The organism is Arthrobacter sp. 01T425 (assembly GCF_056398725.1).
The window spans coordinates 1-101,004 of record NZ_JBFTPY010000018.1 but is presented as its reverse complement, the minus strand read 5'-3'; the positions used below and the strand labels follow the sequence as shown (position 1 = coordinate 101,004).

General features: G+C 68.3%; 92 protein-coding genes, 1 tRNA gene and 2 pseudogenes. 30 read left to right on the top strand and 65 right to left on the bottom strand.

From position 1 onward, the window contains the following. Positions 1 to 425 (bottom strand): annotated as a pseudogene (locus tag AC1DNG_RS17995) (aminopeptidase); the annotation flags it as partial. A gap of 43 nt (positions 426 to 468) precedes the next feature. After that, positions 469 to 1,896: an MFS transporter gene (locus AC1DNG_RS17990; protein ID WP_476887909.1), complete on the bottom strand. Its 1,428-nt coding sequence runs from the start codon at positions 1,894 to 1,896 to the stop codon at positions 469 to 471. Positions 1,897 to 2,173: 277 nt separating this feature from the next. Between AC1DNG_RS17990 and AC1DNG_RS17985 the strand changes: the two genes are divergently transcribed. Both AC1DNG_RS17985 and AC1DNG_RS17980 read left to right on the top strand, forming a co-directional pair. Then, on the top strand, positions 2,174 to 3,298 hold the full coding sequence (locus tag AC1DNG_RS17985; RefSeq protein ID WP_476887908.1) for an LLM class flavin-dependent oxidoreductase: 1,125 nt from the start codon (positions 2,174 to 2,176) through the stop codon (positions 3,296 to 3,298). Further along, a complete protein-coding gene (locus AC1DNG_RS17980) occupies positions 3,298 to 3,759 on the top strand; it encodes a MarR family winged helix-turn-helix transcriptional regulator (protein ID WP_223916163.1) in 462 nt (153 codons plus the stop codon). The genes AC1DNG_RS17985 and AC1DNG_RS17980 overlap by 1 nt, the downstream gene beginning before the upstream one ends. Before the next feature lie 26 nt (positions 3,760 to 3,785). On the opposite strand, the gene AC1DNG_RS17975 is transcribed toward AC1DNG_RS17980, so the two are convergent. The 3 genes from AC1DNG_RS17975 to AC1DNG_RS17965 form a co-directional block, all read right to left on the bottom strand. Beyond that, on the bottom strand, positions 3,786 to 4,589 hold the full coding sequence (locus tag AC1DNG_RS17975) for a transglutaminase-like domain-containing protein (protein WP_476887907.1): 804 nt from the start codon (positions 4,587 to 4,589) through the stop codon (positions 3,786 to 3,788). Between the two features lie 85 nt (positions 4,590 to 4,674). After that, complete coding sequence (locus tag AC1DNG_RS17970; protein ID WP_476887906.1) at positions 4,675 to 5,454, bottom strand: hypothetical protein; 780 nt, start codon at positions 5,452 to 5,454, stop codon at positions 4,675 to 4,677. 99 nt (positions 5,455 to 5,553) lie between these two features. Then, the gene (locus AC1DNG_RS17965) at positions 5,554 to 7,026 is read right to left on the bottom strand and encodes a M20/M25/M40 family metallo-hydrolase (RefSeq protein WP_476887905.1); all 1,473 of its coding nucleotides are present in this window, start codon (positions 7,024 to 7,026) and stop codon (positions 5,554 to 5,556) included. 126 nt (positions 7,027 to 7,152) lie between these two features. On the opposite strand from AC1DNG_RS17965, the gene AC1DNG_RS17960 reads away from it, so the two are divergent. Beyond that, entirely contained in the window at positions 7,153 to 7,827 is a 675-nt protein-coding gene (locus AC1DNG_RS17960; protein ID WP_028277528.1) for a DUF1684 domain-containing protein, read from the top strand. Between the two features lie 4 nt (positions 7,828 to 7,831). After that, a complete protein-coding gene (locus AC1DNG_RS17955) occupies positions 7,832 to 8,317 on the top strand; it encodes a GtrA family protein (protein WP_476857822.1) in 486 nt (161 codons plus the stop codon). A gap of 80 nt (positions 8,318 to 8,397) precedes the next feature. Here AC1DNG_RS17955 and AC1DNG_RS17950 read toward each other — a convergent pair whose 3' ends face one another. From AC1DNG_RS17950 to AC1DNG_RS17930, 5 genes are read right to left on the bottom strand one after another with little or no spacing between them, the layout of a single operon-like run. Continuing rightward, positions 8,398 to 9,552, bottom strand: a complete 1,155-nt coding sequence (locus tag AC1DNG_RS17950; protein ID WP_476887904.1) for a cysteine desulfurase family protein — start codon at positions 9,550 to 9,552, stop codon at positions 8,398 to 8,400. Positions 9,553 to 9,560: 8 nt separating this feature from the next. Continuing rightward, a complete protein-coding gene (nadC, locus tag AC1DNG_RS17945) occupies positions 9,561 to 10,487 on the bottom strand; it encodes a carboxylating nicotinate-nucleotide diphosphorylase (RefSeq protein ID WP_223916164.1) in 927 nt (308 codons plus the stop codon). Between the two features lie 35 nt (positions 10,488 to 10,522). Beyond that, positions 10,523 to 12,373, bottom strand: coding sequence for an L-aspartate oxidase (locus tag AC1DNG_RS17940; protein ID WP_476887903.1), 1,851 nt, complete (start codon positions 12,371 to 12,373; stop codon positions 10,523 to 10,525). Further along, positions 12,370 to 13,677: a quinolinate synthase NadA gene (gene nadA, locus AC1DNG_RS17935; protein ID WP_476873164.1), complete on the bottom strand. Its 1,308-nt coding sequence runs from the start codon at positions 13,675 to 13,677 to the stop codon at positions 12,370 to 12,372. The genes AC1DNG_RS17940 and nadA overlap by 4 nt, the downstream gene beginning before the upstream one ends. Then, complete coding sequence (locus AC1DNG_RS17930) at positions 13,674 to 14,390, bottom strand: NUDIX hydrolase (RefSeq protein WP_230012031.1); 717 nt, start codon at positions 14,388 to 14,390, stop codon at positions 13,674 to 13,676. The genes nadA and AC1DNG_RS17930 overlap by 4 nt, the downstream gene beginning before the upstream one ends. Before the next feature lie 217 nt (positions 14,391 to 14,607). On the opposite strand from AC1DNG_RS17930, the gene AC1DNG_RS17925 reads away from it, so the two are divergent. Next, entirely contained in the window at positions 14,608 to 15,282 is a 675-nt protein-coding gene (locus AC1DNG_RS17925) for a maleylpyruvate isomerase N-terminal domain-containing protein (protein ID WP_476887902.1), read from the top strand. Here the strand turns inward: AC1DNG_RS17925 and AC1DNG_RS17920 are convergent. Then, a complete protein-coding gene (locus AC1DNG_RS17920) occupies positions 15,279 to 15,755 on the bottom strand; it encodes an Lrp/AsnC family transcriptional regulator (protein ID WP_028277521.1) in 477 nt (158 codons plus the stop codon). The two genes, AC1DNG_RS17925 and AC1DNG_RS17920, sit on opposite strands and share 4 nt — an antisense overlap. 183 nt (positions 15,756 to 15,938) lie before the next feature. Between AC1DNG_RS17920 and AC1DNG_RS17915 the strand changes: the two genes are divergently transcribed. The 5 genes from AC1DNG_RS17915 to AC1DNG_RS17895 all read left to right on the top strand — a co-directional run bounded on the left by AC1DNG_RS17915 (position 15,939) and on the right by AC1DNG_RS17895 (position 20,754). Beyond that, on the top strand, positions 15,939 to 17,369 hold the full coding sequence (locus tag AC1DNG_RS17915) for an amino acid permease (RefSeq protein ID WP_476848877.1): 1,431 nt from the start codon (positions 15,939 to 15,941) through the stop codon (positions 17,367 to 17,369). A gap of 106 nt (positions 17,370 to 17,475) precedes the next feature. Next, positions 17,476 to 18,513, top strand: coding sequence for a thiamine pyrophosphate-dependent enzyme (locus tag AC1DNG_RS17910; RefSeq protein WP_476857496.1), 1,038 nt, complete (start codon positions 17,476 to 17,478; stop codon positions 18,511 to 18,513). Beyond that, complete coding sequence (locus tag AC1DNG_RS17905; protein ID WP_476887901.1) at positions 18,506 to 19,600, top strand: alpha-ketoacid dehydrogenase subunit beta; 1,095 nt, start codon at positions 18,506 to 18,508, stop codon at positions 19,598 to 19,600. Before AC1DNG_RS17910 ends, AC1DNG_RS17905 begins: the two co-directional genes overlap by 8 nt. Continuing rightward, positions 19,593 to 19,922 carry a biotin/lipoyl-containing protein gene (locus AC1DNG_RS17900; RefSeq protein ID WP_018775751.1) on the top strand — a complete coding sequence of 110 codons (330 nt, stop codon included), beginning with the start codon at positions 19,593 to 19,595 and terminating at the stop codon, positions 19,920 to 19,922. Before AC1DNG_RS17905 ends, AC1DNG_RS17900 begins: the two co-directional genes overlap by 8 nt. Before the next feature lie 4 nt (positions 19,923 to 19,926). Continuing rightward, positions 19,927 to 20,754 (top strand): alpha/beta fold hydrolase, encoded by an 828-nt coding sequence (locus tag AC1DNG_RS17895; RefSeq protein ID WP_476887900.1) that lies wholly within the window; start codon positions 19,927 to 19,929, stop codon positions 20,752 to 20,754. Between the two features lie 138 nt (positions 20,755 to 20,892). On the opposite strand, the gene AC1DNG_RS17890 is transcribed toward AC1DNG_RS17895, so the two are convergent. The 3 genes from AC1DNG_RS17890 to AC1DNG_RS17880 form a co-directional block, all read right to left on the bottom strand. After that, positions 20,893 to 22,248 (bottom strand): MFS transporter, encoded by a 1,356-nt coding sequence (locus AC1DNG_RS17890; protein WP_476858811.1) that lies wholly within the window; start codon positions 22,246 to 22,248, stop codon positions 20,893 to 20,895. A gap of 159 nt (positions 22,249 to 22,407) precedes the next feature. Continuing rightward, entirely contained in the window at positions 22,408 to 23,862 is a 1,455-nt protein-coding gene (gene hpaB / locus AC1DNG_RS17885; RefSeq protein ID WP_223915967.1) for a 4-hydroxyphenylacetate 3-monooxygenase, oxygenase component, read from the bottom strand. A gap of 51 nt (positions 23,863 to 23,913) precedes the next feature. After that, positions 23,914 to 24,450 (bottom strand): flavin reductase family protein, encoded by a 537-nt coding sequence (locus tag AC1DNG_RS17880; protein WP_476857500.1) that lies wholly within the window; start codon positions 24,448 to 24,450, stop codon positions 23,914 to 23,916. Positions 24,451 to 24,649: 199 nt separating this feature from the next. Between AC1DNG_RS17880 and AC1DNG_RS17875 the strand changes: the two genes are divergently transcribed. Then, complete coding sequence (locus AC1DNG_RS17875; RefSeq protein ID WP_230008911.1) at positions 24,650 to 25,366, top strand: IclR family transcriptional regulator; 717 nt, start codon at positions 24,650 to 24,652, stop codon at positions 25,364 to 25,366. A 40-nt stretch (positions 25,367 to 25,406) separates the two neighbouring features. Here AC1DNG_RS17875 and AC1DNG_RS17870 read toward each other — a convergent pair whose 3' ends face one another. The 6 genes from AC1DNG_RS17870 to AC1DNG_RS17845 all read right to left on the bottom strand — a co-directional run bounded on the left by AC1DNG_RS17870 (position 25,407) and on the right by AC1DNG_RS17845 (position 33,258). Next, a complete protein-coding gene (locus AC1DNG_RS17870; RefSeq protein WP_476873246.1) occupies positions 25,407 to 26,831 on the bottom strand; it encodes an MFS transporter in 1,425 nt (474 codons plus the stop codon). A gap of 188 nt (positions 26,832 to 27,019) precedes the next feature. Beyond that, positions 27,020 to 30,118 carry an AAA family ATPase gene (locus tag AC1DNG_RS17865; RefSeq protein WP_476887899.1) on the bottom strand — a complete coding sequence of 1,033 codons (3,099 nt, stop codon included), beginning with the start codon at positions 30,116 to 30,118 and terminating at the stop codon, positions 27,020 to 27,022. Next, on the bottom strand, positions 30,115 to 31,296 hold the full coding sequence (locus AC1DNG_RS17860) for an exonuclease SbcCD subunit D (RefSeq protein ID WP_476857503.1): 1,182 nt from the start codon (positions 31,294 to 31,296) through the stop codon (positions 30,115 to 30,117). The genes AC1DNG_RS17865 and AC1DNG_RS17860 overlap by 4 nt, the downstream gene beginning before the upstream one ends. An 82-nt stretch (positions 31,297 to 31,378) precedes the next feature. Further along, positions 31,379 to 32,371, bottom strand: a complete 993-nt coding sequence (locus tag AC1DNG_RS17855; RefSeq protein ID WP_476887898.1) for an MIP/aquaporin family protein — start codon at positions 32,369 to 32,371, stop codon at positions 31,379 to 31,381. Positions 32,372 to 32,563: 192 nt separating this feature from the next. Then, the gene (locus tag AC1DNG_RS17850) at positions 32,564 to 32,905 is read right to left on the bottom strand and encodes a DUF202 domain-containing protein (protein WP_230012221.1); all 342 of its coding nucleotides are present in this window, start codon (positions 32,903 to 32,905) and stop codon (positions 32,564 to 32,566) included. Beyond that, positions 32,902 to 33,258, bottom strand: coding sequence for a YidH family protein (locus AC1DNG_RS17845; protein ID WP_476887897.1), 357 nt, complete (start codon positions 33,256 to 33,258; stop codon positions 32,902 to 32,904). The genes AC1DNG_RS17850 and AC1DNG_RS17845 overlap by 4 nt, the downstream gene beginning before the upstream one ends. Positions 33,259 to 33,442: 184 nt before the next feature. Between AC1DNG_RS17845 and AC1DNG_RS17840 the strand changes: the two genes are divergently transcribed. Then, the gene (locus AC1DNG_RS17840) at positions 33,443 to 34,615 is read left to right on the top strand and encodes an ADP-ribosylglycohydrolase family protein (RefSeq protein WP_476887896.1); all 1,173 of its coding nucleotides are present in this window, start codon (positions 33,443 to 33,445) and stop codon (positions 34,613 to 34,615) included. 324 nt (positions 34,616 to 34,939) lie between these two features. Here AC1DNG_RS17840 and AC1DNG_RS17835 read toward each other — a convergent pair whose 3' ends face one another. Then, complete coding sequence (locus AC1DNG_RS17835) at positions 34,940 to 35,482, bottom strand: DUF4395 domain-containing protein (protein ID WP_476887912.1); 543 nt, start codon at positions 35,480 to 35,482, stop codon at positions 34,940 to 34,942. A 171-nt stretch (positions 35,483 to 35,653) separates the two neighbouring features. Continuing rightward, a complete protein-coding gene (locus tag AC1DNG_RS17830) occupies positions 35,654 to 36,670 on the bottom strand; it encodes a 3'-5' exonuclease (protein ID WP_476887895.1) in 1,017 nt (338 codons plus the stop codon). A 113-nt stretch (positions 36,671 to 36,783) separates the two neighbouring features. Here AC1DNG_RS17830 and AC1DNG_RS17825 point away from each other — a divergent pair, with 113 nt between their 5' ends. After that, positions 36,784 to 37,551 (top strand): VTT domain-containing protein, encoded by a 768-nt coding sequence (locus tag AC1DNG_RS17825; RefSeq protein ID WP_476887911.1) that lies wholly within the window; start codon positions 36,784 to 36,786, stop codon positions 37,549 to 37,551. A 127-nt stretch (positions 37,552 to 37,678) separates the two neighbouring features. Here AC1DNG_RS17825 and rdgB read toward each other — a convergent pair whose 3' ends face one another. The 4 genes from rdgB to murI are packed head-to-tail and all read right to left on the bottom strand — an operon-like array spanning position 37,679 to position 40,975. Then, positions 37,679 to 38,356 (bottom strand): RdgB/HAM1 family non-canonical purine NTP pyrophosphatase, encoded by a 678-nt coding sequence (gene rdgB / locus AC1DNG_RS17820; protein WP_476887894.1) that lies wholly within the window; start codon positions 38,354 to 38,356, stop codon positions 37,679 to 37,681. After that, positions 38,353 to 39,111, bottom strand: coding sequence for a ribonuclease PH (rph, locus tag AC1DNG_RS17815; protein ID WP_028276043.1), 759 nt, complete (start codon positions 39,109 to 39,111; stop codon positions 38,353 to 38,355). Before rph ends, rdgB begins: the two co-directional genes overlap by 4 nt. A 53-nt stretch (positions 39,112 to 39,164) precedes the next feature. Beyond that, entirely contained in the window at positions 39,165 to 39,962 is a 798-nt protein-coding gene (locus AC1DNG_RS17810; RefSeq protein ID WP_223915988.1) for an MBL fold metallo-hydrolase, read from the bottom strand. Next, on the bottom strand, positions 39,959 to 40,975 hold the full coding sequence (gene murI / locus AC1DNG_RS17805; RefSeq protein WP_476887893.1) for a glutamate racemase: 1,017 nt from the start codon (positions 40,973 to 40,975) through the stop codon (positions 39,959 to 39,961). The genes AC1DNG_RS17810 and murI overlap by 4 nt, the downstream gene beginning before the upstream one ends. A gap of 200 nt (positions 40,976 to 41,175) precedes the next feature. On the opposite strand from murI, the gene AC1DNG_RS17800 reads away from it, so the two are divergent. Beyond that, on the top strand, positions 41,176 to 41,970 hold the full coding sequence (locus AC1DNG_RS17800) for an EAL domain-containing protein (protein WP_476887892.1): 795 nt from the start codon (positions 41,176 to 41,178) through the stop codon (positions 41,968 to 41,970). A 5-nt stretch (positions 41,971 to 41,975) separates the two neighbouring features. On the opposite strand, the gene AC1DNG_RS17795 is transcribed toward AC1DNG_RS17800, so the two are convergent. Together AC1DNG_RS17795 and clpS are read right to left on the bottom strand one after the other, a co-directional pair. Beyond that, the gene (locus AC1DNG_RS17795) at positions 41,976 to 42,536 is read right to left on the bottom strand and encodes a DUF2017 domain-containing protein (protein ID WP_223915995.1); all 561 of its coding nucleotides are present in this window, start codon (positions 42,534 to 42,536) and stop codon (positions 41,976 to 41,978) included. Continuing rightward, complete coding sequence (gene clpS / locus AC1DNG_RS17790) at positions 42,529 to 42,894, bottom strand: ATP-dependent Clp protease adapter ClpS (protein ID WP_018775730.1); 366 nt, start codon at positions 42,892 to 42,894, stop codon at positions 42,529 to 42,531. The genes AC1DNG_RS17795 and clpS overlap by 8 nt, the downstream gene beginning before the upstream one ends. A gap of 37 nt (positions 42,895 to 42,931) precedes the next feature. Here clpS and AC1DNG_RS17785 point away from each other — a divergent pair, with 37 nt between their 5' ends. The 3 genes from AC1DNG_RS17785 (at position 42,932) to AC1DNG_RS17775 (ending at position 45,400) form a co-directional block, all read left to right on the top strand. Next, positions 42,932 to 44,260 carry a nicotinate phosphoribosyltransferase gene (locus AC1DNG_RS17785; protein ID WP_476858822.1) on the top strand — a complete coding sequence of 443 codons (1,329 nt, stop codon included), beginning with the start codon at positions 42,932 to 42,934 and terminating at the stop codon, positions 44,258 to 44,260. Then, complete coding sequence (locus AC1DNG_RS17780) at positions 44,261 to 44,977, top strand: isochorismatase family protein (RefSeq protein ID WP_476887891.1); 717 nt, start codon at positions 44,261 to 44,263, stop codon at positions 44,975 to 44,977. It abuts the gene before it with no gap. Positions 44,978 to 45,052: 75 nt separating this feature from the next. Continuing rightward, positions 45,053 to 45,400 (top strand): hypothetical protein, encoded by a 348-nt coding sequence (locus tag AC1DNG_RS17775; RefSeq protein WP_223915998.1) that lies wholly within the window; start codon positions 45,053 to 45,055, stop codon positions 45,398 to 45,400. 127 nt (positions 45,401 to 45,527) lie between these two features. Here AC1DNG_RS17775 and AC1DNG_RS17770 read toward each other — a convergent pair whose 3' ends face one another. From AC1DNG_RS17770 to AC1DNG_RS17735, 8 genes are all read right to left on the bottom strand, one after another. Beyond that, positions 45,528 to 47,315, bottom strand: coding sequence for a DEAD/DEAH box helicase (locus AC1DNG_RS17770; RefSeq protein WP_079554437.1), 1,788 nt, complete (start codon positions 47,313 to 47,315; stop codon positions 45,528 to 45,530). Between the two features lie 213 nt (positions 47,316 to 47,528). After that, positions 47,529 to 47,846, bottom strand: a complete 318-nt coding sequence (locus AC1DNG_RS17765; protein ID WP_370122952.1) for a DUF3039 domain-containing protein — start codon at positions 47,844 to 47,846, stop codon at positions 47,529 to 47,531. A 60-nt stretch (positions 47,847 to 47,906) separates the two neighbouring features. Further along, the gene (gene nagB / locus AC1DNG_RS17760) at positions 47,907 to 48,689 is read right to left on the bottom strand and encodes a glucosamine-6-phosphate deaminase (RefSeq protein ID WP_230008509.1); all 783 of its coding nucleotides are present in this window, start codon (positions 48,687 to 48,689) and stop codon (positions 47,907 to 47,909) included. Positions 48,690 to 48,748: 59 nt separating this feature from the next. Beyond that, a complete protein-coding gene (locus AC1DNG_RS17755) occupies positions 48,749 to 50,320 on the bottom strand; it encodes a transporter (RefSeq protein WP_476887890.1) in 1,572 nt (523 codons plus the stop codon). After that, positions 50,302 to 51,132 (bottom strand): ABC transporter ATP-binding protein, encoded by an 831-nt coding sequence (locus AC1DNG_RS17750; RefSeq protein WP_476887889.1) that lies wholly within the window; start codon positions 51,130 to 51,132, stop codon positions 50,302 to 50,304. Before AC1DNG_RS17750 ends, AC1DNG_RS17755 begins: the two co-directional genes overlap by 19 nt. 137 nt (positions 51,133 to 51,269) lie before the next feature. After that, the gene (locus AC1DNG_RS17745; RefSeq protein WP_230008676.1) at positions 51,270 to 52,370 is read right to left on the bottom strand and encodes an NADH:flavin oxidoreductase/NADH oxidase; all 1,101 of its coding nucleotides are present in this window, start codon (positions 52,368 to 52,370) and stop codon (positions 51,270 to 51,272) included. Continuing rightward, positions 52,370 to 53,407, bottom strand: coding sequence for a co-chaperone YbbN (locus tag AC1DNG_RS17740; protein ID WP_476848855.1), 1,038 nt, complete (start codon positions 53,405 to 53,407; stop codon positions 52,370 to 52,372). Before AC1DNG_RS17740 ends, AC1DNG_RS17745 begins: the two co-directional genes overlap by 1 nt. A gap of 56 nt (positions 53,408 to 53,463) precedes the next feature. Next, complete coding sequence (locus tag AC1DNG_RS17735; protein ID WP_476887888.1) at positions 53,464 to 55,353, bottom strand: hypothetical protein; 1,890 nt, start codon at positions 55,351 to 55,353, stop codon at positions 53,464 to 53,466. 193 nt (positions 55,354 to 55,546) lie between these two features. Here AC1DNG_RS17735 and AC1DNG_RS17730 point away from each other — a divergent pair, with 193 nt between their 5' ends. Further along, the gene (locus AC1DNG_RS17730) at positions 55,547 to 56,863 is read left to right on the top strand and encodes an AI-2E family transporter (RefSeq protein ID WP_374706739.1); all 1,317 of its coding nucleotides are present in this window, start codon (positions 55,547 to 55,549) and stop codon (positions 56,861 to 56,863) included. A 108-nt stretch (positions 56,864 to 56,971) separates the two neighbouring features. On the opposite strand, the gene AC1DNG_RS17725 is transcribed toward AC1DNG_RS17730, so the two are convergent. Together AC1DNG_RS17725 and AC1DNG_RS17720 are read right to left on the bottom strand one after the other, a co-directional pair. Then, positions 56,972 to 57,781 (bottom strand): alpha/beta hydrolase, encoded by an 810-nt coding sequence (locus AC1DNG_RS17725; RefSeq protein ID WP_476887887.1) that lies wholly within the window; start codon positions 57,779 to 57,781, stop codon positions 56,972 to 56,974. A gap of 10 nt (positions 57,782 to 57,791) precedes the next feature. After that, on the bottom strand, positions 57,792 to 58,163 hold the full coding sequence (locus tag AC1DNG_RS17720) for an ATP/GTP-binding protein (protein WP_476887886.1): 372 nt from the start codon (positions 58,161 to 58,163) through the stop codon (positions 57,792 to 57,794). An 81-nt stretch (positions 58,164 to 58,244) separates the two neighbouring features. On the opposite strand from AC1DNG_RS17720, the gene nucS reads away from it, so the two are divergent. Then, the gene (gene nucS, locus AC1DNG_RS17715; RefSeq protein WP_026266819.1) at positions 58,245 to 58,940 is read left to right on the top strand and encodes an endonuclease NucS; all 696 of its coding nucleotides are present in this window, start codon (positions 58,245 to 58,247) and stop codon (positions 58,938 to 58,940) included. A 289-nt stretch (positions 58,941 to 59,229) separates the two neighbouring features. Next, positions 59,230 to 59,433 carry a cold-shock protein gene (locus AC1DNG_RS17710; protein WP_011692441.1) on the top strand — a complete coding sequence of 68 codons (204 nt, stop codon included), beginning with the start codon at positions 59,230 to 59,232 and terminating at the stop codon, positions 59,431 to 59,433. A gap of 180 nt (positions 59,434 to 59,613) precedes the next feature. Here AC1DNG_RS17710 and AC1DNG_RS17705 read toward each other — a convergent pair whose 3' ends face one another. From AC1DNG_RS17705 to AC1DNG_RS17640, 14 genes and pseudogenes are all read right to left on the bottom strand, one after another. Next, the gene (locus AC1DNG_RS17705) at positions 59,614 to 62,232 is read right to left on the bottom strand and encodes a bifunctional lysylphosphatidylglycerol flippase/synthetase MprF (protein WP_476887885.1); all 2,619 of its coding nucleotides are present in this window, start codon (positions 62,230 to 62,232) and stop codon (positions 59,614 to 59,616) included. Next, complete coding sequence (locus tag AC1DNG_RS17700) at positions 62,229 to 63,653, bottom strand: alpha/beta hydrolase (RefSeq protein WP_476887884.1); 1,425 nt, start codon at positions 63,651 to 63,653, stop codon at positions 62,229 to 62,231. The genes AC1DNG_RS17705 and AC1DNG_RS17700 overlap by 4 nt, the downstream gene beginning before the upstream one ends. 5 nt (positions 63,654 to 63,658) lie before the next feature. Next, the gene (locus AC1DNG_RS17695) at positions 63,659 to 64,090 is read right to left on the bottom strand and encodes a DUF2550 domain-containing protein (RefSeq protein WP_223916017.1); all 432 of its coding nucleotides are present in this window, start codon (positions 64,088 to 64,090) and stop codon (positions 63,659 to 63,661) included. Between the two features lie 10 nt (positions 64,091 to 64,100). Next, the gene (locus AC1DNG_RS17690; RefSeq protein WP_018775711.1) at positions 64,101 to 64,385 is read right to left on the bottom strand and encodes a F0F1 ATP synthase subunit epsilon; all 285 of its coding nucleotides are present in this window, start codon (positions 64,383 to 64,385) and stop codon (positions 64,101 to 64,103) included. A 1-nt stretch (position 64,386) separates the two neighbouring features. Then, positions 64,387 to 65,841, bottom strand: a complete 1,455-nt coding sequence (gene atpD / locus AC1DNG_RS17685; protein WP_018775710.1) for a F0F1 ATP synthase subunit beta — start codon at positions 65,839 to 65,841, stop codon at positions 64,387 to 64,389. 81 nt (positions 65,842 to 65,922) lie between these two features. After that, entirely contained in the window at positions 65,923 to 66,816 is an 894-nt protein-coding gene (locus AC1DNG_RS17680) for a F0F1 ATP synthase subunit gamma (protein WP_028276063.1), read from the bottom strand. A gap of 76 nt (positions 66,817 to 66,892) precedes the next feature. Further along, positions 66,893 to 68,530, bottom strand: coding sequence for a F0F1 ATP synthase subunit alpha (gene atpA, locus AC1DNG_RS17675; RefSeq protein ID WP_026266817.1), 1,638 nt, complete (start codon positions 68,528 to 68,530; stop codon positions 66,893 to 66,895). An 83-nt stretch (positions 68,531 to 68,613) separates the two neighbouring features. Next, the gene (locus AC1DNG_RS17670) at positions 68,614 to 69,441 is read right to left on the bottom strand and encodes a F0F1 ATP synthase subunit delta (protein WP_223916019.1); all 828 of its coding nucleotides are present in this window, start codon (positions 69,439 to 69,441) and stop codon (positions 68,614 to 68,616) included. Then, entirely contained in the window at positions 69,441 to 69,992 is a 552-nt protein-coding gene (locus AC1DNG_RS17665) for a F0F1 ATP synthase subunit B (protein WP_223916021.1), read from the bottom strand. Before AC1DNG_RS17665 ends, AC1DNG_RS17670 begins: the two co-directional genes overlap by 1 nt. Before the next feature lie 48 nt (positions 69,993 to 70,040). Further along, a complete protein-coding gene (gene atpE / locus AC1DNG_RS17660) occupies positions 70,041 to 70,259 on the bottom strand; it encodes an ATP synthase F0 subunit C (RefSeq protein WP_003804776.1) in 219 nt (72 codons plus the stop codon). A gap of 125 nt (positions 70,260 to 70,384) precedes the next feature. Beyond that, the gene (gene atpB / locus AC1DNG_RS17655; protein ID WP_223916023.1) at positions 70,385 to 71,185 is read right to left on the bottom strand and encodes a F0F1 ATP synthase subunit A; all 801 of its coding nucleotides are present in this window, start codon (positions 71,183 to 71,185) and stop codon (positions 70,385 to 70,387) included. Positions 71,186 to 71,266: 81 nt separating this feature from the next. Continuing rightward, positions 71,267 to 71,639 (bottom strand): annotated as a pseudogene (locus AC1DNG_RS17650) (hypothetical protein). Continuing rightward, positions 71,632 to 72,117 (bottom strand): hypothetical protein, encoded by a 486-nt coding sequence (locus AC1DNG_RS17645; RefSeq protein WP_476887883.1) that lies wholly within the window; start codon positions 72,115 to 72,117, stop codon positions 71,632 to 71,634. Before AC1DNG_RS17645 ends, AC1DNG_RS17650 begins: the two are co-directional and overlap by 8 nt. 129 nt (positions 72,118 to 72,246) lie before the next feature. Continuing rightward, entirely contained in the window at positions 72,247 to 73,371 is a 1,125-nt protein-coding gene (locus AC1DNG_RS17640; RefSeq protein WP_476887910.1) for an MraY family glycosyltransferase, read from the bottom strand. Positions 73,372 to 73,676: 305 nt separating this feature from the next. On the opposite strand from AC1DNG_RS17640, the gene AC1DNG_RS17635 reads away from it, so the two are divergent. Continuing rightward, the gene (locus AC1DNG_RS17635) at positions 73,677 to 74,573 is read left to right on the top strand and encodes a glycosyltransferase (RefSeq protein WP_476887882.1); all 897 of its coding nucleotides are present in this window, start codon (positions 73,677 to 73,679) and stop codon (positions 74,571 to 74,573) included. A gap of 33 nt (positions 74,574 to 74,606) precedes the next feature. On the opposite strand, the gene AC1DNG_RS17630 is transcribed toward AC1DNG_RS17635, so the two are convergent. The 10 genes from AC1DNG_RS17630 to argS all read right to left on the bottom strand — a co-directional run bounded on the left by AC1DNG_RS17630 (position 74,607) and on the right by argS (position 87,453). Beyond that, a complete protein-coding gene (locus AC1DNG_RS17630) occupies positions 74,607 to 75,374 on the bottom strand; it encodes a WecB/TagA/CpsF family glycosyltransferase (protein ID WP_476887881.1) in 768 nt (255 codons plus the stop codon). Further along, on the bottom strand, positions 75,371 to 76,135 hold the full coding sequence (locus AC1DNG_RS17625) for an L-threonylcarbamoyladenylate synthase (protein ID WP_476873182.1): 765 nt from the start codon (positions 76,133 to 76,135) through the stop codon (positions 75,371 to 75,373). The genes AC1DNG_RS17630 and AC1DNG_RS17625 overlap by 4 nt, the downstream gene beginning before the upstream one ends. Then, entirely contained in the window at positions 76,132 to 77,061 is a 930-nt protein-coding gene (gene prmC / locus AC1DNG_RS17620) for a peptide chain release factor N(5)-glutamine methyltransferase (protein ID WP_476887880.1), read from the bottom strand. The genes AC1DNG_RS17625 and prmC overlap by 4 nt, the downstream gene beginning before the upstream one ends. 16 nt (positions 77,062 to 77,077) lie before the next feature. Further along, positions 77,078 to 78,151 carry a peptide chain release factor 1 gene (gene prfA / locus AC1DNG_RS17615; protein WP_079554478.1) on the bottom strand — a complete coding sequence of 358 codons (1,074 nt, stop codon included), beginning with the start codon at positions 78,149 to 78,151 and terminating at the stop codon, positions 77,078 to 77,080. A gap of 258 nt (positions 78,152 to 78,409) precedes the next feature. Further along, positions 78,410 to 80,572, bottom strand: a complete 2,163-nt coding sequence (gene rho, locus AC1DNG_RS17610; RefSeq protein ID WP_476887879.1) for a transcription termination factor Rho — start codon at positions 80,570 to 80,572, stop codon at positions 78,410 to 78,412. Positions 80,573 to 80,891: 319 nt separating this feature from the next. Next, a complete protein-coding gene (thrB, locus tag AC1DNG_RS17605; protein WP_476857521.1) occupies positions 80,892 to 81,878 on the bottom strand; it encodes a homoserine kinase in 987 nt (328 codons plus the stop codon). Positions 81,879 to 81,880: 2 nt separating this feature from the next. Next, positions 81,881 to 82,987, bottom strand: a complete 1,107-nt coding sequence (gene thrC, locus AC1DNG_RS17600) for a threonine synthase (protein WP_476887878.1) — start codon at positions 82,985 to 82,987, stop codon at positions 81,881 to 81,883. Next, entirely contained in the window at positions 82,988 to 84,304 is a 1,317-nt protein-coding gene (locus tag AC1DNG_RS17595) for a homoserine dehydrogenase (protein WP_028276076.1), read from the bottom strand. Beyond that, entirely contained in the window at positions 84,305 to 85,783 is a 1,479-nt protein-coding gene (gene lysA, locus AC1DNG_RS17590) for a diaminopimelate decarboxylase (protein ID WP_476887877.1), read from the bottom strand. 5 nt (positions 85,784 to 85,788) lie between these two features. Then, positions 85,789 to 87,453 carry an arginine--tRNA ligase gene (gene argS, locus AC1DNG_RS17585; RefSeq protein WP_476887876.1) on the bottom strand — a complete coding sequence of 555 codons (1,665 nt, stop codon included), beginning with the start codon at positions 87,451 to 87,453 and terminating at the stop codon, positions 85,789 to 85,791. Positions 87,454 to 87,649: 196 nt separating this feature from the next. On the opposite strand from argS, the gene AC1DNG_RS17580 reads away from it, so the two are divergent. From AC1DNG_RS17580 to AC1DNG_RS17555, 6 genes are all read left to right on the top strand, one after another. Further along, complete coding sequence (locus AC1DNG_RS17580) at positions 87,650 to 88,087, top strand: FMN-binding protein (RefSeq protein WP_476848838.1); 438 nt, start codon at positions 87,650 to 87,652, stop codon at positions 88,085 to 88,087. A 22-nt stretch (positions 88,088 to 88,109) separates the two neighbouring features. Further along, on the top strand, positions 88,110 to 88,982 hold the full coding sequence (locus AC1DNG_RS17575) for an FAD:protein FMN transferase (RefSeq protein WP_476848837.1): 873 nt from the start codon (positions 88,110 to 88,112) through the stop codon (positions 88,980 to 88,982). Further along, complete coding sequence (locus AC1DNG_RS17570) at positions 88,979 to 90,580, top strand: FAD-dependent oxidoreductase (RefSeq protein ID WP_476887875.1); 1,602 nt, start codon at positions 88,979 to 88,981, stop codon at positions 90,578 to 90,580. Before AC1DNG_RS17575 ends, AC1DNG_RS17570 begins: the two co-directional genes overlap by 4 nt. A gap of 182 nt (positions 90,581 to 90,762) precedes the next feature. Then, positions 90,763 to 90,835: transfer RNA gene (locus AC1DNG_RS17565), tRNA-Arg, on the top strand. A 190-nt stretch (positions 90,836 to 91,025) separates the two neighbouring features. Beyond that, complete coding sequence (locus AC1DNG_RS17560; RefSeq protein ID WP_476858842.1) at positions 91,026 to 92,099, top strand: M4 family metallopeptidase; 1,074 nt, start codon at positions 91,026 to 91,028, stop codon at positions 92,097 to 92,099. Positions 92,100 to 92,143: 44 nt separating this feature from the next. Continuing rightward, positions 92,144 to 92,440 carry a protealysin inhibitor emfourin gene (locus AC1DNG_RS17555; protein WP_230007827.1) on the top strand — a complete coding sequence of 99 codons (297 nt, stop codon included), beginning with the start codon at positions 92,144 to 92,146 and terminating at the stop codon, positions 92,438 to 92,440. A gap of 24 nt (positions 92,441 to 92,464) precedes the next feature. Here the strand turns inward: AC1DNG_RS17555 and AC1DNG_RS17550 are convergent, their stop codons facing one another. Continuing rightward, on the bottom strand, positions 92,465 to 93,430 hold the full coding sequence (locus tag AC1DNG_RS17550; protein WP_079554497.1) for a GlxA family transcriptional regulator: 966 nt from the start codon (positions 93,428 to 93,430) through the stop codon (positions 92,465 to 92,467). 92 nt (positions 93,431 to 93,522) lie between these two features. On the opposite strand from AC1DNG_RS17550, the gene AC1DNG_RS17545 reads away from it, so the two are divergent. Then, entirely contained in the window at positions 93,523 to 93,690 is a 168-nt protein-coding gene (locus tag AC1DNG_RS17545; RefSeq protein WP_230007826.1) for a hypothetical protein, read from the top strand. Positions 93,691 to 93,869: 179 nt separating this feature from the next. Next, positions 93,870 to 97,895 (top strand): ATP-dependent RNA helicase HrpA, encoded by a 4,026-nt coding sequence (gene hrpA, locus AC1DNG_RS17540; protein WP_476887874.1) that lies wholly within the window; start codon positions 93,870 to 93,872, stop codon positions 97,893 to 97,895. Between the two features lie 58 nt (positions 97,896 to 97,953). On the opposite strand, the gene AC1DNG_RS17535 is transcribed toward hrpA, so the two are convergent. Next, on the bottom strand, positions 97,954 to 98,382 hold the full coding sequence (locus AC1DNG_RS17535; protein ID WP_476887873.1) for an HIT family protein: 429 nt from the start codon (positions 98,380 to 98,382) through the stop codon (positions 97,954 to 97,956). Then, positions 98,379 to 99,563 carry an NAD(P)-dependent alcohol dehydrogenase gene (locus AC1DNG_RS17530; RefSeq protein ID WP_476887872.1) on the bottom strand — a complete coding sequence of 395 codons (1,185 nt, stop codon included), beginning with the start codon at positions 99,561 to 99,563 and terminating at the stop codon, positions 98,379 to 98,381. The genes AC1DNG_RS17535 and AC1DNG_RS17530 overlap by 4 nt, the downstream gene beginning before the upstream one ends. 293 nt (positions 99,564 to 99,856) lie before the next feature. Between AC1DNG_RS17530 and AC1DNG_RS17525 the strand changes: the two genes are divergently transcribed. Beyond that, positions 99,857 to 101,004: HNH endonuclease (locus tag AC1DNG_RS17525; RefSeq protein WP_476887871.1), on the top strand; the 1,148-nt coding region annotated here is incomplete at its 3' end.

The window sequence follows — 101,004 nt, the reverse complement described above, 5'->3', positions numbered from 1 at the left end:
TCCTGCACGGAGTCCAGGTGCGCACCCACCACCACGGTGTGCCCGGCATCGCCACCCGTGTCGGCGAGGATGTTGAAGGACTCCACCGTCTTGCCGCGCCGGCCGTCCTCTTTGAACGTGAAGCTCTGCCGCACCGGTTCATACCCGGCCGCGCGCAGCTGCTCCTCGACGTAGCGGGCCGACTCCTCATACCCCGAGGTCCCCGAGGCCCGGTTCCCGCCGTTGGCATCGGCCACCCGCTGCAGCGCCTGCAGGTGCCCCACCACGTCCCGGGACTCGAACGCCGCCAGCACCGCGCGCGCATCCACCGTGCTCGCCGGGGCCAGCACGGTGGGTGCCGAACATCCCGAAACCAAAAGGCTGATTGCCACCAGGACAGCCGCGGCCGCCGCGCGCCCCCGCTCGTACCTCCGCGTACCCGTCACGCTAAGAACATACTTCCTCAGTCGCCGGGGAGGAAGGCCACCCCTAGTGCGAGCCGGCCCTAAGCGGTGCGGCGGCCACGGCCGCCGGGTCGGAGAAGGCCAGACGGGGCACCACCACCAGCGCGGCAGCGGCGGCAAGCCCGGTGACTCCGCAGATGGTCCATACCGTGAGGTAGCCAGCGAGCGGCGCCGCGGTCTGACCGGCGTCCCCCGCGCCGGCCCCGGCCTCGGCCAGGACGTGGCTGACCAGGGCGATGCCGAACACCGCGGACGCGAAGGCTCCGCCGATGGTCTTGGTGGTGTTGGTCAAACCCGTGGCCATCGCGGTCCGGTTGAGGGGCGCGGCCGCGGCGGCCGCCGAAGGCAGCGCCGCCACGAGGGCCCCGGAGCCGACACCGGCGATCGCCATGTTGGCCAGCGCTTGGGCGAGACTGCCGTGGAACGGCAGGAACAGCAGGTAGCCCAGGCCCACGAGCGTGGCGGCGCCCACGAGGGTCCAGCGCGGGGTGAGCCGGCGGGTCACCACTGGGTACAGCAGCGCGCCCACCAGCAGCGCCAGCACGTAGACCCCGATGATGATGGAGACCTGCCCGGCGCGCAGCCCGAGGCCGTAGCCGTGCAGCGCGGGATCCGTCCGGGCGAAAGTGGACAGCGGGGCCTGCGCGCCGAGCACCGAGACGCCAAAGAGCCCGGCGGTCAGCTGGACGGGCCACATGGACTTACCCCGCAGCATTCGGAGGTCGACGAGCGGATCGGCCGCGCGCAGCTCGAACCGCGCGAACGGAACGAACACCAGAACTCCGGCTCCCACCAGCGCCCACGGCCACCACGCACCGGCGCCATTGAGGCGCATGAAGGTCAGCCCGGACGTGATAAGCAGCAGCCCGAGGGCGAGGAGCGTGAAGCCGCGGGTGTCCACGCGTCCGCCGCTGCGCTCCCGCGACTCCGGCACGCCAAACCTGACGGCGAACCAGCATGCGGAGACGGCCACCGCGGGGACCAGGAGCACCAGCTGCAGCTGGCCCGCGAACACTTCCACGAGCGCACCGGCGGCGAGCGCCCCGGCGATGACACCGGCTTCCAGCGCCCCGACGAGGAAGCCGGCCGCGCGCCGCGTGCGGGCGGCGCCGTCGGGCAGCTGATGGACGCGGCTGAAGATCAGGGCAATTTCCAGGGGCAGCCAGACCACGTAGAAACCCTGGAACGACCACGCGGCCAGGAAGGTCCAGAAGTCCGGGGCGAGCGCGACGCCCCAGGAGGCCGTGGCGGTGACCAGCGTGGAAACCAGCAGGATCCTCTTGTGCCCGTACATGTCCCCCAGCTTGGCCAGCACCGGCACGGCGAGGGCGCTGACCATGAGTTGCGCGGCCTCGAACCAGTTGACGTCGGCGTCGTGGATCCCCAGGTGCCGGGCGATATCGGTGAGGATGGGCGTGTAATAGCCCTGCAGGACTCCACTGGTGAGCTCCACCAGACACAGAAAAGCTACAACACGGCGCATGGCGGCCTTCCGGGAGGGCGGGCACCTCGCGGCCAGCCGATTGATTGCATCCTAGGCCCGCGCCGTCGCCGAAGGCGGGAACGCGGCCGGCAACGCGGCCGGGAAGACGGGGCGGCAAACCCGGCCGGAACGGCGCGGGAATATTCGTCCACGCCGGGCGTTATACCGGTCGATAGATGCAAACGCATCTAAATCGGCTATAGTAGAAACAGATCCCGGATCCACCCCGGCCACGGAAAGGCACACCATGCAGATCGGCGTATTCAGCGTCAGCGACATCACTACCGACCCCACCACGGGCCGCACCCCGACTGAGCACGAGCGCATCAAGGCGTCCGTGGCGATCGCCAAGAAGGTCGAAGAGATCGGCATGGATGTCTACGCCATCGGCGAGCACCATAACCGGCCGTTCTTCTCGTCCTCCCCCACCACCACGCTGGCGTACATCGCGGCCCAGACCGAGCGCATCATCCTGTCCACGGCCACGACCCTGATCACCACGAACGACCCCGTGAAGATCGCAGAGGACTTCGCGATGCTCCAGCACCTCGCGGACGGACGCGTGGACCTGGTCCTGGGCCGCGGCAACACCGCCCCCGTCTACCCCTGGTTCGGCAAGAACATCCAGGACGGGATCGAACTCGCGATCGAGAACTACTCCCTGCTGCGCCGCCTCTGGGACGAGGACACCGTCAACTGGTCCGGCAAGCACCGCACCCCGTTGCAGAACTTCACTTCCACCCCCCGCCCGCTCGACGGCGTCGCCCCCTTCGTGTGGCACGGCTCGATCCGCACGCCGCAGATCGCCGAAGTGGCGGCGTACTACGGTGACGGCTTCTTCGCCAACAACATCTTCTGGCCCAAGGAGCACTACCAGCAGCTGATCGGCCTCTACCGCGAACGCTATGAGCACTACGGCCACGGCAAGGCGGACCAGGCGATTGTGGGCCTCGGCGGCCAGTTCTTCATGCGGAAGAACTCCCAGGACGCCGTCAAGGAGTTCCGCCCCTACTTCGACAACGCCCCGGTCTACGGCCACGGCCCCTCGCTGGAGGACTTCACGTCCCAGACCCCGTTGACCGTCGGCAGCCCGCAGGAAGTGATCGAAAAGACCCTGACGTTCAGGGAGTACTTCGGCGACTACCAGCGCCAGCTCTTCCTGATCGACCACGCCGGCCTGCCGCTGAAGACCGTCCTGGAACAGCTGGACCTGTTCGGCGAGGAAGTGCTGCCGGTGCTGCGCAAGGAATATGCCGCGCTCAAGCCGGCACACGTTCCCGAACCGCCGACGCACGCCGGCCGGGTGGCGGCCGCACTGGCAGCGGGCGCCGCCGACGCCGCCGCGGCAGAGACCACCGTTCAGGGCTCATGATGCCCGCCAAGACTACCGAATCGCCGGTACGCCTGGCCGCGGAAACCTGGGAGTCCCTGTTCCGGGCCCAGGTGGCGGTGATGCGCAAGCTGCAGGCGGCGCCGGCATTCAAAGCCCTGGCGCTCAATGAGTACGACGTCCTGTTTACGCTCTCCCGCTGCCCCTCCGGGTGGCTGCGCCTGAACGAACTCAACGACAACGTGCTGCTGAGCCAGTCCAGCCTGAGCCGGCTGGTGGAGCGGCTCGGGAAGCGCGGGCTCGTTGAACGGACTCCAGCCCCGGAGGACGGACGCGGGATCCTCATCCGGCTCACCGATGCCGGACGGGACCTGCAGAAGCAGATCGGCCGGGAACACGTGCGCGACATCGCCGCGCTCGTGGGCCCGGCCCTCTCCGCGGCCGAACAGCAGGAGCTGCTGCGGCTGACCGAGAAGCTCCGCGCCGCTGTCTCCGTGCGCTAAGACCGTGCCGTGAGGCCGTGCGCTGCCTAGTGGATCGCGACGAGCTGCGCCGGGTCTTCCTGCGGCAGGTCATCGACGACGGCGGTGACGCTGAGTTCCTTCAGGGACAGGCTGCCGCCCACGGTGGACAGGAAGGCGGTGTCCGAGGAATCGCGTCCTGCCGTGATCCGCAGCATGCTCTCCCGTGGCGCCAGCCCCGTGGGGTCGATGACGTGCCAGGCGCCGTTGATGTGCGCCTCGGCCACGGCGTGGAAGTCCATCGGGGTCAGTCCCGGGGCGTAGACGGCGGCCAGCCGGGCCGGGACGTTCTTGGAACGCAGCAGGGCAATGGCGAGGTGGGCAAAGTCCCGGCAGACGCCGCGGCGGTGCAGCAGTGTTTCGACCGCGCCGTCGGTCCCCCGCGAGGATCCGCTGACGTAGCGCAGCTCGTTGAAAACCCAGTCCCGGACGGCGTGGAGTAGCTCCTCGCCCTGGAGCCCGCCGAATTCGGCATAGGCGGTGGGCAACAGCCGGTCTGATTCCGCGTAGCGGCTGGGCCTGACATAGCGGATCAGTTCCATGAGCCCGGGTTCCTCGGGCAGCGCGAAGCCGGTGACGGTGGCCGAATACTCAACCAGGACTTCGGTGGGTTCGGCGAATTCCATGTAGTGGAAGCGGCCGCCGTGATGGTCCGAGAGCTCGGTCAGCGGCACGTCCCCGCCTCCCGCGGTCACCCTGAGCGATTCTTCAATCGAGTCGTAGCCGGCGTTCCGGGCCACCGCCACGGCGAGAGCCACCTTGGTTTCGGCAACGGTCTTGAAGGCCATGCGGGCGGCTACGGCGCGTTCCATGTATCTCTGTCTCCGGGATGTGGGATTGAGGTGGGTGCAGGGGAAGCCGCCGTCAACGGCCCGGGGATGTGCGGGGCGGGCGGGACTAGTTTTTGATCTTCAGAGACATTAGCATCCGCTGGAGGTTCGCGAATTCGGACCCCTCATTGACGTACTTGGCCGCCTGGTCGAGAGTGTCGAAGGCCTTGGCGGGGGCAACCTTCTGGTCCGGCGCCAACGCTTTGAGCACTGTCAGGTCCCCGAACGAATAGTCCCCCTTGCCGGCCGGGCCACGGACCACGTTCTGCAACGCGCAGCTCCTGCCGCCGGCGCCGCCCGCCACGTTGGTGATGCCGTAGGAGCCGAAGTACTTGTAGCCCTGGATCACCCGGAACACCACGTGCGGGTCAATGGTTCCCCCGCCGCCGGCGTGCGGCAGGTCAACCGGCACGCTGCTGACCACGACGTAGTTGCGTGCAGCGTCGTCCGGGCAGGCCGCGGCCGGATGCGGGGGCAGGCCGGTCTGCAAGGTGGCCAGGTAAGCGCCGCCGGCGTCCTTGACGGTGATCTTCAGCGCCCCGGGCAGCGCACCGGCGTCGGGAGCTACGGACTGGACAATCCAGTCCTGCGGCACCTCAAAACTGACGGACTTTGCCGGGTCGGTAAAGACCTTCCAGGCCGCTGCGCTCGAGCCCGCGCTGGGGGAAACGCTGGCCGAGGCGGCGGCACCAGTGGTGGCAGACGGCGTCGCACTCTCACTCGCACCGGGACCCGCACTGTCCGCCGCGCTGCTGCCCGCGGTCCAGACCGGCGTCCCCTTGCCGTCGCTGCTGCAGCCCGAAAGGGCTGCCGCCGCGACCGCGAGCACCGCGCCGGTGCGCAGCACAGCGCACCGGATTCCTGCAGTGCCTGCTGAAGAAGCGGTGCCTGCTGAAGAAGGGGCCGTCCCTGTCATGGTGCCAGCGTAGCCGGGACGCCGCATGACTCAGAGCTCCCGCATCAGTGTTTCGTAGAACCGGACCCCCTGCTCCAGCGTCTCCAGCCCGATCTTTTCGTCAACGGCGTGGATAGAGCCGCGGGCCCGGACGTCCATGAAGAAGGGCGCGAAGCGGTACACGGCACCGCAGATCCCGGTGAAACGGCGCGAGTCGGTGCCGCCCATCATGATGTAGGGGGTGATGATCGCCTCGGGGAAGACCTGCCCGATGCAGTCCGCCAGCAGGTCCCACTGGGCCCCCGAGGACGGCGACACCGGAGACGGGTCGTTGCCCTCCACGACGCGCAGTTCGACTTTCGGGTCGCGGATGATTTTCCGCAGCAGTGCCATGGTGCCCTCGACCGTCTCCCCCACCGCCACCCTGATGTTGGCGTTGGCCTTCGCCGTGGCGGCGAGGACGTTGGCCCCGGAGCTGCCTTCGAGCGTGGTGATGGCGACGGTGGTTCGGGTCATGGCGTTGGTCTCGCTGCCGAGCCGGCCGAAGAGCCAGGTGATCGGCGCCCGGAGCAGTGCCACGTTCGCGAACACGGCCCGCAGCGGTGGCGGGGTGTGCGGGCCGAAGCGGCGCAGCATCTCGGCGGTCACCTCCGGCAGCGACTGCGGGAACGGGCTGCGCTCGATCCGGGTGATGGCGCGGGCCAGCCGCGCCGTCGCCCCCATCCGCGGCGGCGTGGAGGCGTGTCCGCCCGGGTCCCGGGTCAGCAGCTCCACGTCCAGGATTCCCTTTTCGGCCACGCCGACGACGGCGGCCGGCCGGCTCACCCCCGGGAAGGCGCCGCCCGCGACGGCACCGCCCTCGTCCAGCACGAGCCAGGGCACCACGCCGCGGCCGGCCAGCAGGTCCGCGGCGGCCGCCGCGCTGTTGCCGGCCGTCTCCTCGTTGTTGCCGAACGAGAAGTAGAGGTCGTGCGCGGGCGCATACCCCGCCAGCAGCAGGCTCTCGGCCGCTTCCAGGATGGCCACGAGCTGGCCCTTGTCATCGAGCGTCCCGCGGCCCCAGAGGAACGTGCCGTCGTTGTGGCCGGAGAACGGCGGGTGTGTCCACTCCCCCGGGTCGTCTGCCGGGACGACGTCGTAGTGCGCCATCAGCACCGACGCACGGTGCACGGCCGCTGGGTCCTCCGCTGGTGCGGCGCCGGGCCAGCGGTACAGGAGGGCGTGGCCGTTGACCCGCTCCAGTTCCAGGGCAGCATGGACCGCCGGATACAACCGGGGCAGCGCCGCAATGAAGGCCTCGAACTCGGCTGTTTCCACCCCGGCCCCGGCATGGGAGGACCCGGACCGGGAGGACCCGGCATGGGAGGACCCCGCGGCCCGGATGGACACGGTCCGGTACGTCACGAGCTCCGCCAGCGACGCCGCCGCGCGCCCGGCGCCCGGCGGGTGCCCGGGGCCGCCCGGTGTTCCGCCGGGGCTCTTGAGGGTATTGCCGGCGGCCGCGTTCTGCAGGGGGTTGCGCATGCGCGAAAGTCTACGGCCGGAGGGTCCGCCGGAACGGGCCATTCGGCGCGCGGGTCCGGCCCCGGGATCCGGGGCACAATTTCGGCGCACAAATTTCGGCCCCGCGAAAGCGGATACGCTGGGGGCATGGCCGAACAGAGCATTGACGGAACGCACTTTGGGGATCTGGGCGACGTGGCAGGCATGTCGGCCCTCGATATCGCGGACTGGCGGCTGCGGACCTTTGCCCTCTACGCCACCACGCGAAAGATTGCCGCGGACAGCCCGGCCGAGGCGCATTCCTACTGGCGCCAGGAGCGGGACCGCATGTTCGGCACCCATCCGGCCTCCGCGCTGACGGCCGAGGCCAAGGCCACTTTCGGCGGCCTGAAGACGGCGGACTACGATCCGATCTACCGTTTCCACGTCCCGCTGACCCCCGAGGGCGCCGGGCGGGAGATGAACGTAGAGACCGGGACCGACGGCCTGGTCCGGTTTGTGCGGCTGGGCACCTTCGACCTGCCCGAGATGGGACAGCTCGCGGTCTGGAAGCTCAGGGGCTACGGCGGGGGCATCTTCGTGCCGTTCCGTGACGCCACCGCAGGCCAGCCCGGCGGCAGTTACGGCGCTGGACGCTACCTCCTGGACACCATCAAGGGAGCTTTCCACGGCGTGCGCGGCTCCGGGCCCCAGGCCGAATTCATCCTGGACTTCAATTTCGCCTACAACCCCTCGTGCGCCTACAACGAGGCCTGGGCATGTCCGCTGGCGGGCCCGGCAAACCGGCTGGCCGTGGACATCCCCGTGGGCGAGCTGTACTGAGCGGATGGAGTCCCAGCTCGAACAGCTTGACCCTGCCCCCGCCGTCGTCCTCGGGCCGAAGACCCGCCGGTACCGTGGAGTCCTCCGTTACCCCGTGGTCCGGCAGCTCATCCGGTTCACCGGCGTCGGCATTGTCTGCACCCTGACCTCCCTGGCCCTGTACGCCCTCTCCCGGCCCTGGCTTGGGGCCCAACCGGCCAACGCGGCGGCCCTGATCCTGACGTCGTTCATGAATACCGCCCTCAACCGGCGCCTGACGTTCAAGATCACCGAACGCCGCCGGATGAAGCGCGACCACCTCAACGGCCTGATCGTGATCGTCGTCGCGCTGCTGATCACCGGCGGCAGCCTCGCCGTCCTGCACTGGGTCAACCCGGACGCCACCGTGGCCGAGGAGCTGTGGACCACCACCCTCTCCGGTTTCGCCGCCACCGCCGTGCGGTTCACGATGCTGCGGCACTGGATCTTCCGCCGCGCCCGCCACCGCTGACGTCGCCCGGGGCCCTCACCCCGGGTTGAGCTATCAGTTCAAGCCGCTATGGAGGCCCGATAAAGACATTTAGTGACAGCTCAACCGGTGGAGGGGGTCCCGAGGGAGCGGACGCCGGCGACGGCGGTGCGGACCGCGGCCGCCGCCTCCTGCAACTGCGCTGCCGTCACGGTCGAGTCAAAGCTGAACCGCACCGCCGTCTGGGCGATCTCGGGCTCGATGCCCAGGGCCAGCAGCACCGGCGAGGGCGCATCCGAGCCGGCGGCGCACGCGGAACCGCTGGAGCAGATGATGCCCTGGCGTTCGAGCTCCAGCAGCACGGACTCGCCGCTGGTGCCCGGGAAGCAGAAGGATGCCACCGAGGGCAGCCGCTCGGTGGGGTGGCCGGTGAGCAGTGCGCCGGGAACACCGGCCAGCACGGCGTCAATGAACCCGTCGCGGAGGGCAGCGACGTGCCCGGCCGGTTCCCGCGGCAGCGCCAGTGCCGTCGCCAGCGCCACGGCCCCGGCGACGTTCTCCGTGCCCGACCGGCGGCCCCGTTCCTGCCCGCCGCCGTGGACCAGCGGTTCAAGCCGGACCCGGCCGCGCACAAACAGCGCGCCGCTGCCTTTGGGCGCGCCCAGCTTGTGGCCGGAAATGCTCAGCGCGTCCACGCCCAGTGCGCCGGTGTCCAGCGGCAGCCAGCCGGCGGCCTGGACGGCGTCGGTGTGGAACGGGACCCCGTGGGCATGGGCCAGCGCCGCGAGCCGGGCGATGGGCTGGACCGTGCCGACCTCGTTGTTGGCGTACATGATGCTGACCAGGGCCGTGCCGGGCTGCAGCACGGCGGCGAGGGCCTCTTCGCTCACCTGCCCGAAGCGGTCCACGGGGATCACGTCGACGGCGAACCCGTGGACCCGTTCAAGGTACCTGGCGGATTCTTCCACCGCGGAATGCTCGACGGCGCTGATCGCCACCCGGTCCAGGCGCGGATCGGCGGCGCGCCGGGCCAGGGCAATGCCCTTGACGGCGAGGTTGTCCGCTTCCGTGCCGCCGGAGGTGAAGACGACTTCCCCGGGGCGGCAGCCGAGGGCCCTGGCGGTTGCGGCGCGGGCCCCTGCGAGCGCCGCGGCAGCCGCCTCACCCAGGGAGTGATGGCTTGACGGGTTGCCGAATTCGCCCGTGAGGTACGGCCACATGGCCTCCAGCACCTCGCGGCGGACCGGGGTGGTGGCCGCGGCGTCGAGGAAGATCATGGCGCGCCTCAGCCGGCCGCCGGGCCGGCGCCTGAGTCGACGGCCGGCTCGACGTCAAGCTCAATGTCCAGGCCGAGGTCCAGTGCCGTGACACTGTGCGTCAGGGCGCCGATCGAGATGACGTCCACCCCGGTGGCCGCGATGTCCGCCACGGTGGCGAGGTTGACGTTGCCGCTGGCCTCGACGCGGGCCCGGCCGCCCACCAGCCCGACGCCGGCCGCGAGCTCGGCCAGGGAGAAGTTGTCCAGCATGATGGTGTCCACCCCGGCGGCCAGGACGGGCTCGATCTGCTCCATGGTGTCCACCTCCACTTCGAAGTGTGTTGTGTGGCCGAGCTGGGCCTTGGCGCCGCGGAGCACTGCGGTCAGCTTCGCCGGATCGCCGCCGGTGAGGACGGCCAGGTGGTTGTCCTTGGCCAGGACGGCGTCGGAGAGGCTGAAGCGGTGGTTGGCGCCGCCGCCGCAGCGGACGGCGTAGCGTTCGAGCACCCGCAGCCCCGGCGTGGTCTTTCGGGTATCGGTGATCCGGGCCCGGGTGCCGGCCACGAGCGCCACGAACTCGGCCGTTTTGGTGGCGATGGCGCTCATCCGCTGGACCAGGTTCAGTGCGACGCGTTCGGCCAGCAGCACGGCGCGGGCGTTCCCGGTCACGCGGGCCAGGGCGGTTCCGGCGGCGAAGGCCTCGCCGTCGTGGACCAGCAGTTCGACGACGGCGCCCGGGTCGGTCAGCCGCATCGCCGCGGCGAAGACCTCCCCGCCGCTCAGCACCCCGGGAACGCGGGCGTTGAGCACCGCGGTGGCCCGCGCCTGCGCCGGGATGAGCGTCTGGGAAGTGACGTCCCCGTACGGGGCGTCCTCCTGCAACGCCGCGCGGAGGACGGCCAGGACGGCAGCCTCGGGCAGGCTCCCGGCGAGCGCCGCGGTGCGGGAGGGCAGGGTTTCCGGGGCAGCGGTTGCGTGGGCAGTGGTGGTCACGAGGAAATCCTTTGCATGGAATGGGTGAGGGCTGAGGCGTCGTCCGTGTCCGCCCGGTAGTGGGCTCCGACGGACTGCGTGCGGTTCAGGGCAGCCGCCACAAGCAGGCGGGCCGCGAGGAGCAGGTTCCGGTCCTCATGGGCATCCTGGCAGAGCCAGTCACTGTGGCCGGCATCGGGAGCGGTCTCAGAATGGACAACGGCGTCCCAGGCCGCAAGCACGGTCTCCGCCTCCCGCAGTTGCTCCCCGCTGCGCATTACCCCGGCGTCCGCCGTCATCAACCGCCGAAGAGCGTCGCGCGAGAAAACCCCGTACGCGGATACCGACTTCACAAAATCTTCGGACACGCTCGCTAAAGTGTCCTCCCCTGACGTGAAGTCGTGCGACGGCGCTGCGGAAGCGTGCGTCAAGGGGAGGCCGCCCGCGGCCGTGGGCCCACACGATCCGGGTTCCCTGGCCGAGCTTGCGAGGCTAGGGGGATCGTGGGGATCGTGGGGAGCACGCGGAGCAGTGGTGTCGTGCGACGGGTCGGCGCGCAGGAAGTCCTCGACCGCCCGGCGGCCGAACACCAGGCCCTCCAGCAGCGAGTTGCTCGCCAGCCGGTTGGCCCCTTGGGCGCCCGTGCGGGCCACCTCGCCGGCGGCATACAGGCCCGGTACCGACGTGCGGCCCCACAGGTCGGTGCACACGCCACCCATCCAGTAGTGGGCAGCCGGGGACACGGGTACGGTCTCCGTGGTCCAGTCGTACCCTGCGGCGAGGGTGGCCGCCGTGATGGTCGGGAACCGCCGGGCCAGGAAGCCCGCGCCCCGCTCTGCCTCGATGCCGCGGGCGTCCAGGTAGACCGGGCTGTCCGGCGCGGCCCCGGTGGCGGCCAGGTGCAGGGCGATGCTGCGGGAGACGACGTCGCGGGGGGCCAGTTCGGCGTCGGGGTGGTAGTCGGGCATGAAGCGGTATCCCGCGGCATCCAGCAGCACCGCGCCCTCGCCGCGGACCGCTTCGGAGATGAGCAGGGCCGGCGGCCCGCCCGGAATCTCCCCGGCGGCAAGGGTGGTGGGGTGGAACTGGAAGAACTCGAGGTCCCGCACCGCGGCGCCGGCACGCCAGGCCAGGGCCAGGCCGTCGGCGGTGGCGACGGCGGGGTTGCTGGTGCGGGCAAAGAGCCGGCCCGCACCGCCGGTGGTGAGCAGGACGGCGTCGGCGGCCAGCGCCTGGGGCCGTCCGCCAGCCAGGTAGGCCACGCCGGTGACCCGGGCCGGCGTCGGGGGTGCGCTGCCGGGCTGTGACGGAGCTTCCGGGCGGACACCAGGTTCGGTCAGGAGCCCGGTGACGAACGCGCTGGTCTCCACCCGGAGCCGGCCGTGGCCGGCGCGGTCCAGGACGGCGCGTTCGAGGACGGCGGCGACGAGCCCGCGGGCGATGCAGGCGCCCGTCGCGTCCCCGCCGGCGTGCAGGATGCGCGGGGCCGAGTGTGCCGCTTCCAGGCCCAGGGCCGGTCCGCCGTCGGGAGCTGCGTCGAAGTGCACGCCGTAGCGGCCCAGGCCGGCGATGTCCCGGACAGCCTCCGTGCACAGGATCCGGACTGCCTCGGGGTCGTTGAGCCCGGCACCGGCGGCGAGCGTGTCCGCGATGTGCGCTGCCACGGAGTCCCCGGGGGCAGCATCCTCCGGGGCCAGCACGGCCGAGATGCCGCCCTGGGCGTAGAAGGTGTTGCTTTGCTCCAGCGTCCCCTTGCTCAGGAGGACCACTTCGATGTCACGGCCGCCGGTGGCGGCGTCGTCGGTGGCGAGCAGCGCGGCGTAGAGCCCAGCAATCCCGCTGCCGACGATCACGAGCCGCCTGGTCACGGCCGCGCCGCCAGCATGCGTTCCAGGGCCACCCTGGCCGGGGCGGCCACGTCCTCGTCCACGGTGATGCGGTTCAGCACCTCGCCCCGGACGAGCGCTTCCAGGACCCAGGCGAGATAGCCGGGGTGGATGCGGTACATCGTGGAGCAGGGGCAGATCACCGGGTCGAGGCAGAAGATGGTGTGCTGCGGGTATTCCGCGGCGAGCCGGTTCACCATGTTGATCTCGGTGCCGATCGCAAACGTGGTGGGCTCCGTGGCCGCAGCGATGGCCTTCTTGATGAAGTCGGTGGACCCGGCGGAATCGGCGGCATCCACCACCTCCATGGGGCATTCCGGGTGCACGATCACCTGCACGCCGGGGAACTCGGCGCGGGCCTTTTCGATCTGGCCCACGTTGAAGCGCTTGTGGACCGAACAGAAGCCGTGCCAGAGGATTACCCGGGAATCGAGCAGGGCCTGTTCGTCGTTGCCGCCGAGGTCCTTGCGCGGGTTCCACATCGGCATCTGCTCCAGCGGCACCCCCATGGCCTTCGCGGTGTTGCGGCCCAGGTGCTGGTCGGGGAAGAACAGCACGCGCTGGCCGCGTTCGAACGCCCATTCCAGCACGGTCGCGGCGTTCGAGGAGGTGCAGACGATCCCGCCGCGCTCGCCGCAGAAGCCCTTGAGGGCGGCGGAGGAGTTCATGTAGGTGACCGGGATGACAGGGACCCGGCCCTCGGCGTCGGGCTCGGTGCCGAAGACCTCCTCAAGCTGTTCCCAGCACTCGGTGACCGAGTCGATGTCCGCCATGTCGGCCATCGAGCAGCCGGCGGCCAGGTTGGGCAGGATCACGGCCTGGTGGGGGCGGGACAGGATGTCCGCCGTCTCGGCCATGAAGTGCACGCCGCAGAAGACGATGGCCTCAGCGTCGGGCCGGGTCAGGGCGGCGTTGGCGAGCTGGAACGAATCGCCCACGAAGTCGGCGTATTCGATCACTTCGTCGCGCTGGTAGAAGTGCCCCAGCACGACGGCGCGGTCCCCCAGTGCCGCTTTGGCGGCGCGGATCCGGGCGTCGAGCTCGGCGTCGGAAGCGAGCTTGTATTCTTCCGGGAGCTGGCCCTGCCGGGGAGTGGAGGCCGGTGCGACGTCGGTGGAGGAGGCCCCCGGCCCGTAGGCGGGCACGCCGGCGAGGGCCTCGGCGAGGTCGTAGTCCCAGGGCCCGCGGGCCAGCGCGGGGCTGCAGGTGGAGGCGGCCGTGCCCTGTGCCAGAGTAGTGGCCTGCTCGCGCGTGATCAGCTGGATTGCCGTGTTGACGCTGCTCATGGTGTGCTCCTGTTGTCTGGGTCGAGGCCTGGGCGGCCGGTGAAGCGGTAGAGGCGGGGCGGGCGGTGCTTGCCGCCCTGCAGATAATGGTCGGTTTCTTCGATTTCCGGCGTGGCCTTGACCTGCCGGCGGAAGTTGGCGGGATCGAGTTCGCGGTCCAGGACGGCCTCGTAGACCTCCCGGACCTGGGCGAGGGTGAAGTACTCGCCCAGCAGGTGGTAGGCGATGGATCCGTAGGCCATCTTGTTGCGCAGCCGCCACAGCGCGTAGTCGACGATCGAGTTGTGGTCGAAGGCCAGCCCGTCCAGCCTGTCGGCGCGGAACCAGCGCACGTTCTCCGATTCGTCGGCCAGCGCGGCCTCCGTGGGCTGGACGAGTGCCCAGTACACGATCGAGACGACGCGCTGGGTGGGCGAGCGGTGCAGCCCGCCAAAGGCGTAGAGCTGTTCGAGGTAGTTCGGGGCCAGCCCGGTGGTCTCGCGCAGGTTCCGCGAGGCGGCGTCCTGGAGTGACTCGGAGTGCGTGAGCGGGCCGCCCGGCAGCGCCCAGAGGCCCTTGAAAGGTTCGCGGATCCGGCGCACCAGCGGGATCCACAGCGTGGGCCGCCCGGAGCGTTCGCTGGGACGCAGCGCAAAGATCACCGTGGAGATGGCCAGCGACGGCGGCGCGGTCTGGCGCTCCGAGACGTTGGCTGCTGTGGTGTAAACGGTGATCTACCCGCCCTCTGAGGTCCCGGGCGGGTCCCGAAATGGACTGCCCGGCTGGATCCGGCCCGACCGCCGGATTAGTTATAGTCACATTGACTAGAACTAATGATACGGCCGCGCCGCCCGGGCGCAAAATGTTTCGGGTCACATGGGCCGGACCGGGATGCCGCGGCGCACGGACCGGGCTTGTCCGCGGGTGCCGGCAACGGTATTAATCGAGGCTATGGACGGAGAAGTCATGGACCCGGAGGGTACGGGCGCAGAGGCAGCGGGCGCAGAGGCAGCGGGCGCAGAGGCGGTCAGGGCCCGATACGCGGGAGCGGCCCAGGCATTCATGGAGCTCGCCGGGCAGGTACCGCACCAGGCGTGGTCGCGGCCGGCACTGGGTGAATGGGATGTCCGGGCGCTGACCGGCCACACGAGCCGGGCCCTGACAACCGTGGAAACCTACCTCGCCACCCCGGCCGCCGGGGCGCGGGTGCCCGGTCCGGTGGAATACTTCCTGGGCGTCCGGGGCGCCACCTCGCCCGCCGCGATTGCGCAGCGGGGCAGGGAAACCGGGGAGGCGCTGGGCGAGGACCCTGCCGCTGCCGTGCGGGAGCTTGTCCAACGCGTCACGGCCCTCGTCAGGAACACGCCCGACGATGCCCTGGTGGCCACCCCGGCCGGAGTAATGACGCTCATCGACTACCTGCCGACCCGGACCTTCGAGCTGGCCGTGCACACCCTGGATCTGGCGCGCGCCCTGGGCCTGCCGCCGCCCGCCGCCTTGGCCCCGGCGGTCGCGGCCTCCCTGGAGCTCGCCGGAGCCATCGGCTCCCGGTTGCCGTCCGCCGGTGATTTGCTGCTCTTGCTCACCGGCCGGACCAGCCTGCCCGAAAACCTGAGTGTCCTCTAGCCCGTGCCGGCGGCCGCGGCTTCCAGCAGCGGCAGGGTGCGGCCCTGGAAGTGCGTATTGAGCACGATCACGGAGGACGAGCGCAGGACCGATCTGGTGGCGATCATGGCATCGAGGACGCGCTGGAGGTCCGAATTGGAGCGGGCGGCTATCCGGGCCATGAGGTCCGAGCTCCCGGAGACGGTATGGATCTCAATCAGCTCGGGGATCCGCGCCAGGGCCTCCACGACGGCGTCGTGCCCGAGGTCCTGGTTGATCGTGAGGGAGCAGAAAGCCACCACGGGGTAGCCAAAGTGCGCCGGATCGGGCTGGGGCACCCATGAGCCAATCACGCCGGCGTCCTGCATCCGGTCCAGGCGCGACTGCACCGTGGCGCGGGCAACCTTCAGCACCCGGGAGGCCTCCAGGACCGAGGCCCGGGGGGAATCCGTGAAAAATCGGACAATCTTTGCATCAAGCGGATCAACGTCCACTGATTCTTCCTTCCCAAGCGGGACCGGGCCGGACAAACAGCCACCGATGCCCCGATTCAGTTAGCAAACTGCCACCATGCTCTCACGGCGGAGGCGCCCCGGCGGCCGGGGGCCGGGCCCAAATCCGGTAAATTCAATAGGTCCCATAAGGACGCAAAGATCCAAACCACACGAAGGTTCGCCATGACGATGAAGTCCACCGCGACGCTACCCACCGCGGTTCCCGCCCCGAGCCTGGGGCACAGCATGAAACCACGCCAGCTGACCATGATGGGACTGGGCAGCGCGATCGGCGCCGGCCTGTTCCTCGGCTCGGGGGCAGGAATCCAGGCGGCGGGACCGGCCGTGCTGATCTCCTACCTCGTCGCCGGAACCCTGATCATCCTGGTGATGTGGGCGCTCGGAGAGATGGCCGCGGCCAATCCCAACAGCGGCGCCTTCTCCGTGTACACGCAAAAGGCCATGGGCAAGACCGCGGGCGCCACCGTCGGCTGGCTCTGGTGGCTGCAGCTCGTGGTGGTCATCGCCGCCGAGGCCCTCGGCGCGGCCGGGCTCCTGTTCACGGTGTGGCCGGTGATCCCCGTCTGGGCACTGTCCCTGATCTTCATGGCCCTGTTCACCGCCATCAACCTGGCGGGCGTGAAGAACTTCGGCGAGTTCGAATTCTGGTTCGCCATCCTCAAGGTGGCTGCCATCGTGATATTCCTGGCCATCGGCGGGGCCCTGCTGCTGGGCTTGCTGCCGGACGTCCCGTCTCCTGGCCTCGGCAACTTCACATCCGGCTTCGCCCCGGCTGGCCTGGGCGGCATCGCAACGGCACTCTTCGTCGTCATCTTCGCCTTCGGCGGCACCGAGATTGTCAGCGTGGCCGCGGCCGAGACGGAAAACCCGGAGCGCAGCGTCGCCCAGGCGATCCGCACCGTCGTCTGGCGGATCCTCGTGTTCTACATCGGCTCGGTATTCGTCATCGCGGCCGTCCTTCCCTCAACCTCCGCGGCCCTGAAGTCCCCCTTCGCCGGCGTCCTCGACGTCGCCCGGATCCCCGGCGCCGGCGCCGCGATCACCCTGGTCGCCGTTATCGCGCTGCTGTCCGCCCTGAACGCCAACCTCTACGGCGCGTCCCGCATGGTGTACTCGCTCTCTGAGCGCGGCGAAGCCCCCAAGTTCCTCTCCAGGCTCAACACGGCCCGGGTCCCGGTCGTGGCAGTGAGCGTCTCCGTGGCCTTCGGCTTCCTGGCCGCCGTCCTGGAACTGCTCTTCCCCGACCAGATCCTGCCGGCGCTGTTCCAGCTGGTCGGTTCCACCTGCCTCGTTGTGTGGGGCTCGGCCCTGGTGTCCCAGCTGATCCTGCGCCGCCGGGCAGACCGCGACGGCACGGCGCTGCCGCTGCGGATGAAGGGCTTCCCCGGGCTGACGATCTTCGGGCTCGTGCTCCTGGCACTGATCTTCGCCGTCGGCTTCAGCAGCCCTGAGAGCAGCAAGCAGCTGGTCAGCACCCTGGTACTGGTGGCCGGCATCGCCGTGGCGTGCTGGACCGGCGCCCGGATCACCCGGAACCGCAACGCCGCCGCCGCCGGCGCAAAAGCCGACCAGGCGGAACAGCCCAGCCGCTAGACAAATTGCCAAGCTCACCGGCGCGCGGGGCGGCATAAGTGTGCAGTCTGGGCACCCCAGCCTAGGCTGATTGCCCACCCCGCCGCCGGTGACTAGGGTCACAGGCATGGATACAATTCTCCCCGTGGCTTCCGGCAGCGCTGCCGGGCCGCTCACAGCCGATGAACTCCGCGAGCTCTATTCGCTCATGGTGGCCGTCCGGCACCTCGACACCTCGGCCATCGCCTGGCAGCGGCAGGGCATCATCCCCGGCTACGCCCCCGAACTCGGCCAGGAAGCGGCCCAGGTGGGCAGCGGCTACGCCGTGGACACCACCCGGGACTTCGTCTTCCCCACCTACCGCGAAATGGGCGTTGCCCGGACCATGGGGGTGGACATGGTGGCCTACATGTCCACCCACAAGGCCACGTGGCACGGCGGCCTGTACAACCCGCTGGAATCCCGGCTGGCCCCGATCCAGGCGGTAGTTGCCGGATCCGTCCTGCACGCCGTCGGCTGGGCCCACGGCCAGACGCTGGACAAAAAGGACGGCGTCGCAATGACGTACTTCGGCGACGGCGCCTCCTCCCAGGGCGACGTGCACGAGGCGATGAACTTCGCCGCCGTGATGAAGGCGCCCGTCGTGTTCTTCGTCCAGAACAACGGCTGGGCCATCTCGGTCCCCACCGAACGGCAGGTGGCCGGCGGCTCCGTCGCCGCCCGCGCCGCCGGTTACGGCATGCCCGCGCTGAAGATCGACGGCGACGACGTCGTCGCGGTCCTCGAGGCGACCCGCCGCGCCTTCGCCCACGCCCGCGCCGGCAACGGCCCCGTGCTCATCGAGGCCATGACGTACCGCCGCGGCCCGCACTCCACGTCCGATGACCCGGGCCGCTACCGCTCCCTCGACGAGGAACGCGACAGCGCCGGCACCGACCCGCTCGAACGGCTGCGGCAGCGGCTGCTGGCCGATGGCATCGCCGACGAGGCGTTCTTCGCCGAAGCGCTGGCCGCGGCCAAGGCCGAAGAGGAGCAGATCCGTACCGGCATCCAGGCCCTGGGCTCCCGGCCCGGCACCGAAATGTTTGACCTGGTCTTCCAGGAAACCACCCCTGCCCTGCAGGCCCAGGCCGCCAACTGGCGCGAGGAGTCCGAACATGTCTAACTCGATTCTCGAAAACGTAGACGCCGCAGGCGACAACACTGCCGACAACACCGGCGACGACACTGTCACCAACCCGGCAGGAAGCGAGCCCGCCACCACGGTGATGTCGATGCAGCAAGCACTCAACCGCGCCCTCGACGAGGTCCTCGCGGACAACCCCAAAGCCGTCATCTTCGGCGAGGACTGCGGCCGGCTCGGCGGCGTCTTCCGCATCACCGACGGCCTGCAGGCCAGGCACGGCGCGCAGCGCGTCTTTGACACCCCGCTGGCGGAATCCGGCATCCTGGGCATGTCCGTGGGCCTGGCGATGGCCGGGTTCCACCCCATTCCCGAGGTCCAGTTCGACGGCTTCGCCTACCCTGCCATCAACCAGATCGTCTGCCAGATCGCCCGGATGAACTACCGCAGCCGGGGCACCATGCCGATGCCCATCACCCTGCGGGTGCCCAGCTTCGGCGGCATCCGCGCCCCCGAACACCACGGCGAAAGCCTGGAGGCGCTCTTCGCCCACGTACCGGGCCTGAAGGTGGTCTCGCCGTCGAACCCGCATGAGGCCTACCACCTGCTCAAGTACGCCGCCACGCGGCCGGACCCGGTGATCTTCATGGAGCCCAAGTCGAGGTACTGGCAGAAGGGTGAGGTGGACCTTGCGCACTGCGATGCGGACGACGGCTCCCCCACCGGCGCCAAGGTGATGCGCGAAGGCCGCCACCTCACGCTGGTCGCCTGGGGCGCCATGGTGGCCCGCTGCCTGCAGGTGGCGGAGCTCGCGGCCGAGGACGGGATCGATATCGAGGTCCTGGACCTGCGCTGGCTCAAGCCGATCGACGCCGAGGCCCTCGCCGCCTCCGTGCGCAAGACGCGCCGCGCCGTCGTCGTCCACGAGGCGCCGCTGACCTCCGGCCTCGGCGCCGAAGTGGCGCAGCTGATCACGCAAAGCTGCTTCGACACCCTCAGGGCGCCGGTGGAGCGCATCACCGGCTTCGACGTCCCGTACCCCTCGGGCGACCTGGAAGATGAATACATCCCGAACATTGACCGGATCCTCTTCGGCATCCAGCGAGTATTGGAGTACAAACGTGGCTGAAATTTCCTTCCCGCTCCCGGATCTCGGCGAGGGCCTGATCGAGGCCACCGTGCTGGAATGGCTGGTTTCCCCGGGCGAGCAGGTGGAGCGCAACCAGCCGCTCGTGGAGGTCGAAACCACCAAGTCGGCCGTTGAATTGCCCAGCCCGCAGGCAGGTAAGGTAGTGCGTATCTACGGCGGGCCCGGCGACAAGATCAATGTCGGCGAGCCCCTGATTGTGTTTGAGGTGCCGGACAACACCGCCGGCATCGTGGGCACGGTCCCGAAGGAAGAGGCACCTAAGCGCCGGGTCCGCCTGAGCGCCGTACTTGATGAGGACTGAGAGCATGAGCGGCAGACACACCGGCGAGCAGCATTCGCACACCGTTGAGGGCACCGACCCCCAGCTGTACGTGCAGGTGCATGAGCCCCAGAACGACGCCGGGTTCCGTCCCGTCCTGCTGCTGCACGGCTTCTCCTCCTCCTCCAAGCTCAACTGGGAAGACAGCGGCTGGCTCACCGCGCTCCTGGAAGCCGGCCGGCGCGTCATCACCGTGGACCTGCCCGGCCACGGCCGCAGCGGCGCCCCGGAGGACATGGACTCCTACTCCCCCAGCCGGATCCGTGCGGACCTGCTGCAGATAGTCTTCGACGCCGGCGCGCGGCCGCTGCGCGACGGGGACCCGTCCAGCGGGCTCGACGTGATCGGCTATTCGCTGGGGTCCCGGCTCGCCTGGGAGTTCGGAGCCACACAGCACGAGCTGGTGCACCGGCTGGTCCTGGGCGGCCCGAATGTCGCCGACCCCATGGCGGACTTCGACCTGATCGCCGCGCAGCGGTACCTGGCCGACGGCACGCCGATCGCGGACGAGTCGACCGCCGGGCTGCTGAAGATGGCCATGCTGCTGCCCAGCAACAACATCTTCGCGCTGCTGTCCCTGGTCGAGGCAATCAAGACCGAGCCGTATGACCCCGCCGAAGCGGTCCCCCACATGCCGATGCTCCTCGTGGCGGGGGAAAACGACGACCGGGCCGCCACCATGCCGGAGCTCGCCGCCCTGGGCGCCAAGGCCGGCGGCATGGTCGAACAGCTCGTGCTGCCGGGCCGCAACCACACCAACGCCATCACCAGCCGCGCCTTCAAGCAAGGCGCCATCAGCTTCCTGGGCGTCTAAACCCGCCTCACAAAAGCGACGCGGGGTCACTTACGGCCCATCCGAATGATCTGGATGGGCGCGAAGTGACCCCGCGTTGCTCTTTAACCCAGAGGGGCACGGACCTTGCGGTCCGCGCCCCTCGTGCTTGCCTGGTTGCTAGTGCTTTGCGGCTTCGGCCGGCGCGTGGTGCGCGACGCCGAGCGGGCGGCCCTTCGTTTCCCCGGCCAACAGGACGCCGACGGCGGAGATGACGCAGAGGATCATGATGTAGATGCCGATGGAGCCGGTCCAGTGGGTGCCCTGCAGGAGGACTTCCGCGATGGTGGCCGCGAACGCGCCGCCGAGGATGGCGCCGAAGGCGTAGCCGATCGAGATGCCCGAGTAGCGCACCTCCGGCGGGAACATCTCGGCGTACATGGCGGACATGGGGCCGTAGGACAGGCCCAGGCCGACCGTGAGGACGAACAGCGCGACGCCGTAGAGCACAATGTTCTTGGTGTCGATGAGGGCGAACATCGGGATCATCCAGGCAAAGACAATGCCGTAGCCGATCAGGAACGTCTTGACGCGGCCGATCTTGTCCGAGAGCCAGCCGCCGACCAGCGTGAAGATCAGCCAGCCGAAGGAAGCCAGCGTCGTGGCGAGCAGGATCTGCGGGGTGGGCATCTTCAGCGTCTTGGTGGCGTAGGAGATGAAGAAGGCAATCAGCAGGTAGCCGGCAGCGTTGTTGCCGATGAAGATCATCGTCGAATAGAGGACAGCCTTCTTGTGCTTGCGGAGCAGCTCGCCCAGGGGCGCCTTGCTTTCTTCCTTGCGGTCCTGCATCTCCTTGAAGACGGGGCTCTCAGCGACTGCCCGGCGGATCAGGTAGCCGACCACGATCAGCACGATGGAGAGCAGGAACGGCACACGCCAGCCCCAGGATGCGAAGTCTTCCTTGGACATGGACGTGTTGAGGAAGTACAGCAGGCCGGTCGCGAGGATCATGCCGACCGGAACGCCGATCTGCGGGTAGGCGCCGAACAGGCCGCGCCTGCTCTTGGGAGCGTGCTCCACGGCCATCAGGGCGGCGCCGCCCCATTCACCGCCGGCGGAGAAGCCCTGGATGACGCGGAGCAGGATCAGGAGGATCGGGGCCCAGACGCCGATCTGCGCATAGGTGGGCAGCATGCCGATCAGGGCCGTGGCGGCGCCCATCATGATCAGGGTGAAGACCAGCATGGCCTTGCGGCCGAGGCGGTCGCCGAGGTGGCCGGCGACGATCGCGCCGAGCGGGCGGAAGAGGAAGCTGATGCCGATCAGGGCGAAGGACAGGATCTGCGCCAGGCCAGGGTTGGAGGCGTTCAGCGGGGCCAGGAACAGCGGCGACAGCAGCGTTGCTGTCAGCTGGGCAAAAATAAAGAAGTCGTACCACTCGATGGTGGTGCCGACCAGTGTCCCGGCGAGGACCTTGCGTTCCTCGTGTTTGCTGCTGGGACCCGCCTCGGAATCTACGGATGAAGTTACGGTCATTGGAACTCCGTTGCTGGGGGCAGAGGTACTGCCCGGGTGGGTGCGAAGTGGATAACTGATGCCTCATGAATTACTGATCGAACGGTCAGTTAGTATCCTGAATACTACTACGAAAGATGTGATAAGGCACACATGTTCCCGGAAAGTGTCTTCCGCGGGTCAGTCGGTGCGGTTGAGCAGCTCGCGGACCCTGGCCCGGACCGGCTCGCGGTCGTAGGTGTTGACCAGGGCGCCGGCCATGCGGACGGGGTCTCCGAAGAAGAAGTACTCGTAGAGCGACTGGCGCCCGGAGAACCCGGAGATCGAGGCGTCGAAGGCCAGTTTGAACAGCCGGACCCGCTCGGGGCCGGTCAGGGTCTTGCCCTGCAGGTACAGCTCGATGTCCTCCCGGGCCTCGCTGTTGACGTCCGCCTCCCCCGGCAGGGCCATGAGGCCCGACGCCGAGAACTTCCGGATGATCTGCGGGAAGCGCTGGGCGATCTTCGGGTACCAGTTGCGGGCGGCGTTCAGGGTGGACCACTTCGGCAGCATGACGCCGGCGTCGTTGAGTCCGGCGTCGGCCTCGGACGCGCGGACCAGGGCCTTGCCGATTTCGACGTCGATAATCAGCTCTGCGATATCCTCCTGGATGTGCTGGAATCCGTCGATGCCGATCGATTCGGCCAGTTCCGATGCCAGGCCCAGGTAGAACTCGCTCTTGGCGATCGTGCGGGTGACCACCTGGTGGGTCATGAGCGCGCCGGCCCCGGTCTCGGTGTAGAAACTGTTGCACAGCTGCGGGTGGCCCAGCATGAAGATGCGCTCGTTGGGCACGAAGACGTGGTCAAAAACCGCGACGGCGTCCATTTCCTCATAGCGGGAGGCCAGCGGCTCGTCGTGGGTGCTGCCGCCGTTGTACAGCGAGGTGCGGCAGAGGTAGCGCAGGCCCGGGGCGTCGTTGGGGATGGCGAACGCGTAAGAGTAGGGGGCGTCCTCCGGGGTGCCCCGCAGGACCGTGGACGGAAACACGAGCAGTTCGTCGGCGATCGGGGCGATGGTGGCGAGCATGCGCGCGCCCTGGATGACGATCCCGTCCCCGCGCTCCTCCACGATCCGGGCCGAGAGCTGGCCGCCGAGCTGCTCCGACCCGGACACGGACCGGTTGACCTGCGGCGGGATGAGTGTGTGGGTGGCGAGCACGTCGTTTTCCCGGGCCCACTCGTAGTAGTTGCGGATGTTCTCGCCGAACTTCGGATCCGCCTGCGCGAACCACTTCCCCGCCGTGCCCAGCGCGGTCAGCGCGGAGTTCATATAGTCCCCGGAGCGGCCAAGGAAGCCGTTGGAGGACTCGGCCCAGGTGGAGATGGCGCGGCGCCGCCGCTGGAGGTCCTCGACGGTCTTCGGCACCAGGAAGGAGGCGCTGACCAGGTCCCCGGTGCTGGGTGAGGCGTAAGTGAGCGCCTCCTGGTACTGCGGATCATGCTGCATGTCGAAGAGCCTGGCGTAGGAGCGGGCCACATTGCGGAAGGCCGGGTGCTCGGCGATCTTCTCGCTCACCACCTCGCCGTCGATCACCACGTGCGGCGTCATGGCATTGAGCTTGTCCAGGTACTGCCGTCCGGTACGGATACCCATTGGTCGTCCTCCAGTCGTCGTTGCGCTGAATTGCCGGGAAGGAATGTGGCGCTAGAGCAGATCCTCCATACCCAGCTGGCTTTCCGGGATGGTGGTAAAGGTGCTGTTGGCGAAGGCCAAGGCATCGCCGTTGCGGTAGTTGAAGTCCACTACCTCGCCGATATAAAGGGTGTGGTCGCCGCCGTCGTACGCCGCCCAGGGCTTGCATTCGAAATATGCGAGGACATTGGACAGCCGCGGCGCGGTCTTCCCCTCCACCCACAGCGGCTCGGGGCCGGGCCTGCCGGCGAAGTGCATGGCCAGGTACCGCTGCTCGGCGCCAAGGATATTCACGGTGAAGGGCCGGCCGGCGAGCTCGTCGTGGGCCCTGGCCGTGCGGGCGATGCTCACCAGCACCAGCGGAGGGTCCATCGAGACCGAGGTGAAGGAGTTCACGGTGATGCCGTGGCGTTTCGTGGCCCCGTCGAAGGTCACGATCGCGACGCCGGTGGCAAACCTGCCGAGGCTGCCCCGGAAGTGGTTGGCCCGCGGTACCGACAGGGGGCCCTGGGCGCCCCCGGCGTGGCCGCGCGGCGTGGCAATCATCATTGATCCCTTGCGTTCGTTGCGTTTCCCGACCGTGGTGTGGGTGTGCTTTGGATCAGCCGTGTTCTATAGTCGAGTTCTGTATTGTGTTCTATAATCGAACAAACAGTTCCCATATAGAACGCTAGCTGACCATGAGCCGGAACACAAGGGTAGCCCGGCGAGCCCGGCGTCCAGTAACCCCGCACCTAGGATGGACCCCATGACCCCGAATGCCGGCACCGCCCAGGCTTCCCCGTCCCAGACGCTGTCCCGCGGTATCAGGGCGCTGGAGATCCTCGCCGAGGCCCAGCAGCCGTTGACCATTGCCGAACTCGCCGACGCCATGGGCGTCCACCGCTCCGTGGCCTACCGGATCCTGCGCACGCTCGAGGACCACTCGCTGCTGGTGCGTGACGATGGCGGCCGCGTCCAGCCCGGCCCGGGCCTCGCGGTCCTGGCCCGCGGGGTCTCCCGGAACCTGCAGTCGGCGGCGTTGCCGGAACTGACCCAGCTGGCCAACACCCTGACCATGAGCGCCTTCGTGGCGGTCTGGGACCGGGAGGAGTGCGTGACGCTGGTGACCGTGGATCCGCGGCACAGCGGCGCCGCGGTGGTGCAGCACCCGGGTTCGCGGCACCCCATCAGCGCAGGGGCGCCGGGCATTGCGATCCAGTCAGCCTACCCGGAGCAGGAGTGGCGGGCCCTGGTCCCGGGCATCCCGTACCGGTCCGAGGCGGCCGAGGCCCGGCGCCGCGGCTATGCCGCCAGCCATGACGAGGTGATCCCCGGGGTGTCCTCGATTGCGGTGCCGCTGCGTGTGCCTGGCGGGCGTCCGGCCGCCCTCGCCGTCGTCTATATCCGCGCCGCGCAGGATCCGGACGAGGTCGCAGCGGCCCTGACCGAGGCGGCGCGTCGCATCGAGGCGCAGCTGGGCTAAGCCCGCGGAAAGCGCCGCCGCAGCGCTGTCCCGTCGGGGTCTATGCGGCCGCGGCCGTCTTCTTCCCGCGCTGCCGCAGTACGACGGCGGCTGCCGTTCCGAGCAGGAACAGCGCCGTGGCGGCGCACACCGGAACCAGGAAGGCCGTCGAATACCCGAAGTTCTGCGCCAGCTGTCCGGCGATGGAGGATCCGAGCGCGGTGCCGGCCACAATGCCGCTGGCCAGGGCTGTCATGACCGTGCCGAGCTTTCCGGCCGGGGCCACGAGGCCGCCGATCGCGAAGACAGTGACCATGAGCGGACCAACGGGCAGGCCCAGGACCAGCAGTACAAGGACCATGGGCAGCGCCGTCGAGGGCAGCAACAGCAGCGATGCGAAGCCGGCCATCAGGGCCGCGCAGGCAATCCAGCGGGCGTTCACCGTGAAGCGCCGGGGCCAGTACGCGACCGAGAGGGCGGCCGCGGCAGAGCTCAGTCCCATGACTGCGTAGAGCAGGCCCGCGAGTTCGGAGGTGGCGAAGCTGGCGGAGAAAGAGCTCAGGGCTGTCTGGGTGGAGCCGAAGAACGTGCCCATGCACACCATCGCCAGCACCGGGAGGGCGACGGCGGCGAAGGTTTTGACCCGCCGGGCTGCCGTGCGGGTTTCCCCGTGGTTGTCCCCCGCCGTCGTGGGCGCCGGGCCGGCCGCGTGGCCTGCGGCAGGACCGGCGGGCCGGCGTTTCGTTGTGCGGACGACCGCAAGGTGCGTGGGGTGGACGGCGAAGGCGGGTACGAGGACCACGGTCAGTGCTGCAGCGAGGGCCAGCGGCAGCCACGGCGCGAGCAGGCTCGCGAGGATTCCGACGAGTGCGGGGCCGAGCACGAAGGTGAGCTCGTCCGCGGTGCTTTCATAGGAAAGGGCGGTGTCCAGGTCCGCGGAGTTTCCGGCCGCACCGGTTCCGGAGCCGGACGTCCGGGAGGTCAGTGCCATCCAGCGGACGCGGGCCAGCGGACCGACCTGCGGGCAGCTCACCCCGGCCACGAAGGCCGCGGCCAGCACGGGCACCGCGGCGGCAAGGTCGTGGACCCCGGGGATGAGGTAGGCCGTGAGGATCAGGGCAACGATGGCCACGGTGTTGGCGACGGCGGATACGAGCAGGACGCCGCGCTGGCCGAGCCGGTCGGCGAGGACGCCGAGGACGGGGGCACCGAGTGCGGAACCGATGCCGACGGCGCCAGCCGCGGCGCCGCCCACGGCGTACGAGCCTGTGACGGCGGTGACGAGTGTCAGGGCGCCGACCGTCAGCATGGCAAGCGGCAGTCGGGCGAAGAGCCCGAGGGGGATGAAGCTGCGGCCGGCGAGCAACGGCAGCTGCGCGTAGCGGCCGCCCTTTCCGGGCGACGGGGCAGGCAGAGCGTCGGTCGAAATTGAAGCGGCCGGCAGCGCGTAGGTCGGCGGCAGTGGGGCGTCAAGAGTAGACACCAAAGAAGACGGTGAAGGGTTCATGGTTTCCGGGTTCGCTAAATACGGCGCATCGTCCCTCCTCCCGATGCGCGCGACCCGGTAACAGACCAATGATACCCGATCCCCGGACGCCGGCCCTGGGACCAGACCCCGGGACGGGACCCAGAGTGGGCCCCGGGACCGGTCCCAGGGCCCACTCTGGGTCCGGCTCAGGCCCGGGTGTCGTCGCTGATGTGCAGGGTGGAGCCGCTGCGGCCCTTGTCCACCTGGAGCTGGGTGCCGATGCGCTGCTTCATTTCGGCGACGTGGCTCACGAGCCCCACCACCCGGCCGCCGTCGCGGAGGCTTTCCAGGGCGTCCATGACTTGTTCCAGCGCCTGTTCGTCGAGGCTGCCGAAGCCCTCGTCCACGAAGAGGGTCTCGATGTCCACGCCACCGGACTCATGCTGCACGACGTCCGCCAGCCCAAGGGCCAGCGCCAGTGAGGCCATGAAGGACTCGCCGCCGGAGAGGGTGGCGGTGTCCCGGCGCTGGCCGGTCCACTCGTCCACGACCTCCAGGCCAAGGCCGGACTTCGCGCCGCGTGCTGCCTTGGCGTCGGTGTGCTGCAGCGTGTAGCGGCCATCGCTCATACCGATCAGGCGTTCGGAGGCAGCGACGGCCACCTGCTCGAGCCGGGCGGCGAGGACGTAGCTGTTCAGGCTCATGCGATAGGTGTTGTCTCCGCCGCCCTTGGCCGCGTCGGCGACGGCGGTGAGCATCGCGGCCCGGTCCCGCGGTTCCCTGCCGGCGGCAGCGAGGTCCGCGTAGTCACCAGCGATGCGCCCGAGTATCCGGAGCGAGTTTTCCGCCAGCCCGGCCGCAAGCACGGCTTCCCGGGCTTTGCGTTCCGCCGCCGCCGATTCCGTCCTGAGCTCCTCGAGGGCGGCGTCGCTGACGATGTCCCCGGCGGCCCGCTCGGCTGCCGCCAGGGCCAGGTCCTCTCCGGCGAACAGTTCCTGGATCCTGGCGGCCTCGTCCTGTCCGGCCCGGATGGCCGTTTCGAGGCTTGTGGCCACCGGCGTTGGCAGCAGCGCTTCCCGCGCCGCGGTTTCGGTGCTGAAACCGGCTCCGGGAAGGGCCACTTCAAGGTGCCGGCGTGCCTCCGCGGTGCGGGCGGCAGCCTGTTCGTGGGCTGAGTGTGCGGCGTCGGCGTGCTCCAGGACCGCCGTGGTTGCCGTCAGGGCGGCGATCCGCTGTTCGAGGGTCGCGTGGCCGGCGCGCAGCTTGTCCAGGGTGGCTTCGAGGGCCTGTGCCTGTTCGTCGATTTCGGCGATCGTCGATTGCGTCTGCACGATGCCGGAGGCGGCGTCGGCCTGCGCCCGCTCTGCGTCGGCGATCACCGCTTCGAGTTCTGCCATCCGGGCCCGGCTCGCAGCAAGGTCCGTGGCAGCGCGGACGGCGTCATCAGCCCGTTCCCGGGCCAAGGCTGCCTCCTCACGGGCTTCCCCGGCAGGTGTGTTGCCGCCCTGGGCGGCCAGGACGGCGACGTTCTGTTGGGCCTCGGCGAGCTCACGACCTAGGGCGGCGACGGCTTTTTCTGCCGTGTCGCTGGCCAGTTGCGCGGTTTTCTCGGCCTCGGCGACGGCCAAGGCGGAGGCTGCCGCTGGGGCAGGTGCCGGGTGCTCAGGGCTGCCGCAGACAGGACATGGGACCCCGGCCAGGAGCTGGGTGGCGAGCTCGGCGGCGGCGTTGGTGAGCCGTTGCTCACGGAGGTCCAGCCAGTGCTGCCTCCGGTCCTGGTGCGTACTGAGGGCCGCGGCGTGCTGTCCGGAGATTGCCGCGCACTCGGCCTCGGCGGCGAGGAAGCGGCCAACGATGGTCACGAGTTCGTCCGCTGCCGTGGCCTCCTTGGTGCGCAACTGGACTTCCGCGGCCAGCTCCTCGAGGGGGCGGATGCCGGCGGACAGGGCCGCCGACTCAGTGCGCAGGGTGTCCAGTGCGGCGGTACCGGCAAGCCGTCCTTTTTCCAGCTCCTGCAGTTGCAGGCGCAGCCGGCTGCCGCGCTGGGTCAGCCCGAGGAACCGGGCTTCGTCGGGCAGGCGTTCGGTGAGCACTGCGTGCAGGGACCGCAGCCGGGCGAGGGTTCCGCGGACGGCCGCGCTGTCCAACATGACGGATTTACCCGCCCGGACGGGGTCGGCATCGTCGTCGTCGGCGGTGGGGGCGCCGGCGTCGAGGACGTCCTGCCCGGCGAGCTCCGGGTCTGTGGCGGCCGCGGACCGCAGCTGCCGCGCGGCCTCCAGCAGGGCCGTTCCTGCCAGGTCCTCAGCTGCCGCGGCGCTTTCGACCGCCTGCAACTGGCCGCCGAGCATTTCGGCCTGGCGGTGCAGGCCCAGTGTGACGGCCTTGCCCGCCAGGACGGGGGCGGCGGCGTCGGCGTCGATCCGCCGCTGTTCCGCGGCGGCGAGTTTGGCGTGGCGGTTGGCCCGCGCGTTCGCCGCCTCCAACAGGGACGCCTGATCGGCGGCCTGCTTCTCGGCTCCCGCGGCAGCGCTGCGCCGGCCCTCCGCGGCGGCTGCCGCGGCGGCGTCGAGCCAGGCCAACAGGGCATCGGGCTCGTCCCGGCCTGGGGCGCCGTCGGGGTCGAGTTCGAGCGCCGCTGTTTCGGCCTCCGCCTGTGCCAGCAGCAGGTCCAGCTTCGCGTTGAGGTTGGCGACCTCGGCCTTGGCGGTCTGCGCCTGCCGGGACAGTTCCTGTTCCACGGCTTCAAAGCGCTGGGTGCCGAACAGGCTCTGCAGCAGCTCCAGACGGTCGGACGCCTTGGAGCGCAGGAACGCCGCGAAGTCCCCCTGCGGCAACATGACCACGCGCGTGAACTGGTCCCGGTTCATGCCCAGGACGTCGGTGATCTCGGCGCCGGCCTCATCATTCCGGCCCGATTTCTCCACCCACGCGCCGTCGATGCGTTCGCGCAGCAGCGTGTTGGCCTGCTGGACCGTGAAGCCGTTCCGGCCCCGGGCACTCGGCTTGTCCCACGCGGGCGAGCGGGAGACTTCGAAGTGCCGGCCCTTGGCCGAGAATTCGCAGGTGACGCGCGGTTCGGCGGCGGCCTCCGCGTGGTCGCTGCGCAGCCGCTTTCCGTCCTGTCGGGCCCCGGGAACCGATCCGTAGAGGGCGAAACAGATAGCGTCCAGGACGCTGGTCTTGCCCGCGCCGGTGGCGCCGTTCAGCAGGAAGAGCCCGTGTGCGCTCAGGCGGTCGAAGTCGATCCGCTCCGTGCCGGCAAACGGGCCGAACGCGGAAATCTCCAGGCGGTGGATCTTCACAGGGACACTCCTTCCAGGCGTACGGCGTCGAGCGCCTCGGCGAGGACTGCGGCTTCGGCGTCGGAAGCCGGCCTGCCCCGGACGTGCTCGAGGAATCCGCAGCAGACGGAGAGGTCGTCCCCGGCTTCGGCCAGCCGGCTGCTGTAGCTGGCTTTGGGCGCCGCGCCGGGACCATCGGGATCGAAGCCGAGCACCAGGGTGTCGGGGAACCGTGCCCGCAGGCGGTCCATCGCCTGGGCCGGGCGGGCCTCGTCCGTCAGCGTGATCTGGCAGTAGGCGGTCTCGGCCCACGCGAAGTCCTCCGATTCCAGTAGGTCATCCAGCTTCCCGCGGAGCACTGCGAGGGTCCGGGGCGCGTCCCAGAGCACTTCGCGCACGCCGCCGATCCCCTCGGCGTCGACCTCCACGAGCCAGCTGCCCTTCCTGTGCTTCGCCTCCGAGAACGAATACGCGAGCGGCGAGCCGGAGTAGCGCACTGCCGGGGAGAGCTCCTGCCTGCCGTGCAGGTGGCCCAGTGCGGTGTAGCCAAAGCCGTCGAAGAGATCCAGCGGGACCGCGCCGACGCCGCCGATGCTCAGATCCCGTTCGCTGTCGGAGCTGATGCCGCCGCTGGCGAAGGTGTGCGCCAGGACCACCGAATGGACGGTCCGGGTCTGACTCCGCTGCCGCACGTCGGCACGGATCCGTTCGGTGGCGGCGCGGGTGACCTCGAAGTGGCTCGCGGTCTCTACGCCCAGCTGCTCGGCGACGAGCCGGGGCTCCAGCCAGGGGATCCCGTAGATGGCGAGCACCGGCGCTGCCTCATTCCCGGCATCGTCCCCGAGCGGAAAGAGCACGGGAACGTCCAGTTCATTCAGCCGTGTGCGCAAATGCACTCCCCCGCGCTCGAGCAGCCGCGACGCGAACCCCAGCCTGATGGCGGAATCGTGGTTGCCGCTGGTCAACACAACTTCGGCGCCGGCCCCGGTGAGGCGCACCAGGGCGTCATCCAGCAGGCCGACGACGTCGACGCCCGGCAATGCGCGGTCATAGACGTCCCCGGCGATGAGGACGACGTCGACGCTCTCTTCCCGGACAAACGCCACGAGCTGGTCGATGAAGGCGCGCTGGGCATCCAGCATGCCGATGCCGTGGAAGGACCGGCCCAAGTGCCAGTCGGAGGTGTGCAATAACCGCATATTCCTACGGTATCGGCTGCCACCGACACTCTTGCGCCACCACCCCGGAGGTGTGACGGAGGTTAAAAGTGGTCAGCAGTGGCTACTTCCCGCCCTTGCGGTCGAAGAAGCTGCGGGCCTCGTCGTTGCCGGCGGGGACGGCCGAAGCAGAAGCGGTGGTGGCCGTGACCTCGGCCAGCCCGGCGTCATCGAAATCGGCGCCATCCACATCGGCTTCCGTGAGCTTTCCGTCGGGCTGGGCGGTGAGCTTTCCGTCGGGCTGGTCGGCGGGCTGGTCGGTGACCGCGTCACTGGCCTGTCCACTGGTCCGGGCCGACTGCACGAAGCCGCGGAAAACCAGCCCGGCGATGGCCGCACCGACCACCGGTGCCACCCAGAAGAGCCACAGCTGCCCGAGCGCGTCCGGGCCGCTGAAGATGGCCGCCGCCGTTGCCCGGGCCGGGTTGAACGGCACATTGCCGAGGGCCTGGCCCAACTGCAGGAGCATCGCCGTCGTCAGGCCGACCGCGAAGGGCGCAGCCGCCCTGGCCGGATTCCGGCGGGCGGTCGTGGCAAGGAAGATGGCCACGAGCAGTGCCGTGCCGAGGACCTCCACGAGCAGGACGCCTGCCATGGGCACCTGGATGATCGAGTGCTCGCCGAATCCGGCGGCCACGGTGGCGAATGCGCCCTGGGAGTCGTTGATGGTCGGCACGGTGCGCAGGACGCCGTACAGGGCGACGGCCCCGAGCACGGCGCCCACCAGCTGCGCGCCGATGTAGGCGGCGGCGTTGGCAAGCCGGATCCGGCCGGCGATGGCGTTGCCCACGGTGACGGCAGGGTTGAAGTGGCCGCCGGAGACGTAACCGACGGCGAGCATCGCCGCCGTCAGGGTCAGGCCGGCGGCCAGGGCGGCGGGCAGCGGGCTCGACTGCGGAATGGTGAAGAGCGGCACGCCCAGGCCCGCAACCACGACGATCAGGGTCCCCAGGGCCTCGGCGGACAGCCGGGCCACGAGCCCGGGCCGGGGCGGGACGTCGCTGGCGGCCGGTGGCTGGACGTCAACGGAGTCGGGGGCTGGCACAAGCAGGGTCATGGTCAGGATTCCTTTGCTGGCGGCGCGCCCAGGAGCTGCAGTTGCGGCGTCGCTGGACCGCCGCCGGTTCGTGGTCCGGGGCGGCCTCGGCCGCCTGGGAGAATGGGTCCGCCAGCAGTCTGCCAGCGCAATCTGGATGTTGGCTGGATTCCGGCTGGGTGCCCGTTCCGGGCCGCGACTCAGTGCCTCAGTTCAGTGCCCGAGGGCCACCGCGGCTACGGCGCTGGCGGCGAGGACCACGACGGCGGCGGCGGCCCAGCGTAGCAGCGTCGCCGGCGGCGCAGCGTTGGACCGCCGGAGCTCGCGCCCGCGGACCAGCACGCACACGCCCAGGACCAGCGTCGCGGCCATGGCGGCCAGCGCGCAGATGCCAAGGAAATCAACGGGACCTACAACGCCGCCCCGGGATCCTGCGAGCGCCCAGCTGCGCCAGACCAGCAGGTCCGCCACGATGAGGGCCAGCAACGTCCGGCGCCAGGCCAGGGAGGTCCGCTCGGGCTGCAGCCCGGGGTCCCTGGCCGCAGCTGGCCTCACCGCGCCACCAGGATCAGGACCGCGAACACCAGGGCCGCAGCCGCGACGCCGATGGTCATCACCAGCATCACTCCGGAGAACGGCAGCTCCCTGTTGTTCCGCATGGCAGCCTCCATGAGCCCCCACCGGTGGTAGGACAGGGCGGCCAGGCCAGCGCCCAGGAACGCGAGGATGACGCACAACACGATCCGCACGGGTCCCGGCGCGATCTCCGGGGCCAGCTGGTCGATCGCAAGGGCTCCGGCAACCAGGGCCAGGGACGTGCGGATCCAGGCCAGGAACGTCCGCTCGTTGGCCAGGGAGAACCTGTAGTCGGGGGTGGTCCCGGTCTTCCGCCACGCTGGTTCGCGCATTCGTTTCCTCCGCTGCCCGGCGGTACGGCGCCGGCGGTTGCCTCGTCTGACCGCTGGACGGGTCCTACCAGCACCCTACCGGCCTTCCGCATCCGCCGCCGCCCGGCCCCCAGGCGGCGGCGCTAAGTCCCCGGCGGCCGGCGGCATTGCGGGGTGCGGTGCAGCGCCGGGTAAATTTGAGGGCATGAGCACCGAGCCCGGGACCAGCCCCGCACCCGCCCCAACACCCGGCCAGCCGCACTCCCCTGCCCACGGCTCGCGCATCCACGGCTGCCTGCTGGGCGGCGCGCTCGGAGATTCGCTGGGCTACGCCGTCGAGTTCGACAGCATTTCCGCCATCCGGGCCCGGTTCGGCCCCGCGGGCCTGCAGGATTTTTCCGCGCTCGACGCCGGCAGCCCGTTTTCGGACGACACGCAAATGACGCTGTACACCGCCGACGGCCTCCTCGAGGCGCTGGAATGGGCCAACGACGGCGTGGCGGCGGACATCAACGCGTGCCTGTGGCTCGCGTACCTGCGCTGGCTGGGCACCCAGGGCGTCGCCGTGCCGGCGTCGGCCCCGTTCCAGCCGCCGCGCTGGATCGATGCCCAGGAAGTCCTGAAGAGCCGGCGCTCACCCGGCAACGCGTGCCTGAGCGGACTCGCCACGGGCGAGATGGGTACCGTGAAGTGGCCGGTCAATCCGGATTCGAAGGGCTGCGGCACCGTGATGCGGTCGGCGCCCTTCGGCCTGATCCCCCACCTCGAAGCGGAAACGGTCTATAAGCTCAGCGCCGATGCCGCGTCCCTGACGCACGGCCACCCCGCGGCACGGCAGAGCGCCGGAGTTTTCAGCCTTCTCATCCATGCCCTGTCCTCCGGCCACGGGCTGCGCGAAGCGGCGGAATCGGCCCTCGGGCAGCTGCTCGGCGGCATCCTGCGCAAGGGCGAAAATCCGGATCCGGAGGTGGTGGCACGGCTGGAGGCGGCCCTGCGGTTGGCCGGAGACCTGCCCGGCGGAGACGTGCTCAGCCCCGAGGGCCTGGTCGGCGAACTCGGCGAGGGGTGGGTGGCCGAGGAAGCCCTTGCCGTCGCGCTGTACGCCGTGCTGGCCACAGCCCCGGGAACCGGGACAGGAACGGGGACGGCGGACGCCGGCGCTGCCGAGGCCGATCCCGCCCAGGCCCACTTCCGTGCCGCGATCGCGCTGGCGGTGAACCACAGCGGGGACAGCGATTCAACGGCGTCGATCGCCGGGAACATCCTGGGCGCGTTCTACGGCGAGCGGTGCCTGCCGGCAGACTGGCTGGCGGCCCTTCAGGCGCCGGAGGTCATCCGGGGCATGGCGTCGAAGCTGGCCGCCGTCACTGGCTCATAGCTTCGGCCGGCAACACTCGGCCGGGCCCGTGCACGCCAGGTGTCGAGTCTCCGGCATTTGCGCAGCGCAGCCGGCTGCGCCCGGAAGCAGCGGCCCGGCTTGCCCGCGGGACATGCCCCGTACCGCCCCGCTGCGAAGGACATGTCCATCCCCGGCCGCGGCATCCTCAGGACATGCCCATCTCCGGCGGCGGGGACTGGACATATTGCCACTATGTCCACCCGTCCGAGCCTCCGGAGGCCATGTCCGTCCCTGACGGCCGCCTCGGCGGAACCCGGCCGCTTCGGCGGAGCCCCGGTGCTCCGGACCTAAGCGCCCCGAATCCTAGGCGCCGCGGAGCGAGATGTTGTTGCAGGCTTCGCAGACGTCCTCGGGGATGAGCCCGCGGCGCTGCAGGAAGCCGAAAATGGTGCAGCCGAGGCAGAACCCGGCGAACGCCTCAAGGGACGCGGCGGCGATCAGCACGGCGAGCAGCACCCACGCCGCCGGCGCGAGGCCGGCGGCCAGCAGCACCGCCGACGCCGTCGACACGGCAGCGCCGATGCCCTGGGCGAACCGCTTGGGCGGTCCGGGAACGAGACGGGTCCGCCCGAGCCAGGGCGTCAGGACCTTGACCGAGAGCTGGGCCAGGGGCGAGATCCGGGGACCGAACAGCACGCGCAGCCAGAAACCGGCCGCGATGACGGCGAGCCCCCAGCCGAAACCGGTCAGCAGGGTCACGGCGGACAGCGCCACCACCAGGGCTGCGGTGATGCGGGCGGCGTACTCATTCACCGGGTTCGGAAACGCGAACACCCGATGCCAGTCAATTCCGTGCGTCGCCGGTGCTGACTTCGCGGGCGCCGACGACGCCGAGTCCGCCGGCATTAACGCCGGCGGCGCTGACTTGGCCGGCGCTGTGGGGGCCTGTGCATCCGTGCGTTTGCTCATCCGCCAAGGCTACGAGCGGGCGCGCCGTGGGAGGAATGATTGTTGCGCCGTGTGACTGCCGGATCAGCCAGGACCGGATCAGCCAGGACCGGGTCAGGCAGGACCGGGTCAGGCAGGTGCGGCAGACAGATGTCCGCCGACCATCTGGAGGAATTCGCCCTCGGACAGGACCTCGATCCGTTGCCCGCGTTCGTGCAGTTCCAGGACGCGGCGCGCCTTGCCGGTCAACCGGCCGGAGCGCAGGTCCGCGGCCACAAACCCGTCGCCCACCACCAGAACGGTAGTGCGGGCTGTCACCCGGCTTTCGGGCCTGGCGCCAAGCTCCGCGGAACGGACCTTGGCAACGGGGCGGGGAATTGCCAGTTCGCCGGTGAACACCACGGTCTGGCCGAACAGCGGGTGGTCGGGGCTGGCGGCGGCGTTGGGTGTCGGGTTGGGGCCTTCCTCCGGCCACCCGGCCACGAAGCGCCGGCCCGGGGGCGAGCCGGCGGTTCCCCCCGCGAGCGCCTCCATGGCGGCCAGGGTGGCCTTGGACAGCGGGTCGCGCCGGGGGTCGAACGCCGGCTGGTGGGACACCGTCAGGCCGAGGGACAGGTACAGTTCCGCGATGCTTGCTGCCCCGTTGCGGGCCGCGATGTCGATCAGGATGCCGGCACAGGCGCGGGCGTCCTCGGCGGCATCGTGGTGGTTGAGCAGCGGGACCCCGGCCTCCTCGGCGGCGTAGGGCAGCGAATTGGACACCAGGGAGTAGCAGCGCCGGGACAATATCACCGTGCAGACGTAGTCGTAGGCCGGTCCGGACAGCCCGGACACCTCCAGGCCGGAGCGGATCACACCGAGATCGAACCCTGCATTGTGGGCCGCGAGCACGTCGCCGCCGATGAACGCGCCGATCTCCGGGAACAGCTCCCCGAACCGCGGCAGTCCCGCCACCTGATCCGGCCGGATGCCGTGGATCCGGACGTTGTGGGGATCAAATGTGTCATGGTTTTCCGGTGGCCGCATGAGCCAGGAGGCTTCCTCTACGACGACACCGCCACGAACCTTGCTCAGGCCAACAGCGCACGGTGAACCGCGGAAACCGTTCGCGGTCTCAAAGTCGATCGCCGTAAAGTCCAAAGTCACGGCCCAACTTTACCGCCCGCGGACGGACCCTCCCGCACCGGACCGGCCCCCGGGGCTGGGCCCCGGGCCTGCAGCCTGCCGTCAAGTACCCTTAACAGGTGAACGTACTAGCAATGAGCGACCTCGCCGTGTCCGCCCTTGGCGGCGCCGGCCCCGTCCAGCCGCAGATGGCCTCCTTCCTGCCGGACTGGCTCAACCCCCAGGTTTTCCTGGCGAATCCGGCCTTCGCGCCGTGGGTGGTCCTGCTGGTCTGCGGCATCATCTTTGCCGAAACCGGGCTGCTGATCGGATTCTTCCTGCCTGGGGACTCCATGCTGTTTACTGCCGGGCTGCTCGTGGCCACCGGCACCATCCAGGTCAACATCTGGGTCCTGACCGCGCTCATCATCGTCGCCGCGATCATCGGCAACCAGGTGGGCTACCTGATCGGGTCCAAGGCGGGACCTGCCCTGTTCAACAGGCCCAACTCCAAGCTGTTCAAGCGTGAAAACGTGGATAGTGCGCATGCGTTCTTCGAAAAGCACGGCGGCAAGGCCCTGATCCTGGCCCGGTTCGTTCCGATCATCCGCACCTTCGTCCCGGTGATCGTGGGCGTCGCGCAGATGAGCAAACGCAAATTCTTCACCTACAACGTGATCGGCGCGGTGCTGTGGGGCGGCGGCGTCACGCTCCTGGGTTACCTGCTCGGGGACAAAGTGCCGTGGGTCAAGGACAACCTGGACATCATCTTCATCGCCATCGTGCTGGTCTCCGTGATCCCGATCGCCATCGAGGTTGTCCGCGGCACGATCGCCAAGCGCCAGGCCGAGAAGTACGGCACCGACGTCGTAGACGAATTCATCGAAGAGCACGAGCCGGAAGAAGAACGCCGGACCCCGTAGCGCAGCGCCGCAGTAAATGCAGCGCAGCGCCCCAGTAAATGCAGTGCCGCAGTGAACGCAGCAGTTAACAAGGAAGGCGCCCCACCGAGTGGGGTGCCTTCCTTCGTCCTGAGCCTGGCCGGGCCGGCTACTTCCCGGCCAGGGCCTCGACGATGGCCGGCAGGAGCGCCCGGAACGCATGGCCCCGGTGGCTGATGGCGTTCTTCTCCTCGGAACTGAGCTCGGCGCAGCTGCGGTCCAGCCCGTTCGGCTGCAGGACGGGGTCATAGCCGAAGCCACCCTCCCCGCGCGGCTCCCGCAGGAGTGTCCCTTCCAGCTGCCCGTATTCCACGACTTCCCGGCCGCCGTCGGGCGAGGACCCGGGCACCGCCAGCGCTGCCGCGCAGACGAACGCGGCCCCGCGGTACTCGTCCGGCACGTCGGCCAGCTGGGCGAGCAGCAACTGCAGGTTCGCGGCGTCGTCGCCGTGCCGGCCGGACCAGCGGGCCGAGAAAATCCCGGGCGCGCCGCCGAGGACGTCCACAGAAAGCCCGGAGTCGTCGGCGATCGCCACGAGCCCCGTGGCCTCGGCCACCGCCCGGGCCTTGAGCAGCGAGTTTTCGGCGAAGGTTACGCCGGTCTCGGCGACGTCGGGGGCACCGACGGCGCCGGCGTCCACCACCTGCGTGTCGACGTCGAGCCCGGGAACCTGGCCGCGGAGCAGCTCACGCAGTTCCCGGAGCTTGCCTTTGTTGTGGGTGGCGAGGACGAGCCGCGGGCCCGGGCCGTCGGCTTCCGGCCGGTCCGCGACGGGCGTCTCCGTCACGGGGCCTCCGCCAGGGTGTCGCGCTGGATCGCGGCGAGCTGCTCCGTGCCCAGCAGCGCCAGGTCCAGCAGCTTGTTCAGCTCGTCGCGGTCGAACGGTGCGCCCTCGGCGGTGCCCTGGACTTCGACGAACTTGCCGGAGCCTGTCACCACGACGTTCATGTCGGTCTCGGCGCGCACGTCTTCGACGTAGGGCAGGTCGAGCATCGGGACGCCGTCGATGATGCCGACGGACACCGCGGCGATCGTGTCGATCAGGGGCTGGGCGTTGCGGGCGATCATCTTCTTCTCGCGGGCGAACCGGATGGCGTCGGCCAGTGCCACGTAGGCTCCGGTGATCGCCGCGGTGCGGGTGCCTCCGTCGGCCTGCAGGACATCGCAGTCCAGCACGATCGTGATCTCGCCGAGGGCCTTGGTGTCGATGATGGAGCGCAGCGAGCGGCCGATCAGCCGGGAGATCTCGTGGGTGCGGCCGCCGATTTTGCCTTTGACGGACTCACGGTCGGACCGGGTGTTCGTGGCCCGGGGCAGCATGGCGTACTCGGCCGTGACCCAGCCGCGGCCCTCGCCCTTGAGCCAGCGCGGCACGCCTTCGGTCAGCGAAGCCGTGCACAGGACCCGGGTGTTGCCGAACTCGATCAGGGCCGAACCCTCGGCCTGCTTGGACCAGCCGCGCGTGATGCTGATCGGGCGCAGCTGGTCGGGGGTACGGCCGTCGGCGCGGATGACGGGGACACTGGGAGCTTGGGAAGTCATGCCTTTAGCTTATCGACTCACCCGCCCCGGCCCGCGCGGGCGGCCAGCGCGCGCTAGACGGTGTAGTGCACACCCGCGACGGCGACGGCCACGTCCTTGCCGAAGATCTCCTTGGCCTCGGCCATGACGGTGGTCGGCGACGTCCAGACGGGAATGTGCGTCAGCAGCAGCCGGCGCGCGCCGGCGGCGACGGCGGCCTCCCCCGCCCGCTTGCCCGTCAGGTGCACGTCCTTGATCCCGTCGTCGCGGCCTTCTTCGAACGCCGCCTCGCACAGGAAGAGGTCGGCGTCGCGAGCGGCGTCCTCCAGGCCCGCGCAGGAATCCGTGTCCCCGGAGTAGCTCAGGACGCGGGTCACGGGCGTGCCGTCCTTGGCGGGCTCGGTGACCTCCACGCGGAGGGCGTAGGCCTCCTCAACGGGGTGGTTCACCGCGTAGGGCGTCACCGTGAACGGGCCGACGCTGACTGGCTTGCGCTCGGACCAGTTGCTGAAATCGAATTCCTCGTGCATGCCCGGATCCAGGTCCAGCCCGTAGGCCGTGGCCATCCGGTCGGCCGTCGCGGCAGGCCCCCACACCGGAATCCTGCCCCGTCCCCAGCCGCCCGGCTTCCAGCGCACGGCAACATGGAGCCCGCACAGGTCCATGCAATGGTCCGGGTGCAGGTGGGTGAGGAAGATCGCGTCAATGTCCTCCAGGTCCGTGTAGCGCTGGATGGCGCCGAGCGCCCCGCTGCCGAGGTCCAGGACGATCTTCCAGTTCCGCTCGCCGTCGTTGGCGGTCAGCAGATAGCACGACGCCGGCGAGCCCGGCCCCGGGAAGGAGCCGGTACAGCCCACGATGGTCAGCTTCACAGCCTTGGTCCTCCGCCCGCGGATCCGCCCACAAAGTTGGAGATCCGCGGCCCGCCCGTGCCGGCCCGGGCGGCGGCGATCATTTCCGGGGTGATCCGGGCGAGGCTGCCGGTGGGGTACTGCGCCGCGACGTGGTCCACGTGGCGGACACTGAGGACCTCGGGGCCCAGGAAGCGCCGGGCGAGGTGCTCAAACTGGGCGGCGTCGCCGGTGGCGATGAAATTGTGCTCCGGCGCCGCGGTGTCCGTGCGCTCCAGGCCCCGGGAGGCCAAAGCCCGGTAGACGTCCTTGGCCGTCTCCTCGGCGCTGGAAACCAGCGTGACGTCCTCGCCCATAACGAAGGAGATCACGCCGGTGAGCAGCGGGTAGTGGGTGCAGCCGAGCACCACGGTGTCCACCCCGGCGGCAATGAGCGGTGCCAGGTAGTCGCGGGCGACGGCGAGCAGTTCCGGTCCGGTGGTAATCCCGGCCTCCACGTACGGCACGAACGCCGGGCAGGCCACGGACGTGATCTCCAGGTCCGGGGCCGCGGCGAAGGTGTCCTCGTAGGCGCGCGAGCCCACCGTGGCCGAGGTCCCGATCACCCCCACCCGGCCCGTCCGGGTCGCCGCGACGGCACGCCGCACGGCCGGCTGGATCACTTCGATCACGGGGATCCCGTACCGGGCCGTGTACCGTTCGCGGGCGTCACGCAGCACGGCGGCGGACGCGGAGTTGCAGGCGATGGTCAGCAGCTTCACGCCGGAATCCACGAGCTCGTCCATGACGCCGAGGGCGTTGGCCCGGACTTCGGCGATGGGAAGGGGTCCGTAGGGGCCATGCGCAGTGTCACCGACATACAGGATGGATTCGTTGGGCAGCTGGTCGATGATCGAGCGGGCCACCGTGAGGCCGCCGACGCCGGAGTCGAAGACGCCGATGGGGCGCGATGCCAACCCGGCATTTCCGGCGCTGCCCGCTGCGGTCTCCGCCGCAGCTGGCGCTGCCGGATCCGTATTTGATGCTGAAGTCATGATTATTCGAGGATAGGGCTTCACTACAGGCGCGGCCATCACATTGTGTCCTGCAACTCGTGTCTGATGGGTCACACGGGTTTCCGGCGGATGGGCAACGCGGGGAAGACCCCTGCTCATCGGTGGCAGCCTGCCGCTGTCCCCGCCCTGTATGCTATGGGCGCCGTCGAGATATCGGGGGCGACCGTCGTGCCCCCACGATGGACGAAACAGCGAAAGGACCGCATATGACATGCGACGGCTGCACGACGTCGTCACAGCTCGACTTTGATTTCAGCATGGCCTTCCAACCGATCTATGACGCCGTTGCTGGTCGCGTATGGGGCTACGAGGCACTGGTCAGAGGCTTGTCGGGCGAGGGGGCTTTTCACGTCCTGTCCAGAGTCGCACCTGAGCAGAAGTACCGTTTCGACCAGGACTGCCGCGTCAAGGCAATCGAGCTGGCATCGCGGCTGTTTCCTGCCGGTGAGGGCTTGATTCTCTCCATCAACTTCATGCCGAACGCGGTCTACGAACCGGCTGCGTGCCTTCGTGCGACGCTGCTTGCAGCCAGGCGTTGCAGCTTTCCGACGTCGTCGATCATGTTCGAGTTCACGGAGAATGAGGAGGTTTCCGACACTGCCCACCTCACGAACATCATCACCGAATACCGCAAGCATGGTTTCACCACCGCCATCGACGACTTTGGTGCCGGTCATGCAGGGCTGGGGCTCCTGGTCGATTTCCAGCCAGACCTGATCAAGATCGACATGAAGCTCATCCGGGGAATCGACACCAGCCCGGCCCGCCAGGCTGTCGTTGCTGGCATCGTCGGCATCGCCAGGGAGCTCGACATCACGGTGCTCGCAGAGGGCATCGAGACGGAGGCGGAGTTCCGGATTCTGAAGGAAGCCGGCATCCGCTTGTTCCAGGGATATTGGTTCGCAAAGCCGGCATTCGAGGAGCTTCCGCAGATACAGTCCGTGCCTGTTTCTGACGCCACCGCTGTCGCTTAGCGGCCCTACCTATCGAGCGAGTGCACCATGGCCTGGACCAGCGACTCCTGCAGCCACGTGGTGAAGTTGTACACCAGGGCCAGGTAGCTTTCGACGTCCTCGGCCTGGGCCCAGTCCTGCATGAGGTGGATGTTGTCGGCGTCGGCATCGTCACGGATGTCGAGGCGTTCGGCCAGCACCAGCCGGACATCGTTGAGCGCGGTGGCCCAGTGCCGGGCGTCGTCCGGGGTCAGGACGAGGTTGTCCCGGTCCAGGCTAAGTGCGGCCGCCTTCAGCGCGCCGATCTTGCTTTCGCGCAGCGACCGCTCGGTGTAACGACGGAACTCCAGGGAGGCGTCGTCGTCGTTCTTCATCACGTTCGGCAACAGCCGCCGCATGGCGCGGTCCGAGGGTTCGCGCGCTTCGGTGTCCAAACCCACCAGGGCCGCCAGCGGGTCCTCGTTGGCGCGCTGCTCCGGCTCCAGCATGGATATGACGTCATCGAAAAGGCTGCGCAGCAGCTCCCGCTCGGCCGGCTCCAGATGGCCCTTGATGCCCTTGAGCCCGTACTTGAATGCCTTAGCCACGTTTTCCCTTGCCTTTGCCGGAACCGCCGGCGTTGCCGCCGGTGGCCTTTTCAACCGTCGCCCAGAGTCCGTAGCCATGCATCGCGACGGCGTGCTGCTCCACCTGTTCCTTGCTGCCGTGCGCCACGATCGAGCGGCCCTTCTTGTGGACCTCCATCATCAGCTTGTTCGCCTTGGCCTCCGAGTAGCCGAAATAGCTGCGGAACACATAGCTCACATAGCTCATCAGGTTCACGGGATCGTTCCAGATCACAAGGTTCCAGGGGACGTCCGGGGCGGTCAGGACGTCGCCGGACGTCACTGTTCCGGTCTGGGTACTCTCCCGTGTGTCGGGGCCGAGCGCAACGCTGAGGGTCATCTGTCCATTCTATGGGGATGCACACTAGAGTGAATTTGTGAGTACCTCCGCTGGCTGGGACCGTCCCCGCACGTCCCTGTACACAGACCACTACGAGCTGACCATGCTGCAGGGCGCCCTGCAGTCCGGCGCGGCGCACCGCAAATCGGTCTTCGAGGCCTTCGCCCGGCGGCTCCCGGACGGGCGCCGCTACGGCATCGTGGCAGGCACCGGCCGCCTGCTGGAGGGGATCGCGAACTTCCGCTTCGGCGAGCCGGAACTGGACTACCTTCGCCGGACCAAGGTGGTCAACGACCAGACACTGGATTACCTGGCCGGCTACAGCTTTTCCGGCGACATCTGGGGCTATCCGGAGGGTGAGGCGTACTTTCCGAACTCCCCCGTGCTGATCGTTGAGTCCACGTTCGCCGAGGCCTGCATCCTGGAGACCTACCTGCTCTCCGTGCTCAACCACGACTGCGCAATCGCCTCTGCCGCCTCCCGGATGATCTCCGCGGCCGGGACCCGCCCGTGCATCGAAATGGGATCGCGCCGGACGCACGAGGAATCGGCGGCCGCCGCTGCCCGGGCCGCGGTCATTGCCGGGTTCGACAGCACCTCGAACCTGGAGGCCGGATTGCGCTACGGGCTGAAGACGGTGGGCACGGCCGCCCATTCCTTCACGCTCCTCCATGACACCGAGCGGGAGGCCTTCGAGGCCCAGATTGCCGCCTTTGGGCCGGACACCTCCCTGCTGGTGGACACGTACGACGTCGAAACGGCCGTCCGCACCGCCGTCGATCTCGCCGGGGACAAGCTGGGCGCTGTCCGGCTGGACTCGGGCGACCTCGTGGCCCAGGCCCAGTGGGTGCGCCGGCTGCTCGACGAGCTCGGCAACGACCACACCAAGATCGTGGTGACCTCAGACCTCGACGAATTCGCCATCGCGGCGCTGGCGTCCGCGCCGGTGGACTCCTACGGCGTGGGCACCTCGCTCGTGACCGGGTCCGGGGCCCCGACGGCGAGCATGGTCTACAAGCTCGTCAGCCGCACCGACGACGCCGGCGATTTCATCTCCGTCGCCAAGGCCGCCAAGAACAAGGCCAGCAAGGGCGGCCGGAAGTACGCGCTGCGCAAGCTCAACGAGCGCGGGACCGCCACGGCCGAAATCGTCGGCGTCGGCCATCACCCGGAGGACGACGGCAACGACCGTCCGCTGCTGCAGCAGTTCGTCAAGAACGGCGAGCTCCTCCCCGGGTGGACGGGCCCGGAGGGGGTCCAGCGCGCGCGCCGGCGCCACGCGGAAACCATGCGGGAGCTTCCCGCGGTGGTCAACCGGCTCCAGCGCGGCGAGGCGGCCATCCCCACCATCTACGAGGAGGACTGAATGTCCCGCGCCCTGATCATCGTTGATGTCCAAAACGATTTCTGTGAGGGAGGTGCCCTGGCCGTCCCCGGCGGGGCAAGCCTGGCCGGGGAAATCAGCGAGTACGTTGACGCCCACCACGGCCAGTTTGACCACGTCGTGGCCACCCAGGACTGGCACATCGATCCGGGTGAGCACTTCTCGGAGAAACCCGATCTCGTGGACAGCTGGCCGCGGCACTGCGTGGCGGGCACCCGCGGGGCCGAACTGCATCCCGATCTTGATCCCGAACACATCCAGGCGTACTTCCGCAAGGGCCAGTTCGCCGCGGCGTACTCCGGCTTCGAAGGGCTGCTGGCCCCCGAGGACGAAATCCCCACCGGCGACCGCCAGCCCGGCGCCATGCCCGTTACCGGCGCCGGAGGCTCCGGCGACTCCGAAAACGCCGCAGACTCCGAAGACTCCGAAGACTCCGACAACACAGTGAGTTCCTTCGCCGGCAGTGATTTCGCCGCCGGCGAGGACGCGATCGGACTGGACGACTGGCTGCAGAGCCACGACGTCGAGGACATCGTGGTGGTGGGCATCGCCACGGACTACTGCGTCAAAGCGACCGCCCTGGATGCCGTCCAGGCCGGCTACTCCGTCACGGTGCTGCGCGGCCTGACGGTCGGCATTGCCGAAGACCTGGACGATGCCGTGGCCGAGATGGAGCTCGGCGGCGTCGATGTCCTCTGAGCCAGTAGACTCGAAATCCTTGCCCCATCGCCAGTCTTGCCATATTGACAGACCCGTAGAACCCCGGAGTACACCATGAAGAAGACCCTGACCGTCCTGATTGCCGCCGGAGCGCTGCTCGGCGCGGCCGGCTGCTCTGCCACGCCGCAGCTGACCAACGAGGAAACCTGCGCCCGGGTCAAGACCGTGGTCTCCGCCCAGTCGGCCACATCGGACAAGACCGGCATGACCCGGGTCGCCAACCAGCTGCGGCCCATCAAGGCGGCGGCATCCGAGGACCTGCGGGCCCCGCTGCAGACCATCATCGAATACTTCGACGAGTCGGCCAAGCCCTCCCCGGACACCGCCAAGCTCGAGGACATGAAGGCCGACTACACCGCGGCAGGTCAGACCTACGGCCAGGTCTGCGGCGCCGGCCAGTAGCCGAAGCAAAGTTCACAGCAGAGTAAACAGCAGAGGGACCAGTTCACAGTGAACTGGTCCCTCTGCTGTTGCCCGGCGCCTATTGGCCTGAGCCCATAACCCCGTGCCCATAACCGCCTGCGCGGGGCTACTTCCGGCCGATGAACCAGTCCTGGAGTTTGCGCAGGCGGGTCTGCAGCTGTTCCTCGTTGGCCTGGGCGACGGCCGGGCCGCCGCAGACGGTCCGGAGCTTGGTGTGGATGACGCCGTGCGGGGTCCCGGTGCGGGCCGACCAGGCCGCCACGTTTTTGGCCAGCTCGGTGCGCAGGTCCATGAGCATCCGGTGGTCCGGCACGGCCGGGGCCGCAGCCGCGGCTGCCTCAGTCTGCGGGGAGCGCCTGTTCTTCCGGTTCAGCTGCTCGTGCTGGCGCTGGCGCAACAGCGTGCCGACCTGTTCAGCGTCCAGCAGGCCCGGGATCCCGAGGAAGTCGAGCTCGTCCTCCGAGCCCACCTCGCCGCCGGTGCCGAATTCGCCGCCGTCGAAGAGCACCCGGTCAAAGGACGCCTGGGAGTCGAGGGCCTCGAACTTGCCCTTCATCAGGGAATCGGAAGCCTTCTCCTCGCGGTTCGCCTCGTCCATGAGCGAATCCTCGGGATTGAAGAGGCCGTCGCTGTCTTCCTTCTCCGGGCGGTCCAGGGCGTGGTCGCGCTCGGCCTCCATCGAGTTGGCCAGGGCCATCAGCTGCGGCACCGAGGGCAGGAAGACCGACGCCGTCTCGCCGCGCTTGCGGGCACGCACGAAGCGCCCCACGGCCTGGGCGAAGAACAGCGGGGTGGAGGTCGAGGTGGCGTAGACGCCGACGGACAGCCGCGGAACGTCCACGCCTTCGGAGACCATCCGGACGGCCACCATCCAGCGCTTCTCGCTGGCGGTGAATTCCTCGATCTTGCTGGAGGCCTTGGCGTCGTCGGAGAGGATGACGGTGGGCGATTCGCCGGTGATCTTCTTCAGCTGGCCGGCATACGCGCGGGCGTCCTCGTGATCGGTGGCAATGACCAGGCCGCCGGCATCCGGGACGCTGCGCCGGACCTCGCTGAGGCGTTTGTCCGCGCCGGCCAGGACGGCGGGGATCCATTCGCCGGCCGGGTTCAGCGCGGTGCGCCAGGCCTGGGATGTGATGTCCTTCGTGACGGCCGACTCCCCGAGCGAGGCGGCCATCTCGTCCCCCGCGCTGGTGCGCCAGCGCATTTGGCCGGAGTACGCCATGAACATCACCGGGCGGACCACGTGGTCGCGCAGGGCCTTGCCGTAGCCGTAGGTGTAGTCGGCCTTGGAGCGCCGGATCCCGTCCCGGTCCTCGGCGTACTCCACGAACGGGATGGGCGAGGTGTCCGAGCGGAACGGGGTGCCCGTCAGGGAGAGCCGCCGGGCCGCCGGGTCGAACGCCTCACGGAGGCCGTCACCCCAGGACAGGGCCTCGCCGCCATGGTGGATTTCGTCCAGGATCACCAGCGTGCGGGCGGCTTCGGTCTTGGCCCGGTGCAGCATGGGCTTGCTGGCCACCTGGGCATAGGTCACGGCGACGCCGATGAACCCGCGGCCGTGCTGGCCGTCGGCATTCTTGAAGTTCGGGTCGATCGCGATGCCCACCCGGGCAGCGGCGTCGGCCCACTGGCGCTTGAGGTGGTCGGTGGGCGCCACGATGGTCACGCGGTTGACCACCCCGGAATCGATGAGCATGGACGCCACGCGCAGGGCGAAGGTGGTCTTACCCGCGCCGGGGGTTGCGACGGCGAGGAAATCCTTGGGGTGGGTGCTGAAGTAGCTGTCCAGCGCCTCCTGCTGCCAGGCGCGCAGCTTGGGGGCGGTGCCCCAGGCGGCCCGCTCGGGATAGGCGGGGGGAAGCGTGGGTCCGCCGAAAAGTGTCTCCGTCATTAAGGCGCCCTCCATCCGCGCATGGCTGCAGCCGACGGAGAAACCCAATTAAGCACAAAAACACCAATCTTTTTGGATGGACCGTAAGGCAGTACCCGGACAGCATGGACCGGCAATCAGGAAAGCAGAAAATCAGGGGCGCGACGACGCGCCGCCATAGGGAAGCGCCGTCCGAAGGCGGCTAACGGAACCTGTTGGTTCCGTTGATTGCCCTTACTTGTCGCCGGAGCCCTTGCCGCCGTCGTTTCCGGGGCGCAGGCCCTCGTAGACTTCCTTGCATTCGGGGCAGACGGGGAACTTCTGCGGATCCCGGCCCGGAGTCCAGACCTTGCCGCAGAGCGCGATCACCGGTTCACCGGTCAGCGCGGATTCCATGATCTTTTCCTTGCGCACGTAGTGCGAGAAGCGCTCCCGGTCACCGGGCTCAACTTCCTGGCGCAGTTCCTCGCGCTCGATCGTGGCCGTTGACGTCCCGGCTCCGGAGAGCTCGCGCATCGGATCGTTTTCGAGAGGATCGGTCATGCTAGTCATGACACCCATCTTAGCCGTTGGAAGGGCGCTGCCGGACCTGCGGGGTGCCGGCGGCGGGGCCTAGAGGCCCTGCCAGGCGGGTTTGTGGTCGTAGCTGTGGCGGTAGTAATCCGCCAGCCGCAGCGACGACGCCGCCGCCTCGTCCAGGAGGATGGTGGCGTGCGGGTGCAACTGCAGCACGGAGGCCGCACAGATGGCGGCGACGGGGCCCTCCGCGAGGTCCCGGACGGCCTGGGCTTTTTGCGCACCGGTGGCGATCAGGATCACGTGGCGGGCATCCAGGATGGTGCCCAGGCCTTGGGTCAGGACGTGGTGCGGCACGTCGGCCAGGCTGCCGAAAAACCGTGCGTTGTCCCGGCGTGTCTGCTCGATCAGGGTCTTGATCCGCGTCCGGGACGCCAGCGACGAGCCCGGTTCGTTGAACCCGATGTGGCCGTCCGTTCCGACGCCGAGGAGCTGAAGGTCCACTCCCCCGGCGTCGCGGATGGCGTCTTCATAGGCCCGGCAGGCCGCGGGGATGTCCGCCGCCGCGCCGTCGGGCACGTGGACGTTGGCCGGACTGATGTTCACCCGTGCGGTGAATTCGCGGGCGATCACCTCGCGGTAGGACTCCGGGTGGCCGGCCGGCAGCCCCACGTACTCGTCCAGGGCGAAGGCGCGGACCCGGCTGAAATCCAGTCCGGCGCGCTCGTGCCGCGCCGCCAGTTCGACATACACCGGCAGGGGCGTGGAACCGGTCGCCAGGCCCAGGACGGCGTCGGGCTTGCGGCGGAGAAGGGCTTCCACCGCATCCGCGGCAAGCGACGCGATCCGTTTGCTGCCGGGAAGGATGACAACTTCCATGATCCTGCCTTTGCTGGCCTGCCTGGTGTCCGAGTCTGCGCACTCCCAGCATGCACCCGTCAGCGGTTGACGGCCAGTTGTGCCAGCAGCTCCGGCGCCCGCCGGTCCAGCCACGCGCCGCCGGTCCGGACACCGACGGCGAAGAGCGTGAGACCGAGCACGGGTCCGAGGGCCAGCGTGATCCAGCCCGGCATGGAGCTGCCGGTGATGAACTGCGCGGCCACGAGCGCCGCCTCGGGCGCCACGAGGACCAGCAGCACGGCCATGCCGCCGAACTGCACGGCGAGGGTCTGGGCCACGTTGCCCGGCGGCTTCTTGAACGGGCTGTCCCCCGGGAGCGGGACGCTCACGGTGTAGCGCGCCGAGATCACCGAGGCCAGGCCCAGGCCGGTGAAGAGGACGCCGAGGCTGAGGCCCAGGACCGCGGGCAGCTTGTCCCAGTCGCCGGTGAAGAAGAACGGCCCGACACTGAAAAGGACCGCCACCGGCAGCGCGAAGCTCAGGCACGCCAGCGCACGGCCGAGCCGGTCGTCGGCGCCGCGCACCCCCGTTGCCACGTGCAGGGCGAAGGCGGTGCTGTCATAGGAGACATCCGTGGAGATCGACCACGCCAGGAGGAAGGCCGTCAGCGGCCCGACGAACTGGAACGGGCCGTAAAACCCGCTCTGGCTGCCCTGGAAGAGGAACAGCACCGGCAGGAGCGGAACGACCACGAGCGCGCCGGCGTAGCGGGGATCGCGCAGCCAGTAGTACAGGGACCTCGCGGCGACGGCGGCGGCCGGTGTCGCCGGGAGCAGCCCGAACAGGCCCGTGCCGCCGGTCCGCCGCTTGGATGTCCCGGCATAGGGCGGGGTCACCAGGGCGCGCTGCAGCAGGAGCTTCCACGCCAGGGCCAGGCCCGCCAGGGTGGCCGCGGCGATGAGGAATTTCACGGCCGCGGCCGCGTAGCTGCCGGCAGCCAACTCGCCGCCGAGCGAGAAGGCCGCCCCGGCCGGCGTCCAGGACAGGGCCCGGGCCAGACCGGTCAGGAAATCGCCGGAACCGGCGATTCCCCTCGCGATGCCCGCCACAATGGGCCCCGTGAGCACGAGCGGGATGAGGAAGGCGACGGAGCTGATGTCCTTGAAGCGCCGGGAGCTTGCCAGTCCGGCCGTGGCCGTGGTCACGACCTTGGAGAGAACGATGCAGCTCAGCACGCCCAGCACGGCACCGACGAGGGCGCCGGCTGCGGCCGGCAGGCTGCGGGACCAGGTGCCCACCGTGGCGAGCGCAACGAGTGAGGTTGCGAGACCCGGTATGCCGATCAGGCCGCCGAGCGCCAGCCCGGCCAGCAGCTTCGGCATGGGCACGGCAAAGGTGGTGAACCGGGCAGGGTCCAGCGTCAGGTCCGCGGCGGAGACAGCGACGGGAATGATGGCCCAGCCCAGCAGCGCCGTGGCGCCGCCCAGGACCACCACGGTCTGGGCGAGTTCAATCTCCACCCCGCGCAGGACGAACAGCCCGGCAACGCAAACAGCCACGATTCCCAGGGCATACAGGGCGCCGATCCCGATGCCCACCAGCTGCCACGGGCTGCGCCGGACGCTGTTGCGCAGCAGGGTCAGCTTGAGCCTCAGAAGGTGCGCAACCATTCCAGCCCTTCCGCGTGGTTCCGGCCGCCCACGAGCTGCACGAAGCGGTCCTCGAGGCTGGCGCCGGCGCGGACTTCCTCCACAGTCCCGGCGGCCAGGACCCGGCCGCCCGCGACGACGGCGACGTGGTCGCACATGCGCTGGACCAGGTCCATGACGTGGCTGGAGACGATGACCGTTCCGCCCGAGGAAACGTAGCGGTCCAGGATGTCGCGGATGTTCGCCGCGGAGATCGGGTCCACCGATTCGAACGGCTCGTCGAGGACCAGCAGCCGCGGGGCGTGGATCAGCGCCGAGGCCAGCGCGATCTTCTTGGTCATGCCGGCGGAGTAGTCCACCACCAGTGTGCCGGCGTCATTGGCCAGGTCCAGGGCAGCGAGCAGTTCCGCCACCCGCGACGCCACCATCTCCCGGTCCATCCCGCGCAGCAGGCCGGCATAGGTGACCAGCTGCTCGCCGCTGAGGCGGTCGAACAGCCGGACGCCGTCGGGCAGGATCCCCATCAGCTTCTTGGCCTCCAGCGGATGCTGCCAGACGTCGATGCCATGGACCAGCGCGGTGCCGAAGTCCGGGCGCAGCAGGCCGGTCGCCATCGACAAGGTGGTGGTCTTACCGGCGCCGTTGGGCCCGACCACCCCGTAGAAGGACCCGGCCGGAACGTCCAGGCTGATGCCATCGACGGCGATTTTGTCGCCGAAGCGCTTGGCGAGGCCAAGCAGGGACAAGGCAGGCACCTGCAGGACAGCCGCCGGCGGCGAAGACGGACCGGGCGGGGCTGGCTGTCCCTGCTGGCCAGGGGGTTGGAATGTCATGACGCCAGACTAACCGCCGGACGGCGCGAAAAGGATAGTCCGCAAGGCGTACGTTTTCACTCGCGGGAACCGCGCAGCTGTTTCTGGAATGAATGCCGGTTCTGGAATGAATGCCGGTTCTGGAATGGATGCCGGTTCTAGAACGAATGCCGGGGCATGGCGCGCTCGTACTGCGGCGGCCACGCCAGGTCATGGCCGAGCTCAAACGCGGCCCGCAGCCACCAGTGCGGATCCCGCAGGGCGGCACGGGCGATGAACACGCCGTCCGCCTGGCCGGTGGCCACCGCGTGCTCGGCCTGCCCGGCGGACGTCAGGAGTCCCACCGTGCCGGTCCTGACCCCGGTTTCGCGCCGGATCCGTGCGGAGAACCCGGTCTGGTAGCCCGGGCCTACGGGAATCTGCTGGTGGGCCACGGCCCCGCCGCTGGAAACATCCACCAGGTCCACCCCGCGCTCGGCGGCGGCAGCGGCCATCCGGACCGAGGCGTCGGCCTCGATCCCGCCCGGCGCCCAGTCCGAGGCCGAGATCCGCAGCAGCAGGGGCATGGAGTCCGGGATGACCGCGCGGACGGCGTCCACCACGGCAAGCGTCAATCGGTTCCGGCCCGCCTCGTCCCCGCCCCAGCGGTCCGTGCGGTCGTTGACCAGCGGGCTTTGGAACTGGTGCAGCAGGTAGCCGTGCGCGCCATGGATTTCGATCGTGTCGAACCCGGCATCGACGGCCCGCACGGCGGACGCGGCGAAATCGGCGATCACGCCGTCGATCTGCGCTTCCGTCATGGCCGACGGCGGCGCGTAGCCGTCGAATGCGCCGGTGCCAGGACCCACGGTGTCCCAGCCGCCCTCGGACGCCGGCACGCTGCCCACCTTGCCGGAGAACGGCCAGTAGGAGGACGCTTTCCGGCCGGCGTGCGCCAGCTGGGTGCCGATCTTGGTCTCCGCGGTGCCGTGGCGGTGCACGAAGGCGGTGATGCGTTCCCAGGCCGCGGCCTGGTCGTCGTTGTAGAGTCCGGCGTCGCGGGGGCTGATCCTGCCCGCGGCGTTGACGGCGTTGGCCTCGGTGAGGACCAGGGCCGCTCCCCCGGTGGCAAAGGAGCCCAGATGCATCAGGTGCCAGTCTGTGGGCACGCCCTCGCCCGTTTCGGGGTCGCAGCTGTACTGGCACATCGGGGACACCCAGCCACGGTGCTGCAGCCGCAGTGACCTTAGATCCAGCGGCGCAAAGAGTGCCGATCCCACTAGAACAGCACCCGGGCCAGCCCCTGGCGGGCCTTGGCGACGCGCTCGTCGCCGGTGCCGACGACGTCGAAGAGTTCAAGCAGCCGGACCCGGGCGGTCTCCCGTTCCGGGCCGAAGTTGCGGCCAATGAACGTCACGATCCGGCCAAGGCCGTCCTCGATGTGGCCGCCGGCGATATCCAGGTCCGCAACCCCGAGCTGGGCCTCGAGGTTGTCCGGTTCGTCGGCCGCGAGCCGGCGCAGGGCATCTGCCTCGGGCCCGGAGAGGGCCTGCAGGCGATCCATCAGTTCCACCTGCGCCAGGCCGGCCTTGGCCTCCGCGTCGGCGGGCATCTCGTTCAGGGCCTGCCGGTAGGCTGCGGCCGCGGCCGCGTAGTCGCCGGCCTCGATCGCATCGAACGCCGCCTGGTGCAGCGGCGGCAGCGGCGGCGCCTCCGGTTCCGCGCCAACCGGGCCGCCGGCGCCGATCCGTCCGGTCACGCCGTTGGTGGCGGCGACCTTGAGAAGTTCATCGAACAGGCTGCGTACCTGCTGTTCGTCCGCGCCTCCCTGGAAGAGCGGCACGGGCTGGCCTTTGACCACCGCGACGGCGGTCGGCACGGCCTGCACCTGGAAAGCCTGGGCAAGTTCCGGGAACACATCGATGTCCGCGGCCCCGAGGACCAGCCGGCCGTCGTAGCTCTCGACGATGCCTTCGAGGACGTCCACCAGCTGGCCGGAGCCTGGCGAATAGGAGGCCCAGAGGGCGATCACCACAGGCACCTGGGCCGAGAGGTCCACGAGCTCCTGGAAGTTGCCCTCGGTCACATCCACGCGCAACGGCCGGCCTGCGTGGTCGGCCGGGCCGGATGCCGGGGCCGCCGGGGCACCGGCAGAACCGGCGGAGCCCGCCGGGCCCGGGGCTGCGGCGCCGGGACGGGCAGGTCCCGGAGAACTCGGTGCCGGCCGCTGTTTCAGGGCGGAGAGATCGACGGCGCCGCGCAGGTTCAGCGGGCTGGCGGCAACTGGCGGGACCGGGCGGGAAGCTGGCGTAGTCATAGCTCCACTCTAGCCATTGAAGTCCCGCCCGGCGCCACCATGCCCGCCGGCGAAGGCTACTTGAAGGACGCCCCGACCAGGCCGCGGGTGGCGGCCACGAGCTTCATCGGGTCCGTGGAACCGGCCGGCGGAACATAGACAGCCACGGACTCTGCGAAGTCCAGCACCATGCCGGTGCTGGTCTCCTTGCCGCCGGCCAGGGCGGCCGCGTCGTCGCCGATGGTGAGCTTGTCCCCGTCAGCCTTCGGAGTGCCGTCGAACGAGAAGTTCAGCCGTCCCAGGACCAAGGCCCCGCCGTCAGCGGTTCGGAACACGACAGTGTTGTCCGCGGCCGCCTTGTGCGTGAAGGCGAAGGTGCCGTTGACGCCAGATTTGACGACGTCGGCCTGGTAGGCGAGGGTGTCCGCGATGTACGGGGAGGACTGGCCTTCGACGAGCTTGTCCTTGAAGGTGGAGTCGGCCTTGGTCAGGCGGTCACCGAGCCCGGCGAGGGCTTCGTCGCCGCTGTACGCGAGCCCGGTCTTGTCCGCGGGCGCCAGCGTCTCCGTACCGGCCCGGCCGATCCCCGGGAAGGTGGCACCCGGCTGCAGCGGGGTGCTGCTGATCAGCTTGTAGTTATCCCGCGGGGAGTCCTGGGTCAGGGTCAGCAGCTGAGGGACGACGTTGCCCTCGCCCTGCGTCACGGCCATGACCGAGCGCGGCCAGCTGCGCTTGTTGGTGACCACCGTGGTCAGCAGCTTGGTGGAGCGGACAGGCATGCGGGCTTCGTAGGAACCGACCTGCGAGCGGATCTTGTAGTTCTGTGTGCGCACCTGGAGTTCGGACTTGGCCACCCGCGGCGCCAGCTTGGCGGCGTCCTTGGCAGCGTCCCCTGCATCGACGGCACCGGCAACCTGTTCCAGGACGCGGCGGAACTGCGCGTCCAGCAGCACCGGCGCATCGCCGGTCTGGCCCTCACTGCCCGGGGTCGCGGCGTCGGAGGCCGGAGCACTGGGCGGCGGCGCGGGCGTCTGGCTGGCCTGGGCGGCCACTGACGTTCCGGCGACGGCGGCGGCGGTCAGCACTGCCACCACGATGCCGGAACGGCGCACCGTGCCGGAGCCCTTCTTCTGGCCAGCCGCTGCTTTCTCCGGCGCTGTTTTTTCCGGGCCTGTTTTCTCCGGCGTGGCCGGCTGCGGTGCAGTCTCGGGTGCGGAGGTGCCGGGTGCGGGGGTGCCGGGTGCCGCAGGATCCTGGGTGCTTTCCGTCGAGCCGTTGTCCCCGCGGCGTGCCGCGGCCTTGGCCTGCGCGCGGCGGGCGAACGTGCTGCCGCCGCTGGTGCCGCCCCCGGTGCGGTTGCCTGACTTCGGCTTGAGGACCAGCAGCGCCCCGCCGGCGATGATCAGCAGGCCGCCGAGCACCATGAGCGGAATGGCCCAGGGCGTGGAGGTGTCGTTCGGGAAAGTCATCGTGATGGAGCCCGGGGCGGTCTTGGTGCCGTCCGCGGCGAGGAGCAGCGACCAGTCACCGTCGGCCGGCGCGTTCCACGAGTAGTCCATTTCGCCGGTGGCGTTCTCGGTGGTGACCCAAAGATCCGATCCGGCGGGCGACGGCGCGGTAGCTTCGCCGTCGGTATGCGTCAGCTGCAGCGCCTTGCCGTCCTCGGAGACGTCGGCGACGGTGTTGTGGGCCGTCTTACCCACCCAGGCGTCGACGTCGTCCGGGCGTCCCGCGGCCAGCAGGAAGGCCCCTTCACCCTTCACCGTGATCTTCACGGTCCCGGGGTGCAGAGTCTTCAGCTTCTGGTCGAAGACGGTCAGCGGCGCGGCGGTGCCGGTCGGAGCGGTGGCCGTAATCGTCTCCGGGGGAGCCCAGAACGTCTTCTGGCCAATCCCGGCCAGGAGTGTCAGGAGGCCAAGCAGCACCAGGGCGACTGCAGTCTTGAAACGCAAAATACTACCTATCATCAGCGGACAGTTAGCTTCAATAGTAACCATTTTGTTACCCGCGAGTCAGATCGGGGACCCGGACGGCCCCCGGCGGCGGTGCCCGCGGGGGCGTTCTTCCCCTCTGGTGACAAGCCTGCTGATAGTGTTTGCGGTGATCATCACACCAGTGCCGCCAGTGTGGCGCAGCAAGGAATTAAGGGCATTTAACGCAGTGACTGAACATACGGATTCGTCCTCCGCCGGACCAGAAGAAGCGCAGGAATCCGACAGCCAGGAACCCGGCCCCGAACAACCCGTTTCCAGTCCCCGGCCCACAACCTCCCGGCCCCGGATTGCCGCGGCAAATGTCCTTCTGTCCGCGGCCCGGCGCCTGCGCCAGCCCCTGCCCGGAGCCCAGCCGAGAATCCGCTTCGAGATGCCCCCGGAGCATGAGGCCGGGGACGCGGAGACGTCCGCGGCCGATGCCCGCTTCGGCAGTCCCGGTCCGCGCATGTCGGCCCAGCACCCCTTGTACATGGGCTTCATGGGCACGGTCGGCGTCGGCTTCGCCCTCCTGGTCTACTGGATCGGATCAAATACGACGCAGCTGCTTTTGTGGATCATCACGGCGCTCTTCATCACCCTCGGCCTGGACCCGGTAGTGCGGTGGCTCGAACACCGGAATGTCCCCCGCGCCGCCGGCATCCTCCTGTCCGTGTCCACCCTGGCACTGGGCGTCGCCGCATTTTTCGCCACCCTGATCCCCACGATCGTGCAGCAGGTGACGCAGATCGTGCAGCAGGCGCCCAAGTGGGTCCAGGACTTCATTGACTCGGACTTCTTCCGGAGCATTGACAGCCAGTTCGGCATCCGGGACCGCATCAGCCAGGAGCTGGAGAAGTTCGTCAACAACCCGGACGCCATGGGCGGCATCTTCGGCGGCGTTGTGGGCTTCGGCTCCACCGTGGCAAACGGGATCTTCGGCGCACTGATCGTGCTGGTCCTGAGCCTGTACTTCCTCGGCGCCCTCCCTGCGATGAAGAAATGGGGCTACCGGCTCGCGCCGCGCTCACGGCGGGCCCGGGTAGAAGCCCTGTCCGAGGAAATCACCGGTTCGGTGGGCAACTACGTGATCGGCCAGGCCGCCGTGGCAGTGCTGAACGCGACGTTCGCGTTCATTGTGATGTCGATCATCGGAGTGCCTTTTGCAACGCTGCTGGCGTTCGTGGTGGCCCTGCTGGCCTTCATCCCCCTCGTGGGCGGCATGATTGCCGGGTGCCTGGTGACGCTCGTTGCCCTAACCGCCGGCTGGCAGACCGCGCTCGTCTTCGCTATCTGCTATTTCGCGTACCTCCAGTTCGAGGCCTACTTCATCTCTCCGCGGATCATGCAGAAGGCCGTGGCGGTGCCGGGCGCCGTCGCCGTCATCTCTGTGATCGCGGGCGGCAGCCTCCTGGGCGTCCTCGGAGCCTTGATCGCCATTCCCACTGCGGCGGCCATTATGCTGCTGGTCAAGGAAATCCTCATCGCGCGCCAGGACAGCCGCTGACGGGGCTCCCCGATCGGTTTTTCGCACTGAAACAGGACAGCCGCACCGTGGTCCACGGTGCGGCTGTCCTGTTTCGGTGCGGTTTTCTCTCTTCGCGCCGTTGGCGGCTCAGGCGTGTGCCGTGGCGACCGGCCCGTCCCATTCCTGCGGCAGCACCGTTTCGGCACCCCCTGTGGCGCCGCCGGGGATGACCTCGTCCACGATTTCGTTGAGAACCCGCCCGGCGTACTTCTCCCCCACCCACAGGTGTTTGGCGCCGTCGACCCCCACCACCTGAGCCTGCGGCACCAGCGCGAACCTCGCGGCCGCAGCCGCCGGCTGCAGGTAGTCGTCGTGCTCGGGGACCAGGACCTTCAGCGGCTTGCCGGCCTCGGCCCATTCCTTCAGGTGCACGTCCGTGGCCCGGTGCAGCGGGGGCGAGAGCAGCACAGCCCCCTCGATTTCCGAGGCGACGGGCTCGGCGGCGCCGTACATCAGGGCCAGCTCGGTGCCGAAGGACCAGCCGACCAGCCACCGGTTCGGCAGGCCGCGGTCCACGGCGAACTGCACCGCGGCCTCGACGTCAAGACGCTCGCCGATGCCTTCCTCGAAGGCTCCCCCGCTGGTTCCCCGCGGCGATGAGGTGCCGCGTGTGTTGAAGCGCAGGACGGCGATTCCCGCGAGGGCGGGCAGCCGGTAGGAGGCCTTGCGGTAGACGTGCGAATCCATGAAGCCGCCGTGCGTCGGCAACGGGTGCAGCGTGATGAGTGTTGCCTTGATTCCGCCGGTTTCCGGGACGGCGAGCTCGCCCACCAGCCGGTGCCCGTCCGACGTGCGGAGTTCGATGTTCTCGCGGCGGGCAGGCAGGACCGTGGAAGCGCGAATGGCAGTGGGAGCAGAGGGCTGGGTGAAGACGTACGACGCGGGATCAAAGCTCATGCTGACCAGCTTAGCGATACCGGTAGCTCCGCGAAGTCCAGCAGTTGCTGTGCCAGTGGCGCCGCTCGGCGAGACCCGCGGCGGCGCCAAAGAGGTGGTCCCCGGACCAGACCACCAGGTGGGCGATTCCCGGCAGCACGGCGGTGGAGCAGCCAGGGCAGATGTAGGTCTTCTCGGCGCGGCCCGCGGTGATGGGGCGGACCATCCATTCGCCGTCCGGTGCGCTCTCGCGGCGGGCGAAACCTGAGCGGGCGCGCTCCAGGTCAAGTTCCGGTGCCGGGCCGTGCTTGGCTCCGGCGGCTTTGCTCTTTCCGGGCACTGCGCCCTTGCCGGAGCCTGTCTTCGCAGAACCGGCGCGGCGGGGTCGGTTGGAACGGGGCATGCCTCCATTCTGCCCCAGTCCGGCTGCCGCTCATTGCCGCCCCGCCAGGCCGCCGCCCGCGCAGGCGGTAGAGTTGACCGGGTGCGTTTAGTCATAGCCCGCTGCTCCGTTGATTACGTCGGCCGCCTCAAAGCCCACCTGCCGCTGGCCACCAGGCTGTTGCTGGTCAAGGCCGACGGTTCGGTCCTGGTCCATTCCGACGGCGGGTCCTACAAGCCGCTGAACTGGATGAGCCCTCCTGCGTCCCTGCGGGTCTCCACACCGGATGAGGTCGACGTCGAGGTCGGCGTCGTCGAACAGTGGACGGTCCAGTCGGCCAAGACCGATGACCGGCTCATCATCAACATCCACGAGCAGCTGCACGATACCTCCCACGAACTGGGCCAGGACCCCGGCCTGATCAAGGATGGCGTCGAGGCGGACCTCCAGCGGCTCCTGGCCGCCCAGATCGAACTGCTGGGCACCGGGTTCTCGCTGATCCGCCGGGAGTACTTCACCGCGATCGGCCCCGTGGACATCCTGGCCCGGGACGCGGATGGCGCCACCGTGGCCATTGAGCTCAAGCGCCGGGGCGACATCGACGGCGTCGAGCAGCTCACCCGGTACCTGGAACTGCTGAACCGGGACCCGCTGCTGGCCCCGGTCCGGGGAATCTTCGCAGCCCAGCAGATCAAGCCGCAGGCCAAAGTCCTCGCCAAGGACCGCGGAATCGACTGCGTGACCCTGGACTACGACGCCATGCGCGGCGTTGACGACAGCGAATCCCGGCTCTTTTAAGCACCCTGCGGCAGGCTTTGCTCGGCGGCGATTCGCGTTAAGACGTTCTTTGCACAATTTTTATGCAATTCTTCCGTTCGCCCGTTGACCTGACGCAAGTGTCATGAAATTCTTATACGAGTCTTTGTGTAGGTGTTTTTTCATGCTCGCAAGACATGTTGCGAGCGTGAAGCTCCTGCCGCCACGGTCCGTGAATCCGGTTCCGTTGCCAAAGGTTCTTCTCGCAGAGTGACCAAGTCCGGTGCGAAGTGCGCCGGATTTATTCAAGATCCACAATGAGGAGAAACAAATGGCTCAGGGAACCGTCAAGTGGTTCAACGCAGAAAAGGGCTTCGGCTTCATCACCCCGGATGACTCCGATGGCGATGTCTTCGTTCACTACTCCGAGATCCAGACCGGTGGCTTCAAGACCCTCGACGAGAACCAGCGTGTTCAGTTCGAGATCGGCCAGGGCGCCAAGGGCCCCCAGGCCACCGGCGTAACGCTGGTCTAGTCTGCCGTCGGGAAGTGCTTTAGGGCATTTCCGGCACCAGGAATGATCCCCGGCATTTGTGCCGGGGATCATTTTTTTGTGCATTCTTGGGCGCGGCGTTTCAGCTTGTCCGCATTGGCCCGGATGCATTCTTCAGCCGAATTCCGCACTAACCCCGGGCACTAACCCGCCGGGCCCTGCCTAACGCACCAAAGTGCGCAGCAGGCGGGCACTTTGCCGGACGGACAACCCGGGAAGGTACGCGCGGCTCAGGGCCCGGCCCATCGCCGGCAATTGCAACGGATCCTGGTAGTAGAGGTACAGCGTGCGGTAGTCCGGTTTGAAACGCGACTTGAAGGTTGCCAGCGAGCGGAAGCCGTAGACGGGTTCCAGGGCCCTGCCCACCACGTCCAGGATCCCGGCCAGCCCCTCCGGCCCGGCGTCGCTGCCGCCTGAGTCGCTGCCGGAGTCGCCTCCGGAGTCGCCGCCGCCGGCACTGTCTCCGTCACGGTCCTTCGCCAGCGGCGAGCCGGACAGGGAGATCACCTCAACCGTGCGCTTGAGCTCCAGCACGGCGGAAGCAATGAGGAACTCCATGACACCGGGGAACGCGTCGCCGCGCCGGCGCATGAAGTCCAGGGTCCAGCTCACGAGCTGTCCGTCCGCGTACACCGGCAGCCAGCTCGTAACGCCCTGCACGCGTCCGGAGGCGTCCACCGCCAGGCAGCACAGCACCTCGTCGTCGTCGAGCTCGTCGATGCTGCCGAGCGTGAAGCCCATCTCCGGCACGTGCTTTTGCGCCGCCCACTCTTCGGAGACCTCGCTGAGCTGGGTCCGCAGAGGGGCCGGGAATTCGCTGTAGCGCCCCCATACGGCCTGGACACCGGTCTTCGCGGCACGGTTCAGGGCGGTGCGGACGTTTTGCCATTCCTTGCCCTTGAACTCGAGTTCGCGCACGGCGAGCCTGGTTTCCTGGGCCACGGCCACGCGGCGGAATCCGCGGGCCCGGAGCATCGGCCAGAGGCCGGCGGTGCAGGAGTAGAAACACGGGATCAGGGCGTGTTCGGCGCAGTAGCGCATGAAACCCGCCGCGGTCTCCTCGTGGAGGGCGGCGGATCCGAACGGGCCCGCCAGCGTCAGGGCCACGTTGCCGTGCTGCTGATAGGCCACGCCGCCGCGCCGGTCCGGCGTAAACCAGTATTTGTTCGGTTCCCAGAGCGCCATCCAGGACAGTGAGTCCCCGCCTTGGCGGATCAGGTCACGGGCCGTGTCCCGGTCCCCGGAGCCGACGTCGGTGCTGTGTCCGGTACCGTGCAGCCGCCGCCGCAGCACCAGCCAGACCGCCGCCAGGGCCACCCCCCAGAAGATGATGCCGGCATAGGCGAACAGAAATGACTCGACGGCGTTGCGGTTCTGGAACAACCGGCTGTAGGCGCCCGGAATGGGCAGCGGCAGGTACTGCCGGGCGAGTTCCGCCGCGAGGCCCAGCACTCCCCCGTCGCGGTCCATCCCGCCGGCGGCGAGCCAGGCCACCGAATAGGCCCCGGCGAGCACCAGCCACGTGCCCCCGACCACGATGCCCAGGATCCGCCTGGCCCGCGGAGCAGTCTCCACCCTGAACTGCCGGCGGTTAAGCCAGAGCAGCACAACGAGCAGCAACGGGACGGCCACGAGCGGAAGGACGCGGACGAAGCCGGAGCCCATCACGGCCGTGTGCGGCTGGCTGGCGTAGTGCGGAATCCGGGCGAACAGGGCCAGGTACACGGCGGCCAGGGCTGTCACGCCAAGCTGGACGATGATCGCGATCCGCAGGGCCAGGCGGCGGCCCTGCCGCATGCCGTCCGCACAGATCAACAGCAGGACCACCGGGACAACCGCCAGCGCAAGGCCCAGCGGACCGGCGAGTCCGGCGCGGCCGGCCTCCAGGCAGCTGACGTCCACCGTCCCGCCGCAGTTTTCCTCCAGCTGGCCCAGCGTGGGCAGCGGGTTCAGCACGACGTCGCGCAACAGGGCCAGGGGCCCGGTGGGGCTGCTGACGGCGGCCGTGAGGATCGGCCCCACCGCGAAGATCGCGACCGTGAGGGCCAGCAGGTTGCGGGTCTCGCGTCCGGTTGAACGGTGCCGGTGCAGGGTCCCCCGGTCGCCCTGGATCCACCAGCCCGCGGCCAGGCCGGCAAGGGCACCGGCGAGCCCAACCACTGTCTCCGGATGCCCGACGTAGAGCACCAGCAGCAGGGACGCGGACAGGCCGGCGGTCCGCAGCCTGCGTTGCCACAGCGTGGGCAGCAGGCCGCTGGCGGCCAGGGCCACGGCCAGGACGGCGGCGTAGGGGCCAATCAGCCGGGCGTTGACCATGAGCCCCAGCCAGCCGTCGCCGATATACCGGGCCAGCTGGGTAACCAGCAGGAACACCGTCACAGCAGCGAACTGGCCTACAAAGAAGAATACGGCCGTCCGCAGGGTCCCCAGATGCCGTTCAGCGAGACCCAGAAGCAGGAGGATCATCAGTGATGCGGCCAGGTAGGCCAGCAGGTTGGTGGCGAAGAACAGCGAGGTGAACAAGGACCACCAATGCCCCGCTTTCAGCCCCGAAGCGTTGACGGACGCTACAGGCAACAGGGCGTCGGGCGGGCCCGACAGGAAGCTGCCCGTCACGGCCCCGACACCGAGGAAGGCCGCGAGGACCGCCAGCGTGAAGGGTACGGCACGGAAGTGCGCCAGCGTCCGGCGCAAGCCCTGGCGCCAGACACCCTGCAACGGCGGGATCTCCGGCCCTGGGCCCGCCGCGGTCCGGTTACTCCCGGTCTTGGCCTGGCTCATGGCGCGATCCCCCAGCGTCGGGCCAGGAAGTCCAGGCCGCCGGGAAGGCCGCCGGATGCCACGTCCCAGGAGTGCCCAGCGTTGGCGATCCGGTGTGTTTCAACGCTGAACCCGGCACGGCGTGCCGCCTCGGAGAGCACGTCCATGTAGCCCGTGAACTGCGGATCGCGGTCTCCGGCGGCGAAATACACGCCGTGGCCGTCGAAGCGGTGTTCCGCCATGACGCGCAGCGGGGTCAGCTGGTCGAAGGCCGCGGCGTCGGCGCCGAAGGAGGCCTCAATGGTCTTGGCCCGCACCTTCGCGAGGGCCGGCTCCTCCTCGCTGGAGAAGGCCAGCGCCGCGATGTAGACGCCGGGATGCCTCGTGACCATCTGCATGGCGCACGTGCCGCCGAAGGAGAAACCGCCCGCGGCCCACCGGCGGGGATCCGGGTCGACGTCGAGCGTGCGCTTGATCCAGTCCGGAACGTCCCGCGCCAGGAAGGTGTCCGCCTGGGCAATCCGGCTGTCCATGCACAGCGTGTTTCCCGACGCCGAGCCGTTGGGATCGACCACCACCGTTACGGGCGCCACCCCGGCGTGCTCCGCGGCGAACCGGTCGAGCCGGCTCCGGAGTGCGCCGCCAGTCAGCCAGTCGGCAGGACCGCCCGGCTGGCCGGAAAAGAGGACCAGCACCGGCAGCGCAGGCCGGGGGGAACCCAGGTAGGCCGGAGGGAGATAGACGTAGGCGTCCCGGCTCTGGAAGCCGGAGACGGTGCCCGGGATGACCGCCTTGCGGATGACGCCGTCGGGAAGGTGGTCCGGCGCCTGCCAGTTGGTGAGCCCGGTGGCGGCAGGGGCGCCGGCGGCGCGCGTCAGGCCGGCCTCGAGCGGCTGGATCCGGGCTGCGGCCGCTCCGGTGAGGTCGCCGACAGTGTGGTTCAGGCCGAAGTAGATGTTGATCTGGACGGCGGACAGCGCGAGGACGGCCAGGAAGGCGGCCGTGGCTGCTGCGCCTGAACGCCAGCGACGGCTACGGCCCGGAATAGTGCCGGTCGGATTAGTGCCGGTCGGAATAGTGCCGGTCGGATTAGTGCCGGTCCGTCCGCGGCCCCAGAGTCCAAGCAGGCGCATGAGCCACAGCAGCAGGGCGAGGACGCCGGCAACGGACCAGGCCAGGGTCTCCCCCGGCAGTTCGGCAGGGAAGACGGTGACGGCGTAGAGCAGGAACCAGTGCACGGCCGCGACGAGCGCCGCGGCGAGCAGGGTCATGGCAGCCGCGACGGCCACGGCCGCGCCGGGAGCGCGGCGGCCCGTGCGCCGGAAACCCGTGTGCCGGAGGGCAACGTGCGTCAGGAGGTAGGCCAGGCCCGCCGCGGCGGCTGCCCACACGATCCACACCACCGGGCCGTCGACCAGGCTAAGGCCATCGAGGTAGTCCACCGGGGCTAGCGCCAGGTGCCGACGCCGATGACGGGTCCGGCCTCAAGCCAGGATGACAACCCTGTGTAGGCATCGAATCGCATGGCCAGGAGGACCTGCTGGCCCTCGTAGCGGAGCTCCACGATGACGGCGTCGGGCTGGACCTTGAGGAGCTCGGATTCGGTCGGCTTGCGCCGGCCAAGCAGCTCCAGCGAACTGCGCCGGAAGGTGTGCTTGGGGCGGACGCTGAGTGAGACCAGGCGGAACCATTCGAGGTCGTTGTCCTGATAACGACAAACCCCCATCTGCCAGCTGTTTCCAGCCGTGCAGATGGAGGCGTCCACCGTGCCCAGGGCGCGCCGCAGATTGAAGCGGCGCACCCCCGAAAGGCACAGTGCAAATACCAGCAACCCAAACGCAGTTGCCAGGACGATGAACGGCAAACCAATATCGTTCATCAAGGTCGTGCTAGCGGATCCCCGCAGTAGCCGCTTCGCCCATTTGGGCGTTGTCAGCAACAATGACCACCCTGTTGTTGTCGACAGAGAAGAATCCCCCGTCAACAACTACAGCGATGCGGTCACCGGATACCGGCTCGATTGCCAGCTCACCTTCGGCCAGAATCGCCAGCAGGGGCGAGTGGCCGGGCAGGATTCCGATTTCACCATCGCTGGTGCGGGCCTTGACCATCTTGGCCGCTCCGGACCACACAAAGTGGTCCGCTGCGACAATCTCAACCTCAAGCTCAGCCATATTACTTGGTCTGTTCCTGGATCTTGGCCCACTGGCGCTCGACGTCGTCCAGGCCGCCGACGTTGAAGAACGCCTGCTCTGCAACGTGGTCAAGGTCGCCGTCGCAGATAGCGGTGAAGCCTTCAACAGTGTCCTTGATGGACACGGTGGAGCCCTCGACGCCGGTGAACTGCTTGGCGGTGTAGGTGTTCTGCGAGAGGAACTGCTGGATGCGGCGTGCACGCGAGACAACAATCTTGTCTTCTTCAGAGAGTTCGTCAACGCCGAGGATGGCGATGATGTCCTGAAGTTCCTTGTTCTTCTGCAGGATCTGCTTGACGCGGACGGCCGTGTTGTAGTGGTCGTGGCCGATGTACTGCGGATCCAGGATGCGGGAGGTCGACGTCAGCGGGTCAACGGCCGGGTACAGACCACGGGAAGCGATTTCACGGGAAAGTTCCGTGGTCGCGTCGAGGTGTGCGAAGGTCGTGGCAGGAGCCGGGTCGGTGTAGTCATCTGCGGGAACGTAGATGGCCTGCATCGAGGTGATGGAGTGGCCCTTGGTGGACGTGATGCGCTCCTGGAGGAGGCCCATCTCGTCAGCCAGGTTGGGCTGGTAGCCCACGGCCGACGGCATGCGGCCGAGGAGGGTGGAAACCTCGGAGCCTGCCTGGGTGAAGCGGAAGATGTTGTCGATGAAGAGCAGCACGTCCTGGTTCTGCACATCACGGAAGTACTCCGCCATGGTCAGGGCGGACAGTGCAACGCGCAGACGCGTTCCCGGCGGCTCGTCCATCTGGCCGAACACAAGGGCGGTGTCCTTGAGGACGCCGGCCTCTTCCATTTCGACCCAGAGGTCGTTACCTTCACGGGTACGCTCGCCGACACCGGCGAACACCGAGGTGCCGCCGAAGTTGCGGGCAACACGGGTGATCATTTCCTGGATCAGCACGGTCTTGCCGACGCCGGCACCACCGAACAGGCCGATCTTGCCACCCTTGATGTACGGGGTGAGGAGGTCGATCACCTTGATGCCGGTTTCCAGCATCTCGGTGGAGCCTTCCAGGGTCGCGAAGGCCGGAGCCTTGCGGTGGATAGGCCAGCGTTCGCTGATCTGGAGTTCGGACTCGGCAACGTCGAGGGGCTGGCCCAGCACGTTGAAGATGTGGCCCTTGACGCCGTCGCCCACGGGCACGGAGATCGGGGCACCGGTGTCCACCACGTTGGTACCGCGGACAAGTCCGTCGGTGGCCTGGAGGGAGATGGCACGGATCAGGTTGTCACCCAGGTGCAGGGCAACCTCGAACGTGATGGTTCGGGTCTCACCGTTGAGAGTGATCTCGGTGGTGAGTGCGTTGTAAATCGAGGGGATTGCGTCAGCCGGGAATTCGACGTCGACAACCGGGCCAATAACACGTGCAATACGACCGGTAGCACCGGACGTTGCGGCTACGTGATCGGTAGCAGTGGCAGTCATCTCTCTCACTTCACTCAGTAGATGGCGTGGGGTTAAGTTTATCTTTTGGTGCAGGTACAGCTGGATCCGGGCTCGTGCTGGCTAGGACGCGGACAACGCGTCGGCACCGGCAACGATTTCGGAAAGCTCCTGCGTAATTTCAGCCTGACGGGCAGTGTTGCGCAGACGCGTGTACTTCTTGATGAGATCCGTCGCGTTGTCGCCGGCGGACTTCATCGCACGCTGGCGGGCTGCGAGCTCGGAAGCTGCTGCCTGCAACATGGCGGCGAAGATACGTGATTCGATGTAGCGCGGCAGCAGGGCATCGAGAACCTGCTCCGTTTCCGGCTCGAATTCGTAGAGGGGCAGCAGGTCCGATTCGGACGCGGCTTTCTCTTCGACAACCTCGAGCGGCAGCAGACGGACGACCGTCGGCTCCTGGGTCACCATCGACTTGAAGCGGGTGTAGACGACGTGGATTTCGTCGACGCCGCCCTCTTCGTAGGCGTTAGCGAATTCGGCCAGCAGTGCTTCACTGACTTCGCGCGCGGTCGCAAACTCCGGTGCATCCGTGTTGCCGGTCCATACGCGAGCGTATTCACGGTTCCGGAAGTCGAAGTACGCCTGCGCCTTGCGGCCGACCAGGAACGTCTTGACTTCCTTACCTTCCCCGTGGAGCAGCTCGTTGAGGCCTTCGGCCTGCTTGAGGACACTCGCCGAGTAAGATCCCGCGAGGCCACGGTCCGAGGTGATGACCAGGACGGCGGCCCGGCGGATCTGCGCCGGCTCGGTGACCAGGGGGTGGTCGATTTCGCTCTGGCTTGCGACAGCAGAAACGGCACGCGTGATCGCGTTCGCGTAAGGCAGTGAAGCTGCTACGCGTGCTCGGGCCTTGCCGATGCGCGAGGTAGCGATCAGTTCCATCGCCTTGAAGATCTTGCGCATCGACGTCGTCGAGCTGATCTTCTGGCGGTAGACCCGGATCTGGGCTCCCATACTTATCCTTTCCTAAGATCCCGATGGCCGGGACTGCCGGAACCCGTGCGGGTCCCGGCAGTCCCTGCCAGCGAAACTAGCGCTTCTGCTTGACGATTTTTTCCTGGTCGACCTGATCCTCGCCGATGGGGGCGTGCTCCTCGTGCCCCGCACCGACCAGGAGGTTGTCTCCCTCGCCGAAGAAGCCCTTCTTGAAGTCCACGATTGCGGTCTTCAGTGCTTCAGCGGTGTCATCGTCCATGACGTTGGTCTGGGCCAGCGTCGTCAGGATGGAGGACTTGTGCTTGAGGTGCTCCAGGAACTCGGTCTCGAAGCGGTTGATGTCTTCAACCGGAACCTCGTCCAGGTGGCCGTTGGTGCCGGCCCAGATGGAGACGACCTGGTTCTCGACCGGGAACGGCGAGTACTGGCCCTGCTTGAGCAGTTCCATCAGGCGTGCACCGCGGGTCAGCTGCTGGCGCGATGCGGCGTCCAGGTCCGAGGCAAACATGGCGAAGGCCTGCATGTCGCGGTACTGGGCCAGTTCCAGCTTCAAGGTACCGGAGACCTTCTTCATGGACTTGACCTGGGCGGCGCCACCAACACGGGAGACGGACACACCGACGTCGACAGCGGGGCGCTGGTTGGCGTTGAAGAGGTCCGACTGCAGGAAGATCTGGCCATCGGTGATGGAGATCACGTTGGTCGGGATGTAGGCGGAAACGTCGTTCGCCTTGGTCTCGATCAGCGGCAGACCGGTCATCGAGCCTGCACCGAGCTCGTCGGAGAGCTTGGCACAACGCTCCAGCAGACGGGAGTGCAAGTAGAAGACGTCGCCCGGGTAGGCTTCGCGTCCCGGCGGGCGGCGGAGCAGCAGTGACACTGCACGGTAGGCCTCGGCCTGCTTGGACAGGTCATCGAACACGATGAGGACGTGCTTGCCGCCGTACATCCAGTGCTGGCCGATGGCCGAGCCGGCGTACGGTGCCAGGTACTTGAAGCCTGCGGGGTCGGACGCCGGGGAAGCCACGATCGTGGTGTATTCCAGGGCGCCGTTGTCCTCGAGGGTCTGGCGGACGGCTGCGATCGTGGATGCCTTCTGGCCGATCGCCACGTAGATGCAGCGCACCTGCTTCTTCACGTCGCCGGAAGCCCAGTTGGCCTTCTGGTTGATGATCGTGTCGATGGCAATGGCGGACTTGCCGGTCTGGCGGTCACCGATGATCAGCTGGCGCTGGCCGCGGCCGATCGGGATCATGGCGTCGATAGCCTTGAGTCCGGTCTGCATCGGCTCGTGGACCGACTTACGCTGGGTCACGCCGGGTGCCTGGAGTTCCAGGGCACGGGTGGTCTCGGCCTTGATCTCGCCGAGGTCATCGATGGGCTGGCCCAGCGGGTCAACCACGCGGCCGAGGAAGGCGTCGCCAACCGGCACGGACAGAACCTGCCCGGTGCGGTGGACTTCCTGGCCTTCTTCGATTCCGGTGAAGTCACCGAGGATGATGACGCCGATCTCGCGGACGTCGAGGTTCTGGGCCAGGCCCAGCGTGCCGTCTTCGAAGCGAAGCAGCTCGTTCGCCATGACCGAGGGAAGGCCCTCAACACGGGCGATGCCGTCACCTGCGGTTGTTACACGGCCGACCTCTACGCGCTCTGCGTTTCCGGGTTCGTAGGACGCCGCGAACTCGTTCAACGCATTACGGACGTCGTCGGCGTTGATGGTCAATTCGGCCATCTGCAGTCCCTGCTCTCCTGTTTTCGTGATCATCGTTGCTCACGATGACCGGGGTTTCTTGTCGTTAGGTTGTGCTTGTCCGGCTAGCCGGCAAGCTGACGCTGGAGCTGGCCCAGGCGGCCGGCGACCGAAGCGTCAACCACTTCGTCACCTACCTGGATCCGGATGCCACCGATCAGTGCCGGGTCAACATTCATGTTGATCTTGAGCTCGCGCCCGTAAAGGGCGTTCAGCCCCGCCTGCAGGCGGCTGATCTGCGTCTCCGTCAGCGGACGGGTGACGTCGACCGTTGCAATCCAGCGCTGCTGGCGCTTGGCGGCAAGCTCGGCGAAACGGCGGACCAGCCTGGTGACCTTAAGCCCGCGCGGAGCCGTGACGGCCTGCCCGATCAGGACTTTCGCTTCCTCGCTCGCACCGGGTACGAGTTTGTCGGCGAGGGACACCTTGGCGGCCGGGCTGGCCTGCGGCTCGGACAGAGCACGCTGGACCTCGTGGCTGGACTCAACGGCCTGGTTGAAGGAGAACAGATCGTTCTCCAGCGATTCCAGTCCGCTGAGCCCGGAGGCAGAGACGGCCGACTTGTTCTCGGCAACAGCGATGACCACCGAAGCGGCAAGAGTCTCGAGTGCATCGCCGATATCCCGTGCCGATGCCCAGCGGGAGCTGGCCAGTCCGGCTGCGATTTCAACAGCGTCAGCGGATACTTTTCCGCCGAAGAGCTGCTTGACCAGCGCCGACTTTTCGTCACCGCTGCGGGACGGGTCAGTCAAAGCACGGCGCAAGCCGGCCGAGCTGTCCACGGTTCCCAGGATTCCGAAGAGTTCCTTTGCCAACTGCAGCGACGCGGTGGGAAGCTTGGCCTCCAGTGCCGCCAGCGCAGCGGCCAGCGATTCGCTCGATACACCTGCCATTACTTAGCTACACCCGCGTTCTGGTTCTCCAGATCTGCCAGGAAGCGGTCCACCACTCGGGCCGACCGTGCATCGTCGCTCAGTGCCTCGCCGACGATGCGGCTCGCCAGCGTCGTGGCCAGCGTGCCGACCTCCGCGCGGAGCGACACAACGGCCGCCTGGCGCTCGGATTCGATCTGCGTGTGGGCCTGCGCGGTGATGCGGGCAGACTCGGCAGCCGCCTTCTCCTTCAGCTCTGCAAGGATCTGGGCGCCTTCGGCGCGTGCTTCCTCGCGGATGCGGTTGGCTTCGGTGCGGGCTTCCGTGAGCTGCGCCTTGTACTCTTCGAGCGCTGCGGAGGCCTCGGCCTGGGCCTTTTCGGCCTTGGCGATACCGCCCTCGATGGCTTCGGCCCGCTCTGCGAAGGTCTTCTCGAACATCGGGACAACGTACTTGACCACGATGAACAAGAGGAGCGCAAAGCCGGCGAAGACGACAAGCATTTCCCAAGGATTGGGAACGAGGGGGTTAGTACCGCCTTCGGTGGCGGCTGAGATGATCGCTTGATTCATATTTCACCCGTCCTTATCTACTCGGTTCTGGATGTTCGGTTGTTCTGTTTACTTAAGAACGAACGCGAAGACCAGGCCAAGGATGGCGAGGGCTTCAGTCAGCGCGAGGCCGAGGAATGCGATCGGCTGCAGGACGCGCTGGGCTTCCGGCTGACGTGCCACACCGTTGATGTAAGCGGCGAACACGAGACCCACACCGATACCACCGCCGATGGCGGAGAGGCCGTAGCCGATGAGGTTGAGGGAGCCGTTGATGGAGCCTTCCATTTTTCTTCCTTTCAAGATGCCACCCATGTGGCAGGTTGTTTGGGTTGCTTCATCCCCGTGAGGGGAAGACTATGTTGTGCCGGCTGGGGTTGTGCCTTCTGGCGTGTGCGCCTGAAGGCCTTCGCCTAGTGGCTGTCGGCGTGCAGCGCGCCTTCGATGTAGATCGCGGTCAACAGCGTGAAGACGTAGGCCTGCAGCACCATGATCAGCGCTTCGAGCATGTACATGGCGATCGCACCGCCAAGGACGAGTACGGACGCGCCCTTGAGGAGGACGTTTTCCTGCATCACGAGGTATTCGATGCCCGCACCGGAGATCATGATGATCAGGTGGCCGGCCAGCATGGTGGCGAACAGACGGAGGCTGTGCGTGACCGGGCGGACCAGGAAGTTGGAGATGATCTCGATCGGTACGACGATCGGGAGAATGTAGAACGGCACACCGGACGGAACCGTGGCCAGCTTGAAGTACTTCAGGCCGCTCTTCCGGATGCCGACGGCGATCCAGGTGACGTACACGATCGCGGCGAGCACATAGGCACCGCCGACGTGCGAGAAGGTGGGAAGCTGGATCAGCGGGATTGCACCGTAGATGTTGTTCACGAGGATGAAGAAGAAAAGCGTGAACAGCAGCGGGACATACTTCATGAAGTCCCGGCCGCCGATAATGTCCTTGGCGATGCTGTTGCGGACGAAGCTATAGGCGGCCTCGCCAGCGAACTGCAGCTTGCCGGGAACCAGCTGCTGCTTCCGTGCAGCGATCACAAAGAATGTACCGATAATGACGACCGACAGGATTACCAGCAGCATCTGCTTGGAAAATCCGTCGGCAGCACCCCAGGGGATGATAGCCGGCAGGTGAAGTTCTTCAATTCCAGGAGGCGTGAAGGTTCCTGAATCTTGGGCCGGGAGCGCAAGCGCGATCAACGCGTTTCCTCTCTGCAGTGTCCATCATTGGGCGTTGGGCGGGGACCGGCGACATTGGTGCCCGCCTCTCCCCCTGTGAAATTATTTGGCATTACTGTTCCTCGTCCTGGGACGGGCCACGTGCAGCAGTGCCGTCATCAGCTGAAGTTCTGTTACTGGTGAGGCCGTGCATATGAGAAAGATAGAACCCTCCCGCAGCTCCAAGCAGAGCGCCTGCGAGCACAATCCAGCGGGTTCCCCACAGATTATCCAGTCCCCACCCTATCAAACTCCAGACGATGATTCCGCCAACAATGTAGCTGAAGACGGCGATTCCGGCGTTGTATCCGCCGTCGCTTCCGTCGGTCGATACACCGGGGGCACCGGACGTAGTTTTGGGTGATTTGGCTGGCTGGTTTTCTGGTCCGGTACGTGGTCCGGCAACTGGTCTGCGGCCGGATTTGCGGCTAAACATCGGTGCCGCCTTTTCGCGTTTCGGGATCGTTGTAAATCTGGAGCCTGGCCTTGCTGAAACCGTAAATTTCGGTTGCCTGCCAGAACACGACGGTGACGACGGCGCCGATCAGGAACCAGCGGCCGTGCAGCCAGGCCGGGGCGCCGATGACGAAGAGGACCACGGCGAAGCCGACAACCTTGACGAAGTACGTCGCGACGAACAGTCCGATCGCTCCCGAAGGGTTGTTGCGGCCGACGAAGTGGCCCACCGCGAGGCTGATGGCAAAGAAGGCCATCACCAGCGCGCCGCCGAACAGGGCGGACCAGAACCCCACGGCGCCGTTAAAGATGAAGGCGGCCGTGCCGGTCAGCACCAGTGCTGCGGCGGAGGCCGCGGAACTCATTGCCAGCAGCCTGAGCCACAGGGATTTTGTGGGGCCGGAGACGCCAACGGGTCCGTTGCCGGAAGCGGGTTCCGGTTCGGCGTTGGAGGTCATCAGATCCCAATCGTCGCTGGCGTATTGCTGGTCAAGGCAGGCGGCGAAGTACCGCCCCTGAATTCTACATTAGATAGAAATTATTCGGAAAAGCGCGTCGGAGCGGGTTCCCCGGGCATGCCGGTCACGCTATTCGGGAGTGCGGGCCATCTGCCTCGGCCCGCGCTGGCGCAGGTACGGCCAGGCAGTCGCCACGGCCATGATTGCCGCGGCGGCCAGATCGGCGGCGAGGACTATGTGCCAGGGAAAGATCGCGAAAGCGAGGCCGCCGAAGGCAAGGATGCAGGTCCACAAGTACATCAGCACGACGGCGCCGCGGTGCGAGTATCCGATGTCCAGGAGTTTGTGGTGCAGGTGTCCGCGGTCCGCCGACCACGGCGACCGGCCCAGCGCTGTCCGCCGCACCACCGCCAGGCACAGGTCCAGCAGCGGCAGGAACAGCACCGCGAACGGCAACAGGATGGGGATGATCGTGGGGATGCCGTTGGCCCGGTCGTAGAGGCCTGAGCTGATCTGGCCGGTCGAGACGACGCCGGCCGAGGCCATCAGCAGGCCAATCAGCATGGCCCCGGAATCGCCCATGAAGATTTTGGAGGGGAACCAGTTGTGCGGCAGGAAGCCGACGCAGCTGCCGACCACGACGGCGGTCAGCAAGGTGGCGAGGTCCGAACGGTCCAGCAGGACGGCCGTGCGGTGGACCCAGTAGGCCGTGAGGAAGAACGCCGCTCCGCCGATGATCGCCACGCCCGCGGCGAGCCCGTCCAGTCCGTCGATGAAATTGAACGCATTCATGGTGGTGACGATCAACCCGGCCGTCAACACAATGCTCACGGCCTCGTTCTGGATCACGATCGGCTCGGGAATGAACGGGATGATCGTCATCCGGACCCCCCAGGTGGCCACGACCAGTGCCGCGGCGCTCTGGCCGATCAGCTTGACCCACCACCTCAGATCCAGCAGGTCGTCCGCCACTCCGACAACGACGATCACCGCGGCCCCGGCCAGGATTCCCCATGGCGCCGTGTTGTTCCGGAAGATGTCCTTGACGAAGAACGAATTGCTCGCCGTGACCAGGGCAACCAGCACGCCCGCGAAGATGCCGAGGCCGCCGAGCCGGGAGATCGGGGTGGAATGCATGTCGCGGCTGCGGATCGGGGAATACAGCTCCAGCTTGTTGCCCGCGAGCCGGGCACCCCATGTCGCCGCGTAGGTCACGATCGCTGCCGTCAGCATCATGAGCAGGTACATGATCACGGGACGACCACCAGCCAAACGCCGTCAGTACCGTCAGCACAGGCACCGCACGCCGGCACGTCCCGCAGCACCGGACGCGCCGGTGAGCTGCGGAAATGGGGTGGATTCGATTGCGGTGGAACTGTCTTTCGAAAAATGAAACTTCTCCGTCGCCGTGCGCAGGGCAGGCAGTGCGTAGTGCCTGACAGGGCTGTATTACAGTGGACTCTAGTCAAGATACTAATGCCAACGGCCACCTGTCTTCGCGTCACACGGCCCTCTGCCGGCGGGAAAACCACTGACGGTCGTGCTGAAAGGACCCCGCGATGACCCCCTCGGTTGCAGTCGCTGCCGTGACGTTTGACCGTCCCAGGGAGCTGGCGGTCCTGATGGACGCCATCAACAACCAGACCGCTCCAGTGCAGTCCATTTGCCTCGTCGACAGTGGCACCGTGCCGTCGACGGACGTTGCCGGCCAGCACGCCAACGTGGACTATGTCCGGTCCGAGGCAAACCTCGGCGGCGCCGGCGGATTCTCGTTGGCCATCCTCAAGGCCGTGGCCAGCGGGGCTGACTGGATCTGGATGATGGACGACGACGCCGAGCCGGCAGATCCCGACTGCCTTGCCACGTTGCTCCGTGAGGCCCAGGAACGTGGTCTGGACGCCGTCGTGCCCCTCGTGGTGGCCCCCGGCCACCCGGACCAGCTGTCCTTTTTCTTCCGGCTGGACGGCAAGGTCACGCATGAGCGCGCGGAGGTGGAAAAGGTCGGATTCCTGCCCGACGACGGGCACTTCTTCAACGGCGCCCTGATCCGTTCCAATGTCTTCTTCAAAGTCGGCCTGCCGGACATGCGCCTTTTCATCCGTGGCGACGAGGTGGACTTCACGCTCAGGCTCAGGAAGGCCGGGATCCGCTTCGGCACGGTGACCACCGCCGCCATCACGCACCCGCACGCCTTCGCTGAGACCAAGCACGTCTTCGGTGCGCGGTGGCACGTGATCGTTCCGGATTCCGCCTTCAAGCGCTACTTCTACTACCGGAACCGCGGGTACATGATCCGCCGCCACTTCCGGGTCAAGTCCTTCATCGCGGATGTGGGCGGCTACCTCGGCTACTTCCTGCGCAGCGGCGACTTCCGCGGGCTCGCTGACTGGTTCCGCGCGTTTTCTGCCGGGCTCCGCGGCAAGGGCTTCGGCCCGCTGGAGGACCAGAAGTTCTGACCGTGGTCCCCCGCCCGCAGCCCCGCCGGCAGCCTAGGGCTGCCGGCGCAGGCGCCGGCGGAGCAGCAGGCCCAGCAGCACCCAGGGTTCGCCGAACACCCGGTAGGCTACCCGCTGCGGGTGGAGCATGAGCCGCCAGGCCCATTCGAGTCCGAGCCGGCCGATCCAGCGCGGCGCCAGTTTCTGCACACCGGCAATCTGTTCGATGGCGCCGCCGACGGTGCAGTAGACCGCAGGCGGAAGCGCGGCAAGCCGGCGGGCCATGACCTGCTCCTGCAGCGGCATCCCGAGGCCCAGCAGCACAAGCTGCGGGCGCAGCCGGTTCAGCCATTCGACCGCGGCTTCCTCAACTTCCTTGTTCCAGCCTGCGCCGGGCATCCCGTCGACCCGCGCCCCGGGGACGATCTCCCGCAGCCTGGCCACGGCACCGGCGTTGGCCACGGCGCCTGCACCGATGACCGCAATGCGCTCCAGTCCCGCGACATTGCCGAGCGCGGGAATCCAGTCGGTCGACCCCAGCCGGTAGTCCATCACCGGTTCCCTGCCGTCGTCCTCTTCGCCGGTCTTCGCCCAGAGCCAGAGCACCGGTGCGCCGTCGATCAGGACCACGTCGCTGCGCTCATAGAAAGAGCGGAAGGCAGGATCGGAGTGCAGCAGCGTCACGCTGTGCAGGTTGTGCCCCACCACGATCCGGGTCCGGCCCTCGGCCATGAACGTGCTGAGGACCGCGGTCAGCTCGGACACCGTCACGGGGGTCGCTTCGACGTCGAGGAAAGGGACGCGCTGACGCTCCAGCGTCATGCGGAACCGGGCTCCGGGGCAGCGTCGCCCAGCGCAGCGGCGGACTCTGCGGCGGCGGACTCTGCGGCCGGCTCCGGAGCGTCCGCAGCATCGGGGGCGTTGCCGTCGATGTCCAGGACGCCGGGCACCACGCCGCGCAGGCGGTCGAGGCTGATGGCTCCCTGCCGGACGACGCGCAAGGGCAGCGCCGTCGCGTCGACGATGGTCGAGGCGAGGGCCTCGGCGCCGTCGGCGGGCCGGGGTCCGCCCTCCAGGTAAACCTCCACGGATTCCGCCAGCTGGGCTTCGGCGTCCGCGGCGGTCTGCGCCGCGGCGTGCCCGGTGCGGTTAGCGGAGGACACCGCGAGGGGTCCGGTAAGCGTCAGCAGGTCCTGGGCGATCTCGTCGGCCGGGATCCGCAGGGCGACCGTGCCCTTGGTCTCGCCGAGATCCCAGTCCAACGACGGCTGGGCATGCAGGATCAGGGTCAGGCCGCCGGGCCAGAACGCCTCGGCCAGCCGCCGCGCCTCGGCCGGAACGTCCGTGGCCAGGCCATCGAGGGCGTTCAGCCTGGGGATCAGCACGGGCGGCGGCATCTTCCGGCTCCGGCCCTTGGAGGCGAGCAGCAGGGTCACGGCAAGGGGTGAAAAGGCGTCGGCCGCAATCCCGTAGACCGTGTCCGTGGGAAAGACCACGCACTTGTTCTCCCGGATGGCCCGTTGGGCGTGCTCAAGTCCCGCAGCGCGCTGCTCGGCCGCCGTGCAATCGTAGCTAGTCGTCACTGGCCTATTCTTTCATCACTTGTCACACGATTTTTCGCGGCCGTAGGCCCTGACGGTGCCAGGACGGCGCTGGTGGCGCGGTCCTTGCCGTTGAGGTCACGGTGCGTTGTCACCTCGGCGAACACCCCGGCGCGTTTGAGCATCGCGGCGATCCATTCCGACTGGACCTCGGCGTGCTCCATCACGAAGTAGCCGCCGGGAACCAGCAGGCGGGCAGCCGAGGCGGCCGCCGCCGTCGGAAGTTCCATCCCGTCCGCTCCCCCGCCGTAGAGCGCCTCGGGCGGGTCGTGCAGCGCCACTTCGGGTTCGTTCGGGATCGCTTCGGCGGGGATGTAGGGCGGGTTGGAGACGACGACGTCGAACGTGCCGTTGTGTTCGGCCAGCGCGTCGCGCAGGTCGCCGCGGATGAGGTGGACGCCCAGGGGAGCCAAGTTTTTCGCCGCCCACGCGTGCGCGAATTCGCTGAACTCGACCGCATGGACTTCCGCGCCGGGAACCTCATGGGCGATCGAGCCTGCAATGGCACCGGACCCGGTGCCCAGGTCCACGACCTTGGGGTGCGCCAGGGCGTCCAGTTGTTTCCTAGCGCTGAGCCAGTCCAGGACCAGCTGCACCACGGATTCGGTCTCCGGCCGCGGGATGAACACACCGGGACCGACGGCGAGTTCGAGGTAGCGGAAGTGCGCCACGCCCGTTATGTGCTGCAGCGGGATCCGCTGCGCCCGTTCGGCGACCAGGTCGGCGTAGCCTTCCGGCGCCGGCGCGTCCCCGAGCATCAGCGCGCGCAGCCGGCCCAGTCCGATGCCGAGCAGGTGCTCCGCCAGGAGCTCGGCGTCCACGCGCGGGCTGGGCACGCCGGCCGCCGCGAGGACCGCCGTCGCCTCGCTGACGGCCTCCGCGAGGCTCGGACCATCACCTGCAGTCATCACCAGTGACCCGCGCCTATTCGCCGATGGCGTCGAGCCGGGACTGCTCGTCCAATTCGATGGCCGACTGGATCACCGGTTCCAGGTCGCCGTTCATGACCTGGTCCAGGTTGTAGGCCTTGTAACCGGTGCGGTGGTCCGCAATCCGGTTTTCCGGGTAGTTATAGGTACGGATGCGCTCGGAGCGGTCCATGGTGCGGATCTGCGACTTGCGCTGCGCCGAGTTTTCGGCGTCGATCAGCTCCTGCTGGTGCGCCAGGATGCGGGCACGCAGCACGCGCATGCCGGCCTCACGGTTCTGCAGCTGCGATTTTTCGTTCTGCATGGCGACGACGATTCCGGTGGGAAGGTGCGTGATGCGCACTGCGGAGTCGGTGGTGTTGACCGACTGCCCGCCGGGACCGGAGGAGCGGTAGACGTCGATCTTGAGATCGTTCTGGTTGATCTCGAGCTCCTCGGGCTCGTCCACTTCGGGCAGCACCAGCACGCCGGCGGCCGAGGTGTGGATGCGGCCCTGGGATTCGGTGACGGGCACACGCTGGACCCGGTGCACGCCGCCTTCGAACTTGAGCCGGGCGTACACGCCTTCGGCCGGATCGTTCGAGCTGCCCTTGACGGCCATCTGGACGTCCTTGTACCCGCCGAGGTCCGACTCGGTGGCGGAGATGATCTCGGTCTTCCAGCCGCGGGATTCCGCGTAACGGCTGTACATCCGCAGCAGGTCCGCGGCGAAGAGGGCTGCCTCGTCGCCGCCTTCGCCGCCCTTGACCTCGAGGATCACGTTGCGGGAGTCGTCCGGGTCGCGCGGGATCAGCAGCCGGCGCAGCTTGGCCGCCGCCAGCTCCAGCGCGGCCTCCAGCTCGGGTACCTCGGCCGCAAACTCGGGGTCCTCGTCCGCCATTTCCTTGGCAGCGGCCAGGTCGTCGCGGATGCCTTCCCAGCGGTGGTAGGCCTCCACAATGCCGTTCAACTGGGCAGAACGCCGCCCCAGCTTCCGGGCCAGCCGCTGGTCAGCGTAGACAGCAGGATCCCCCAGCTGAGCCTGGATAGAGTCGTGCTCATCCAACAGGCCCTGTACGGACTCAAACATTTTCAAACCTCTTTCGACTCTCTCAAGTCTAGTTACTGCAACGCGGGGTCACTTACCGCCCATTCCGGCGGCCCTGATGGGCCGTAGGTGACCCCGCGTTGCTCCGGCCAGGGGGTGGTGAGTTAAACCAGAAGCCGCTCAAAATATGCCGGCCAGGGAGTGGCTTCGGGCCTGCCGGAGCCGGGTGGCTAACGATCGCAGATCGTTGGCCACCCGGCGGAGGGGCGGGGCCGGCATATTTTGAGCGGCGAAAGCCAGCTACTTGTCGTTATCGGACTTCGCACCAAGCGTCGTCTTCTGCACCTGCATGAGGAACTCGACGTTGCTCTGGGTCTCCCGGATCTTGTTGGTCAGCAGCTCAAGGCTCTGCTGCGTTTCGAGTCCGGACAGGACGCGGCGCAGCTTCCACATGATCTTGACTTCCTCGGGGGAAAGCAGGTTTTCCTCACGGCGGGTACCGGACGCGTTGACGTCCACGGCCGGGAAGATGCGCTTGTCCGCGAGCTGGCGGGACAGGCGCAGTTCCATGTTGCCGGTGCCCTTGAACTCTTCGAAGATGACCTCGTCCATCTTGGAACCGGTCTCGACGAGCGCGGTGGCCAGGATGGTCAGCGAGCCGCCGTTTTCGATGTTGCGGGCTGCACCGAAGAAGCGCTTCGGCGGGTACAGCGCTGCGGAGTCCACACCACCGGACAGGATGCGGCCGGAGGCCGGTGCTGCCAGGTTGTAGGCACGGCCCAGGCGGGTCATGGAGTCCAGGAGCACCACAACGTCCATGCCCATTTCCACGAGGCGCTTGGCGCGCTCGATGGAAAGCTCGGCCACGGTGGTGTGGTCGTCGGCGGGACGGTCGAAGGTGGAGGCAATGACCTCACCCTTGACGGTGCGCTGCATGTCCGTGACTTCTTCGGGACGTTCGTCAACGAGCACCATCATGAGGTGGACCTCAGGATTGTTGGTGGTGATGGCGTTGGCGATGGACTGCAGGATGAGCGTCTTGCCGGCCTTCGGCGGCGAAACGATCAGACCGCGCTGGCCCTTGCCGATCGGGGCAACGAGGTCGATGACGCGCGGGCCGATCTTCTTCGGGTCCGTCTCGAGGCGCAGGCGTTCGGAGGGGTAGAGCGGGACGAGCTTCGCGAATTCGACGCGGTCCTTGAGCTCTTCCGGCGTCTTGCCGTTCACCGAGGTGACGCGGACCAGGGCGTTGAACTTCTGGCGGGCGGACTGCTGCTGATTCCCCTGCTGGGCTTCGCCTTCCCGCGGTGCACGGATGGCGCCGACGACGGCGTCGCCCTTGCGCAGGTTGTACTTCTTGACCTGGGCGAGGGAGACGTAGACGTCGTTCGGGCCCGGCAGGTAACCGGAGGTGCGGATGAACGCGTAGTTCTCGAGCACGTCGAGGATACCGGCGACCGGCAGCAGGACATCGTCCTCGGTGACCTCAACGTCGTCGACGTCGGGTCCCTGCTGACGCCCGCGGCGGCGGTCGTTGCGGTCGCGGAAGCGGTCGTTGCGCGAGGAGTTGTCGCGGCTGTCCTGCTGGCCCTGGCGGTCACCGCGGTCGTTGCGGTCACGACGGTTGCGGCGGTTCCGGCGGCTTCCGCCGTCAGAATCATCGCTGTCGCGGGTGTTTTCGCGGGTGCTCTCGCGGGTGCCGGCCGAGTCGTCGCGGCCGCCACGGGTGCGGGTGTCACGGCGCTGGCCGTCTTCGCTGCCGGGCTCGCGCTGTTCGGTGCGCTGTTCACGCTGTTCGCGCTGTTCAGTGCGCTGTTCGCGCTGCTCAGTGCGCTGTTCACGCTGTTCAATGGCGGGCTGTTCGGCCTGGGCCTCGACGGCGGTCTGGCCGGCCTCGGTGGCCTGGGCTGCGGCTTCGCCGCGGCGGCGGTTGCGGGTGCGCGGCTGCCTCGTGCGGTCGCTGCCTTCGGTCCCGGAAACGGCAGAACCGGATTCGGCAGTCGCGGAGGCGCCGGAGTCGGTGGAAACCGCGGGGGCTTCAGCCGGGGCGGCGGCGGGTGCCTCTACGACGGGCGCCGTGACGACTCCGTCGCTGCCTGCGCGGCGGCTGCGGCCACGGCGGGCGCGGGGGCTTTCCTGGGCGGGGGCGTCATCGGCGGCGGGCGCTGTTGCGGGCGCAGCTGCCGGGGCCGCTGCGTGGGACACAGTGCCGTTGTCGCTCGCCTTTTCGGCAGCGCGGGCCGGAGCCTTGCTTACCGGGGTGCCTGCGCGGTGGGCGGAAATGGCCGTGACCAGATCACCCTTGCGCATGCGGGAACCGCCGGAAATGCCCAGCTGGCTGGCGAGGGCCTGGAGCTGGGCGAGCTTAAGGCCTGCAAGGCCGCTGCTCTTGGCGGGTGCTGCCGTTGATTCGGCAGCAGAAGATGTATCCACAGCCGGAGACAGCTCAGTGGTTTCGGTCACGAAGGATCCTTCCCCCTCGACGGCGTCCAGGCTAAGAGCTGGACGCGGTGATTTGATCTGGGCTGCAGTTCAGATCTGCAGCCGGGATTTCGGCCTTGCCGGATGTATATCGGCCAGCAGGGCCGGATATTGCTTCACCATGCACGATCCGAGAAATGAGGAACGGCGGGCTGAGTTTCAGGGGGCAGATCAATTCTGCTGATTCCTGCGTCAGACCGAAAGCAGGTGGCACCGGAAAATATTGCGCAGTGAAAGATGAGAGAGGCTACGTGGCCAACATCGCGGTCTTACAACGGTTAAAAATTTACCGCCTGCGTATTTACCGCCGGTGCACTTCCACTTTAGCACCTTCAACGTCCACGGCCAGCTTCATCACGCGCCAGCCCACTTCCGGCGTGTTGCCCGCGGTGTGGGCGCCGATGAAGTCCACAACCTCACGGGCTTCCGCTTCACCGTTGGCCAGGACCAGTACGGTGGGTCCGGCGCCGGATACGACGGCGGCGTGCCCTGCCCGGCGCAGCGCGCCGATCAGTTCCGCGCTGGGCCGCATGGCCTCGGCGCGGTAGCTCTGGTGCAGGTAGTCCTCGGTGCCGGGCAGCAGGAATTCCGGGTTCGTGGTCAGGGCATGGATCAGCAGGGCGGCGCGGCCGGAGTTCATGGCCGCGGCATGGTGGCCCACCGAGGCGGGCAAAAGGGCCCGGGCGGCCTCAGTGGAGAGCTCGTAGTCGGGCACAGCGACCACGGGGATCACCGAGGCCGCCACGGACGCGCACGTGCTGCTGTACTGGTCACTGTCCTGCCATGACAGCGCCAGTCCGCCGAAAATGGCGGGTGCAACGTTGTCCGGGTGGCCTTCCATTTCGCTTGTGAGCTGCAGGATCCAGTCGCGGCCACGCCGGGAGGCCTCCGGAACCAGGGCATTGGCGGCGCTGACGGCCGCCACCACGGCCGAGGCCGATGAGCCCAGGCCCCGTCCGTGCGGGTTGACGTTGTCCGCCGTGATCCGCAGGCCTTCGTGCCGGAACCCAAGGCGGTGCAGGGCCTCGGTCAGGGCCTTGACCACGAGGTGCGTCGCATCGCGGGGCAGGGACTCGGCACCCTCGCCGCTGAGCTCGAATTCAAGTTCACCGCTGGCCAGGGTTTCCACGGTCAGCGTGTCATGCAGCGAGAGGGCCAGGCCGAGGCTGTCGTACCCGGGGCCCAGGTTGGCGCTCGTGGCCGGGACACGCACGGTGACCAGCTGGCCCGCCGGAACAGCCGGGGAGCCGGCAGCTGATTCGGCCGGGACGGTGACGGTTGTTTCCAACGTTATTTTTCTTCCAGTCCCAGTGCTACGGCGACGGTGACGACGTCGTTGGAGACCTTGACCGGCTGCACGTCGCTGCCGTCCTCGGTGCGCAGGGCCCACTGCGGGTCCTTGAGGCCGTGACCGGTCACCGTGATCACGATCGTCTTGCCTGCCGGCACTTCCCCGGCCGCGTGCTTTTTGATCAGCCCGGCGACGCCGGCAGCGGAGCCGGGCTCCACGAAAACGCCTTCCCGGGCGGAGAGCCACCGGTGCGCGGACAGGATTTCCTCGTCCGTGACGGCCTCGATCACGCCGCCGGATTCATCCCGGGCCGCCACGGCGGTGTCCCAGGAGGCCGGGTTGCCGATCCGGATGGCGGTGGCAATGGTGTCGGGCTCGGTGATGGGGTGGCCGGCCACGAAGGGCGCCGCCCCTGCGGCCTGGAAACCCCACATGACGGGTGTCTTGGTGGACACTGCGGGCAGCGACCCGGCGGTGGGCGACTCAAACGCCGCAGCGTATTCCTTGTAGCCCTTCCAGTACGCGCTGATGTTGCCGGCGTTGCCCACCGGGAGCACATGGAAGTCGGGGGCGTCGCCGAGCGAATCCACCACTTCGAAGGCGCCGGTCTTCTGGCCTTCGATCCGGGCCGGGTTGACGGAGTTGACCAGGAACACCGGGTAGGACTCGCCGAGCTTGCGGGCGATGTCGAGGCAGTCGTCGAAGTTGCCGTCCACCTGCAGCAGCGTGGCCCCGTGCGCGACTGCCTGGCTGAGCTTGCCCATGGAGATCTTGCCCTCCGGGACCAGCACCGCGCACTGCAGCCCGGCCGCCGTCGCGTAGGCCGCGGCGGAGGCGGAGGTGTTGCCGGTGGAGGCGCAGACCACGGCCTTGGCGCCGGCAGCCACCGCTGCCGTCATGGCCATGGTCATGCCGCGGTCCTTGAAGGAACCGGTCGGGTTCATGCCTTCGACCTTGAGGTAGACGGTGCTGCCGGTCAGCTCGGAGAGGTGGCGGGCGTGCACGAGCGGGGTGCCGCCCTCGCCCAGGCTGATGACCTTGGTCGCTTCCGTGACAGGAAGACGGTCGGCGTATTCGCGGATGACACCGCGCCATTGGTGAGCCACTTAGACTCCTTCTACCCGGAGTACGGATGTAACGGAATTGATGACGTCCAGGCGCCTGACGGCCTCGACGGTTGCTGCAAGTGCGGCTTCGCGTGCACGGTGTGTCACGATCCGCAGCTCGGCCGATTCCACGTTGGAGTCGGCGTCGCGGTGAATGGTCTGCCGCATGATTTCGATGGACACGCCGTGCTCCGCGAAGAGCTGCGCGATCCTGGCCAGGACACCGGGCTGGTCCGCGACGTCGAGTCCGATGTAGTAGCTGGTGACGGCCGCGTCGATGGGCAGCGATGGCACGTGCCCCGTGGTGGTTTCGGTCCGGCCGGGGCCGCCCAGGACAATGCGGCGGGCCGCGGAGACGAGGTCGCCCAGCACGGCGGACGCCGTCGGGGTGCCGCCGGCACCCTGGCCGTAGAACATGAGCTCGCCCGCGTTCTCGGCTTCGATGAAGACGGCGTTGAATGCACCGCGGACAGCGGCGAGGGGGTGCTCGCGGGGCAGGAGCGTGGGGTGGACACGGACCGAGACGCCGGTTTTGCCGTCCTCGTCAACCAGTTTCTCGGCAATGGCCAGCAGCTTGATGACAAAGCCGGCTTCCTTGGCGGCGGCGATGTCCGCCGCGGTGACCGACGTGATGCCCTCGCACGAGACGTCTTCCAGGGCGAACCGCGTGTGGAAGGACAGTGAGGCGAGGATCGCGGCCTTGGCGGCGGCGTCGTAGCCTTCGATGTCGGCCGTGGGGTCGGCTTCCGCGTAGCCCAGGCGCTGGGCCTCGGCCAGCGCGTCGGCGAACTGCGCGCCGGTGGAGTCCATCTGGTCGAGGATGAAGTTGGTGGTGCCGTTGACAATCCCGAGCACCCGGGTGATCCGGTCGCCGGACAGGCTGTCACGGATGGGCCGCAGGATGGGGATGGCGCCGGCCACGGCGGCCTCGTAGGACAGCTGCACGCCGGCCTTGTCCGCTTCCTCGTACAGTGTGGGGCCGTCCTGGGCCAGGAGCGCCTTGTTGCCGCTGACAACACAGGCACCGTGCCGCATGGCGGTCAGGATCAGGGTCCGGGCCGGCTCAATGCCGCCCATGAGTTCAATGACGACGTCGGCGTCCTTGACGAGGACTTCGGCGTCAGTGGTGAACAGCTCCTGCGGCAGCTCGACGTCGCGCTTGGCATCGAGGTTGCGCACCGCGATGCCCTGCAGTTCCAGCCGGGCGCCGGTGCGCGCGGCGAGGGCGTCGGCGTCGTCAATGAGAATCCGCGCAACCTGGGCCCCAACGTTGCCACAGCCCAGGAGGGCCACTTTCAGGGTTCGCAATTCAGACATTCAGACTCCCATGTCGCGGTTGAGCAAATCTTCTTCGGTTTCCCCGCGGACAATGAGCCGGGCAGATCCGTCGCTGACAGCGATAACGCCCGGCCGGGCCAGATAGTTGTAGTTGCTTGACAGGGCCCAGCAGTAGGCGCCGGTCCCCGGTACAGCAAGCAGATCACCGGCTGCCACGTCCTCGGGCAGATATACATCTCTAACAACTATGTCGCCGCTCTCGCAATGTTTGCCCACCACTCGGGACAGCTGCGGCGCCGCGTCGGAGCTCCGCGAGGCGAGAATCGCCGAATAATCCGCGTCGTACAGCACCGGCCGGGGGTTGTCGCTCATCCCGCCGTCCACCGACACATAGCGGCGCGGGTGCGTAACGTCCCCGGCTCCTTTAGGCCCGGCCGCGGCACCAGCCGCGGCCGGGGCATCCACCCGGACGGTCTTGAGCGTGCCGACCTCGTACAGCGTAAAGGTGGTGCTTCCGACGATCGCGCGGCCCGGTTCGATCGAAATCCGGGGGGCGGTTATGCCGAGGGCAGCGCATTTGGAACGGACGACGGCGGCCATCGCCTGCGCGATTTCGGCGGCCGGGCGCGGGGTGTCCACGGGGGTGTAGGCGATGCCGTAGCCGCCGCCGAGGTCAAGCTCGGGCAGCACGATGGAGTACTTCGACTGCATCGCTGCCAGGAAGTCCAGCAGCCTCTCGGCGGCGAGGGCGAAGCCGTCCGGTTCGAAGATCTGCGAGCCGATGTGGCAGTGCAGGCCCAGCAGTTCGATGCTGGCGTGCCCGGTGGCCGCGGCCACGGCTTCCTCTGCGGCGGACAGTCCGGCCTGGTCCGTGGAGTCCCCGGCCATGGACAGGCCGAATTTCTGGTCCTCGTGGGCCGTGGCGATGAATTCGTGGGTGTGGGCGTGCACTCCGGGGGTCAGCCGCAGCATCACCCTGGCGGTGTCGCCCCGGTTGGCGGCGATCGCCGCGACGCGTTCGAGCTCATCGAGGCTGTCCACCACGATCCGTCCCAGCTGCATGTCCAGCGCCCGGTGGATTTCGCCGTCGGACTTGTTGTTCCCGTGCAGGGCGACGTCGGCGCCGGGGATGCCGGCGCGGAAGGCCACGGCGAGTTCGCCACCGGACGCCGTGTCCAGACGCAGCCCCTCTTCCTCGACCCAGCGGACCACGGAGGTGCACAGGAAGGACTTGCCGGCGTAGTAGACGTCCACTCCCCCGCAAATATCGGCGAAGGCGTCGTTGAAGGCGTCGCTGAACGCCCGGGCCCGGGCCCGGAAATCGGTCTCGCTCAGCACGAACAGCGGCGTGCCGTACTGGCGCTGAAGCTCACTGACCGTCAGCCCCTCGATGGTGAGCTCGCCGTCGTCGTTGCGCGCAACACCGCCCGCCCACAGCGGTTCGTGGAGGGCATTGAGGTCGGCGGGGACCTCGAGCCAGTCCGGGGCGAGCGGGGACTGTCCTGAATTTGCGCTCATGGCGGTCACATCCGTTCCGGCGCCGAGACGCCCAGCAGTTCCAGTCCGTTGGCCAGCACCTGGCTGGTGGCGTCATTGAGCCACAGCCTGGTGCGGTTGGTGTCGGTGATGGGTTCCTCGCCCTGCGGCGCCACGCGGCAGGCGTCATACCAGCGGTGGTAGGCGCCGGCGATCACTTCGAGGTGGCGGGCCACGCGGTGCGGCTCGCGCAGCTCGGCGGCCTTGGCCACGATCGAGGGATAGCTGCCCAGGTGCGAGAGCAGCTCGTTTTCGGTGGGGTGCTCCAGCAGGGCGGCGTTGAAGCTGTCTATGCCGTCCACACGGCGCTCCACGCCGGCGGCCACGGCGTTGCGGGCGGCGCCGCGGGAGCGGGCGTGGGCGTACTGGACGTAGAACACCGGGTTTTCGTTGCTGTGCTTCTTCAGCAGCTCCGGGTCCAGCGTCAGCGGCGAATCGGCGGGGAACCGGGCCAGCGAGTAGCGGACGGCGTCCTTGCCGAGCCAGGAGATGAGGTCCTTGAGCTCGATGATGTTGCCGGCTCGCTTGGATAGCTTGGCGCCGTTGACGGAGACCAGCTGGCCGATCAGGACCTCGATGTTGATCTCGGGGTCGTCCCCGGCGGCTGCCGCGATGGCCTTGAGCCGGTTGATGTAGCCGTGGTGGTCGGCGCCGAGGAGGTAGATCTTCTCGGTGTAGCCGCGGTCCTTCTTGGACAGATAATAGGCGGCGTCGGCGGCGAAGTACGTGGGCTCACCGTTTGCGCGGACCATCACGCGGTCCTTGTCATCGCCGAAGTCGGTGGTGCGCAGCCAGACCGCGCCGCCGTCGTCGAACACGTGGCCCTGTTCGCGCAGGCGGGCGACGGCGTCCTCGATCGCGCCGGCGTCGTGGAGCTCCTGCTCGGAGAAGTAGACATCGAAGTCGACACCAAACTCGGCCAGCGTCTGCTTGATGTCATGCATCTGCGCCTTGTAGGCGGCGCCCCGGATCACCGGCAGGGCCGCCACTTCGGTGAGTTCGCGGATGTCCGGGTGTTCGGTGAGCACCTCGTGGCCGAGGTCCGCGATGTACTGGCCCGGGTAGCCGCCCTGGGGCACGTCCCGGCCGTGCAGCCTGGCGAACACGGAGTTCGCAAACACGTTCATCTGGGAACCGGCGTCGTTGATGTAGTACTCGGCAGTGACGTCGGCACCGGAGGCCCGGAGGACGCGGGCGATCGCGTCGCCGAGGGCGGCCCAGCGGGTGTGGCCGATGTGCAGCGGGCCGGTGGGGTTGGCCGAGACAAACTCCATGTTGACCACGTGCCCGGCGAGCGCGGTGTTGGTGCCGTAGGCCGCACCGGCCTCGACGATCGCCTTGGCGAGGGCCCCGGCGGCAGCGGCGTCCACCGTGATGTTCAGGAAGCCGGGGCCGGCAATGTCCACCGCGGACACGCCGTCGATCGTTTTGAGCCGGGCGCTCAGGACGGACGCGAACTCCCGCGGGTTGGTGCCCGCCGTTTTGGCCAGCTGGAGGGCGACGTTGGTGGCCCAGTCCCCGTGGTCCCTGTTCTTGGGGCGCTCCACGCGCACCTCATCCGGGATGTCGGCCGCGGAGAGGGCTATGTCACCGGCGGCAACGGCGTCCTTCAGGCAGGCGGATATGGCGAGGGAGAGTTCTTCTGGGGTCACAGTTCTAGCCTACCGGTGGGCCCGGAGTGCGGCGGAATCTGGCACCCGGCATGACGGCGGGGCCGGTTACGGGAATACCCAAGGTCTTCGATGCCTCGCACCAAGGGTGAACCGTTACCCTGAATTCAACGTCTGCAACCGTGTCAGTGCCTCCACATTGTTCGCTGTCCGATCCCCGCAAAGAATCGAGTCCCGCATGAATACCGCCTTCCGCAAAAGCGTCCTCGTCGGCATTGCCGGCCTCTCCGTGGCCGGAACTGCGGCTGGCTGCGCCCCTTCTGCGCAGGCCCCGGCCGCAGAGGCCGCGCCGCCCGCAGCTTCCGGGACCGCCGGTACCGGTTCCTACAAGGACGGCACGTACAGCGCCGACGGGAACTACACCTCCCCCAACGGCACTGAGACCGTGGGCGTGGAGCTGACGCTGGCCGGCGGTGCCGTGTCCGACGTGAAGATCACGCAGCACCCCTCGAATCCGAACACCCGAAAGTTCCAGGGCGAGTTCGCCGGCGGCATCCAGTCCCAGGTTGTTGGCAAGAAGCTCGACGAGATCAAGGTTTCCAAAGTGGCCGGATCCTCGCTGACCAGCGGCGGCTTCAACCAGGCCGTGGCGAAGATCAAGTCACAGGCCCAATAGCGCAACAAGGGACAGAGGAATCGTGGCGCATCCGGGCTGGGCGCACTTCAGCTTTGACGGGATCGGGACCCGCTGGGAGATTTCCACCCCGTCCCGGCTCTCCGGCGAGCTCCGCCGCGGCCTGCTCGCCACGGTGGCGGAGTACGACGCCGCGTGGTCCCGGTTCCGCCCCGATGCGCTCATTGCCGACGCAGCCCGGACGCCTGGCCGCATTGAGCTGCCCGCCGAAGGGGCCGCCCTGGGCGAGCTGTACGGCACCCTGTACCGGCTCACCGGGGGTGCGATGACCCCGCTCATCGGCGGGAGCCTGGAGCGCCTGGGCTACGACGCCACCTACACCCTGCGCCCGGGCGGTGCGCCGCTTCCCGCGCCCCGGTGGGAGGATGCGCTGGACTGGCAGGGCACCGCGCTGACCACCACGGTTCCGGTGGTGATCGACGTCGGCGCGGCCGGAAAGGGCCAGCTGGCCGATCTGCTCTCCGCCCAGCTCCGGGACGGCGGCTGCGCCGGGCATTTCATCGATGCCAGCGGGGACCTGCTCAATCCGGGGCCGGATCCGGTGGCGGTTGCCCTCGAGCACCCCTACGATCCCACCCGGGCAATCGGCACCGTCCAGCTGGGGGCCGGTGCCCTGTGCGCTTCCGCCGCCAACCGGCGCGCCTGGGGCGACGGGTTCCATCATGTCCTGGACGGCACCACGGGAGCTCCGGTGCGTACCGTTGTCGCCAGCTGGGCCATGGCCGGGACCGCGATGGTGGCCGATGCGCTGGCCACTGCGTTGTTCTTTGTCGACGGTCCGCGGCTGGAGCAGGAGTTCGATTGCGCCTGGCTCACGGTTTATGCGGACGGGCACGCGGAATATTCAGCCGACTTCGAAGGGGCCCTGTTCTCATGACTGCCATCACCACCACAGCCCTCGGTTCGAGGCTGGACACCGCCTTGGGCCGGCTCACGATGTACCGGCTGGTGCTGTGGGTCCTGGCCGTCCTGGCCGGCTACAGCCTGCTGCTCAATGTGCTGGGCTGGCTGACGTTCGGGCTGCCGGAAATGCTGGCCCACCTTGCCCTGTGCCTTGGCCTGACGTACGCCTCCAGCCAGGGGCTGGCCGCACTGTTCCATGTGCGGCCGCACACGGAATCCTCACTCATCACCGGCCTGCTGCTGTACTTTCTTTTCTGGCCGAGCGAGCTTTTCTGGCCCAGCCAGCCAACCCAGGGCCTCCAGCTGGCGGAGATCGCCGGCGTCGCCCTGGCCTGCGTACTGGCCTCGGCCTCGAAGTATGCGCTGGCCTGGCGCGGCCGGCACATCTTCAATCCGGCCGCGGCGGGCGCGTTCCTGGCCGGGCTGACCGGGCTCAACATTGCCACCTGGTGGGCCGCGACGCCGGCCATGCTCTGGCTGGTGCTGCCAGGGGTGCTGCTGGTGCTCTACCGGACCCGGAAGTTCGCCATGGCCGCCGTCTTCACCGTGGTTGCCGTGTCCATCGTGGCCGCCGATCTGCTCCAGGCCGGGATGAATCTCCCCGAGGCCCTGTGGCAGACGCTCGCGCAGCGGCCGGTGCTGTTCTTCGTCGGGTTCATGCTCACCGAGCCGCTCACCCTGCCCCCGCGGCGCTGGCAGCAGCTGGCCCTGGCCGCCGTCGTCGGGGCCCTGTTTGCCGTCCCCTACAACCTGGGGTTTGTGGCCAACTCCCCCGAGCTGGCGCTGCTCGCGGGCAACGCGCTTGCCTTCGCCGTCGGACAGCGGGGCGGGGTCCGGCTGGCGTTCGTCGCGAGCCGTCCACTGACGCCCACGACGACGGAATTCAGCTTCCGCCCGGAACGTCCGGTGCGCTTTGCTCCCGGACAGGCCCTGGAGCTCCACCTGCCCCCGGACACGGCCGGCGACGCTCGCGCCGCCAGGGGCGATGGGAAGGGTGACGGGAAGGGAATCCGGCGCGTGTTCAGCCTGACCAGCGCCCCCGGGGCATCACTGCTGACGATCGGGGTGGGGACGGCCGAACCGGTGTCCTCAGCCAAGCGATCGCTGCTGTCCCTGGCACCCGGCGCCGGGCTCACCGCCACCACGGTGAGCGGCGACTTCGTCCTGCCCCGGGACCCGGCCACCCCCGTGCTGCTCGTCGCGGCCGGAATCGGGATCACCCCGTATGTGGCCCAGCTGGCCGGGGCGTCGGCCGGAAACCCGGCCGGGGACCGCGACGTTGTCCTGCTGTACCTGGCCAAGAGTGCCGCCGAACTGGGCTACGCCGAGGAGCTCCAGCGCTCGGGGGCGCGCATCGTGGCCCGGCTGGCCGACGGTTCGGCGCCGCCGGCCAACATGGAGGACGCAGGCGCCGGAAGAATTGACGCGGCGGCCCTCAAGGACCTGGTGCCGGACATCGGCGGCCGGGAAGTCTTTATCTCCGGCTCGCCCGCCAGCGTGCGTTCGCTGCGGGCCGCGGCGCGTGGCGCGGGCGCCCGCCGGGTCCATGTGGATACGTTCACCGGCTGCTGACGCCGCTACTGAGCGGACCGGCCAATCCGCGGGACCGGCCAAGCTGAGGACCCCGCACATAGGCCGCGTTGGACCGAAACTTGACTCCACAAATGAGCGACCGTTTTCCACGGTTTTCCGTTGGAGGCCACCTTCCTGCTAAGCTCTAGGACGTCCCGCCGGTAACGGCAGGAACCCTGACTGCCCTCGTAGCTCAGGGGATAGAGCGTCTGCCTCCGGAGCAGAAGGTCGTTGGTTCGATTCCAATCGAGGGCACAAAATACCGGCATCGCCGGCAAACCCCGCTGTTTCATTGAAACGGCGGGGTTTTTTGTGCCCTGAATCCCGCCAAAAGACCGCGGAAATCCAGCGGCTTTGCCCCTGCCGATTGTCGGTGCTCCCTCGTAGGCTGTTTTCATCGGTGGCGGGCTACCCTGCCGGCTCCGAAGCATGAAGGGGGTCTCAAGTGTTCTTCTCAACCGTGTACTGTTCCATCGTTCCGCCCTATTTGCTCCGCAGGCTGGCCGCACAGCAAAAGCCGGAGCTCTCCAGGGCCGCCCACGGGGCAAAGCAGGCCCTGCAACACGTCCCGGGGTTCCAGGCCTCCCGCGCAGTGCCCGGGCCCGGCAGCCGCCCGGGCCTGCGGGAGCTCAAGCCGTCCCCGCCGGAACGGACGGTCTACGATGCCAAGTCCACCGAGAAGCTGCCCGGCAGCGTGGTCCGCAAAGAAGGCGAACCGCCCACCGGCGATCCCGCCGCCGACGAGGCCTATGACGGGCTGGGGCACACCCACCGCCTCTACGCCGAGGCCTTCGGACGCAATTCGATCGACGGCAAAGGCCTGCACCTTGATGCCACGGTCCACTACGGCCGCCTGTACGACAACGCTTTCTGGGACGGCCAGCAAATGGTCTTCGGCGACGGTGACGGCCAGGTCTTCGGGCGGTTCACGAAATCCCTGAGCGTCATTGGCCACGAGCTCACCCACGGCGTGACCCAGTACTCGGCCGGGCTGGTCTACCGCAACCAGGCCGGCGCCCTGAACGAATCGATGTCCGATGTCTTCGGTGCCCTCGTTGAGCAGTACGTGCGGAAGCAGTCGACGGCGGAGGCCAGCTGGCTGATCGGTGAAGGCCTCTTCACGGACCAGGTGCAGGGGGCCGCCTTGCGTTCCATGAAGGCTCCGGGAACGGCATACGACGACGACGTGCTCGGCAAGGACCCGCAGCCGGACTCGATGGACGGCTACGTGCGCACAAGCGCGGACAACGGCGGCGTGCACATCAACTCCGGCATCCCCAACCGCGCGTTCTGTCTGGTGGCCACCGCCCTCGGCGGCAATGCCTGGGACGCACCGGCACAGATCTGGTACGAGACCCTGACGGGCGGCAAGCTGTCCCCCACCGCCACGTTCGGTGCCTTCGCCAAGGCAACAGCCGCCTCTGCCAAGGAGCTTTTCGGCGAGGATTCCAAGGAACATGACGCCGTGCGCTCCGCGTGGGAAACTGTGAAGGTCAAGCTCCCGGGAGCCCGACGATAAGCCCAGGCCCCTGCAGATCCGAGTCCGATGAAGGTCCGAGTCCGATGAAGATAACTGTCCAGCGCAGTGGCGGCGTGGCCGGAATGAAAAGGACGTGGACCGTCCGGCCCGAGCCGCCCGAGGACACCGACCGGTGGCAGCCGCTGATTGAGGCCTGCCCCTGGGACGACGTCGCCGGGACCAGCGGGACATCCGGCCAGCCGGACCGGTTCATGTACAGCATCCGGGCCGATCAACGGCGGGCGGTCCTGCCCGAGCGTGAACTGACGGGCCCGTGGCGCGACCTCGTCGAATGCGCACGGGCCGCGGCCGAGGAATCGGCGCCGCCGGGCTTTGCCTAGACGCTCCTGCCGGGCCGGGGCCCGCTACGCCGTGGCCAGGTGCCCGCGGAACGTGCGCCGGTAGGACTGCGGGCTGGTGTCCAGCGCCTTCGTAAAGTGGTGCCGCAACAGGACCGAATGTCCGAAGCCGGATTCCCTCGCGATTTCGTCGATATTGAGCTCCGTGGTTTCCAGCAGCTCCTGGGCACGGAGCACCCGTTGGGAATTGAGCCAGGCCGCCGGGGTGGCCCCCGTTTCCGCACGGAAGCGCCGCGCAAATGTCCGCGGCGACATATGGACCCTGGCCGCCAGCTCGTTGACTGCGTGTTCCTCGTCCAGGTGCCGGACCATCCACTGCAGCAGCTGCTCCATGGGTTCCGAGCCGCACTGCGGAATGGGCCGGTCGATGTATTGGGCCTGGCCGCCGTCCCGGTGCGGAGGGACCACCATGTCCCGGGCGATGGCGGCGGCCACCTTGGCGCCGAACTCCACGCGGACCAGGTGCAGGCAGGCATCGATCCCCGCGGCCGTGCCGGCACTCGTGATGATCCGGCCGTCCTCGACGTAGAGGACATTTTCATCCACCAGCACGGCCGGGTATCGGCTGGCCAGTTCCTGGGAGTAATGCCAGTGCGTGGTGCATCGGCGGCCATCGAGCAGGCCTGCCCGGGCCAGGGCAAAGGCACCGGAACAAATGGACATCACCCAGGCGCCCCGGGCATGGGCCGCCCGCAGCGCCTCCAGGACGGATTCGGGAACGTCCTCGTCCCGGCCGTACGGCGCCATCACCACCAGGTCGGCGTCGGCAGTTGCTTCCAGCCCGAGACCGACGTGCATGGACAGGCCGGACTTGAGCGGGACGTCGCCCGGCTCGGGCGCGCAGACGCGGAAATCGAACGCGGGCACGCCGTTTCCGCGGTCCGAGCGGTCGATGCCGAAGACCTCGAAAGCCGTCGCGAACTCGAAGATCGAGAAGTTGGGAACCACGATCATTGCCACTGATTTGATCATGATTTCATCCTGACAGAACAGTGGCAGAAATTATAGCTTTTTGGGCATTTCTGCCACTTCTTTTAGTTCTTGGACCGGAGAACCATAGAGGTATGGAACTCCTCGGAATCGCCGTCATCGTCCTGATCATCGCCGGCCTCGCAGCCACCATCTCCGCCCTGCGGAAGGACGGCCTCGGTCACACCCCGCCCGTCCGCTCGGAAGAGTACTGGATGGCCCGGGACCTGCCGAGCGTCAACTACACCCTGCGGAACTTCTAAGTCCGCGCACGTTTTGCCCACACGCCCATCGGGCCCGGCCCATCAAGCCGGGCCCTCACTATGCGCCGGGCCTGAAGCAGCAACGGAACAGCCCGGCCGCAGCAGCCGGACCCGATAGAAGGACCGCACAGCCGCCGCCACCCCAGCGGACAGTCCACCCCAGTAGACTGTCTCCAGCCATGACATTGCATATTTCCTACCCCGCCGAGCTGCCGGTCTCCGAGCGCCGCGAAGATCTTATGGCCGCCATCGCGGCCAACCAGGTGACCATCATCGCCGGCGAGACCGGCTCGGGTAAGACCACCCAGATCCCCAAGATGTGCCTTGAGCTCGGCCTGGGCGAGAACGGGCTGATCGGCCACACCCAGCCCCGCCGTCTCGCGGCCCGCACCGTGGCCGAGCGCATCGCGGAGGAACTCGGCGTCGAAATCGGCCAGGAAGTCGGTTTCCAGGTCCGCTTCACCGGCGAGGTCAGCCGGTCCACCAAGGTCAAACTCATGACCGACGGCATCCTGCTGGCGGAGATCCAGCGCGACAGGCTGCTGCGCAAGTACAACGCCATCATCATTGACGAGGCGCACGAGCGCAGCCTCAACATCGACTTCATCCTCGGCTACCTCAAGCGCATCCTGCCGCAGCGCCCGGACCTGAAGATCATCATCACCTCGGCCACCATCGATCCGGAGCGCTTCGCCAAGCACTTCGGCAGCGACGAGGAGCCCTCCCCCATCATCGAGGTGTCGGGCCGGACCTTCCCGGTGGAAATCCGCTACCGGCCGCTTTCCCAGCCGGCCGGCGGCGCCGAAGATGGAGCCGGAGAAGGTGCCGCGGCGGACGACGAACTCGAGGAGGACCGCGACCCGCTCGATGCGGTGTGCGACGCCGTCGACGAGCTCGCCTTGGAAGCCCACGGCGACATCCTGATCTTCTTCTCCGGCGAGCGCGAAATCCGCGACGCGGCGGAGGCCCTCAACGCCCGCATCCAGTCCAACCGGCGCCTCGCGGGCACCGAGGTCCTTCCCCTCTTCGCCCGGTTGAGCCTGCAGGAGCAGCACAAGGTTTTCCACCCCGGCAGCAAGCGCCGGATCGTACTTGCCACCAACGTCGCCGAAACCTCGCTGACGGTCCCCGGCATCAAGTACGTGATCGACACCGGCACGGCCCGGATCTCGCGCTACTCGCACCGGACCAAGGTCCAGCGCCTGCCGATTGAGCGCGTCTCCCAGGCTTCGGCCAACCAGCGCTCGGGCCGCTGCGGCCGCGTTTCCGACGGTATCGCGATCCGGCTGTACTCCGAGGAGGACTTCGAGTCGCGGCCGCTGTTCACGGATCCGGAGATCCTGCGCACCAACCTCGCGGCCGTCATCCTGCAGATGACCGCCATGGGCGTGGCCCGCGGACCGAAGGACGTGGAGAACTTCCCGTTCGTCGAGCCGCCGGATTCGCGCGCCATCAACGACGGCGTCAGTCTCCTGCGCGAGCTCGGCGCCCTGACCGCCGCGCGGCAGGAGCCAACGGACGACGGCGGACAGCGCCGCGGTTCCGGCCGTCCCGGAAGCGGAATCACCGCCGTCGGGCAGCAGCTGGCCCAGCTGCCGGTGGACCCCAGGCTCGGCCGGATGATCGTGGAGTCCGGAAAGCGGGGCTGCGTCCGGGAGGTCATGATCCTGGCCGCAGCGCTGACCATCCAGGACCCGCGCGAGCGTCCAACAGACAAGCAGCAGCTCGCCGCGGAGAAGCACGCCCGCTTCCGGGACGAGAACTCGGATTTCACCGGTTACCTGAACCTGTGGAACTACCTGCAGGAGAAGCAGCAGGAACTGTCCTCCACGGCGTTCCGCCGGCTCTGCCGCAACGAATTCATCAACTACCTGCGGGTCAGGGAGTGGCAGGACCTGTTCGCCCAGCTCCGCCAGCTGGCCCGCCCGCTGGGCATCAGCCTGGACAACAAGCGCCTTGCCGATCCGGTGGGCAACCACGACGGCATCCACATCAGCCTGCTCTCGGGGCTGCTGAGCCACGTCGGCATCCTCGACGAGCGCAAGCGCGAGTACGCCGGCGCCCGCGGCACCCGCTTCGCGATTTTCCCGGGTTCGGCACTGTTCAAGAAGTCACCCACGTTCGTGATGGCCGCCGAGCTCGTGGAGACGAGCCGGCTCTGGGCCCGCGTCGCGGCGAAGTTCGATCCGCTCTGGGCCGAACAGGTGGCCCCCGACCTGGTCAAGCGCAGCTACAGCGAGCCGCACTGGTCCAAGAAGATGGGCGCGGTGATGGCCCACGAAAAGGTCACGCTGTACGGCGTGCCCATCATCCCAAGCCGGCGGATCAACTACGGCAAGGTGGATCCGGAGCTCTGCCGCGAGCTCTTCATCCGCCATGCCCTGGTTGAAGGCGACTGGCAGACCCACCACAAGTTCTTCCACCGCAACCGCGCGCTGCTGCACGAAGTCGAGGAACTCGAGGCCCGGATGCGGCGCCGCGACATCCTGGTGGACGACGAGACACTCTTCGAGTTCTACGACGCCCGGATCGGCGCGGAGGTCGTCTCGGAGCGGCACTTCGACAAGTGGTGGAAGGACGCACGGCAGCAGGATCCCACGCTGCTCGACTTCGACCAGTCCCTGCTGATCAGCGAGGACGCCGCGGCCCTGGACGATTCGGCCTATCCCAAGACCTTGTTGCACAAGGGCTTCGAGCTGCCGCTGAGCTACGAGTTCCACCCCGTGGCGCCCGGTTCGCCGCCAAATCCATCCGACGGCCTCACCGCCGAGGTGCCGGTGCTGTTCCTGAACCAGCTCGACGACGCCGCGTTCCGCTGGCTGATCCCCGGGCAGCGCGTGGAACTCGTCACGGCGCTCATCAAGTCGCTGCCCAAGCAGATCCGCAAGAACTTCGTTCCTGCCCCGGACGTGGCCCGCCAGGCCGTCGCGGCACTGGAAGCGGACTTCGATCCCGCCACGGACGAGCTCGAACCGTCGCTGGAACTGGTGCTGCGCCGGATCCGCGGACAGGTCATTCCGCCGGGCTCCTGGAACTGGGACGCCGTCCCGTCGCATTTGCGGGTCAGCTTCCGCGTGGTGGATTCCCGCGGCAAGTTGCTGGATGAGGGCAAGGACCTGAACGCGCTGCAGGAGCGGCTGGCCCCGGCCACCCGCCGGGCCATCGCGGAATCCCTCGGTGCCACCCCGGGCACCACGGCACCCCAGTCCAAGGGAAATGCCGCGGCGAAGGCGAAAGCCGGCGCGAACGGCAAGGATGGCGCGCGTTCATCACGGGCCGGCACGTCCCCGTCGGCCGCCCTGGCCGCTGCCGCAGCCGCGGCGCCGGGCGGGTTCACCGAAATGTCCGGGCTCAAGGACTGGACCTTTGGAACCGTCCAGCGCCAGGTCCAGGGAACCGTTGGCGGGCACACCGTCACCGGCTATCCGGCTCTGGTGGATGAGGGAACCTCCGTGGCGCTGCGGCTGTTCCAGACGCCGTCGGAACAGCAGGAAGCCATGCGCGGCGGGGTCATCCGGCTCCTGGCCCTGAAAGTGCCGCCGCCGGACCGCTATGTCCTGGAGCACCTGAACAACACCGAGAAACTGACGTTCAGCCAGAACCCGCATGGTTCCGTGGCCGCGCTGATCGCCGACTGCGCCCTGGCCGCCATCGACAAACTCACGCCGGCCCCGCTGCCGTGGGACGAGGGATCGTTCAAGGCGCTCTACGAGGGCGTCCGGGCGGAGCTGATCGACACCGTCTTCACTGTCACCGCCGTCGTCGAGCGCATCCTGGCCAGCACCCGGCGGATCGAAAAGCAGCTCAAGGGCACCACGAGCCTGGCCCTGATCAGCGCGCTCAACGACGTCAAGAGCCAGCTCGAGCAGCTGGTGTATCCGGGTTTCGTGGCACGCACGGGCTACGCCCAGCTCAGCCAGCTGCCCCGCTACCTCACGGCCATCGAAAAGCGCCTCGAGAAGCTGCCGGGCAACGTGCAGCGGGACGCCCAGCACATGGCCGCGGTCCAGGCCCTGGAGGACGACTACGACGACGCCGTGTCCGCGCTGCTGCCCGGGCGGCGGGCGGGCGCGGAGTTAACCCACGTGCGCTGGATGATCGAGGAACTGCGGGTGAGCCTCTTCGCCGTCGAACTCGGGACCGCCTATTCGGTGTCCGAAAAGCGTATCCGGGCCGCCCTTAACAAAGTGCTGGCGCCGGCGTAGACCCCTGAGGGTGCTGCGCCGGCGCCAGCACTGGCGGCCGGGCATGTCCGGGCGGGACCTAGGCGGCCGGGACGTGCTCCGCGTGGCCGGCCGTGCGGAGGCCTTCGCGGAGCTTCTCCGCGTTGGCGTCCAGCCTGGCCGGATCCGGGTGCTGGTCCACGGAGCCGAAATCAAAGTCCGCCATTGAGTTCGATGGCCACACGTGGACGTGCATGTGGTTGATTTCGTAGCCGGCCACGATCAGCCCGGCCCGGGCGGCGTCGAACACCTCCACCTGGACCGCGCCGATCTTGCGGGCAACCTCCATGACCCGGCCGAGGACCTCGGGCGGGGCATCCGTCCAGCGGTCCACTTCCTCGGTGGGCACCACGAGGGTGTGGCCGTCGGCCAGCGGGCCCATGGTCAGGAACGCCACGACGCCGTCCTCGCGCCAGACGAAGCGGCCCGGGATCTCGCCGTTGATGATTTTGGTGAAGAGAGTGCTCATGCGTCCGCCTTTTCTGCCGGGGACCCCAGGGTACTGACGTCCAGGACAAAACGGTACTTGACGTCGCCTGCCACCATGCGGTCGTAGGCTTCGTTGAGCTGGTCTGCGCCGACCACCTCAACGTCGGACACCACGCCGTGCTCGGCGCAGAAGTCCAGCATCTCCTGCGTCTCGGCGATGCCGCCGATCAGCGAACCCGCATAGGCGATCCTGCGCCGGATCAGCACCCCGGGGTTGACAGGCGGCATCGCTTCGGCGGGCAGGCCCAGCTGGAACAGCACACCGTCCAGGCCCAGCGTGCGGAAGTAGGGGTTGAGGTCGTGCGGTGCGGCGACAGTGTCGATAATGACGTCGATGCTGCGGTTCGCGGCTTCCATCGCGGCCGGGTCGGTGGAGAGGATGACGTCGTCGGCGCCCAGCTCGCGCGCTGCGGCGAACTTCTTCTCCGACGTCGTGAAGACCTTGACCTCGGCCCCCATGGCCTTGGCGATCTTGACGGCCATATGGCCGAGACCGCCCAGTCCGACGACGCCGACGACGTCTCCTTCCTCGACCTCGAAGTGGTTCAGGGGCGAATATGTGGTGATGCCGGCGCAGAGCAGGGGCGCCGCGGCGGCGGGGTCCAGTGCTTCCGGCACCCGCAGGACATAGTGGCGGTCCACCACGATCGACGTGGCATACCCGCCTTGAGTGATGGCGCCGTCGTTGCGGGCATCCTTCGCCCCGTAGGTTCCCACCGCGGCGTTTTCGCAGTACTGCTCGAGGCCGTCCCGGCAGCTGTCGCACTCGCGGCAGGAGTCCACGATGCAGCCCACGCCCACGCGCTCACCCACCGTGAAGTCGTCGACGGCGGAACCGAGCCGGGTGACCCGGCCGACAATCTCGTGGCCCGGGATCAACGGGTAGGTGTCGCCGCCCCATTCGCCCCGGGTGGCGTGCACGTCCGAGTGGCACAGTCCGCAGAATTCAACTGCGATCTCGACGTCGTCCGCCTTCGGCGCCCGTCGGGACACGGTCAAGGGAACGAGCCCGCTGTCCGGTGAGGTGGCACCATACGCAGCAGCGAGTGTGGGGCCGGCGTTCTGCGCGGCGCTGTCCGCGGTGGCGGATTTGGTGTCTGTGGTGTTCAAATCCGGCAACGGCTTGGCAAGGGGCGGGGGTACGGGACGTCCAGGTGTCATACGTTGACGCTACCCCCGGTCCCGGGATGTATTCCACTTTGGGGTGGCTCGCTGGCGAGGGCTCGTCGTTCAGGTCGGGCACGTTGCCCAACTGGTCGAGCGTCAACGAACCGGGGGCACCCTGGGGACGCCGTCCGAGCAACCGGCCGGAAGGCCGGACACTCAACTGCGTCCAAGACTTCCGCACCGACAGCCTCCATCATTCGCTAACGAATTGGCCGCCGCCGGGCAGTTGGCACCCGGGGCGGACCCCTGCGGCCATTATTGTCGGGGGTCCCTGAAACACTGGATTCATGGACGGCAATCAGGGGCCCGAAGTGGCTTCGGCAGGACACGGCGACGGTGGCCTGAGTCGCGCCGGGAGCGGCGCGGCCGCCGGGCCGGTGGGCTTAGGCTGTCCGCCCACGGACAGTGCCGGGATCATTGACCGGATCCGGGAACTGGAAGACTGGAAGTCCGCCGCGTCCGCGGAACAGGCCCGGCTCGCCGTGGCCTTCGACCTGCTCCAACGCCGCGAACAAGCCCGGCTCGGGGTCCCGGCCGAACGGCTCGGCGCCGGGGTCGGCGCGCAGATCGCCCTGGCCCGGCGCGAATCCCCCGCCAGGGGCGGCCGGCTCCTGGGCCTGGCCAAAGCCCTGATCACCGAGATGCCGCACACCCTCACCGCGCTCGAAACCGGGCAGCTGAACGAATGGCGCGCCACCCTGCTCGTGCGCGAAACCGCGTGCCTGACCCCGGCCGACCGGGCCGCCGTCGACGCCGAACTCGCCGCCGATGCCGGGACGTTCGCCGGGGCCGGTGACCGGTCCCTGGTCGCCGCTGCCCGGGCCGCCGCGTACCGGCGTGACCCCCGCTCCGTGACCGAACGCGCCGCGCACGCCGCCACCGAGCGGCACGTCAGCCTCCGCCCGGCCCCCGACACCATGTGCCACCTCACCGCCCTGCTGCCCGTGACCGCCGGCGTCGCCGTCTACAAGGCCCTCACCGGGCACGCCGACACCCTCCGCGCCGCCGGGGACCCGAGGGGCCGCGGGCAGCTGATGGCCGATGCCCTGGTCGAACGCACCACCGGCACCCCCGGCGGGATCACCGGCGTCGAAATCCAGCTCGTCATCACCGACCGCACCCTCTTCCAGGGCAACGCCGAACCCGCCGTCCTGCCCGGCTACGGCACCGTCCCCGCCGGCTGGGCCCGGGAACGCATCGGCGCCGGGACGAACGCCGAGGACCGGAACTTCAACCTCTGGCTCCGCCGGGTCTACACCCACCCCGGCGCCGGCGAGCTCATCGCCATGGACTCCCGCGCCCGGCTCTTCCCGCCCGGGCACCGCCGCTTCATCCAGGCCCGCGACGACACCTGCCGCACCCCGTACTGCGACGCGCCCATCCGCCACCTGGACCACATCATTCCCTGGCACACCGGCGGCCCGACCACCACGGG

Bases quoted from the DNA above. Each gene is read 5' to 3' on its own strand.
- hrpA (WP_476887874.1), top strand. From the start codon at position 93,870: ATGACATTGCATATTTCCTACCCCGCCGAGCTGCCGGTCTCCGAGCGC.
- AC1DNG_RS17975 (WP_476887907.1), bottom strand. From the start codon at position 4,589: ATGGAACGCGCCGTAGCCGCCCGCATGGCCTTCAAGACCGTTGCCGAA.
- AC1DNG_RS17550 (WP_079554497.1), bottom strand. From the start codon at position 93,430: ATGATCAAATCAGTGGCAATGATCGTGGTTCCCAACTTCTCGATCTTC.
- AC1DNG_RS17735 (WP_476887888.1), bottom strand. From the start codon at position 55,353: ATGATAGGTAGTATTTTGCGTTTCAAGACTGCAGTCGCCCTGGTGCTG.
- AC1DNG_RS17925 (WP_476887902.1), top strand. From the start codon at position 14,608: ATGGACGGAGAAGTCATGGACCCGGAGGGTACGGGCGCAGAGGCAGCG.
- AC1DNG_RS17570 (WP_476887875.1), top strand. From the start codon at position 88,979: ATGACTGCCATCACCACCACAGCCCTCGGTTCGAGGCTGGACACCGCC.
- AC1DNG_RS17645 (WP_476887883.1), bottom strand. From the start codon at position 72,117: ATGACCTCCAACGCCGAACCGGAACCCGCTTCCGGCAACGGACCCGTT.
- AC1DNG_RS17545 (WP_230007826.1), top strand. From the start codon at position 93,523: ATGGAACTCCTCGGAATCGCCGTCATCGTCCTGATCATCGCCGGCCTC.
- AC1DNG_RS17985 (WP_476887908.1), top strand. From the start codon at position 2,174: ATGCAGATCGGCGTATTCAGCGTCAGCGACATCACTACCGACCCCACC.
- lysA (WP_476887877.1), bottom strand. From the start codon at position 85,783: ATGAGCGCAAATTCAGGACAGTCCCCGCTCGCCCCGGACTGGCTCGAG.
- AC1DNG_RS17875 (WP_230008911.1), top strand. From the start codon at position 24,650: ATGACCCCGAATGCCGGCACCGCCCAGGCTTCCCCGTCCCAGACGCTG.
- AC1DNG_RS17680 (WP_028276063.1), bottom strand. From the start codon at position 66,816: ATGGGAGCCCAGATCCGGGTCTACCGCCAGAAGATCAGCTCGACGACG.
- atpD (WP_018775710.1), bottom strand. From the start codon at position 65,841: ATGACTGCCACTGCTACCGATCACGTAGCCGCAACGTCCGGTGCTACC.
- AC1DNG_RS17905 (WP_476887901.1), top strand. From the start codon at position 18,506: ATGTCTAACTCGATTCTCGAAAACGTAGACGCCGCAGGCGACAACACT.
- murI (WP_476887893.1), bottom strand. From the start codon at position 40,975: ATGACTTCAGCATCAAATACGGATCCGGCAGCGCCAGCTGCGGCGGAG.
- AC1DNG_RS17630 (WP_476887881.1), bottom strand. From the start codon at position 75,374: ATGACGCTGGAGCGTCAGCGCGTCCCTTTCCTCGACGTCGAAGCGACC.
- AC1DNG_RS17595 (WP_028276076.1), bottom strand. From the start codon at position 84,304: ATGTCTGAATTGCGAACCCTGAAAGTGGCCCTCCTGGGCTGTGGCAAC.
- AC1DNG_RS17895 (WP_476887900.1), top strand. From the start codon at position 19,927: ATGAGCGGCAGACACACCGGCGAGCAGCATTCGCACACCGTTGAGGGC.
- AC1DNG_RS17690 (WP_018775711.1), bottom strand. From the start codon at position 64,385: ATGGCTGAGCTTGAGGTTGAGATTGTCGCAGCGGACCACTTTGTGTGG.
- AC1DNG_RS17665 (WP_223916021.1), bottom strand. From the start codon at position 69,992: ATGAATCAAGCGATCATCTCAGCCGCCACCGAAGGCGGTACTAACCCC.
- AC1DNG_RS17915 (WP_476848877.1), top strand. From the start codon at position 15,939: ATGACGATGAAGTCCACCGCGACGCTACCCACCGCGGTTCCCGCCCCG.
- AC1DNG_RS17670 (WP_223916019.1), bottom strand. From the start codon at position 69,441: ATGGCAGGTGTATCGAGCGAATCGCTGGCCGCTGCGCTGGCGGCACTG.
- AC1DNG_RS17755 (WP_476887890.1), bottom strand. From the start codon at position 50,320: ATGGTTGCGCACCTTCTGAGGCTCAAGCTGACCCTGCTGCGCAACAGC.
- AC1DNG_RS17860 (WP_476857503.1), bottom strand. From the start codon at position 31,296: ATGCGGTTATTGCACACCTCCGACTGGCACTTGGGCCGGTCCTTCCAC.
- prmC (WP_476887880.1), bottom strand. From the start codon at position 77,061: ATGACTGCAGGTGATGGTCCGAGCCTCGCGGAGGCCGTCAGCGAGGCG.
- rph (WP_028276043.1), bottom strand. From the start codon at position 39,111: ATGACTTCCCAAGCTCCCAGTGTCCCCGTCATCCGCGCCGACGGCCGT.
- AC1DNG_RS17765 (WP_370122952.1), bottom strand. From the start codon at position 47,846: ATGACTAGCATGACCGATCCTCTCGAAAACGATCCGATGCGCGAGCTC.
- AC1DNG_RS17845 (WP_476887897.1), bottom strand. From the start codon at position 33,258: ATGCGCGAACCAGCGTGGCGGAAGACCGGGACCACCCCCGACTACAGG.
- AC1DNG_RS17855 (WP_476887898.1), bottom strand. From the start codon at position 32,371: ATGACCCTGCTTGTGCCAGCCCCCGACTCCGTTGACGTCCAGCCACCG.
- AC1DNG_RS17695 (WP_223916017.1), bottom strand. From the start codon at position 64,090: ATGAACGATATTGGTTTGCCGTTCATCGTCCTGGCAACTGCGTTTGGG.
- nagB (WP_230008509.1), bottom strand. From the start codon at position 48,689: ATGGAAGTTGTCATCCTTCCCGGCAGCAAACGGATCGCGTCGCTTGCC.
- AC1DNG_RS17960 (WP_028277528.1), top strand. From the start codon at position 7,153: ATGGCCGAACAGAGCATTGACGGAACGCACTTTGGGGATCTGGGCGAC.
- atpE (WP_003804776.1), bottom strand. From the start codon at position 70,259: ATGGAAGGCTCCATCAACGGCTCCCTCAACCTCATCGGCTACGGCCTC.
- AC1DNG_RS17535 (WP_476887873.1), bottom strand. From the start codon at position 98,382: ATGAGCACTCTCTTCACCAAAATCATCAACGGCGAGATCCCGGGCCGC.
- AC1DNG_RS17780 (WP_476887891.1), top strand. From the start codon at position 44,261: ATGTCCCGCGCCCTGATCATCGTTGATGTCCAAAACGATTTCTGTGAG.
- AC1DNG_RS17910 (WP_476857496.1), top strand. From the start codon at position 17,476: ATGGATACAATTCTCCCCGTGGCTTCCGGCAGCGCTGCCGGGCCGCTC.
- AC1DNG_RS17720 (WP_476887886.1), bottom strand. From the start codon at position 58,163: ATGCCCCGTTCCAACCGACCCCGCCGCGCCGGTTCTGCGAAGACAGGC.
- AC1DNG_RS17775 (WP_223915998.1), top strand. From the start codon at position 45,053: ATGAAGAAGACCCTGACCGTCCTGATTGCCGCCGGAGCGCTGCTCGGC.
- AC1DNG_RS17825 (WP_476887911.1), top strand. From the start codon at position 36,784: ATGAGCGACCTCGCCGTGTCCGCCCTTGGCGGCGCCGGCCCCGTCCAG.
- AC1DNG_RS17555 (WP_230007827.1), top strand. From the start codon at position 92,144: ATGAAGATAACTGTCCAGCGCAGTGGCGGCGTGGCCGGAATGAAAAGG.
- AC1DNG_RS17980 (WP_223916163.1), top strand. From the start codon at position 3,298: ATGCCCGCCAAGACTACCGAATCGCCGGTACGCCTGGCCGCGGAAACC.
- AC1DNG_RS17580 (WP_476848838.1), top strand. From the start codon at position 87,650: ATGAATACCGCCTTCCGCAAAAGCGTCCTCGTCGGCATTGCCGGCCTC.
- AC1DNG_RS17880 (WP_476857500.1), bottom strand. From the start codon at position 24,450: ATGATGATTGCCACGCCGCGCGGCCACGCCGGGGGCGCCCAGGGCCCC.
- nadA (WP_476873164.1), bottom strand. From the start codon at position 13,677: ATGAGCAGCGTCAACACGGCAATCCAGCTGATCACGCGCGAGCAGGCC.
- AC1DNG_RS17740 (WP_476848855.1), bottom strand. From the start codon at position 53,407: ATGACTACGCCAGCTTCCCGCCCGGTCCCGCCAGTTGCCGCCAGCCCG.
- AC1DNG_RS17800 (WP_476887892.1), top strand. From the start codon at position 41,176: ATGGACGAAACAGCGAAAGGACCGCATATGACATGCGACGGCTGCACG.
- AC1DNG_RS17725 (WP_476887887.1), bottom strand. From the start codon at position 57,781: ATGAGCTTTGATCCCGCGTCGTACGTCTTCACCCAGCCCTCTGCTCCC.
- prfA (WP_079554478.1), bottom strand. From the start codon at position 78,151: ATGTTTGAGTCCGTACAGGGCCTGTTGGATGAGCACGACTCTATCCAG.
- hpaB (WP_223915967.1), bottom strand. From the start codon at position 23,862: ATGGGTATCCGTACCGGACGGCAGTACCTGGACAAGCTCAATGCCATG.
- AC1DNG_RS17635 (WP_476887882.1), top strand. From the start codon at position 73,677: ATGACCCCCTCGGTTGCAGTCGCTGCCGTGACGTTTGACCGTCCCAGG.
- AC1DNG_RS17835 (WP_476887912.1), bottom strand. From the start codon at position 35,482: ATGCCGGCGGACTCGGCGTCGTCGGCGCCCGCGAAGTCAGCACCGGCG.
- AC1DNG_RS17705 (WP_476887885.1), bottom strand. From the start codon at position 62,232: ATGAGCCAGGCCAAGACCGGGAGTAACCGGACCGCGGCGGGCCCAGGG.
- AC1DNG_RS17530 (WP_476887872.1), bottom strand. From the start codon at position 99,563: ATGACACCTGGACGTCCCGTACCCCCGCCCCTTGCCAAGCCGTTGCCG.
- clpS (WP_018775730.1), bottom strand. From the start codon at position 42,894: ATGACCCTCAGCGTTGCGCTCGGCCCCGACACACGGGAGAGTACCCAG.
- AC1DNG_RS17890 (WP_476858811.1), bottom strand. From the start codon at position 22,248: ATGACCGTAACTTCATCCGTAGATTCCGAGGCGGGTCCCAGCAGCAAA.
- AC1DNG_RS17965 (WP_476887905.1), bottom strand. From the start codon at position 7,026: ATGCGCAACCCCCTGCAGAACGCGGCCGCCGGCAATACCCTCAAGAGC.
- AC1DNG_RS17955 (WP_476857822.1), top strand. From the start codon at position 7,832: ATGGAGTCCCAGCTCGAACAGCTTGACCCTGCCCCCGCCGTCGTCCTC.
- AC1DNG_RS17770 (WP_079554437.1), bottom strand. From the start codon at position 47,315: ATGACGGAGACACTTTTCGGCGGACCCACGCTTCCCCCCGCCTATCCC.
- AC1DNG_RS17710 (WP_011692441.1), top strand. From the start codon at position 59,230: ATGGCTCAGGGAACCGTCAAGTGGTTCAACGCAGAAAAGGGCTTCGGC.
- AC1DNG_RS17950 (WP_476887904.1), bottom strand. From the start codon at position 9,552: ATGATCTTCCTCGACGCCGCGGCCACCACCCCGGTCCGCCGCGAGGTG.
- AC1DNG_RS17840 (WP_476887896.1), top strand. From the start codon at position 33,443: ATGAGCACCGAGCCCGGGACCAGCCCCGCACCCGCCCCAACACCCGGC.
- atpA (WP_026266817.1), bottom strand. From the start codon at position 68,530: ATGGCCGAATTGACCATCAACGCCGACGACGTCCGTAATGCGTTGAAC.
- AC1DNG_RS17750 (WP_476887889.1), bottom strand. From the start codon at position 51,132: ATGACATTCCAACCCCCTGGCCAGCAGGGACAGCCAGCCCCGCCCGGT.